This window comes from Nocardia sp. NPDC059195 (assembly GCF_042754695.1).
Taxonomy (GTDB): Bacteria; Actinomycetota; Actinomycetes; order Mycobacteriales; family Mycobacteriaceae; genus Nocardia.
The window spans coordinates 1-115,343 of record NZ_JBHZBG010000011.1 but is presented as its reverse complement, the minus strand read 5'-3'; the positions used below and the strand labels follow the sequence as shown (position 1 = coordinate 115,343).

Genomic DNA, 115,343 nt, shown 5'->3' with positions numbered 1-115,343 from the left:
CCCGCGGAAACCGCCGGGCTCCCAGCTCCGGCCGAATCTCGAGCGGGCCCTGCGAATCTCCGAAGAACATTCGAAGTCCGAGTTTGTGCAGGTGCCGTCGATTCAAGTACCCGGTAAGGCCGAGTTGTTCGCCGAAGTAGTGGGCACCTCCCTCGACCGTCGCCTCACCCACCTTGAACGCGCCGTCCGGGATCCCGTGCCCGCTGCGTTCCAAGACCAGCACCGAGAGGTCGGGCATGGTCCGCGCGAGCTGTCGTGACAGTGTCAGTCCCGCCAGACCGCCACCGCAGATCACGACGTCGTACCGTTTCGTCTGCTCCATCATTGTTCCCCGTTCGAGATGTTGGAAAGTGTTCGGCTCAGCGCCCGTACGCCAGGCTGGTGAAATTCGGGAAGGTGTCCTCGACGGACAGTTCCTCGGCGAGCGTGCGCAGCACACCCGGGTCCGCGTTCTGGATGAACAGGTGCCCGCCGGGCACGGTCGACAGCGAGAACCCGCCGCTGGTCAACTTGCCCCAGCCCTGCATCTGGTCGTCGTCGAACACCGGGTCGTCGGCGCCGCGCAGCACCGAGATCGGGGCACGCAGCGTATATCCGTTCTCGAATCGGTAGTCGCCGAGCATTGTCAGATCCGCCCGGATCGACGGCAGCCAATGCAGGATCGACGCTTCCTCGGCCACCGGAATGTCGAGCAGCTTGTTGTCGCGCAGGACCTCGAGTACCTGACTGTCGGAGGCCATGTCGAGATCGAAGCCGTCGCGGATGTGGGCCAGATTCCGCACGTACTTCTCGACCAGCGTCGGCGCCGGCCAGCCACCGATAACGAGCTTCATCGGCACCTCGTTGTAGTGCTGTTCGAGGTATTTGGCGAGCTCGTAGGCGAGCAGCCCGCCCATGCTGTGCCCGTAGATCACAAAGGTCCGGTCGAGGTGGGGCAGCATGGCCTCGGCCAGTTGCGCGACGAACTCCGGCATCGCATCGACCGCAACGTCGCCGAGTCGCTCCTCGCGGCCGGGGAACTGGATTCCCACCGTCTCGACGGAGTCGGGCAGGTAGCCGGGCCACGGCGTGAACACCGAGGCGCCACCACCGACGAAGGGCAGCGCGAACAGCCGTATCGAGGCGGTGTTGGACCGGCCGACCACGGTGCGGATCCAGCGTTCGGGGCCGGTGGCCGGTGCTGCCGACGGCGCGACACCGAGGGATTCGCCGTGGACCTGCGCGAGGACTTCCTCGGCCAGTTCGGTGATCGTCGGACCGCGCATCAGGCCCATGGTCGGGAAGTCGATCTCCAGGTGCTTGGCCAGCATATTGCGGATCTGGCCCGCCATCAGCGAGTCCATCCCGAGATCGGTCAGCCCGACATCGCGGGCCAAGCGCTCGACGGGCATGTCGAAGATCCGGGAGATCTGCTGTGCCAGAGCTGTTGTCAGTCGTGGCAGACGATCGTCGCCGGTGAGTTCGAACAGCTCCGCGCGCAGTCCCTCGGTGCCGAACGCGGCAGCCGAACCCGCGGTGTCCTGCGTCGCGAGATGCGCGAGCCGCGGTGAACTGCGCACGATCGGCATGACCTGGTTCATCTTTGCCCAGTTCACCCCGAAGACGCTGGCGCGTTCGACGCCCTGAACCAGGCAGCGGCCGATGAAATCGAGCGCGTGGTCCGGCGAGATCGGTGTCCATCCCAGCCAGGACAGGGTGTCGAGCTTGTTGCGCGCGACGAACCCGACTTCGGCGATCGCACCCCAGTTCACGGTCAGCGCGGGCAGTCCGAGTTGGTGGCGATGGACGGCCAGCGCGTCCAGGAACCCGTTGGCCGCAGCGTAATTGGCCTGTCCCGGCGTGCCGACATTCCAGCTCATCGACGAGAACATCACGAACGCGTCCAGGTCGAGCGCCCGGGTGTGGGTGTGCAGATGCCAGGCGCCGTCGACCTTCGGCCGCACCGCCCGCAGGAACTCCTCCTCGGTCATGGTCGCGAGCGGGCCGTCGGCGATGACCATGGCTGCGTGGTAAACACCGCGCAGCGGCGGGAGCGTCGATACCCGCTCGAGCAGGTTCACCACCTCGGCTTCGACCGAGACGTCGGCTCGTTCGAGCACCACGTCGACGCCCGCGGCGCGCAGGCCGGCGATCTGCTGCTCGTTCTCGGCGTCCACCTGCGCTCGGCGGCCGACCAGCACGATGGTGCGTGCGCCCTTGCCGGCGAGCCACTGCGCGGTGCGCAGACCGAAACCGGTGTAGCCACCGGTGATCAGGTAGGTGCCGTTGGCATCGAACGATTCCGCGCCGGTGGTGCCCGGATGGACCAGCACCTCGGTGTCGGCGCCGAATTCGACGACAACTTTGCCGATCTGGTTGGCTCCCGCCATGTACCGGAAGGCCGAAGTCACCTGCGCGGCAGCGAAATCGGTGTGCGGCAAGCGGGGCAGTGTGCCCGCGGCGACGTGCTCGAGGACCGCGGTCATCGCCTCGCGACACCGGGCGGGCGACTCGAGCAACATGCGGTCGATGTCGACCGCCGAGTAGCTCAGGTTGTTGCCGAACGGCTTCAACCCCAGCTTGTAGTCCTCGTAGATGTCCTTCTTGCCGATCTCGATGAACCGGCCGTGCGGGTGCAGCAGCTCCAGACTCTTCGGAATGGTCTCGCCCTGTAGCGAATTCAACACGATGTCGACACCGTCGAAGCGCGCGCGGATGTCGTCGGCGAAGGACAGCGAACGAGAATCGAAGACCCCCTCCACACCGAGCGAGCTCAGGTATTCCCGCTTCTCCGGGCTGCCCGCGGTCGCGAGAACCGTCGCGCCCAGCCGCTGCGCGATGTGGAGCGCGGCCAGGCCGACACCACCGGCGGCGGCGTGCACCAGCACTCGATCGCCCGCCCGCAAACGGCCCACCTCGACCAAGGCGTACCACGCGGTCAGATAGGCCATCGGCAGCGTCGCGGCGTCCGTGGCAGACAGGTTCGCCGGTGCCGGGTAGACATGCTGCGCGGGGGTGACCACCGCGGAACCGAAACAACCACGGGCGAAGGCGATCACCTCGTCACCGGGGGTGAAGTCGGTGACCTGCGAGCCGACCTGGATGACGCGGCCGGCGCATTCGACGCCGATGTTCCTGTCGTAGAAGCCACCGGAGACCGCGCCTTCGGACAGCATGCCGAGGGTCAGCATGATGTCGCGGAAATTCAGGCCGGTCGCCGCCGGGCGGATGGCGACATCGTGCGGGCCGAGGGCAGGCAGTGTCGAGCTCTCGTAGCGGAGTTCGTCGATTCCGGGTGTCGCGGGAACAGCCAGGACGAACGGACGCTCGTCGGATGCGGTGGTGGCAATCGCGGTCGAGGCCTCGAACTCGGCGAGGGACAGATGCTCGAAGCGGTCGATGAAGCGGGCCGCACCGCGGTAGGCGACCTCTTCCTCCCGCGTCCGCACGTGCAGCAGTTCGTCGAACAGTTGCGCCGAGCGAGCGTCGGCTCCCGCGGCCGGATCGAAGTCGATGATCTTGGCCCGGAGGGTGCTGTGCTCGCTGAGCAGGACCCGCAGGATGCCCCAGCTCGGCAGCTGGGACGGCGCGGTGCGATCGGTTGGCACGACGACCGGACCACCGGCCGTCGCCACCCAGAACCGCGGCGCGACTGCCCAATCCAGCTGATCGACCGCCTGCGCCGCCGCGATCACGCTGTACGCGCCGTGCCGCTCCACCTCGGCGAGCAGCTCGGCCGTGAGTTCGGTCCCGGCGAAGTCCAGGTTCCACAGGTGCAGGACACCGGCCACCGTGCCCGCCGCGTCCCGCACCTGCTCCAGCACGCGCCGGAGGTCTGTGGCGCTGGTCGGGTCGACCTGGAAGCTGTGGTCGTCGAGCTGTTCGTAGGACGCTGCGCGAGTGACCACCACACTGCCCGCCCCGGCCTCATCGAGCCGCGCGAGGAAGTCCTCGGCGACGCCATCGGCGTCGGCCAGCACCACCCACGGGCCCGGCTCGATGCGCGGCTGATGGGGTGCGAGGTCCCGGTGCGGTGCCCGCGCCGCGATCACCGAGCAGCCGGTCTGTTCGCTACCGGTCATATCGGAGAAGATCTGGACGTGTTCGAAGCCGGCGGTGGGCAGGAACTCCTGCCAGGTGGCCTCCGACAGCAACGGATAGTGGGGCCGCAGGTCGTGGTCGGTGAACCGCCACCACCCGTCGGTCATGCCGAAGGTCAGGTCGACCCAGTGCGGTGGGTTGGTCTCCTCGACGACGAGCATCAGTCCGCCGGAGGTGAGGAGCTGGTCGACATTGCCGAGCGTGACACGAAGATCCTCGGTGGCGTGCAGAACGTTCGCCGCGACGACGATGTCGAAATAGTGCTGGTCGAAGCCTTGCTCTGCGATGTCCTTCTCGATGTCGAGGATTCGGTAGTCCACGAAGTCGAACTCGGCGAAACGCTGTCGCGCCTTGTTCAGGAACAGCTGGCCGATATCGGTGAAGATGTATTCCGCGCGGTCGGCCGGGAGTTCGTTGAGGATCCAGCCTGTGGTGCCCGCCGTGCCCGCGCCGATCTCGAGCACCCGGAGGGGCCGGTCGGCAGGCAAGGCCCGCACTGCCTCGGCGATCAGCTTCGCGACCGTGCGATTGCACCGCTCGAACGAGAACGAGGTCTCGTAGAGATCGACCACTGATTGGTACTCGTGCTGCGGAAAGATCAGCTCGATCGGATTGACCTCGTCGCGAAGGACGGCGGCCTGCTCGGTGCCGCAGCGTTCCAGCACCGCGTACTCGGCCTCGCATTCGGGATGCTGCGCGCGCAATCTCGCGAGCACGGCCGCGGTGTCCACGCGCTGGGGGACCGTCCGCAGTTGCCAGTGGTCGCCGTCGCTGCCGGTGATCTCGTGCCGGGACAGCAGTTCCAGCAGGCGGGCGAGGTAGTCGCGGTGTTTGTCGTGCACGCCCAGCTCGTGCGCGATCTCATCGAGGGAGAATCGCCGGCCGAGGGCGAAGTCCATGCCGAGCTGATGGAATGCCTCGGTCACGTAGGCGACGCAGAGCTCGTTCATCGCCGCTTCGGTGGTCGCGTGATACTCACGGTTGAGCGACCACGCGCGGACCTCATCGAGAACCGGGTCGACCGCGGTTGCCAGCACCTCGGTGCTCGGCACGAAATCGGCGGGCAGCAGCGTCTTCACGCGCACCGGCGCCGCGTGCCACCGGTACTCGTAGAGCCATTGCAGGAGCGTGTCGCGATCCTCGGTCGGCTGAGTGATCGATTTGCCTTTGAATCCTTCGAAGTGGGCCACCAGCGTGCCGTCTTCGTTGAGCAGCCACAGATCGCCCTCGCAGTAGGCGGGGTCGTCGAGGATGTTGGCCTGCCCGTAGCAGTACACGCGCTTGCCCGCCGCGGCGTGGAAACTGAATCGCTTGATGTCGAACGGGATGTAGAGCGTCTTGTCATCGTTGTTCGGGTCGTTGCCCATCGCGATGGACAGCGACTGGAAGCAGGCATCGAGCAGCGCCGGATGGATCATGTGGCGCGACGCCTCGTCACGGATGGCGTCCGGGGTATCGATGCGCCCGAGCGAGCAGAGCTCGCCGTAGCGCAGCTGGGTGATAGCCCGGAAGGTCGGGCCGAGCATGAGGCCGTTGTTCCGGAATTTCGCGAAGACCTTGCCCGGGTCGAATTCGAGCGGGCATTGCGCATCGAGGTCGGCGAACGGCACGGGCAGTTCGGTGTCGGGGGCGCCGCGGCGCACGGTACCGGACGAGTGCAGGATCCAGTCCTTGTCACCGTCCTGCAGGCTGTACACCCCGAAGTGCATCGAGGCGGTCATCACCACCTGGACCCGGGGGGCGGGCCGGTCGTCGAAGATGAAGAGCGGACGGCGGAATTCGACATTCTCGATCGAGTACTTGTCCGGTCCGAACGCTTCCGTCAAGCAGCCGACGACGAGGTCGAGATGGCCCGCGCCGGGGAACACGATGGGTCCCTGGACCCGGTGGTCGTCGAGCCACGGGAACGTCGCGGTGTCCATCGTCAGTTCCCAGACGTGCTTGTCGGGTTCGTCGGCGACGGGTGTGCGGGTTCCGACGAGCGGATGCCCCAGCGAGGGAAAACGCGCGCCGCGCGAGACCGGGGTTTCCAGCCAATAGGTTTCGCGCTGCCAGGGATAGAACGGCACCGGCACGCGCCCGGCGTCATCGGCGAAAACGGTCGCCCAGGACGGGTCGTACCCGGCGGTGTACAGCGCGGCCAATGACGACAGCAGGGTGGCACGATCGCTCTGCTTCCGATGCAGCGACGGCACCGTGAGGCCGGACGCCTGCTGCTTGTCCAGCAGTTCGGCGATGGCGGTCGAGTGGATGGGATGCGGGCCCAGCTCGATGAAGGTCCGGTGCTGATCGCCGATGAGGCGGTCGAGGGTGGGGGCGAACCGGACGGGTTCGCGGATATTGCGCCACCAGTACTCGGCGTCGAGCGCGCCGGCCGCGACCACGTCGGCCGTCACCGTCGAATACATCGGCACCGTCGCCGGACCCGAGGTGATGCCCGCCAGCGAGGAGAGCAGTTCCTCGCGCAGGGGATCCATGTGGTGGCTGTGGAAGGCGACGCGCACCTGGAGCATGCGGCAGAAGATCCGATCCTGCTCCAGTGCGCCCTTGATCTCCTCGAGCGCATCGGGATCGCCTGCCAGCGCGGTCGATTCCAGACCGTTGAGCGCCGCGATCTCGACCCGCCCGCGATAGCCGGTGATGCGTTGCGCCGCCGCGTGATGCGGTAGGCCGACGGCCAGCATCGTGCCCTTGCCGGAGGCCCGCTGCTGGACCCGGCTGCGGTGGAAGATCACCCGCACCGCGTCCTCGAACGACAGCGCGCCCGAGACGGCGGCGGCCGCCACCTCACCGATACTGTGACCGACGACGGCGTCCGCGACGATGCCCCAGCTCTGCCAGAGCTCGGCCAGGCCGAGCTGGACCGCGAAGACCGCGGGTTGCGCGATGTATGTCTCACCGATTCGGCTGTCGGCTTCATCGCGGCCGAGTTCTTCGAGCACACTCCACGTGGCGTGCTTGCGCAGCTCGGTGTCCACGCGCTCGACGGTCCGGCGGAACACCGGATTCTGGGCGAGCAGTTCGCGCGCCATCGCCCACCACTGCGGGCCCTGCCCGGAGAACACGAAGACCGTCTTCGCGCCCGGTGTCTTCCCGCTACCGCGCAGTGCTGCGAACTCGGTGTCCTTCGCCGTGTCCCGCAGGGCATCTCGCAATTCCGCGACCGACGAGCACACCAGGGCCAGTCGCTGGTCGTAATGCGATCGGGTTCGTGCCTGCGCCGACGCGATCGCCGTCAGCCCGAGCGCGGCAGTGTCGGGTGCGGCCAGGAAATCGGCGTAGTTCTCGGCATAGGCGCGCAGCGCTTCCCCGGTCTTGGCGCTGAGGGCGAACACCACCGGCACCGCGTCGGCGGGTTCGGCCACCGGTGCGGTGGCCGGTGGGGACGCCAGGACCACGTGCGCGTTGGATCCGCCGAAGCCGAACGAGTTCACGCCCGCGACCCGGGGTCCGGTCGTTGGCCACGGCTGGCGGGTCTGCGCGAGCCGCAAGCCGAGTTCGTCGAAGGAAATTGCCGGATTCGGCTCTTCCGCATGCAGATTCGCGGGAATCTCGCCGCTGTCGACGATCAGGCACGCCTTGATGATGCCGACCATGCCCGCCGCCGACTCGAGGTGGCCGACGTTCGACTTCACCGCGCCGACGACGCAGGCGTTCGCGCCGCTGCGCCCGGCCCCGAGCGCCTTGCCCAGCGCGCGCGCCTCGATGGGATCACCGACGGGGGTACCGGTTCCATGGGCTTCGATGTAGCCGACCTCGGCGGGATCGACGCCCGCGTCACGGCACGCGTCCAGGATCATCTCCGCTTGCGCGTGCTCGCTGGGGACCGAAATGCCGGTGGTGCGACCATCCTGATTCGTCGCGCTACCGCGGAGTACCGCGTAGATGCGGTCGCCGTCGGCGACGGCCGCGGACACCGGCTTGAGCACGATCGTGCCCGAGCCCTCACTGCGGATGTAGCCGTCGCCGGATTTGCTGAACGACTGGCACCGGCCCTCGGGCGACAGGAAGGTGCCCTGGCTGAACCCGATCGAGGCCTCGGGCAGCAACAGGGTGCTGACGCCACCGACGATCGCCATCGTCGCCTCACCGGAGCGGATACTGCGGATCGCCAGATGAATCGCGACCAGCGACGACGAACAGGCCGTGTCCACGGTCATGCTCGGTCCTCGAAGATCGAGCAGATATGACACACGGTTGGCCACAATGCAATTCGTGACGCCGGTCATCGTGTGACCGCCGATCAGATTCCGGTTCTCCGGATTGAGCGCGATGATGCCGTAGTCGTGTCCGGAGACACCCGCGTAGACCGCCACCTTCTCGCCCGCGATGTCCTCGGGCACGATTCCCGCGTCCTGCAGGGCCTCCCAGGTGGTTTCCAGGAACAGTCGCTGTTGTGGGTCGATCCGGGCGGCCTCGGTCGGGGTGATGCCGAAGAAGTGCGCGTCGAACGACGAGACATCGTCGAGGTAGCCGCCCGTGCGGGTGCGCATGTGCCCCGGCCTGCCCGCATCGTGGTCGTAGAAGGCGGTGGCATTCCACCGGTCCGCCGGAACCTCGCGGACCGCGTCACGTTCATCGATCAACAGTTGCCAGAATTCGCGCACAGTGCGAACATTTCCGGGGAAACGGCAACCGATTCCCACGACGGCGATTCCCTCGTGCGTAGCCGCAACGGGATCGGTCGGGGCATTGTGGATGGAATTCATTTGCTGACCTCATTCGTGGCGAAATATCGATCGACGGCACACGCGTTGTTTTCACTGCAGCGGAGAAATCGACTGCTTCTGGTGGCGTGTTCGTCTTTGTGAGCGGAATCTAATTCTCGATCGATGCGGAAGGCGTCGCACCCACGCTGCGGCCCAGTTCGACCGGCACATGCTCGTAGCCACGGAAAGTCAGCTGCGAGCGGAGCCGGGGTGGGGCGGCCGAGCGCATATCGGGGAAGCGGGCGAACAGGGCGCGCAGTGCGTGACCGGCTTCCATCCGGGCCAGATTGGCGCCGAAACACGCGTGGACACCGCTGCTGAAGGCCAAGTGCTCGTTGGCATTCGGACGGGCGACATCGAACCGGTGCGGGTTGCTGAACACCGCCGGATCACGGTTCGCGCCGGCGAGCGACAGCATGACCATGGCGCCCTGGGGCAATGGGACGCCCGCCAGTTCGAGATCGGTCAGCGCGGAGCGGGCCGTGATGAACACCGGCGGCTCGTAGCGCAGTACTTCGTCGACGGCGTTGGGCCACAGTTCCGGCTCCGCGTTGAGCCGGTCGAGTTGTTCCCGGTGCGTCAGCAGGAGGGTCACGGCATGGCTGATCAAATTGGCGGTTGTCTCGAAGCCGGCGCCGATGATGATGCTGGTATTCGCCTTGAGCGCGTAATGGTCGAGGTCACCGCCCTTGATCATGTTGCTCAGGACATCGTCGCCCGGTTCTCGGCGCAGCCGCTCGATGTGCCGGTCGAGGTAGTCGTTGAGTTCTTGGGCGGCGCGCATGGCGCGGTCGTAGGTGCGCCAGGAGATGCCGACGTCGAGCATGGGTGTCATGGCCTCGCCCCAGTGCAGGAACTTCTCCTGGTCTTCGCGGGGCATGCCGAGCATTTCGAAGATGATGGCGATGGGCACCCGCGAGGCGAACGCCTCGACGAGATCGACCGACTCACCGGCGGGCAATGCGTCGAGGAGCTCCTCGGTGACGGTCTCGACTCGGTCGCGCAGCTTGTTGACCGCGCGCGGGGTGAACGCCGAGACGACCGGTCGGCGCATCGTGGTGTGTTCCGGCGGGTTCAGGCGCAGCATCGCGGGTGGATCGGCCGGATTCGCCGGCGGCGGCACCCGGCTCGCCAGCTTCTGCAACAGCTCGGGTATCTCGATCCTCGCAGAGCTGCGCACGCCGAACCTGTTGTCCCGCAGGATCGCCCGGGCCAGCGCGTGGTCGCAGGTCACCCAGGGCAGCGGTGTCTTCACCAGCGTGCCCTGCGCTCTGATCTGTTCGAGGTAGGGGTGAGGGTCGGCGATACCTTCCGGCCCCATCATCCGGGCGAAGATGTCGCCGCGCCGGGACTGAACGCGCAGTACTACCCGCGGTACGCCGTGTAGTGAAAGCCATCGAAGTCGATATTGCAGCGTCATGCTATCGGCAACCTGTCTCCGAAATGAAAATTCGCTGATACGGCACAGGATGGCCGGGATCCGGGAATTGTGAATTCATGGCGTATACCTCATTTGCCAATGCGGCCGACTATTCCACGCGAGCAATGACGATATCGCCAGCGTTCGGAATTTCTCCTGAGTCGAATTCTAAACGGGTCGAATTCAATGGACATCCCCCCGAATGGGTGGCGTCGGAACCGGTGAGAATTCGGCCTCATGGTAGGCGCCGTAGGCGGTGGTGAGTCGGGCCCTGATCACGGCACGGCACGGCCGATTTCGGGCGCGGGCCGGGCCAGTGCCTGGATCGTCAGCGCTGGCGCGGGTGCGGCGAACCTGCCGGCGTCGCGCGGGGTGAGATCTCTGTTAACGGACCGCATGGCGTGTCGCGAACAGGGTACGAGGATCCCGGGTTGCGGCCGCCTCAGCAGCTGCATGGGAAGGGTGCCGACACTGTCAAATATGCTGTGGCACACCATGTTTGGTTGCGAAATCGAGACCGTTATGGTGGCTAACGGGAGGCTGCTCCGGCCCGAAGTAGAGGGTATGACTCTCACGAACAGCACTTACCGAAAGTTCTCGGCCGTGGTTGTTGCCGCTGCCGCCACGCTGGTCGGATTCGCCGGTCCGGCAACCGCGCTCCCCTCGGATCCGGTGGTCCAGTTCACGCCAACGATCAGCCGGATCCCCGGCGCCAACTGTGCGGCCATCATCAACGCCAAGACTGTGCCGCAGGAGCGGTCCGGCTCGTTCGGGGTGCAGGTGAGCATCACCCAGACCGGCGACTTCTGCCAGCGATACCGGGTGGCCGTGCGCTTCCGCAATCTGGATTCGGGCTACAGCGACGGGCAGTCGCATGCCGTCGAGAACGGTCAGCTGGTGAATTTGCCGGACAGCATCATCGTCGGCATGGGAACCGGGCCGGGCAAGGGCCGGGTGGAAGCGTGGATCGTGACCACCGACGAGACCCTGCCGCAGCATCAGGAGCTCGAGCACATCTCCGGCCGCGCGAGCTTCACGCTCGGCTGAGCACGGCGGCGGGTCAGGCCTGGTCCTGGCCCGTCGCACGCTGTGCGGCGGAACCCTTCGGGCGGGCGCGGAAGTGGGCGCGTTCGCCCTGTTTGCCGAAGAGGCTGAGGAATTCGACCGATTGTTCGTCGGCGGCACCGAACCAGTGCGGGACATGGGTGTCGAATTCGGCGGCCTCGCCCGGGGCGAGGATGACTTCGTTGTCGCCGAGGATCAGGCGCAGGCGGCCGTTGAGCACGTAGAGCCATTCGTAGCCCTCGTGGACCTGCGGAGTGTCGGGGCGATTACGCGCGCCGGGGGCGATGATCATCTTGAAGGCCTGGATGCCGCCCGCGCGTTTGGTGAGCGGGAGCATGGTCATGCCGTGGCGGGTGATCGGGCGCAGGTGGATGCGCGGGTCGCCGGTGGGCGGGGCGTCGACGAGTTCGTCGAGGGTGACGCCGTGCGCTTTGGCCAGGGGGAGCAGTAGCTCCAGAGTTGGCTTGCGGGCGCCGGATTCGAGTCGGGACAGGGTGCTGACAGAGATGCCGGTTTCCTGGGAGAGGTCGGCGAGGGTGGTCTGGCGCTGTTTGCGCAGAGCGCGCAGCCGGGGGCCGACCGAGTCGAGGGTGTGATCGAGGTCGTCCATGCTGTCCAGTTTGCCATGTCGGCAAAGAAGGTTGCCAGTATTTGTCGATGGGATGCACTGTGGATTCTCGAAGGAGGTCGAGATGACACAGCTGAACGATTCGTACGACGTAGTGGTGCTCGGTGGCGGGGCCGCCGGGCTGAACGCGGCGCTGATGCTGGCGCGCTCACGGCGCTCGGTGGCCGTGATCGACGCGGGGGCGCCGCGCAACGCGCCTGCTCAGGGGGTGCACGGACTGCTGGGACGCGAGGGGATGTCGCCGTTGGAGCTGCTCGAGCTCGGGCGCGCCGAGGTGCGCGGATACGGCGGACATGTGGTGTCGGGTGCGGTTGTCGCGGTCGACCGCGCCGCGACTGCGACCGACCTCGGGGAATTCGTGGTGACCCTCGCCGACGGTCGCACCGCGCGGGCCCGGCGCGTTCTCGTCGCCACCGGACTCGCCGACGAGCTCCCCGACGTCCCCGGCCTGCGCGAACACTGGGGTCACGATGTACTGCACTGCCCGTACTGCCACGGCTGGGAAGTGCGCGACCAGCGCATCGCCGTGCTGGCGAGCGGACCGATGTCGGTGCACCAGGCGTTGCTGTTCAGTCAGCTCAGCGACGACATCGTCTTCCTGTCCCACACGGCGGATCCGGTGCGTGCCGAAGACGCGGAAAAGCTGGTGGCCCGCGGCATTCGGATCGTCGACGGCAAGGTCGTCGAGGTGCTCGGCACCGACCGCCTGACGGGCGTCCGGCTCGCCGACGGCACCGTCATCGAACGCGACGCCCTGGTTGTGGCACCCCGCATGAACACCCGCGCCACCTTCCTCACCGACCTCGGCCTGGTCCCCGAACCGCACCCCTCCGGCGCAGGCGACCACATCCCCGCCGACCCCGTAGGCCGCACCTCGGTCCCCGGCGTCTGGATCGCGGGCAACGCCACCGACCCATCCGCCCAAGTCGGCGCCGCCGCGGCGGCAGGCGCCATGGCCGGTGCGCAGATCAACGCGGAACTGGTGATGGCCGAAACCGCCGCCGCGGTAGCCGCATGCCGAGTCGACGCTGACCTGGGTGAACCGGCGTCCGCGTAAGCCGCTCGACAGCTGGCACGCAGGACCCCGCCGAACGTATCGGCGGGGTCCTGTGCAGCGGACTCAGTTGTCGGTGGTCGGGCACACCGTGCTGCTGAACGGGCACGGCTTGAAGAACTCCTCGATGAGCATCACCAACACGCCACTCCCACTGGTCGCATCGGCACTGCCGGTCTCGGCGACCGGCGCGGCTGCTGTCGGCGCGGCCATCGCGGTAGCAGGTGCCATGGCCCCCAACGCGGCAATCGCCATACCGGCCATGACAAATTTCCTGATCGACACGCTGTCTCCCATATTTCGAAAAGTGTTGCCGCAGAGTGGGCGACAAGAACGATTCCTTCGAAAACGACCGACCGGTAGCCCTGAAAATCGGGGCTGTCACGATCGGCGGGATTCGTCCTGACCGGCTGCCGCTTCATCGTCGGTGAGGAACGGGTTGCGATCGAGCTGCTTCAGCCGTCCGAGTGCTTCCCGTTGGCGATAGCCCTGCGTCTGATCGATTGCTGCGATGAGTAGCGCTCGAGCCTTCTCCGGGGAGAGCTGGCCGATGGTGACGTGCAGGGCGAGTCCGTCGAGAAGGGCGAGGAGGGATTCGGCGGCGGCGGTCGGGTCGGGGTGGTGGGTGATCATGCCGGCGACGTGGTCGCGGAAGCCGAGGCCGTTCGTTGTCAGCGTTTCGGCGATCTGGGGGCGGACCGTGGCGAAGGCCAGGTAACCGATCAGGATGCGGGCGTCGGCGGCCGATTCAGGGTCGGTGGGGAGCAGTGCGGTGAGGAGCTGGTGTAGATCGGGGTCGGGGCCCGCTGCGGAGATTCGAGTGGCGATCCGATCGGCGATGGTGGTGGTCGCGAACTCCATCATCGCCTCCTTGCTGGGGAAATAGTGCTGCACCTGGCCCGCGGAGACCCCTGCCTCGGTGGCGACATGGCGCAGGCTGATCGACTCCAGGCCGTCGCGGGCGAGCAGGCGCATCACCGCATCGCTGATCGTCGCGCGTCGAGAACTGTGATCCACCCGCTTCGGCATCCGCCCATCTTTTCACAATGCACTTGTATTGCTGTGGTTCACCTCTTTACAATGCAAGTGTATTGAAAAGGAGGGTTCCATGCGCCCGATCGCCCAGCTCGCACGGTCTTTCGTTCGTCTCGAAGTCGACATCTGGGTGAGCCTGGCGCGGGTAGTCGCCCGGCGTCCGGACACCGGCGGCGGCACACCGATTCGGTACGCGGGCGCGGTATCGGCGGTCATCTGGGCGTTCATCGTGGTCAGCGCCGTGGAGATCCCAGCGGTTCACCTGCTGATCCCGTGGCCCGCGGCGCGGATCGTCGCGCTGGCGCTCGGGGTCTGGGGATTGTTGTGGATGGCCGGAATGCTGGCCGCGCACCACATGTACCCCCACGTGCTCACCGCTGAACTGCTGCGCGTGCGCTACCTGCGCCGAGTCGGCCTCGACATCTCGCTGACCGACATCCGAGCGATCCGGCACGACCTGCGAGCCTACGACGGCGCGAAATCGTTGCAGCTCACCGGAACAGGCGACCAGACGCTCGCCGTGATCATCGGCAGCTCGACGAACATCCGCGCCATCCTGACCGAACCCCAGACCTTTCCCACTCCGCAGGGCGACTTCACGGTGAGCACCGTCGCCTTCTGGGCCGACGACCCGCAGGCCGCGGTCGCGAAAATCCGTGCGGCGGTGCTGGATCGAGCGGTCTGAAGGGGTTCAGTGGAAGGATTCGAGGCCGGTTACGCGGAGTAGGTCGAGGGCGGTGGCGGTGGGGGTGTGGGGTGTCGCGGAGTAGATGATGACGGTTTGGTCGGTGTCGGGGACGTGCATGGCGTCGCAGTCGAGGGTGAGGGCGCCGAGGTCGGGGTGGGCGATGGTTTTGGTGAGGCTGTGCATGACGCTGGAGCGGCCTGCCTGCCAGTGCGCCTCGAATTCGGTGCTGCCGGTGCGTAGTTCGGTGAGTAGGCGGGTCAGACCGGGGTCGTCGGGGTAGGTCGCGTTGACCGCGCGCAGGCAGCCGACGCAGGCGGCGGCATTGCTGTCGGCCTCCTCGGGAGTCAGGACGATGCGGCCCATGCCGGTGCCGAGAAAACGCTGCCACATGATGTTGCGCTGGGCCGGCGGGATCGCGGAGAAATCACCGAACAAGGCCGCCGCCAGGGGAGTCCAGGCGAGGACATCGGATTTGGCCGAGAGGACGAGCACGGGCAGATCGGCCAGGCGATCCAGCAGTCGCAGCACGCTGGGGCGGATCATCATCGGAATCCGTCCTGCCTGCGGCGGTTCGGACCCGGCGAGCCGATAGACGAGATCGCGGTCGACATCGGTGAGGCGCAGCGCCCTGGTCAACGCACCGAGTACCTGCTCGGACGGTTTGGGTCCGCGACCCTGTTCGAGTCGCACGATGTAATCGACGCTGACACCGGCCAGACTCGCCACCTCCTCGCGCCGCAATCCGGGCACCTGCCTGCGTGATCCGCTCGGCAGTCCCGCATCGGCGGGGGTCAGCCGAGAACGCGCGGTGCGCAGTACCGTCGCCAATTCCGCTCTGTCCACCTCTCCCATGGTGCCGCAGGACGGGAGTGCGGGGGTGGTACCGCCAGTCCTAGGCCGACCCAGCACTGGAGACCGTGCCGCGTCGGCGAGATTCTGGAGGCATGACGACAACGATTGCCCTGGTCACCGGGGCCAACAAGGGACTCGGCCGGGAAACAGTGCGCAGGCTGGCCGAAGCGGGCTGGCAGGTGTTCCTCGCTGCCCGCGACGCCGCGCTCGGCGAGGCGGCGGCCGCCGAGTTCACCGCGGCCGGTTTCGATGTTCGATTCATCCCGCTCGATGTGACCTCCGACGACTCCGTCGCCGCGGCCGTGGACATCGTGAAGGCCACGGCGGGTCGCCTCGACGTGCTCATCAACAACGCGGCCATCGGCGGTCCGCGCACCGCGCCGTCGGAGACCGGGCCCGACGACCTGCGAGAAGTGTTCGAGACCAACGTCTTCGGCCCGGTCCGGGTGACCAACGCGTTCGTGCCACTGCTGCGCCTGTCCGACCGTCCCCGCATCGTGATGGTCTCCAGCAGCGTCGGCACGATCGCCATGGTCACTGACCCGAAATGGAGCGGCGTGCTGCCACCGGCCCTCGGCTACCCGAGCACCAAGGCCGCGCTGAACATGCTCACCGTCATGTACGCGAGCGAACTCGGCGAGATGAAGGTCAACGCGATCGATCCCGGCTACACCGCCACCGACCTCAACGGGCACAGTGGTTTCCAGACCGTCACCGAGGGCACCGACGCCGTCGTGGCCGTGGCGACGGCCGACGGGGACGGCCCGACAGGCGGATTCTTCGACCGAACGGGCGCCGCACCGTGGTAAAAGCGGGCGCACTGCTCGTGGCGGTGCTCGCCGGCCTCGGTGTCACCGCCTACCTGATGAGAACGGAGAGCCCAGTGGCACAGCGGAATACGAACACCGTGCTGTCGATCGGCCTGCACCCCAGCGCCGTCGACTACTCGAACTACCCGCAGCTCGACGAAGCCACCCTGACCGCCCGCATCGCCGCAGGCGAATCCGCCTTGCGCGAAGCAGGTTTCGACATCGTCAGCTGTCAGCTCCCCGCCGACCCCGACGCGGCGGAAGCGGCACTGCGCGAGTGCGCGGCGGGTGGTGAGTTCCGGGTCGCGATGATCGGCGCCGGTGTGCGGATGGCACCCGAACACACCCTGCTGTTCGAGCGGCTGATCAATGTCGCGTCCGACCTCGCGCCCGGAATCCGGTTCTGTTTCAACACCTCTCCGGAAACCACCGTCGACGCCCTGCGTCGCTGGGTCCAGCCCGGCTGATCGCTACTCTTCACCGCCGCGGCGCTCGTGCACCGCCGCGACAACGGGTAGCGGCTCGGACAACCGGTGGGTTTCGCCGGCGACCGCCTACTTGTGGCCGCCGCCGTGGTCGTGGCTGCACATGTCGGTGCGGCGGCCGTCGGCGCTCGCCTGACCTGCGCCATGACCTTCGAGCGCCGCGAACGGACCGCGCTCATGCGGGGCGATCCATACATGCACCATCGGGTTGCCCGAGCCGGGGTTGATGGAGTTGGGCGGGCAGTTTCCCGCCGCGTCGAGGACACCGGCCACCACGGGACCGTTGTCGCCCGCCTTCCAGCAGAGGTTGTCGTGCACGTGCCACTGCATCAGGGACCCGCCGAAGTCCACCAGGGCAGGGTCGTCGATCTTCTTGCCGTTGGCGATGTACATCGCCGAGACGAGGGTGCGGTCGGGCCGTCGACCCGATAGACCAGCGACTCCGGGTGGGCGGGATCGAGGAAGTTGTTGTCGCGGATGTAGCTCATATTGATGTAGTGCTCGTAACCGGTCGGCGAGTCACCGATCGAGCGGAAGCCAAGGGCACCAACGGAATTCACGTCTGCGAAGGCGGGTAGGCCATCGAGGGTGCTGCGGATCAGGTTGGTCGCGCGCGCCTGCTGGTCGGCCTTCACGCCTGCCGCGTCGAACAGGTCGACGGGGTTGTGTCGGGCTGGACGGCACGCGGTCACTCAGGGTCACCGTGCTTTTCGCACTCGGGATGTGATGTCGCGACTACTCGTAGATGTCGCGACGATGTCCAGCCGTCACCACGAGAATGATCAATTTGCCGTCGTCGACCTCATAGACGAGTCGGTAGTTGCCGACACGCAACCGGAAGCCGTCGCGACCGGTCAATGCCTTGACGTCGACGCCGTCGCGCCGATAAGGATCATCGCCGAGGAGCGTGAGCGCCATGAGTAGGCGGAGCGCATCGTGCTGCGGGATCGATCTCAGTGCCCGGTGGGCGGCGGGCGTCCAACAGAACTCGTACTTCACGCGGCGCCTGCGTGGCCGCGGGCGAGAATGTCGTCGATCATCTGGCCGACAGTCGCGTTCGTGGGTTCCCCGCCCTCGGCGAGCGCCGCGTCTGCCATCCGGCCCAACTGTTCGTCTTCCCATTCCTCGAGCTTGGCCAGCATGAACAACGGGACCACGGCAGCGGCAGGTTCGCCCGCGCGGGTAATGACCGTGACTTGGCCGTCGTTCGCGGCGGCGCTGACGACGGCGGGAAGTTGGGCCCGAGCCTCGCGGATGCTGAGTTGATCGTCCATGTCGCCCAGTGTACACCTGGGGGTGTACACCTTCGCGGGTGTGAAACGGCCGACGCCGGGTGGATCGCGATGATCCACCCGGCGTCGGTCGTGCTGTGAAGAACTTACGTGGTCGGCTCGAAAGCCTCGCCGATGATCTCGGCCTGTTCCACGGCGTGCACCTTCGACGAACCCGAGGACGGGGCCGACATGGCGCGACGCGAGATGCGACGCAGCCGGCCCAGGCGCTCGGGCAGCACCTCGGGGAGGTTCAGACCGAAGAAGGGCCAGGCGCCCTGGTTGGCAGGTTCTTCCTGGACCCAGGCGATGTCGGTCGCGTTGGGGTACTTGGCCAGTGCCTCGTTGAGGCGGTACGTCGGGATCGGGTAGAGCTGTTCGACCCGGACGATGGCCACGTCTTCGCGCTTGTGCTTCGCCTTCTCCGCGGCCAGCTCGTAGTAGAGCTTGCCCGAGGTCAGCAGGATGCGCTTGACCTTGGTGGTGTCGCCGATGCCCTGTTCGTAGGTGGGCTCGTCGAACACCGAACGGAACTTCGACTCGGTGAAGTCCTTGACGTCGGACACCACAGCCTTGTTGCGCAGCATCGACTTCGGGGTGAAGACGATCAGCGGACGACGGATCCCGTCGAGCGCGTGGCGACGCAGCAGGTGGAAGTAGTTCGCCGGCGTGGACGGCACCGCCACGGTCATCGAGCCCTCGGCGCACAGCTGCAGGAACCGCTCGATGCGACCGGAAGTGTGGTCGGGACCCTGACCCTCGTGGCCGTGCGGCAGCAGCAGCACCACGTCGGAGAGCTGGCCCCACTTGGCCTCACCGGAGGAGATGAACTCGTCGATGATCGACTGCGCGCCGTTGACGAAGTCACCGAACTGCGCTTCCCAGAGCACGAGTGCGTTGGGATTACCCAGGGAGTAGCCGTATTCGAAACCGACGGCGGCGTACTCGCTCAGCGCCGAGTCGTGCACCGCGAACCAACCGGGCTTCTCCGAGCCGATGTTGTGCAGCGGGGTGTACTCGTTGGCGTTGATCCGGTCGATGATGACCGAGTGCCGCTGGGTGAACGTGCCGCGACGCGAGTCCTGACCAGTCAGGCGAACATCGTGGCCCTGGTCGATCAGCGAGCCGAAGGCGAGCAGCTCGGCGAAGGCCCAGTCGACCTTGCCCTCGTAGGCCATCTCACGACGCTTCTCCAGCACCGGCTTCACGCGCGGGTGCACGTTGAAACCGTCGGGAGTGTTCAGGAACGCGTCGCCGATACGTTGCAGCACCGACTTGTCGACCGCGGTGACCACGGTGGCGGGCACCTTCTGGTCGTCCTCGACCGACTCCGACGGCTCCGGAATGTACTTCTCCAGCTCGCGGACCTCGTTGAACACGCGCTCCAGCTGACCCTGGTAGTCGCGCAGCGCGTCCTCGGCCTCCTTCATGGAGATGTCACCACGGCCGATCAGCGATTCGGTGTAGGCCTTACGCACCGAACGCTTGGTGTCGATGATGTCGTACATCTCCGGCTGGGTCATCGAGGGATCGTCACCCTCGTTGTGCCCACGGCGGCGGTAGCAGACGAGGTCGATGACGACGTCCTTGCGGAACTTCTGGCGGAAGTCGACCGCGAGGCGAGCCACCCAGTCGCAGGCCTCCGGGTCGTCACCGTTGACGTGGAAGATCGGCGCGCCGATGAACTTCGCGATGTCGGTGGAGTATTCGGTGGAGCGGCTGTTCTCCGGCGCCGTGGTGAAGCCGATCTGGTTGTTCACCACGATGTGGATGGTGCCGCCGACGCGGTAACCACGCAGACCCGACAGGTTCAGCGTCTCGGCGACCACGCCCTGACCGGCGAACGCGGCGTCACCGTGCAGCATCAGCGGCATCACCGAGAAACCGTCGGGGCCGTCGCCCTTGTCGAGCAGGTCCTGCTTGGCGCGGACCAGACCCTCGAGCACCGGGTCGACCGCCTCGAGGTGCGAGGGGTTGGCGGTGAGCGAGACCGCGATCTCGTTGTCGCCGAACATCTGCAGGTACTGGCCGTGCGCACCGAGGTGGTACTTCACGTCGCCGGAGCCGTGGGTGGCCGCCGGGTTCATGTTGCCCTCGAACTCGGTGAAGATCTTCGAGTACGGCTTGCCGACGATGTTGGCGAGCACGTTGAGGCGACCGCGGTGCGGCATGCCGATGATGACCTCGTCCATCGCGTACTCGGCGCACTGGTCGATGGTGGCGTCCATCATCGGGATGACGGCTTCGGCGCCCTCGAGCGAGAAGCGCTTCTGGCCGACGTACTTGGTCTGCAGGAAGGTCTCGAACGCCTCGGCCGCGTTGAGCCGGTTCAGGATGTACTTCTGCTGCGCGACCGTCGGCTTGACGTGCTTCTGCTCGACCCGCTCCTGCATCCACTTGAGCTGATCGGTCTCGAGGATGTGGGTGTACTCCACACCGACGTGGCGGCAGTACGCGTCACGCAGGATCGAGAGCACATCGCGCAGCTTCATCCGCTCCTGGCCGTGGAAACCGCCCACGTCGAAGGTGCGGTCAAGGTCCCACAGGGTGAGGCCGTGCTCGGTGACATCGAGGTCGGGGTGGCTGCGGAACTTGTCCTTGACCAGGCGCAGCGGATCGGTGTCGGCCATCAGGTGGCCGCGGTTGCGGTAGGCCGCGATCATCTCGAGCACCCGGGCGCTCTTGTCGACACCGCGCGCGCTGATGTCCTTGCGCCAGCGGATCGGCTCGTACGGCACACCGAGGCCGTGGAAGATCTCGTCGTAGAACTCGTCGGAGATCAGCAGGTTGTGGATCGTGCGCAGGAAATCGCCCGACTCGGCGCCCTGGATGATGCGGTGATCGTAGGTCGAGGTCAGCGTCATCAGCTTGCCGACGCCGATATCGGCGATCCGCTCGTCGCTCATGCCCTGGAACTCGGCGGGGAACTCCATCGCACCGGCACCGATGATCGCGCCCTGGCCCGGCATGAGGCGCGGCACCGAGTGGACGGTGCCGATGGTGCCGGGGTTGGTCAGCGAGATGGTGACGCCGGCGAAGTCGTCGGCACCGAGCTTGCCCTCGCGTGCGCGGCGCACGATGTCCTCATAGGCCGCGTGGAACTGACCGAAGCTGAATTCCTCGGTTTCCTTGATGGCGGCGACGACCAGCGATCGGTTGCCGTCCTTGCCCGCGAGGTCGATCGCCAGGCCCAGGTTGGTGTGGGCCGGGGTGACCGAGTTCGGCTTGCCGTCGATCTCGGCGAAGTGGCGGTTCATGTTCGGGAACGCCTTGATCGCCTGCACGATCGCGTAACCCAGCAGGTGGGTGAACGAGATCTTGCCGCCGCGGGTGCGCGCGAGGTGGTTGTTGATCACCAGGCGGTTGTCGATCATCAGCTTGGCCGGGATGGCACGCACCGAGGTCGCGGTGGGGATCGTCAGCGAGGCCGACATGTTCTTGGCGATGGCGGCGGCGGGGCCGCGCAGCACCTTGTTCTCCGGGCCTGCGGCAGCAGCCTTCGGCGCGGCGGTAGCCGGTGCGTTGGACACCGGTGCAGGTGTGGTCTGCGGTGCGCGCACGGTCTTGGCGGCCGGAGCGGGGGCCGGAGCCGGAGCCACGGCGGGCTTCGGCGGTGCCGTCGCTACCACGGCTTTGGGGGCTGGGGCCTGAGCAGCTGCCGCCTTCGGTGCTGCGGCTGCTGACGGAGCGGAGGAGGCGACCGGTGCCTGACTGTTACCGGATTCCGTTGCTTCCGGCGTGTAATCCGCGAGGAACTCGTGCCAACTCGCGTCGACCGAGGATGGATCCTGTTTGAACTTCTGATACATCTCGTCGACTAGCCACTGGTTCTGTCCGAACTGGGAAGTTGAGCTGCTCACAGCTGGTGTTCGCCTCATTTCGTTCTTCGCGCTGCGACGTTTGTGACGTGCTTGGCAGGGATATCAGCGGATGGCTGCCGATGCGCCCTCACCGAGCATATGCCCAGCGGTTGACAGGCGTCGCTACCGGTCTTGGGTCGACACTATGCCCTCTGCCTCCAGCCCCGCCGCCCAGAGTCGGGAGTAGTTGCCGTTACTGGCGAGTAGGTCTGACGGTGCGCCGAATTCCACGATACGGCCGTGTTCGACCACAGCGACCAGATCGGCGCGCGCCGCTGTCGCGAGCCGATGCGCGACCACGACGGTGGTGCGGCCTCGCGCCAGCGATCGGCTCGCTACCAGCACCGATGCCTCGGTTTCCGGGTCGAGTGTCGAGGTGGCCTCGTCGAGCAGGAGCAGGTCGGGATCGACCAGTTCGGCCCTGGCCAGCGCGATCAACTGGCGTTGCCCGGCCGACAGCCCGCGTCCGCGTTCACCTACCGGATGGTGCATTTTTCTGGGTAAACCGTCGATCATTTCCGTTGCCCCGACATTGTCGGCCGCGATCGCGATGTCCACGGATGTGGCAAATGTTTGCCCGAATGCAATGTTGCTCGCCACGTCGCCGGTGAACAAGTGAACTTCTTGTGGCACGATTCCCAGCCGCTTCCGGTAGTCGGTGAGGACATATTGACGAAGATCGACACCGTCGACCCGGATCGCGCCCGCCGCCGGCTCGGGTGGGAGGTCGTAGAGGCGGGCCAGCAGCTTCACGATCGTCGATTTGCCCGCGCCGGTCGGGCCGACGAGTGCCAGGGTCGCGCCAGGGGGGACGGTGAAGCTCACGCCGTCGAGGGCGGGTGCGCTCGCGCCGGGGTAGCGAAATCCGACGTCGTCGAAGACGATCTCGCCGTGTAGCCGGTCGATGGGAATCGCGTCGGGCGGATCGGCGGCGATCGACGACGTGGTGCGCAGCAGTTCGCCGATGCGCCGCAGACCGACTCTGGCCTGTTGATAACCGTCGAAGACCTGGGACAGCTCCTGAATGGGACTGAACAACAGACCCAGGTAGAGCACGAAGGCGACGAGCGTTCCGGTGGTCGTGCGCCCGTCGGCGACGGCGTTGGCGCCGAGATAGACTACGACGGCCAGGGCCAGGTCGGCCCAGGCCAGGCCGAAAGAGAAGTAGGCCGCGATCGCGCGCTGGGCCCGGATCCTGGCATCACGGTAGCGGTGGGAGTATTCGGCGAAGCGGCGCGCGGCGGTCGGCTCGTTGCGGGCGGCCTGCACGGCGCGCAGGCCCGCGATGTTCTCCTGGAATCCGGCATTGACCGCCGAGACCCGTTCCCGCGAGACGGTGTAGGCCACCGAGGACACCCGCCGGAAGGCCAGGGTGGCCAGCAGCATCGGCGCCACGGCGACCAGCACCACCACGGCCAGCCCGGTATCGATGACGAACAGCCCGATGGCGACACCGGTCAGGGTGATCAACGCGACCAGCCCGGTGGCGACCCCGGTTTGCAGGAACGTCGACAGCGCGTCGACGTCGGTGGTCATCCTGGTCATGATGCGGCCGGACAGTTCGCGTTCGTAGAAGTCGAGGCCGAGCTGTTGCAACTGGGCGTAACTACGCACCCGCAGCCCGAACAGCACTCGCTCGCCCGTACGGGCGGTGAGCACGGTGACCGCGGCGCCGACCACCAGGGCGACCGCGACCAGCCCGATCCCGATCACCGCCGAGATGACGAGCGCGGTGTCGTCGCCCGCGGTGACACCGGTGTCGATGGCATAGCGGACCAGCGGCGGGAAGGCGATGCCGACCAGGGCCTCGACGATGAGCAGTCCCACGACCACGCACACCAGCGCGCGAACCGGGCGCAGCAGTGCGCGGAGCCCGAAGTCGGGTTGGGGTGCGCGCAGGTCGCCAGCCAGTGCGGGTTCTTCGGTGGCCGGTGGCAGGGCCTCGACCGCCGCGCGTAGTTCCGGTGTCGCGCTGAGGTCGTTCGACGCCGACGACATCGACCGCGGTTTCCCCGCGTCGATGCGGGGCTCGGTGATCGTGGCCGCCGTCGGCACCATCGATCCGGTGGGTGCGGGCAGCCGGATGACGCGGTCGGCCTGGGCCAGGGTCGATTCGCGGTGCGCCAGGATCAGCGTGGTCCGTCCGCCCGGATCGGGCAGCCTGCGGAAGATCTCGGCCTCGGTGACGGCGTCGACCGCGGAGGTGGCGTCGTCGAGCACCAGCACGCGGGGCCGGGTGAGCAGCACCCTGGCCAGGGCGATGCGCTGACGTTGGCCACCCGACAGCGTCAGCCCGCGTTCGCCGATGACGGTGTCGTAGCCCTCGGGCAGCGCGGCGATGAACTCGTCCGCGGCGGCGGCCGTCGCGGCGGCGGTGATCTCGGCATCGGTGGCGTCGGGCCTGCCGAGCGCGATATTGGCGGCGATGGTGTCGGAGAACAGGAACGGATCGTCGAAGACGACACCGACGGCGCCGCGCAGCTCATCGGCGCGCAGATCCGCCAGGTCGACCCGGGTGCCATCGGTGCCGACGAGATCGATCCGGCCCGCGTCGGGTGCGTAGAAACGTGGCAGCAGCAGCGAGAGCGTGGACTTGCCCGAGCCGGCCGGGCCGATCACCGCGACCGTCTCGCCGGGGCGCACGGTGAGATCGAGGTCCTGCAAGACCGGTTGATCGGCCTCGAAACCGAAACTGACAGCATCGAATTCGATCCCGAGTGGTCCCGGCGGTAGTTCGGTGGGGTCGTCGGGATCGACGAGGACCGGCGCCGCGTCGATCACCCCGAAGACGCGGTCGACGGCGGCTTTGGTGAGCTGAGCCATGATCAGCACCGAGGTGATCGTGCGGGCCGAGGACGTCATCGTGGCGAGATAGGCGGTGAACGCGAGGAAGGTGCCGATGCCGATCGCGCCGTGCGAGGCCAGCACCCCGCCGACGATGATCACCGCGACCAGCCCGGCCTGCGGCAGCGCCGACACCACGGGCGCGAACCTGGCATTGATCCGCGCGGCGCGCATCCGCTCCGCGAACAGCAGCCGGCCGTGATCTTCGAGGATGTCGACCATCCGGGACTCCTGCCCGAAGCCCTTCACCACCCGGACGCCGGTCACTGTCTGCTCGACATGTTCGGCCAGGTCGGCCGCGCGCTGCTGCGCCGACCAGGTCGCCGCGTAGAGCCGGGGCCGCATCCGCAACACGATCACCGCCATCGCGGGCGCGACCAGCAGGGCGGCCAGTGCTAGCGGTGGACTCAACCACACCATCACCACCGCCGACAGCACGAACTGCAAGACCGCCAGCCCCGACCACGGCACCATCGCCAGCAGCCCCTGCACGAGCTGGAGGTCGGTGATCGACCGCGACACCACCTGCCCGGTGCGAATCGCGTCCTGGCCGGCGCCGTCGAGGCGCTGCAGGGCGGCGAGCAGCGAAATCCGAAGGCTGTGCTGCACTTCCAGTGACAGCTTGCCCGCCCAGAGCCTGCGCGCGAAGGTGACGACGAACCTGGTCGCGGCCAGCACGGCGAGCAGGGCGGCGGCACTGCCGATCACCGAGGTGTCGCCCACCTGGGCGGCGTCGACCGCGCGTTTGGTGGCCAGCGGCGCGGCGATCGCGACGGCGGCACCGGCCAGCACCGAGACCGCGATGCCCGCCAGCAGCCGGGGATGTTCCAGGCACAGGCGCCACAGCCTGCGGACCCACCCGGACGAACCCGCGGTGGCAGGCACTACAGGTCTCGGTTGCGCAGGTCCCACCACCCCACGACGCCGACCGCTGCGGTCCACAGCACCAGCACCACCAGTGCCGCCGGTGTCGGCGCGAAGACCGCGGCCTCGTCGAACGAGCCCGCGCTCACCCCCGCCACCGTGGCCGAGACGGGCAGCAGCGCGGCGAATCCGCCCGCACCGAAACCCTTGGCCACCACCCAGATCAGTGGTTCGAGCGCGAAGGCCCAGCCGAGCACCAGCCACACGGCGCCGCTGAAGGTGCGCAGCAGCAGTCCGACACCCGCGCCGAGCACCGCCCAGCACATGGCCACGAGCAGCCCGGCGCCGAGCACCTCGATCAGCTGCCAGCCGAGTTCGAATTTTCCGCGCGCCGCGACCAGCAGCACCAGGAAGCTCACCAGTTCGGCGGCCAGCGCGAGCGCGAACGCGAAGGCGGCGACGGCGACGTATTTCGCGGTGACCAGCCGGTCGCGATCGGGCGCGAACAGCACGGTCAGCGCCATGGTCTTATGCCGGTACTCGCCGCCGGTCGAGGCGATGCCGAGCAGTGCGGCGACCACGAAGACCGCGATCATCCCGAGGTAGAGACCGATCGTGGCGGCACCGGTCGCTGGCTGACCCTTCGGATCGACCGGTCCCGACATGATCGCGGTGATCAGTGTTCCGACCAGCGCCAGCGCCACCGGCGCGGCCAGCAGCAGCCGGGTTTGCCGCAGCGCGACGACCTTGCGCGCCTCGGTGTCGATACCGGGAACGAGATCGGCGGGGATCACGGAGCTGGTCATCGGGGCATCCCATACGAGGTCGGCGCCGGGGCGTACGCGGCGGGATTCGGCGTGGGCACGGTGTGCCGGTGACGGCGCGGTTTGGTCAGCGAGGCGAGTACCCGATCGGGGTGGATGGGGTCGGCGACAATACTGCCGAGCCGTACCTGCGCGAGCTCGGCGATCGAGCGGATGGTCGCCTCGCTCGCCTCGGCGACGGCCAGGCGGCCGTCGGGTCGCATGACCGCGTCGGTGAATCCGTGGCTTGCCAGCGCGGTCGCCAGCGCGATGGACGGGGACGCGGCGACAACGAGCCGGTCGGGATGGCCGCGGCGGAGCTTGGCCGGTGTGCCCTGCCAGACGACAGTGCCCTCGCTGAGCACCACGAGTTGATCGGCGCTCGGCACCACATCGGCCAGCGCGTCCGAACTCACCAGCACGGTGCCACCGCGGGTCACATGACGGCGCAGCAGATCGTGCAGCCAGCCGCGTTCGATGCCGTTCGCACCCGAGAACAGATCGTCGAGCACGAGCAGCGGGGGATCGGCCAGTAACGCCATCGCCAGTGCCAAACGCGTCTGCTGACCTGGATGTAGCTGGGCCACAACAGTTTCGGCGATGGCGGTGAGGCCGGTCTCGTCGAGCACCGCGGCGACCCGGCGCCGGGACGCACCCGCGACCGGCGCGTAGCTCCACAGCTGATCGTGCACGGTGCGGGCCGGATGCAGTCCGCGCGGACTCAGCATCGCCCCGACCGCGGCCGGACCACGGTTGCCTGCCTCGACGCTGCCGGTGGTCGGCTGCTGTAGCCCCAGCACCATCCGCAGCACTGTCGACTTGCCCGCGCCCGCGGGTCCGACGAGCGCGGTCACCGAACCCGTCGGCACGGCGAAGTCGATCTCGTGGACCGCGCTCACCGGCCCGAACTGTTTGCCGACGCCACGCACCAGCACGGCGTCACCGCCGCGGGTCTTGCTCATTTCTTGTTCACCTTGCCGGTACCGATCGCGGGCAGCGGATCGGCATCGATCACATTGTGCAGCGGGGTGGGCCACAGCGCGGGTGCGGGCCCGAAAGCCTTGTGCGCGTTCTCGATGGTGACCTTGCCCAGCGCCCGGTTGCCCGCGCCACCGATAGCGGCGCCGATGCCGGCGGGCAGCACCTTGCCCGCCATCAGCGCGACCCGCTTGGTGATGAACCGCTTCATGAACTGCTGCAGCAGTTTGCTGTTGATCCCGCCGAGGCCGGGGACCTTGCCCGCCAGCGCACCCGCCCAATTCTTCGACTGAGTGCTCAGCCCCTTCTGCACGATCGCCATTCCGGCGTCGCCGAGCACGACGGCGAGCACCAGCGCGCGCCGGGCTTCCTTGTTCTCGGGCTCGATGCCGTGCACCGCCGCCTGGGCCAGGGTGAACAGCGCCGACGCCTCCATGAAGAACACGGTCTCCGCGCTGACGGCCCCGAGCGCGGCGATCGTGCCGACACCGGGCACCGCCGCGGTGGCGCCGACCGCGGCACCGCTGCCGGTGACGGCGAGCAGATACTGCTTCTCCAACCGTGTCACGATCTGAGCCGGACTCTCCCCGGGATGACGCTCACGCAGGAACTCGACATAGCGGCGTACGGCCGGCGCCTGCAGCTTGGACCCGGTGTCGAGCACATCGACCACGGCTTTTTCGATCGCGTTCTTGAACACGGCGTCGTCCTCCTCTTCGCCCCAACGAGTCGAACTGTAGGGCACTTCCGTACCCCAGAGCTCATCATGCCAACGACCACCGACAGCCCGCGGTTCCGTGACGTGCGTGAGGCGCTTCACGCCGGTCGGTCCCGTCTAGCTCTGTCGGCTTCGATGCCGGGTTCTACGCTGAACCGATGAGTGGAAACCAGCCAACCCGACTGTCGCGCGAGTTCACCGAAGCCGGTGCCGAGTTCGCGACGATCACCATCGACCACCCGCCGCTGAACCTGTTCGATCGCAAACTCATCGCCTCGCTGACCGCCGATATCGCCGCGGTGAGCGCTCTGCCGCCGCGTGCGTTGCTGATCAGGGCAGCAGGCAAGGTCGTCTCGGGCGGTGTCGACGTGAACATCTTCGACGGCCGCACGGTCGAGGAGGGCGCGCAGCTGTGGCGTGAGCTGTTCGCGCAGATCATCCACCCGCTCGAGGCGCTGCCGTGCCCGGTGGTGTTCGCCGCGCACGGACTCACGCTGACCGCGGCCTTCGAGATCTCCCTCGCGTGCGACTTCATCTTGGCCGCACCGAAGGCGAAGTTCGGTCTGGTGGAGACGGTCGTGGGGCTGACACCGTCGATGGGCGGACCGCAGCGGCTGGCCGAGCGGGCAGGTTCGGGCCGCGCCCGCGAATTCGTGATGACCGGCGACCTCTACGACGCGGCGACGATGGCCGAGTGGGGCGTGGTGAACGCGATCCACGAGGATCTGGAAACCGCGGCCGGTGCGCTGGTCACCCGCCTCGCCGAAGGACCGACCCGCGCGCATGCCGCGACCAAAAAGATCATCGAGGCGTGGCGCTCCGGCGGTGTGGCACACGCGGATTCGGTGACACCGGAGATCTCGGGCGAGCTGTTCGGCACCGCGGACCTGCGCGGCGCGGTCCGCAGCTTCCTCGAGGTCGGACCGGGCAAGGCGACCTATCGCGGCGAATGAGCACGCCGAGTGCCTGACAGTGGTGTGATCCACGTCATATAGTCACAGGTGCGGCTGTATCGACGTACGGAGGTCCGGATGGGTCATGGCGAGCACGAACCGGGCGCGGCCGTCTTCGAGTTCCCCGCCACCAGCGCGGCAACGCAGCTGCGGCGGGGCTCCGACGGCGTGCTGCGCTACGGCGACCTCAGCCCGGCCCTCACCGAGCTGCTCGACCTGCGGGTGCACTCGTTCACGAATCGGGAGGCAGTGGTCGAGGTCGGCGGCCCGCGTCTGACCTATCGCGAACTCTGGCACAGCGCCTCGCGGATCGCGGGCGGCCTGCAGGACCACGGCATCGGCTACGGCGATCGGGTCGCGGTGCACATGCCGACCAGTGCGCGCTGGGTACAGGCGTTCCTGGGCGCCCTGCTCTCGGGCGCGGTACCGGTCCTGGTGCCCGACGCCCTGCCCGCCGCGATCGCCGAGCGTGTGATCGCCGACAGCAGCGCCGATTTCGTGCTCGGTCCGGACGGACCGTTGCCCGACAGCACTGCCTACATCGATGACGGTGCGGCACTCGATGATCCGGCCCTGCTCTGTTACACCGGCGCCGCGGCTCGCCGGCCCGTGCCAACGGGTGTCGAGCTGACCAATGAGAATCTGCTCTCGGCGGTGTCGTCGGTGGTCGGGGCGCTCGGACTGCCTGCCGATGGGTTGCGCAATCTGGTGCTGTTGCCATTGGCTCATGCCAGTGGGTGCGTCGACCAACTGCTACCCACCTTCGCTGTCGGCGGCACGGTCGTGCTCGCGCCGGGTGCCCGCCGGCTTTCCGACGTGCTGGTGGCCGAGCGGATCGATACTGTCTCGGCCACGCCGCGGATCTTCGCGGGACTGGTGCCGGAACTCCTCGCCCGCCGTACCGGCGCCGGTGTGCGCCGGATCAGCAAGGCTTGTCACCGGTCCGAACGCGCTGCCGCGGCGGCTCCCGCCACTCTCGCCACTGCGTTGCGTGGGCTGTTTCCCGCTGCCAAACAGTGGTCGGTCTGGGGGGCCACCGAGACCAGTGGCATCGGGCTGATGGTCGATGACACCGAGCTCGCCGACTCCGAGGCGACGCTCGGGTTCGCCTTCGGCGGAACGGAATTGGCGCTGTTCGGGCCGCAGGCGAGTGCCGGTCGCGGCGAATTGCTGTGTCGTGGGCCGAATGTCAGCCGTCGCTACTGGAACAACCCCGATGCCTCGGCCGCTCGGTTCAGCGGGAGTTGGTTCCACACCGGCGATTTCGTCAGTATCGATGCCGATGGATTGGTTCGGGTGGACCCGGGCCGCCGGGTCAGTGGGCTGTGATCACACCAGGCGGGACCGCAATGCCTCGCGCAGGTTGCCGGTGAGGCCGACCGTCGCGAGGTAGGTCTCGATGTCGCCGTGGATCTCGCGGACCCCGGCGTCGGCGGTGCGTAGGTATTCCTCGCGCACGCCGAGCAGGTCCGCCGACAGCGCGTCGCCGTTGCCGATCTTCGGTTCCAGGAGTCTGCGCAGCGGCTCGACGGCCGCGTTGCTGGCCAGGAAGTCGGTGTACACGTCCTCTTCGGTGACGCCGACGGCGCGCAGCAAGGTGGCGACCGCCCAGCCGGTGCGGTCCTTGCCTGCCGCGCAGTGCACCAGGACCGCGCCGTCGCCGCGCACGATCGAGCCGGCCAGTTCGGCGATCGCGGTGTGTGCCTCGGGCAGGGCCGGGAAGGCTCGGTAGACCTCGATCATGTGCGCGAACGCCGAGGTGGTCTTCGCCTCGTGCGGCGGCGCCTCCTCCATGCGTGAATCGAACGGTGTCACGTGCAGGCGCACGTCATCGGGCAGGGTGTCGTGGCCGATGTGGTCGATCTCGACGATGCCGCGCAGATCGTGCACATCGGTGACGCCCCATTCGCGCAAGGTGTCGTGGCCCTTGTCGTCCAGACCGCTCAGTTGGGCCGATCGCAGCAGGACGCCGGGACGAACCGTGGTGCCGTCAGCGGTGCGAAGACCGCCCACATCGCGGAAATTGAAGGTGCCGCTGAGAGCGAACTGGTCGGCAGGAGGCGAGAGAGTCACCTGACCAGGTTATCGGCGACCCCGACGTCGCCGCGCCCGAGTTCGCGGATCGGACATCGGATGTGTTGTGTCCGTTCCGACGGTTGCCACTGTGCCGTCGCCCACACCTCGGGGCCTGACCAGGGCCTACTTGTACAATCGACCAGATGCGTGGATTCGGGCGCGGGGGTGCCGGATATCCAGGAATGCGACAAATTGAGGCCGTATGGTCGGTTTTTCAAAAGGTCGCATTCGGATAACAAAACAATCTTTCAGTCTGAAAAGGATGGCTGAACCAGTTCATGAATCCTGAAAATCTTCTAAGATCGAGCTCGGTGACCACCAAGCTCGCATCGCCGCGGGCAGCGATATTTGTTGCCGAGGAGTCGTCGTTGAGCGCCAGCCGTGAACTAACTGAAATTTCGCTACGGCCTGCCGTATGTGATGCCGTCGAACAAGCCGCCGCCAGTTCGGACGCTACCGGCGTTCGGGCACTGCGGGTGTTCTTGCATGCTGGGCTCAGCACCTACTGGCCGCTGGTGAAGGCCGCTCCCGCCCGGCGAATAGCCGCCTACGAAGCCGCGTTGCAGACCTTGCGCCTGCGGTGGGCGCCCCCGGGTGACCCCATCGGCGATCCGACCGCCGTCGCGATGTTCCGCGAGATGGACGACGAGGCCGCCGACTTCCTCGGGATGTGCGCGCGCCTGTCCGGCACGCAGTGGCTCGAGCCGGTCGATTCGGTGGCGAACTACCTCGTCTCGGTCTTCCACGGCGCGGTCCTGCGCTGGCTCGCCGACGGCAACGACGAGACCATCCTCGTGGTGATCGACGACCTGGTCGGCTGCCTGACTCTGAAGGCTGTCGAAAGCTGACCCGCAATGCTGGACGACTGACCAAATAGGTGGTTCAGTAGTCGGGTGACCCAGACGACATCGCTGCACCATCTGCACGCGGCGACCGCGGAGCTCGACCCGCCGCTGGCCGCCGTCGACCTGACCGCGCTCGACCGCAATGCCGCCGACCTCGTGCGGCGGGCGAACGGCATCGCGGTACGGGTGGCCAGCAAGTCGGTGCGCTGCCGGGCCGTGCTCGAGCGGGTGCTCGGCGACGGGCTCACCGCCCGCGACGGCTTCGCCGGGATCATGGCGTACTCGCTGCGCGAGGCTATCTGGCTGGCCCGCCTCGGCGCCCGCGACGTCCTGCTCGGGTACCCGGTTCTCGACCGGGCGGCCCTGGCCGAACTCGCCACCGCCCCGACCCTGCTCGCAGCGATCACGCTGATGATCGACGATGTCGCCCAGCTCGAACTCACCCGCGCCGCGATGGGCACCGACCTGGTCCACCCTCGCGTCTGCCTCGATGTCGACGCCGCCTTGCGCATCGGCCCGCTGCATCTGGGTGCCCGGCGCTCGCCGGTGCGCAGTCCCGAGCAAGCCGATGAGTTGGCCGCCGAAGCACGGCGGCGCGGGTTCGATGTGGTCGGCGTGATGACCTACGAGTCGCAGATCGCGGGTCTGCCCGACAGCAATCCGGCGGTGCGCGCGGTGAAACGCCTGTCCGCCATCGAAATCGGGCGCAGGCGCACCCGGGTGCTCGACGCGGTACGCGCGGTGACCGGCCCGCTGGAGATCGTCAACAGCGGCGGCACCGGTTCGATCGAAGTCTCGATCACCGATCCCGATGTCACCGAGGTGACCGCCGGTTCCGGCCTCTACGTGCCGACCCTGTTCGACCATTACCGCTCGTTCACCCCCCGCCCCGCCCTGTTCTTCGCCACTCCGGTCCTGCGTAAACCGGCCCCGACCATCGCCACAGTCTTCGCGGGTGGCTACATCGCCTCGGGTCCCGCCGGCCCGAGTCGCGTACCGGTTCCCGTGTGGCCCGCGGGTCTGAAACTGCTCGGCTCCGAAGGCGCGGGCGAGGTCCAGACACCCCTGGCCGGTGGCGCGGAACTCGAGATCGGCGACCGTGTGTGGTTCCGCCACGCCAAGGCCGGCGAGCTATGCGAACGCTTCGCCGAGATCCACCTCATCGATGAATCAGGAACGCGCACAACCGTTCCCACCTATCGAGGCGAAGGGCAGTGCTTCGGCTGAGATCGCCTCAACGCAGTAGCTCGATGACTTCGGAGTCCTCGAGCTGATGGAAATCCCGGTAGGCCATGCCGACTCCGCCCAGGTCGGCGGGCGTCCACAGGCAGACGAGTTCATCGCATTCGCGCTCGACCCGGCGCGCCGCCTCGGGTGAGGACACCGGCATGGCCACCACCAGCCGGTCGGGCCGCTGTGCCCGCGCCACCCGGCACGCGGCCACCACCGTCGCCCCGGTCGCCATCCCGTCGTCGACGATCACCACCGTGCGCCGCGCCAGGGGAATCGGCTCGCCGACCCGCAGCATCTCCTGCCGACGGCGTAGCTCGGCCCGCTCGGCCAGCTCCACCTCGTCGAAGGCCTCGGCGCTCACCCCGCTGCGATCGATGACGTCACGATTGAGTACCAGAAGTCCGCTCTCGCCGAGCGCGCCCATCGCCAACTCCGGCTGCCACGGCAGCCCCAGCTTGCGCACCAGCAGCACATCGAGTTCCCCGCCGATCGCCGCGCTCACCGCCGCCGCCACCGGCACACCCCCGCGTGGCAACCCGAGCACCAGCGGACGAGTGGCCCGCAGGTGCTCCAGGGCCGTGCCGAGGGCGCGGCCCGCCGCTGTGCGATCCGGGTACACCATCGCCTCGAACGCTACTCCGCTCCGGAAGCCTCGGAAATGGCGAAGCGTCGCAGCGACAGGCTGGGATTGGCGGTGCGCACCCTGGCCAGATGCGCTGGATCCACCGTCGCGGTGAGTACGCCGGGTTCGTCGCCGAGTTCGGCCAGCACCGTCCCCGCCGGATCCACGATCATCGACGCGCCCGCACCGCGCGGCGCGCACTGATCGGCCGCCGCCACGTACACCGTGTTCTCGATGGCGCGCGCCCGCAGCAGCGTCGTCCACTGGTCGACCTTGGCCGGTCCCGGAATCCACTGCGCGGGCAGCAGCAACACGTGCGCGCCCGCCGCCGCGACACGCCGACACCCCTCCGGAAATCGCAGATCGAAACAGGTCTGCATGCCGAACACCACGCCGTCGACAGCGAATGTCGCAGGCGCGACGAGCGGGCCCGCCGCCACCACATCCGATTCCAGATGTCCGAACGCGTCGTACAAATGCACCTTGCGATACACCGCCACGCGCGCGCCATCGGGCCCGTGCGCGACGAGCGTATTACTGATTCGTTGTGCCCCCGGTGATGGCAACTCCACCACCCCGGCCACGAGGAACACTCCGAATTCGGCTGCGAGGGCCGCGAGTCCACTGGTGAATGGACCGTCGAGTGGCTGGGCGATCGCCACCACCCGCTCATCGAGACGGGTCACAGCGAACATCGAGTATTCGGGCGCGAGCACCACGCGAGCACCCGCGGCGGCGGCCGTCCGCACGTGTTCGCGCAGGGTCGACAGATTGGTTTCGGGGTCGGTTTCGGGGGCGAACTGGACCGCCGCGATCCCCACTGTCACCGGCGTAAGTTCCTGATGTGCTGACCCGTCAGACAGTTGCATAGGTCTCACCGTATTCACCTGGTGGTTGGGACAGCTACCGCCAGGCAGTAAACTCGTGGTCAATGAGTACAAATGAGGTCGACAGCGTTCCTGCCGACAACGACAGGAACGACACCGGCCCGACTTTCGCCGATCTCGGGATCGATGACCGCGTCCTCGCGGCCATCGCCGATGTGGGCTACGAGTCGCCGTCCCCGATTCAAGCAGCGACGATCCCCCCGCTGCTCTCCGGGGCCGACGTGGTGGGCCTCGCCCAGACGGGCACCGGCAAAACCGCGGCATTCGCGATCCCGATCCTGATGAATCTGGACACCGCGCAGAAGAAGCCGAGCGCCCTGGTGCTCGCGCCGACTCGTGAGCTCGCGATCCAGGTCGCCGAGGCATTCGGCAAATACTCCTCGCACATCCCGGGTCTGCATGTGCTGCCGATCTACGGCGGGCAGAGCTACGGCGTGCAGCTGTCGGGTCTGCGTCGCGGCGCGCACGTTGTCGTCGGTACGCCCGGCCGTGTGATCGATCACCTGGAGAAGGGCACGCTCGACCTCTCGCAGCTGCGCTACCTGGTGCTCGACGAGGCCGACGAGATGCTCAAGATGGGCTTCCAGGAAGACGTCGAGCGCATCCTGCGTGACACCCCCAAGGACAAGCAGGTCGCGCTGTTCTCGGCCACCATGCCGGGCGTGATCCGCAAGATCTCCAAGCAGTACCTCAACGATCCGGTCGAGATCACGGTCAAGTCCACGACGCAGACCAGCTCCAACATCACCCAGCGCTATGTGCAGGTGTCGCATCAGCGCAAGCTCGATGCCCTCACGCGCGTGCTCGAGGTCGAAACCTTCGAGGCGATGATCATCTTCGTGCGCACCAAGCAGGCCACCGAAGAGCTGGCCGAGAAGCTGCGTTCGCGCGGTTTCTCCGCCGCCGCGATCAACGGTGACATCGCGCAGAACCAGCGTGAACGCACCATCGGGCAGCTGAAGTCGGGCGGCATCGATATCCTGGTCGCGACAGACGTCGCGGCTCGCGGCCTTGATGTCGACCGCATCTCCCACGTGGTCAACTACGACATCCCGCACGACACCGAGTCCTACGTGCACCGCATCGGCCGCACCGGCCGCGCGGGCCGTTCGGGCGAGGCGCTGCTGTTCGTGGCCCCGCGTGAGCGTCATCTGCTCAAGTCGATCGAGCGGGCAACCAAGAGCGCGCTCACCGAGATGCAGTTGCCGAGCGTCGACGACGTGAACGCCACGCGTGCCTCCAAGTTCGGCGACTCGATCACCGAGAACCTGTCCTCGGACAACATCGCGCTGTTCCGCAAGCTGATCGAGGACTACGAGGCCGAGCACAACACCCCGCTCGCCGATATCGCCGCGGCACTGGCCGTCGGTGGCTATGACGGCGACAACTTCTTCATGTCGCCCGAGCCGGAGCCCGCCCCGCGTCGTGAGCGTGACTACGATCGCGACCGTGAGCGCGCCCCGCGCCGCTACGACGACGAGGACCGCGCCCCGCGTCCGCCGTCGTTCAACCGGGAGAACGGCGAAGAACTCGCCACCTACCGGATCAGCGTCGGCAAGCGCCATCGTGTGGTCCCCGGCGCGATCGTGGGTGCCATCGCCAATGAGGGTGGCCTGCGTCGCAGCGACTTCGGCCACATCAGCATCCGGCCCGACTACAGCCTCGTCGAGCTGCCTGCCAACCTGCCCAACGAGACCCTGGAAGCCTTGCGGCGCACCAGGATCAGCGGCGTGCTGATCCAGCTGACGCCCGACCAGGGCGCACCGGCGCAGCGACTGAACGCTCGTGGCCCGCGCCGCGACCGCGAGGCGCGACCGCGTACCGAACGGCGCAAGCCGCGCACCTGAGTCCTGCTCGCGGGTACCGGGGCCGAGGTCAGGCGCGTTTCGCCCTGTCCGCGGGTAGTGCCCTGGTCTCTCGCAACGCTGGTTAAGGTGTTGGGCGTCGGGTGTGCGTGAACACAGGAGGGCCGCGCTTGTTCGTGTCCGGTGATCGGGTGGTCGGTGCCGTCGGCGATCTCGCGCGCGCGGCGAACTGTGAGTTCGCGGTGCTGCGCGGAATCGACGCCGCCCTCGGCAACCTGCCCGGGGTCCCCGACACGACCGCCCCGCTGGTGCGCACGGCCGAGCCGTCCGCCGAACTGGTCGCGCACTTCGGTGACAGGCTCGTCCGGATTCCGTCACCCGAGGCGGTCGGCGGGGACGCGGCTGCCCGGATCGCGGCGCTCACATCCGCTGCCGAGCACACCGCGCACGCGCTGAGTTCCGGCGCCGAGGCCATCTACGGCGCGGTGTTCTTCGACGGGCGATTCGCCTGCGGTGCAGATCTGGTGGTCCGCGCCGAGAACGAACCGCGATACACGCTGCACAGTGCCGTCGGACCGGCCGTAGTGGGTGTGCTCGGCGATTCTCGTGCTCGCAGCCGGGTGGAGTTCGATTCCGCGGCAACGGGTTTCCTGGGCGGGGCCCCGGTTTCGGTTGCCGCACCGACGAACTCCCCGCGTCGGGAGCTTTCGCAAGGCCAGGTCGGCTCGGCGTCCACAGATTCGGTGTCGTGGGCGGACGAGCAGACCGGCAGTCCCGTCGGGGCGATGGCCGTGCCACCCGCCGACATTCGTGTCCTGCGCCGCGAGTTGGCCGCCGGCCGGACGCCGTTCGAGCGGGTCGCGGCGTCGGTGCACGCGATCAAAGTCGATCCGGCGCGCGAATTGCTGTGCGCTCGTCTCGAATCGGCGGCCTGTGCGCAGGCCCTCGCCGAGCTGGGCAGGTCTGTCGATCCGTCGGCGTATCTGTGGACAGCCGATGGTGTGCGGCGTGACGTGACCGATGAACTGGCGCCGGTGTATTCGGCGCGGCGGGCTCGCGTGGAACTCATCATCGAGGACAAGCTGGCGGAACTGCTGCCCGTCCAGTGGGGCGACCCCCGCTACCTGGCGTGCGGGCACTGTCCGAGTTGCCGTGCGGCGGCGGCTACTGCGCGAGACCTGTTGTTGGTCGCGGGAATCCGCCCCACCCAGCGCGCCAGGCTGCGCGAGGCGGGCGTGCTCACGATCGACCGCCTCGCTACCGGTAACACCCCCGTCCCCGGCCTGGCTCCCCGCACGCTGACCGCGCTGCGCACACAAGCCGAGCTCCAACTCGTCCGCGAACGCACCGGTCGCCCCACCTTCACCCTCCGCGACGCGGCCGCCCTCGGCGCCCTGCCCGCCCCGTGCTCGGGCGACCTCGCGCTGGTCATCGACCTCGACCGGCACGGCACCATCACCGGCCTCGAGCTCGCCGATGCGAGTGGCATCGTCTTCCGGCCGGTAGTCGCCGGTGTCGACCAGCCGTACAGTGTGGGCTCCCGTGGTACCCCGGTTGATCCGATGGACACCAACGCGGTGGTCTTCGGGCCGAACGGCATCGAACCCGCGAATCCGGGCGGCTACCCCAGAGCCGAACCGACGCCCGCCGGCCACGGGCGCGCGGGCGGCGGTGGCGATCCGTCGGAGGCCGACACCATCGCCTTCGCACGCATCGTCATCAGCGACTCGGCCGATGTGACGGCGGCCGATTTACGTCCAGCCGGAACCCGCGGCCCCGCCGGCTTCGATCATGTGGTGGCCGGTGATCGGAGCGGTACCGGTGAATTCGGCTCGGCCGAAGCTGTCATGGAGCGCGCTCACGGTTTCGCGACCGCTTCGCCGTCGCAGGGCGGGGGCGTGTTCGAGGAGTTGCTGGAGATCATCGCCGAGCATCGGGCGGCGAATCCGAATGTGCGTGTGTACCACTACGGGTCGGATATCCGGACGGCGCTGCTCGATTGGGCAGGCCGGCTCGGAACCGGTGCCGATCTGCTGGATGAGCTGTTGGCCGATGGCGCGCTTGTCGACCTGGCACCGATCGTGCGCACCGCGCTGCTGATCGGTGAACAGTCCTATGACGCAGCGGGACTCGCCGCGTTGCTGCCGGATACGCCCGGTCGAGCGGCGACGGTTCTCGGTATCCGCGACTGGCTGCTCGACCGTGCGACCGACGCGGGAATCGCGGTGCCGGGCACTCGGTTCGCCGTCGCGGAATCGGATGTACCGCCCTCGCTGCACCCCGGCTCGCTGGAAGCGGCGCTCAGTGAGTTCGCCGCTGACGCGCAAGGAGATTCGGCGCGCGCCGCCGCCCTGACGGCCGCGGTCCTCGGCTACCACCGGCGGGAACGGCAGCCCCGCTGGTGGGCCCACATCGATCGGCTCGGCCATCCGGTCGGCGACTGGGCCGACGCGCCGGGCGTGCTCGTCGTCGAATGGGGCACCGTCGACACCAAATGGCATCGCACGCCGCAACTTCCGACGATGCGCCGCTACCTCACGCTCACCGGCAGGCTCGGCACGGGCGCCACGCTCACCCCCGGCACGCAGATGGTCACCATCTACGACGGTGCCGCCGCGGCGGGGATGACCCAGACGCTCGGCCGCCGTGCCACCGCTACCGCCACCGTGCTCGGGTGCGCCGTCGATCCGAACTTCGACGACACCGTCCGGCTGGAAGAACTGCTTCCGGCAGGCTGCCCGCCCTACGACGACCTCCCCGCCGCCATCGCTCCCGGCCCGCCCGATGGGGAGGCCGAGATCGAGGCCGCGCTGGAGTACACCGGCCAGAACCTGCTGATGAGCCTGCCGTGGGTACCGGAGAACGCGGTCTACGATTTGCTGCTGCGCCGCGCGCCACGGCTGCGCGACGGGATGGCGCTGCCGCAGCCCCGCGATGACCTCGGTGCCGTCCTCGCCCACGCGGTCGGCGCGCTGGACGCCTCGTACCTGGCCGTGCACGGCCCGCCCGGCACCGGCAAGACCGGGATCACCGGGCGTGCGCTCGAGCGGCTCGTCACCCGGCACAAGTGGCGGATCGGGGTGGTGGCGCAGTCGCACGCGGTGATCGAGCGGATCTTCGACGCGGTCGTCGAGGCGGGACTGCTGCCCGAGCTCGTGGCGAAGAAGGACGTTGCCTCGGTCGGCCTCGAATGGTCGGCGATCGACGCCGCGCGGTATCCGCGGTTCCTCGACAACGCGGTCAACGGTTGCGTGATCGGTGGTACCACAGCGGATTTCGTCGACGAGCGGCTGATCGCACCCGGCGCCCTCGACCTGCTGGTGATCGCCGACGCAGGCGAATGCTCGCTGGCCGACACCGTCGCGGTCGCGGTGAGCGCGCGCAATCTGCTGCTGATCGGCGACCCGGTACCGGCCAGGTCGCAGGCGAAACATCCACAGCCCGTGCAGGTCTCGGCCTTGGAGTGGCTCTGTGATGGGGCGGCGACCCTGCCCGTCGACCGCGGCTACTTCCTCGACCGCACCTGGCGCATGCACCCCGCGGTCTGCGAACCGGTGTCGGCGAGCTGCTACGACGGCCGACTACGCGCGGACGAGGCGATCACCCTGACCAGGGATCTGGCCGGGATCGCGCCCGGGGTGAGCACGGTGCTCGTCGAGCACCGTGGCAGCGCCACCGAATCCGACGCCGAGGCGCGCGAAGTGGTGCGCCGGGTTCGCGTCCTGCTCGGCGAAACCTGGACCTCTGACGGCGGCACGCGCAAGCTCCACCCGCATGACATATTCGTTGTGGCCCCGTATGCCGCCCAGGTGGCGCGTATTCGAACTCTGCTGGCCCGGGCCAAGATCGAAGACGTGCTCGTGGGCACGCCCGACCGGTTCCGGGGTCGGGAAGCCGCTGTGGTCCTGCTGTCGATGACCACATCGACCCCGGCCGACGCACCCTTCGGCATGCGACCCCTGTTGTCGCGCACCGTCATCCACGCGACCCTGTGCCGAGCCATGTGGAAAGCCATCGTTATCCGCTCGCCCTTGCTCACCGAGTACCTGCCGGATACTCCGGAAGAGCTGGCCGACCTGGCAGGGTTCCTCCATCTCGGTTAGCCGGGGGCAGTCATACGCTGCGGAGCAGGCGGCGCAGCCATTCGACGGCGGAATCGGGGGTGGCGGGGGTGATGTCGATATGTCGGCTGGCGTGGACGAGGTAGCGGCCGTCGCCGGTGAGGTCGATCCAGGACAGCACGCCCGTGGGTTTCGGGTCCGTGCCCGCCGCGACGAGGATCTGGCCGATGCCGCTGCGGGGGCGCTGTAGGAGGCGGCGGATGCGGGCGGCGTCGGACGGGCCGGCGACGGGGGCGGTCACCAGGTCGCGGCTGTCCTCGTCGACACGAGTCGCCGGCGCTGTGATGCGCGGTATGTGGCCGGGGGGCTGCGCCGGAAGCCGGGAGAACACCTGGGCCGCTAGACGTTTCGTGCTACCGACCTGAACATGGACCGAGCCGCCACGGTCGGGCGCGCTGCCGGGATCCTGGACCGCGAGGACCGCGACATCCGCGGTGACCGCGCCGAGCATCCGCACCGGTGCCGGCGCGTGGCCACACACCTCGACCCGGATCTCCGGTTTCGCCAGCACGCGCAGGGCGGCCGCCAGGTCGGCGTCGAGGGTGCGGGCGCACCAAGCGTCGAGCGCGGGTTGCTGGGCGGCGCGCTCGACGGTGTCGCGTGCCGACGCGCGGACGGCGAGCGGATAGGGGATCCGGTCGCCGTCCGTGCGTGCCCAGGTCAGCGCGAACTGGTCCGGGGTGAAGTGCCAGTTCACTCCCGTTCGGTCCACTCACCGAGCACGGCGGGACTGGTCGGATCCATCTTCCCGATCAGCGCGTTCACCTCATCGGCGGGCTCGAGATAGGTCGGCTCGTCCTCGAGGAACCGCAGGAACTCGTCGTCCTCGTCCTCGGGTTCGTCCACCGGCTGGGCAGGCCGCGGCCCACCGGACGCCCGTGCCTGATCCGCGGCGATCGCCCCACCCATCATGCCGCCGATAGCGCCCGCGCTCATCCCGGCCGCGGCCTCACCGCCGGCTACCGAGGGATCACGGTCCTGCCGCCCATCGCTCGCGGCCGAGGTCTCGGCCACCTGGCCGGCGGCCGAGGCCGTACTGGTGTCGGCCGGTGTGGGGCGGGGCCGGCTGCTTGCGGCCCTGCCGAGGGAACCTGGTGACGTGGCTGCCGGGGTGCTGCCCGCTGGTCCAGCCGTGGTGGTGCTCGCTGTCGCGGCGGGATTGGTCAGCGGCCTGCCCGGACCGGCGACCGCGGCCGGTGTCGTGGCGGCAGGGGCCGTCCCGCCTGTCGACAGCGCCGGGCCCGCGGCGTTGCCGTTGGCCGGGAGCGCGCCGTTGCTCGTCGATGCCGCGCCGGTGCTGCCGGCAACCGGCGGGGATCCGGCGGGCAGCGTGGCGGCGGTGACGGTTGCCGGTGTTGTCGTCGATGCGATGACCGCGGGCGTGGTCTGCGGAGTTGCGGCCACGGCACCCGACGGTGCGGCACCGGCAGCGACAGTTCCTGTCTCCGTGGTGATTCCGGTGAACGCGGGCACACCCGACCCGGTCGGCAGGAAGGCTCCGGCGTAGATCGTCTCCATCGCCCGCACCGCGTCGAGCCGAGCGTTCTCGGCCTCGCGGGTAATCGTGGCGTTGTTCGCCGCCTGCTCGGAGTCGAGGAGCGCGGCAGCCGGATCAGGCTCTGTCCCAGTGGGTTCCGCGACGGCGGTGCGAATGGACTCGGCGGCATCGCCTGCCTGGCTGAGCCGGACGCCGACCGCCGTCAAGACATCGGCGATGCGCCGACCCGCGTGCTCGAAGTCGCGCACGGCGTCGCAGGCCTGCTGGGCCGCGGCGCCGCGCCAGCCGTCGGCGATAGCGGCCCTGATCTCACCGTGTGCGATCTCGACCCCGTCACCGAGGCCGGTGGCGGTGGCGAGGAAGGTCTGCCCCGCGCCTGCCAGTGCCGCCGGGTCGAGTTGCCTTACCGCACTGTGGATATCGGCATGGGAGAGGTTGTCGAAGACCTCGACGACGGACACGTAGTCCGCGTCGATGCGGCCGGAAATGCTACGCATCGCCACCACCGGGAACCTCGATCGCGGCGACCGCGCCCGCCAGCGCCTGATCGGCGTCGCGGTAGCTCGCACCGGCGGCACGGAACACCGCGGCCAGCTCGCGCGCGCTGCTCGCGTAGGCACGCAGTTCGTCGAGTGCCTCGGTCGCCTTGGTCTCGAAGCCGGTACGCAGGGCACCGCCCGAGGCGAGTCCGCCGAAACCGGGGATCACCGCGGCCTGGCCGAGAACCCGCACCTGGGCGTCGACCTCATCGGCCAGTCGTTCGTAGCGCAGAGCGCACCGTTCTGGCGCGCCGTCGGCGACGAGCACTCCGTCGATCCACAGCCCACCCTCGTCGACGGCTTGGCCGAGAGCCGCCGTATTCGGCAGCCCCGTTCGGTTCGGTTGCACCGGTTCCCCCTTCGTCGTTCATCGCACCGCGGTGAGTACCCACTCCGCGATATCGGCCGCCACCCGGTGCTGCACCGGTTCGTGCAACAGGTCGTGTCCGGCGTCGGCGTACTCGCGCAAATCTACCGATCGGTGCCGTGCTGTCCATAGCCGGATTACATCGATGGGTGCCCGCCGGTCGTCCACGCCGTGCACCGCGAGCACCGGAAGGCGGGGATCGGGTGCGATGTCGGCGACACGACGCGGGGTGCCGCACACGACCAGTCCGGCCAGCTCAGGACGGTTTTCGCGCGCAAGGTTCACAGCGGTCACCGCGCCGAGGGAGTGGCCCATCAACACCGGTGCGTCCGGATGATCGGCGCGGACGAGCGCTAGAAATTCCCGTGCGTCGGCGGTCAGCTCGTCGATGGTGCCCGGCGCGTCGGGATCGCCCTCGCTCAGTCCCTGCCCCGAGGTGTCCAGGGTCCACAGCTCGATCCGGGCGGGACGCAACGCCGCGGCGAAGCGGTGGTAGTGCCCGCTGTGCTGACCGGTCCCGGGTAGCAGCGCCAGCCTCGCCGCGGGCTGGTCGATGGACCAACACCGGCAGTGGAGTCGTCCACGCGCGCTGTCGAAATAGGGCACGTGTCGATTATCGCCGCTGTACCGACTCAATTGTCATGGGGGACAGCGTCAGTACGTGTCGCTCCGTGACCGGAACCGCAGGTGACGTGGGCTGCACACGGTGGGCCCGCAGCCGTTAGACTTCGCGCGTCGAACTGGGTCAACAGAGTCGAGGGTGTCAGATGTTGTCGTTCCGCCGTTGCGTCGTCCGTGCTGTGGTCGGTGCGGCTGTCGTGAGCAGCGCCTCGCTCGGTACCGGTGCCATCGCGGGCGCCGCGCCGCAGTCGTCGTGCGGGCAGGCACGCCAAGACGTCGCGATCAGGTCGAGTGTGCCGCTGCTGGACTGGTCGGAGAACTTCGGCATCGACGCCCAGGGTGACCTGTGGGTTTCGCGGGTCATGCGCGGCGAGGTGCAGCGCTACGACCGCGACGGGCGACTCACCGCCACCGTCGCCGTGCCATCGCCCGGTGCGGTCCGGCTCGGTCCCGACGGACTGCTGTACGTGGTCACCGGCAACTCGCCGCTGGCCGGTTCGGGCGGCATCGTCCGCTTCGACCCGGCGGCAGCGCGGCCGAATCCCGTCGCGTTCGCGACCGGGTTCCCGCAGCCCAACGGTGCCGCGTTCGACGCCGACGGCAACTTGTATGTGACCACCGGCAACGGCCTGCACCGCTTGCGCCGCGACGGCAGCGAGGACATGGACTGGTGGTCGGCCGTCAGTGTCGACGGGCCCAATGGTGTTGTGGTGTCGGGTGATTCGGTCTACGTCACCGCGAACTTCGCCGGTAGCGGCGGCCCCGTCGGTCGCGTGCTGCGACTGTCACGCTCCAATCCGGGTGAGGCGAGCACCGTCGCCGACCTGACCTCGTTCGGCACGCTGCCCGATTTCGTCGACGACCTGGTCGTCCGCGACGGCGCCCTCTACGTCACGACGCTGGCCGGCCACCTCGTCCGGGTCGACCCGACCACCGGCACCGCCTGCACGGTTGTCGCCACCCAACCGCTGACCGCGGTTGTCGCCGACCCTGCCGATCCCTCCGCGTTGCTCGCCGGTTCCGAGGAAGGCACCGTTCTGCGAATCCGCCCGATCAGCTGATTCATCCGTCGACGCGGCTGTTCTGCCCGACCGGCTGACACAGCCGTCGGGGTGACCCGCCGATCTGGCGCACCGCTGTTCGATCGCTGAATTCGTCCGCGTCGACTGGGTGGATCGCCCGGTGAGTCGGCTCAGCCGCCGACGTTGGCCGCTGCCGGCGGGGCCGGGGGAGCGGGCTGGGTTGTTTCGGCCGGAGCGGGTGCCGGGGCGGCGGGAGCCTGCGAAGTCGGGGTGCCCGAGGAGGATTCGCCCGAGCCCGGGCTGACGGCCCGAGGTTCGGGAGCGGGCGGAGCCGCGGGGGCTTCGGGCAGCGCGACCGGCAGATCGGGCACGACGAACGTGCCGACGGTCGGGGTCATCACGCAGCGAGCGCCCGCGTAGTCGATGGTTCCCCACATCGAGGCGACCACCGTGCCCGCACCGCTGTGCACCGTCTTCGACAGTGACGGCAGGTTGAATTCGGTCTGGTCGTCGAGGCCGATGATGCCGCTCTGACCGTTGTTGACGTTGACCCAGGCGACACTGAGGCCCGATGCCAGCGGAACACCGGTGTGGCGCGGGCTCGCGCTGAAGCGGATGTCGCCCGGTGTCAGGCTCATCTCGGTGCGCGGGCCCGGTCCTTCGAACGTCGCCGCGGCGATGATCGTGGTGATCGGGCCGTTGCTGCCGCAGCCGAAGGTGGGGGCCGCGTAGGTGAAGGGGGTGAACTGCGTCGAGATGTCGCGCAGGGCATCGTCGCCGACGATGCTGGTGAAGCTCGCGATCGCACCGACACCGGCCTTCGTCGTGGCGTCGTCGCCCGCGAGGTGGGTGAGGTGGCTGATCGCGTCGTCGGTGGGCGTCGCGGCCGCGCTCGGGGCCAGCAGTGCCAGCGCGCTGATGCTCGCCGCGGTGACCGCCGCTGCTCTACCTGCGATGGATCTGCCGTTCACCCGTAACTCCTCGGTGGATGCTCGTACCCCGGATAGTCCGGTTCGTCTGGCAAGGTACCAGGTCGTCGCACGGGTCGCCGAGCCGCCGACCGCGTGGCGAGCGCCGCTGGGGCCGTCATCGGAGTGTGATGTAGTCGACACCGGGGATTACCGAAGGGTAAGTTTCTCTTCGACGGCTACGAGTGACTGGGAGACCCGTATGAAGTTAGCCCTGTCCCCTGAAGAGGTCGCTTTCCGCGACGAGCTCCGGCATTTCTACGCGACCGAGATCCCGGCCGCCATCCGTGACCGGGTGAAGCACGGCGAGGATCTGTCCCGCGAGGACATCGTCACCGCGAACAAGATCCTCAACGACAACGGCTTGTGCGTGCCGAACTGGCCGGTCGCCTGGGGCGGCAAGGACTGGACGCCGATGCAGCGCCACCTCTGGCTCGACGAGATGCAGCTGGCCTCGGTGCCGGAGCCACTCACGTTCAATGCCTCGATGGTCGGCCCGGTGATCGCGCAGTTCGGTTCCGAGGAACTCAAGCAGCGCTTCCTGCCGCCCACCGCCGCGCTCGACATCTGGTGGTGCCAAGGCTTTTCCGAGCCCGACGCGGGCTCCGACCTGGCTTCGCTGCGCACCACAGCGGTGCGCGACGGCGACTCCTACATCGTGAACGGCCAGAAGATCTGGACCACGCTCGGCCAGTACGCCGACTGGATCTTCTGCCTCGTGCGCACCGACCCGAACGCGCCGAAGAAGCAGGCGGGTATCTCCTTCCTGCTCTTCGATGTGAAATCGCCCGGTGTCACCATGCGGCCGATCAAACTGATCGACGGCAGCTATGAGGTCAACGAGGTGTTCTTCGAGAACGTCCGGGTGCCCGCCGATCAGCTCGTCGGCGAGGAGAACCAGGGCTGGACCTACGCCAAGTACCTGCTCGGCAACGAGCGCACCTCCATCACCGGCGTCGGCAAGACCAAGGTCAAGCTCGGCCTCGCGAAGGAATATGCCCGCGCGACCAGGACCGGGCGGGGCACGCTGCTCGACGACCCGGTGTTCGCGGCGCGGGTGGCCGAGCTGGAGAACGAGCTGCTCGCCCTGGAACTGACCCAGCTGCGGGTGGTGTCCAACTCGGTTGAGGGCAAGCCGAATCCGGCGTCCTCGGTGCTGAAGCTCAAAGGCACGGACTTGCAGCAGGCCGCCACCGAACTGCTGCTCGACATCGCGGGCGCCGACGCGTTGCCGGTGGGCGCCGACAGCATCGCCTCGCCCGCGTGGGCCCAGCACACCGGCCCCGGCTACCTGAACTACCGCAAGGTGACCATCTACGGAGGCTCGAGCGAGGTACAGCGCTCGATCATTTCCTCCACGATCCTCGGATTGTGAGGCACTGACATGGAACTCGCACTGACCGACGAACAGACGATGCTGCGTGACACCGTGCGCGAACTGCTGCACCGGTTCTACGACGGCGAGGCGCTGGCCAAGGTCGGCGACACCGACCCCGGCTGGAACCGCACGGTGTGGAAGCAGCTCGCCGACCTCGGCGTGCTCGGGCTGACCATCCCCGAGGAGGACGGTGGCGTCGGCGCGGGTCCGGTCGAGGCGATGCTGGTGCAGGAGGAGCTCGGTCGCGCGCTGGCCCCGGAGCCGGTGCTCGACTCGGTGGTGATCCCGGCCGAATTGCTGCGGCTGGCAGGCAGCGCCGAGCAGCGGCAACGGCTGTTGCCCGCGCTGGCCGAGGGCACCACCCTGCTCGCCTTCGCCCACACCGAGCCCGGCATTCGGTGGCCGTCGACCGAGCTCGCCACCGCCGCGGTGGCCACGGGCGACGGGTACGCGCTGACCGGGGTGAAGAATCCGGTGCTGCGCGGTGATGTCGCCGACGAATTGATCGTCAGTGCGCTACTGCCGGGCGGCGGGACCGGACTTTTCCTGGTCGACCCGAATCAGGATGGGGTGCAACGACGTTCGTACCGCACGTTCGACGGTCGCCGCGCCGCGCAGTTCGACTTCGACAACGCGACCGGCGAATTGCTCGGCGACAACGTCGACGCGGCCGAACAGATCGCGCTGACCCAGGGCTACGCGCAGGCGGCACTGTGCGCGGAGTCGGTCGGGGCGATGGAGGTCGCGCTCACGCTGACCACCGAATACCTCAAGACCCGCAAGCAGTTCGGGGTCACGCTGTCTAAGTTCCAGGTGCTCACCCAGCGGGCGGCGGACTGCTACGTCTCGCTGGAACTGGCCCGCAGCATGAGCCTGTACGCGACGGCGGCGCTGGCCGACGGCGGCAACGATCCGGTGGTCGCGTCACGGGCGCGGTTGCAGGTGGGCAAGTCCGCCGAGCACATCGGCCAGGAGGCGATCCAGATGCACGGTGGCATCGGCGTCACCGCGGAGTATCCGGTGAGCCACTACGTCGCCCGGTTGACCGCGATCGGGCAGACCCTCGGTGGGGCACTGGAACATCGGCGCGAGCTGGCCGATCGGATCGGCGAGTACGACCTGGTCGAGCTGTAGCTTGTCGATGGTGGTGCGCGCCCTGTTCGGGTGCGCACCATCGTTGTGTCAGCCCTCGGCGGTCGTGGGGGCCGGGGTTTCGGTGGTCGTCGCGGTCCCGGTGGTCGTCGCCGGGGTCGGAGTGGCGCCGGTGTCGGCCGGGACGACCGAGGTCGGGGTCGGGGTCGCGCGGTCGAAGGCGTGGGTGGGCGGATAGTCCTCGGCCGCTTCGTCGTCGCCGACGCTGGGCGGGGTGACGGTGCGGGTCGGGTTCGGCCGGGTGGGGAGCTGCGGCCGGGTGGTCGTCGTCGGCTCGTCTTCGGTGGTCTCCGGCGGACGCAGCGCGGCCTCGGGCGCCCGGAATTCCGTTGTCGCCTCGGCCGGGCTGGACTCGGGGGCGGGTTCGCCCTCGGGCGGCGGCTCCGACGGTGAGGTCTCGGTGGAGCTGAGGCTGAACGGTTTACGCGGCGACATGTACGGCGCGATCCGCCAAGTGGGCGAGGGCGGGATCGGGATGTGCACCGTCGTCGAGGTGGGCTCGTCGGCCACCCGCGCGGGTGCGGCTGCCAGGTCCGCGCTCAACGGCGGCGCGGGCACGTAGACATCCTGCTGTCCGACACCGCACGCACCGATAATGATCAGTCCGAGCGACACCGCGCCCACAGCGACTGCCGGACCTACCAACTTGGCCCTGCTGTTATCCATGCGCCTGCATACTCCTCGTCGGCTTCGAGATCGCCTCACAGTAGTTCAGGTCCGGTCAAAGAGCGCATTTTAAACGCTAGTGGTCCAGATATCGGATTGATCAATTCGGCGTGTCGTGGGGACGTGTCGCGCACGTTCGGCGTCACCGAGTCGTAGCGTGTGTGAGCAAAGTTACGCATGAGACGCCCGGACCGAAACCCCTGACGCGCGAGGTTTGCGCGATGCAAGTATCTGATCGGCGTCATCGAGGAGAATCTCATGGGAGCACTCTCGACACCCCGGCTGGAAACCGCGGCGGCGAACACTGATTCGGCCACCGTCGGGCACCTGTCGTCGACACCGCCCGGTAACCGCACCTTCGCGGTTGTCGCGCGGATCATGGGCTGGTTGTTCTTCGTCGGCGGACTCGTCGGCGCCGGCCTCGGTATCGCGGGCCTGCACGTGGAGATCGCCGTCGCCGGGCTGATCCTGGCCTGCACGGCTGGTCTCATCCTATTGAAGCTGCGCACCGATCGGGACGCGCGCGAAACAAGCTGAGACAGCTCATAATTGGAATGCGACCGCGGGTGTGACGGCTTACCGTCGATGCGGTGCGCATCGAAATCACTCCTGACGCCGCCCGGTTCCTGGCTGATGTGGAGCCCTTCCTTCGTCGTGAGCCGCTGCGCCACACAGTCATTGCGACTGCGCTGGTGAACCGGATCAACGGCAGGTCCGGCGGGATGGCGACCCAATTCCTGAGCGTCCGTGACAGCGCGGGTGAAGTCGTCGGTCTAGCACAATGCACGAACGGCGCCGCCTACCTCGGTGAGTTGCCCGCACACACCATTTCGGCCGTCGCCGATGCGTTCCCGGCGCATGACATCGCGCTGCGCAGCGTCGAGGGCGACGACGACGCCGCTGCCTTCGCGGCGCACTGGTCGAAGACCAACGGCGGTACCTACGGCGAGAAGTTCGCTGTCCGCCTGTTCCGCCTCGGCACCCTGGATGTGCCCGACGCCCCTGGCGCACCACGACAGGCCACCGTCGACGATATGGCCGTCTGCATCGCGATGACCGAGGAGTTCGGTGTGGAAGCCGATGTGCCGCATCGACTCGACGAGACGGCGGTGCGCAGGCGCATCGAGGCCGGGGCCTACTGGTTGTGGGAGCACCACGGTCAGCCCGTCACACTGGTCGCCCGGCAGGCGGCAGTCCTCGGCTGGGCCAGGACCGGCCCGGTCTACACCCCACCGCGGTTCCGGGGCAACGGGTTCGCGAGCGCGCTCACGGCCACGGTCGCCGGCCGGATTCGCGCGGAGGGTGCCGACGCCTGCCTGTTCACCGACCTGGCCAATCCGACCTCGAACAAGATCTACCAACGAATCGGCTTCGAGCCGGTGCGCGACTTCGTGCATTACGCACTGAATTCCTAGCAAGCACAGACGCGCAGCGGGCCGCAACCGCCCACGGCCGGAGCGAATGCGGAGCGCACGTCATTGGCGGGCAGGCCCGAGATCGCTTGGGCGGCCAGGCCCGCGGAGGGGTAGAGGAAGAACTCGTAGATGGCCTTGTTGCCGCCGCCGAAGCAATGCCACATGACCGACCAGTCGCCCATATCGGCATCGTCGGAATCGCGGCTGGCGGTCGCGCGGTCGTAGGCGAAGCAGCCCGCGTTGCCCAGACCTGAACCGGCATGGACGAGGTTGCTAGCCGAGGTGTGCGGCAGCATGCGGGGGAACTCGTCGCTGAGTTGTGCCGCGTTGGCGCCGACGATCTGCCGGTCGGTGGTCGGACGCGTCGTCGACGTCAGGCGCTGGGGTGCGGAGGTCGTCGCGTTCGCGGACGGCGGTGCGACCTCGGAGGTTTCGAGACCCGGCCGACCCGAGGCGCCTGCGTCGCCGTCATCGCCGAACGCCTTCACGAGAATCCAGCCGAGGAACACCACAGCGGCGATGATCGCCAGCCAGCTGATCGGCGACCCCTCCCAGCGTGAGTTCCGTTTCTTGCCGAGATACTCCTCGGCGACCGAGGGGCGCGCGCCCGTCTCCCTGGAACGCCCGGCGTCGCGGGGACGCTGTGCGAGGGCATTCGGCGCGCTCGCATGGTGCGGAGACGACCCGCCCGGCCATGAAGGACTCGGCTGTGCGGGCCACGATCGACCGCTCACTCCGGCAGGCCACTGCTGACCAGAGCTCGGCGCGCCGTTCGCGCCCCACTGCGGGCCGTACCCAGGTTGGCCGCCTGCCGCCCACGGCTGATCGGGACCGGTTGTGCCTGGCCATGGCGTCTGTCCGCCCGGTGTATTCGGGTCGGTGTGTCCGGCAACGGGGTAACCGGCGCCCGGGGTGAAGGGCGAGTTCGGCGGGTAGGTTCTGGTCGGCGCCGAGCCGTGAATCTGCTGCGGGACAGGGTGACCGGCCAATGCCCGCATGGCTGCGGCGGCGAATTCGGCGCAGGTGGCGAAGCGTTCTTCGGGGCGCTTGGCCATGGCACGGGCGAGGACCGCGTCCAGCGCGGGAGTGATGCCCGATTGCAGTGTGCTCGCTCGGGGCGGGGGTTGCTGGAGGTGGCCCTGGATCACCGCGACAGGGTTGGTGGCATCGAAGGGGGTGGTTCCGGTGAGGAGCCGGAAAAGCGTGCAGGCCAGGGAGTACTGGTCGGCGCGGCCGTCGAGGGTGATGCCGGAGAGCTGCTCGGGGGAGGCGAAAGCCAGTGTGGCCGTGAAGGTGCCGGTCTGGGTGAGCTTGGCCGCGCTGTCGTCGTGCAGGCGGGCGATGCCGAAATCGGTGAGATAGACGCGTTCGGTGCCGTCGACCGGTTCGATCAGGATGTTGGCGGGTTTCACGTCGCGGTGCAGTACCCCTCGGCTGTGCGCGAAGTCCAGTGCCGCCGCGGTTTCGGCGACGATGCGGACCGCGCGTGCCGGGTCAACGGGCGAAACCAGCGACGACGCGTCGGCACCGTCGATGTAGCGCATCGAGATCCACAGCTGATCGTTCTCGACACCCCGGTCGTACACGGTGACGATATTCGGGTGCTCGAGCTGCGCCACGAGATCGGCCTCGCGTTCGAACCTGGCCCTGATCTCGTTGTCGAAGAACAGCTCTCGATTCAGCAGCTTCATCGCGGTGCGTCGTGGCAGCCGCGGATGGCGCGCCAGGTACACCGACCCCATGCCACCACGACCGAGCAGCCGTTCGATCGTATATCCGGCGAAAACGCCGCCCTCGTCCTGCACCGACATCAGTTCAGCGGTGCCGAGCGCCACCAGCGCAGCACCTCGTCGGCCGTGCCGTAGCCGTCGGTGTACATCAGGAACTGGGCGCGGTCGGGGTCGCCGGTGAACTGCGTGATGATCTTGTTCCCGTTATCGGTGTACTTGTAGTTGGTGTACTGCTTGCCGCCGTTGCTGTCGGTGGACTTGGTGTTGGTCGGCAGGCCGTCGAGCACCGACTTGGCGTCGGCGGCCGAGTTGAAGGCGTAGATCCGGTAGAACGGGTCGTCGCTGTCGCCGCCGCCGAAGCAACTCCACAGATGCACCCAGGCACCGAAATCGGGTTCGCCTTCCGCGGGCGAGGGCGGATCGCTGCTGTCGGTCTCCCAGCAGGTGGCGCCGTTGTACCCGGTGGAATCGTCGACCGTGGCCGGCACGATCCGGCCGAATTCGGCGCTGATGGCCGCGGCGTTCGGGGTGATGCGTGGGCTCGCTGACGTTGTCGTGGTGCGGTCGCCGCCGCCCGTGTCGTCACCGCTGGCCGCGATGCCGATGCCGATCAGCAGCACGATCACCAGGACCACCGCGATGACGATGCCGATGATCAGCCCGGTGTTCGACTTCGACGGCGGTCGCTGTCCCGGCGGATACTGGGTGAACCCGCTGGCCGGTGGCCGCGGCGCGGACTGGTACTGCGGGGTGTAGGGATTCTGCGAAGCGCCGACCGGAGACTGGTTCATCGGCCGCTGCGTGCCCATCGGCCCGCCGGTCATGGGGCCATGGGCGGTGCCCATCTGGCCGCCGGTCGTCGGCCCGTGGGCGGTGCCCATCGGCCCGCCGGTCATGGGGCCCTGGGCGGTGCCCATCTGGCCGCCGGTCATCGGACCGTGCGCCATCGGCCCGCCGGTCATCGGACCCTGTGTGGCAACGGGATACGGCAGACCGGTCTGTGGAATCGCACCGCCGGTCGTGGGTCGCCCGGCGATCGGCAGCGCCCCACCGGTGCCCGGTCGCGAACCGACAATCGGCAGAGCGGGCGCGCTCGGACTGTTCAACGCCTCGATCGCGGCCTCGGCGAAGTCCGAACAGGAATCGAACCGGTCATCGGGCCGCTTGGCCATCGCCTTGGCGAGCGCGCCGTCCAGCGCATAGGAGAGTCCGGGCCGCACACTGCTCAACGACGGCGGCGGTTGCTGGAGATGACCCTGGATGACCGCGGCCGGATTGGTCGCCGCGAACGGTCCCGAACCGGTGAACAGCCAGAACAGTGTGCAGGCAAGGGAATACTGGTCGGAACGGTGGTCCAGTGCGGCGCCGGTGAGCTGTTCGGGCGAGGCGTAGGCGAGCGTCGCGGTGAAGGTGCCGGTCTGGGTGAGATGGCCGGTGTCATCGCGCAATCGGGCGATGCCGAAGTCGGTGAGGTAGACCCGCTCGCCACGGCCCGCGCCCGAGCGGGCGAGCAGGATATTGGCCGGTTTCACGTCGCGGTGCAGCACGCCCATGCCGTGCGCGTAGTCCAGCGCGTCGGCGGTTTCCTTCACGATCTGCAGCGCGCGGGCGGGTGGCAGCGTCTGCGGATCCACCGATGCCGCGTCGACGCCGTCGATGAACTGCATGGAGATCCACAGCTGTTCGTCGTCGTGGCCGCGGTCGTAGACGGTGACGATGTTCGGATGATCAAGGCGCGAAACAAGATCGGCCTCCCGCTCGAACCGCGCCCGCACCTCGGCATCGAAGAACATCTCGCGATTGAGCAACTTCAGCGCCGTCATCCGCGGTAGGCGAGGATGCTTGGCTAGATAGACCGAACCCATGCCACCACGACCGAGCTGCCGTTCGATGACGTAGCCGGCGAAGACATCTCCGTTGGCCAGCATGTCTGCTCCACTTCCCGCCGCGCGCCGGGACCCACCAGCGCACGCGCGTACAGCATAAAAGCCGCGGCCGAGGTTGCCCGCCGCGGGAAAATCAACGAAACCTTATCAGTCGGCGACGACGCCGAAGACTGCCACGATCACGGCGGACGCCGCTGCTGGGGCGGCACGATATAGCCGGGATGGTTACGGCCACCAGGCAAATCGATGGTGCCGGGGCGAGCGGTCCCGCGCCGCGGTGGCACCGCCGGACCGCCCGTCGACGGCCGCGGCGCATGCGGATGCGGCTGCGCGGGAGTAGTCGGCGGGGTGTGCGCGTGCGGGTGCGGCTGCGCGGGGGTGGTCGGCGGTGGTGCGTTGCGGTAAGGCTGCGCCGGGGTGTGCGGCCGGGGATATCCCGGTGCCTGCGGGTACGGGTCGCGAGCGCGCAGGACCACGCCCGCCGCGGTGTACTGCTGCTGGTGATGCCACGGCCCCGGCACCGCGAACAGCGCGGCTTTGGCCGCCTGGGCGAACTCGGCACAGCTGGCGAAACGCGACTCGACCCGCTTGGCGGTGGCTCTGGCCAGCACCGCGTCGAGAGTCGCTGGCAGGTCCGGGCGCAGGCTGCGCAGCGGGGGAATGGGCTTGCTCAGGTGCGCCTGGATCACCGCGCCCGGACTCGGTCCGGGGAACGGCACCGAGCCCGTCAGCATCCAGAACAGCGTGCAGGCCAGCGAATACTGATCGGCGCGATGATCCAGCGGTGCGCCTGCCAAGTGCTCGGGCGCGGCGTAGGCCAGGGTGGCGGTGATCGTGCCCGCCGAGGCCAGTGTGGTCTCGCTGTCGCGCACCGCCGCGATGCCGAAGTCGGTGAGCACCACGCGTTCCGGGCGCCCGATCGGTGGCTTGGCGAGCAGGATGTTCGCCGGTTTCACGTCGCGGTGCAGCACGCCGCTCGCGTGCGCGAAGTCCAGTGCGGTGGCGGTTTCGGCGACGATCTGCACCGCCCGGCCCGGCGTCAGCACGTTCACGTCGGCGGTCGCGACATCGGTGCCCGCCACGAACTGCATGGAGATCCACAGCTGATCGTCATCGGTGCCGCGGTCGTAGACATTGACGATATTGGGGTGCTCGAGCTGGGCGACCAGATCGGCTTCGCGTTCGAAGCGCAGGCGGATCTCCTCGTCGACGGACAGCTCGCGGCTGAGCAGTTTCAGCGCGGTCAGCCGGGGCAGACGCGGGTGCCGGGCCAGATAGACCACGCCCATGCCACCCTGGCCGAGCACGCGCCGGATCGTGTACCCGGCGAACACGTCGCCTTTGCGCAACACGCGAAGTCACCCCCTCCAGGGCAGAGCACCCGCCCGAAATTCTACCGATGTATCTCCCGAAGCCACCACGGTGCAACATCGGCCGAAGTTGTCGGTGCCAGATATTAGGGTGGGATCTATGCGCATTGGAGCACACGTTCGCGACGAGAGCGATCCGATCGGCTTCGGAGAGAAGCTCGGTGCCGAGGTTGTCCAGATGTTCGTGGTCGATCCGCAGAGCTGGGACAAACCCCAGCCGCATCCCAAGGCCGCCGAGATTGCGGCCAGTCCGATCGATGTTGTCGTGCACTCGTCCTATCAGATCAATGTGGCGAGCCTGAACAACCGGTTGCGGATGCCCTCGCGCAACGCGGTGGCGCAGCAGGCGAAGGCGGCGGCCGAGCTCGGTGCGTTCGGGCTGGTCGTGCACGGGGGACATGTGCGCTCCGATGCCGAGCTCGATACCGGAATCGACAACTGGCGCAAGCTGTTCGAACGTCAGCAGGACAAGGGCGGGTTCGCGGTGCCGATCCTGATCGAGAACACCGCGGGCGGCAACCACGCGATGGCGCGGCACTTCGATTCGATCGCGCGATTGTGGGACGCGGTCGGTGACTACGGTGCCGGATTCTGTCTCGACACTTGCCACGCGTGGGCGGGCGGTGAGGAATTGGTCGGGGTGGTCGAGCGGATCAAGGCCATCACCGGGCGGATCGACCTGGTGCACCTGAACTCCTCGCGCGACGAATTCGATTCCGGCGCCGACCGGCACGCCAATTTCGCCGACGGCACCATCGACCCGCAATTGCTCGCCGAGGTCTGCCGCACCGCGGGCGCACCGGTGATCCTGGAAACTCCGGTCGACGGTGTGGCCGACGACCTGGCCTATCTGCGGGAGAGCCTTGGCTGAGCGCCTTCCGATCATCCCGAGATAAAACCTGTCTGCGGGGGCGTTTTCGCGGTGTGCTTGATACCAGCAAACCGATCGAGAACGAATTGAAGGTGATCCCCATGACGGTCGACACTGCCACCAACACCACCCTGACGGTGACCAAGCTCGGCGCTCACATCGGCGCGCAGCTCGATGGTGTCCGTCTGGGTGGTGACCTGGACGCGGCGACCGTAGCGAGGATCCGTCGTGCGCTCAACGAGCACAAGGTGATCTTCTTCCGCGGCCAGAACCACCTCACCGAGGACGGCCAGTACGAGTTCGCGGAGCTGCTCGGCACACCGACCACCCCGCATCCGACGGTGAAGTCGGCCGGCGTGAAGAGCTTGGCCATCGATTCCGAGCGCAGCCGCGCCAACTCCTGGCACACCGATGTGACGTTCGTCGACCGGGTGCCGAAGGCATCGATCCTGCGGGCCGAGCACCTGCCCACCTACGGCGGCTCGACCACCTGGGCGTCGACGGTCGCGGCCTACAACTCGCTGCCCGCGCCGCTCAAGGTGCTGGCCGAGAACCTGCGCGCGGTGCACACCAACGTCTACGACTACGCGGCAGGCGGCGACAAGGTCCGTCCGAGCCAGGTCGAGTACTCGACGGAATTCCAGTCCGATGTGTACGAGACCGAACACCCTGTCGTGCGGGTGCACCCCGAGACCGGCGAGCGCTCGTTGCTGCTCGGCCACTTCGTGAAGCAGTTCGTCGGGATCCCGGCCCGGGAGTCGGAGCAGCTGTTCCGGTTGCTGCAGGATCGGGTCATCAAGCTGGAGAACACCACGCGCTGGAACTGGGTCGACGGCGATGTCGCGATCTGGGACAACCGTGCCACTCAGCACTACGCGATCGACGACTACAACGACCAGCCGCGTCGGCTTACCCGGATCACGCTTGCCGGTGATATCCCGGTAGGTGTCGACGGGCAGACCAGCACCGTCCTGAAGGGCAACGCCGAGGACTATTCGATCATCGAGGAAGTGGAACTCCTCGCCAGCTGAACTATCGGTTCGCCGCCGGGCCCGCATGTGCCCGGCGTCACCGGGGGTCGCACTGCGATACTGCAGCCATGAGTATTCGGCCGTTGGACGGTGTTCGCGTCCTGGAACTCGGTAACTATGTTGCCGCTCCTACTGCCGGACGTATTCTGGGCGATTTCGGTGCCGAGGTGATCAAGGTGGAGCGGCCCGGTACGGGCGACGAGTTGCGCAACTGGCGGTTGTACGGTGGCGATACCTCGATGCTGTATCGCACTGTCAATCGCAACAAGAAGTCGATCGTGCTGGATCTGCGGACCGAGGCGGGGCGCGCGATCGTGCTCGATCTGGTGAAGCAGTGCGATGTGCTGCTGGAGAACTTCCGGCCGGGGATGCTCGAGAAGTGGGGGCTCGGGCCCGAGGTGCTCGAAGAAGCGAACCCGAAGCTGGTGATCACGCGGATCTCGGCGTATGGGCAGACCGGGCCGATGGCCGCTCGGCCCGGATTCGCCGCGGTCGCGGAGGCGGTCGGTGGGCTGCGTGAGCTGGTGGGCGATCCGGATCGGCCGCCGGTGCGTACCGGGGTATCGATCGGTGATTCGATCGCGGGCATCTACGCGGCCTTCGGGACCGTGATGGCGTTGTTCCAGCGCGAACGGGTCGCGGGTCCGGTGCCGCAGGTGGAGCGGATCATCGATGTCGCGCTCAACGAGTCGATCCTGTCGGTGATGGAATCGCTGATCCCCGACCACCTCGCCTATGGCATCAACCGCGAGCGCGTCGGCGGCCGGATGGAGGGCATCGCGCCGTCGAACGCCTACCCGACCAGCGACGGTTTCTCCATCATCATCGGTGGCAACGGTGACGCCATCTTCCAGCGGTATATGCAGGTCATCGGCCGCCCCGACCTGGCCGTCGACCCGGAACTCGCCGACAACAACGGCCGCTGGCGCAACCGCGAACGCCTCGACGCCTCGATCGCGGAATGGACGATCGGGCGCACGCGCGCGGAAGCGCTGAAAGTGCTCGACGACGCCGCCATCCCGTGCGGGCCGATCTATACCGCCGCCGACATCGTGGCCGACGAGCAGTACCGCGCACGCAATATGATCCAGATGTTCCCCGTCGACGTGGGCGAGGCCGAACCCAAACAGGTGGGTTTCGGTGGCATCGTCCCGGTGATCGGGGGCGCATCGCTGCCGATTCGCAATGTCGGCCCCGATCTCGGCGAGCACACCAGGGAAGTGCTCGGCGGGTTGCTCGGGATGAGTGAAGATCAGATCGACGCGCTGGAGGCACTGTGACGAGGCGAGTACACGGCAGGCGCCGCCCGCCGGTGCGCAACAAGTGGGAGCCGCGCGGTCCGGGTCATGTGCGTCCGACGGTCCACCCCACCCCGGCCAGCGTGGGCGACAAACCGTGCGGTGGCGTGATGTGTGTGCCCGCGCAGGAAACCGAGCAGCGGCGATGACCGCACCGCTGTTGCGGGACGTGACGCTGCGCGACGGCCTGCAGCTCACCGGCAAGGTACTGCCCGTCGAGCGGAAGGTCGACGTGGTGCGCAGGCTGCTCGCCGCCGGTGTGCCCGCGCTCGAGATCGGTTCGATGGCGCGGCCCGACCTTGTTGCGCCGATGGCCAATTCGCTCGAGTTGATCGCGGCCCTCACCCCTGATGAGCTGGCGAAATGCTGGGTGTGGGTGGCCACGCCGCGCCACGTCGAGAAGGCCGCCGCGGCCGGTGCGCGCAATTTCCAGTACTGCTTCTCGGTGTCCGACGCGCACAACAAGGCCAATATCGGCCGCGACACCGAGACCTCGGTGGCCGCGATGCCCGACGCGATCCGCCTCGCCCATGCGGCGGGCGGCGAAATCCAGCTGTGCCTGGCCACCACCTTCACCTGCCCGTTCGACGGACCCGTCGATCCGGAGCGCGTCCTGGCCATCGCGAACGACCCGCGCACCGACGGCGCCGCCGACATCGTCCTCGCCGACACGCTCGGCCAAGCCCACCCGGGTCAGGTGAGCGCGCTGGTCTCCGCCGTCCGCGACACCACCCCGCCGCGCCGCATCGTCTTCCACGGTCATGACACCTGGGGCATGGGCGTGGCCAACACCCTCGCGGCCGTCGCCGCGGGCGCCACCATGGTCGACGGCGCGCTGGGCGGTCTCGGCGGCTGCCCGTTCGCCCCTGGTGCCAGCGGCAACACCGCCTCCGAGGACATCCTCTTCGCCACCCGACCCGATTGGTTCACCCCGGCCTCGCTGGCTGATCTGGTCGGGCTCACCGAAGGGCTCCTCGCTGATCTGGGCGAACCCAACCGCTCCCGAGCGCTGGAAGGCGCGCGCTCCGAGGCTGACGCGTTCGAGTGGGTCGTTCGCTAACTGAGAGGTCGGTAAGACCTGCGGTATCGGGGGGATCCCGGATGGCGCGGTTCACTCCTGCCAGCCAGACTGGACAGCATGACTTCGCACGCCATGGGGACCGAGGCCGTCGACGCGGCGGCCGCCGCCGATATCGCGGCCGCCGCGCTCGATCTGGTCAAGCTGTACGGATCGGGAGATACACAGGTCAAGGCCCTGGACGGAGTGTCGGCTGACTTCGCCAAAGGCGAGTTCACCGCGATCATGGGTCCATCCGGCTCGGGCAAGTCGACGTTGATGCACTGCCTGGCCGGGCTCGACAGCGCCAGCGCGGGCGAGGTGCGCATCGGCGACACCCCGCTCACCGGCCTGTCCGACAAGCAGATGACCGCACTGCGGCGCGACCGGATCGGGTTCGTCTTCCAGGCGTTCAACCTGGTCCCGACGCTCACCGCGCTGGAGAACATCACCCTCCCGCTCGATATCGCGGGCCGCAAGCCCGACCAGGAGTGGCTCGACACCGTGGTCAAGCGCCTCGGCCTCGGCGACCGCCTCGAGCACCGGCCGTCCGAACTGTCCGGTGGCCAGCAGCAGCGCGTGGCGTGTGCGCGTGCGCTGGTGGGCAAGCCGGAGATCATCTTCGGCGACGAACCGACCGGCAACCTGGACTCGCATTCCTCGGGCGAGGTGCTCTCGATCCTGCGGGCCTCGGTCGACGAGTTCCACCAGACCGTCGTGATCGTCACCCATGACCCGCGTGCGGCCGCTTACTCCGACCGCGTCGTGTTCCTTGCCGACGGTCGCATCGTCGATGAGCTGCGTGCCCCGACTCAGGATTCGATCCTCGACCGGATGAAGGCGCTGGAAACCCGATGAACACAGCATCGCGGAGCGATTCGATGAGGGGTGGTGGCCGGGTGACGGGCGGGCCGATGCGCAAGGTTGCCTTGCGTAACCTCGCCGCGCACAAGGTGCGGTTGGCACTGACCCTGCTGTCGGTGGTGCTCGGTACCGCCTTCATCGCCGGATCGTTCGTTTTCACCGACACGTTGCAGCGCACCTTCGACGGCATCTTCGAAGGCCAGGCCCAGGGTGTGGACGTGCGCGTCGGCCCCGCCGATCGCCAATCACTGGGGCTGCCGACGAATATCGTCGACGCGCTGGCCAAGCACGAGGGTGTCGCGCGGGTCGCTCCCGCCGTGAACGGACCGGTCGTGCTGCTCGAGCCCGACGGTAAGAAGGCCGTCCAGACCGGTGGCGCACCGAGTTTCGGTCTGTCCTACCTGCCGCCGGACAAGTCCGTCGAGGAGCCGAACAAGTTCGTGGCGGGTGTCGCGCCCACCCAGCCCAACGAGATCGCCCTCAATACCGGTGGCGCCGAGAAGGCCGGGCTGAAGGTCGGCGACAAGACGAAGGTGCTGATTCCCTCCAAGGGTGATCCCTTCGAGGTGACACTGTCTGGCATCTACGAGATGCCCGGTGCCGAGGGCGGCGGTGTGGTCGCGGTGATGTTCACCGAGCCACAGGGCCGCAAGCTGTTCACCGACGGCTCGCATGTGGCCTACGTCGATATCGCCGCGGCGCCCGGAGTCTCGGCCGATGACCTGCGCGACCAGCTCGCCGCCGGGCTGCCCAACTACAAGGTGCAGAACTCCGACCAGGTCCGCGAGGACATGAAGAAGGAGATCTCCGAGGCCCTCACCTTCATCAACTACTTCCTGCTCGCTTTCGGCGCGATCGCGCTGATCGTCGGCACGTTCATCATCTACAACACCTTCTCGATGATCGTGGCCCAGCGTCTGCGCGAACTCGCGTTGCTGCGCGCCATCGGGGCGAGCCGTCAGCAGGTCGGCCGGTCGGTGGTCGGTGAGGCCATCGTGATCGGGTTGATCGGTAGCGCGCTGGGGTTGGCCGCCGGTATCGGCCTGGCCTACGGGTTGTCGGTGCTGCTCAACGCTTTCGATCTCGGCCTGCCCACCGGTTCGCTGACGGTGCTGCCGCGGACCGCGATCGTCGCGCTGCTCGTCGGCCTGATCGTCACCGTTGCCAGTGCCTACGCCCCCGCTCGACGGGCCGCGAAGGTGCCGCCCGTGGAGGCGATGCGTTCCGAATTCGCCAGTGCCGGTGACTCTTTGCACGTACGCACGGCGATCGGCGCGGTCATGGCCGTTGCCGGTGGTGTGCTCGTCTACGTCGGTGCGCAGGGCACCGGTAAGGGCTCGGCGGTGACCGTCGGTGTCGGTGCGCTCGGATTGATTCTGGCGGTGCTGCTGGCGGCGCCCGCGCTGTCGCGGCCGATGGTGCTCGTGCTCGGGGTGCTCACCAGGCCGTTCGGCCCGATCGGGCAGATGGCGCGCAACAACGCCACGCGCAACCCACGTCGCACCGCGGCCACCGCGTTCGCGCTCACGCTCGGCCTGATGCTGGTCTCGGCGATCGGCATTCTCGGCGCTTCGGCGAAAACCAGCGTCGGTGTGCTGATCGACAAGGGTGTGAAGGCCGAATACGTGCTCGCCGGTCCGCAGATGATCGGCGCGCCGATCGGTGCGGTCGACGCCGTGCGCACCGAGGTACCCGAGGTCAGCGATGTCACCGGGATCCGGGTCGTCGCGTTCAAGGTCGGCGACGATCAGATCGGCGCCACCTCACCGGATGGTCCGATCGATCCGGTGATGGATGTCGACATGCTCAGCGGCACGAGCACGATCCCCGCCGGTGGCGCGCTCGTCGATGAGACCGAGGCGACCGCCCGTGGGTGGAAGCCCGGCGACAAGATCGCCATCACCAGCCTCGACAACAAGCAGTTCGAGCTCACCGTCGCCGGCATCTACGCCAACACACCGCTGCTCGGTCCCATGGTCGTCGATCCGGGCGTGTACGAGCAGTTGATGCCGCAGAGCCTGCGCACCAACATCTTCGTGCTGGTCAAGGCCGCGCCGGGCGCCGACCTGACCGCGATGCGGGCGAATCTGGAGAAGGCCACCGAACCGTTCGTGGTGGTGCAGGTGCAGGATCACGAACAGTTCAAGGGCGCCCAGGGCAAGCAGATCAACACCCTGCTCGCCATCCTCTACGGGCTGCTCGCCCTGGCCGTGGTGATCGCGGTGCTCGGCATCATCAACACCCTGGCGCTGTCGGTGGTGGAGCGCAGGCGCGAGATCGGCATGCTGCGCGCGGTCGGCACCCAGCGTGCGCAGGTGCGGCGCACGATCTATCTGGAGTCCATGCTGATCGCCATCTTCGGCGCGATCGTCGGGCTGGTGCTCGGCATCGCGCTCGGTGTCGGATTCCTGCGCACCCTGCGCGATATGGGCATCGACCAGATCACCATTCCGTGGTCGCAGTTGGTGATCGTGCTGGTCGCCTCGGGTGTGGTGGGTGTGCTGGCGGCGGTGTGGCCAGGTGTGCGGGCTGCCCGCACCCCACCGCTGGCTGCCATCGCCGATCTGTAGCAGTCAGGCGACAGGTTCCCGCTGAAGACGCGTTCGGCGGGAACCTGGTCACGGCCGCGTTGGCTCAGATGCGGTACGCGCGCAGGAACAACTCGACTGTTTCAGCGCAGAGACTGTCGATCCGTGCGTCGGTGAGCGCGATCGTGCCGTACATCGACTCGTGCAGACCCTGCTGGACGAGCAGAGCGACGAACTGGCGGGCGCCTGTTGCCGGATCAGGGACATCCAGTTCGCCACGATCGGTTCGCCGGCGCAGCTCATCGGCGATGAATCGCACCAGCTGCGCCGGTTCACCCGCCGAGCAGGCAGGCTGCAGTCCGGGGTACCGGGCGACCTCGCTGATCACCAGGCGGCGCAGGGCCGAGGCACGTTCATCGAGCAGTACCGCGAGTGCGCGTCGTCCGATGGCGAGTAGTGCCGAGCGGGTATCTGCTCCTGGGGCGACCGGCACCAAGGCGGCGGCGCTGTTCTCGAATTCGGTGGCGGTACGGCCGCGTTCGGCCTCTACCGCGGCCAGGAACAGCGACGTCTTGTCGCCGAAGTGGTTGTAGACGGTCTGTTTGGCGACGCCGGCTCGCTCCGCGATCAAATCGACGCTGGTTCGGTCATAGCCTTCGTTGAGGAATTCGGTCACCGCAGCGTCCAGGATCCGGCGGGACTTACCGGGGTCATTCCCCTTCGGCCGCCCGATGGCAGCGGAATATGCGGCGGCGGAGCACATTTCCCAGGCCCATCCTTCTTCCGTGTGAGACGCGTCACCGATGGTTCGAGTTGCGGGCCAGTTTAGCGGGTGGTTTTCTGGACTCTCAGTCCAAAAAACTATGAGAGGGCGTCATGGACGGCCGTACCTTGACATCGACCGAACCGCTGGCACTACATCCGGACGCGCAGGATCTGCTGTTCCGCACCGCCCGCACCGCCAACACTTTCCTGGACGAGCCGGTCTCCGAGGAGCAGGTGCGGGCGATCTACGACCTGGTGAAGTTCGGTCCCACATCAATGAACCAGCAGCCACTTCGGGTGGTGCTGGTCCGCTCGCAAGAGGCCCGAGGTCGCCTGATCGCCGCGATGACCGAGCGGAACCAGGAAAAGACCAACCGGGCGCCGCTGGTCGCGATTCTCGCCGCCGACCTGGACTTCCATGAAGAACTGCCGAGACTCGTGCCGTTCATGGAGAACCCGCAAGCGGTGTTCGCCGATCCCGCGATCCGCGCGCAGTCGGCGAAATTCAATGCCGCCCTGCAGGTGGCCTACTTCATCATCGGTGTCCGGGCAGCGGGCCTGGCGGCCGGTCCGATGGTCGGTTTCGACCACGAAGCGGTGGCTCGGGAATTCCTCCCCGACGGCCGCCACGCCCCGCTGTGCGTGGTCAATATCGGCAAACCCGGCCCGGATGCCTGGATGGGCCGCCTGCCCCGCCTCGAGTACGACGAAGTCATCACCGCCGTCTGATCCAGCCCTGCCGCAACCGGACATGGAGAACAGCATGCTCGCGAGTCGATTCGAAACGATCCCAGTTCCGCGTTCGGTGCAGGACGCGCAATCAGTAGCCCAGATCCTGCTGTCTGCCGTATTGCATCGCCCGTCATCTGGGATCATCTATTTGGACAACGCCGCCGACGGCACACCCGAAGTTCGCTCCCACCAGTCGAATCGCCAATTGCTCGACGAGGCAATGCTGTTGACGGGCGCACTGCACGCGCAGGGCCTGCGGCCGCAGTCGAAGGTGGCGCTGCTGCTCGATGATCATCGCGACTTCGTCACCACCCTGTGGGCCTGCTTCCTCGGCGGATTCGTACCGTGCACGCTGGTGGCGACCCCGGCCGACCCCGCACGCTGGGCCGCCACGCTGCGGCACGTCGACGAGCTGCTCGAGCACCCATTACTGATCACCTCGGCGGCTACCCGCCGAGCCTTGCCCGCGGTACCAGGCCTGTCCGTGGTGTCACTCGATGCCCTGCGCGCCGACGATTCCGCGCCCGCGCCCCATCTCGCGCAGCTCGACGATCTCGCACTGCTCGTGCTGACCTCCGGCTCGACCGGCAACGCCAAGGCGGTGACGCTCACGCACGGCAACCTGCTGGCGTCGATGGCGGGCAAGCAGCAGACGCAACAGCTCGGCGTCGGGGACACCACGTTCAACTGGATTTCCTTCGACCATGTGGCCGCGATGCTGGAAACACATCTGCTGCCCCTGTATGCCGGTGCGCAGCAGATCCACGCGCCATCGGAGCTGATCCTGCAGAACCCGCTGGAATTCCTCCGGATCATCTCGCGATACCGGGTCAGCATGACATTCACACCCAATTTCTTGCTCGGACAGATCAATTCGCTGGTCGACGCGCCGGTGGCGACCGCGGCAGAGCGTCTCGATCTGACCTGCCTGCGGCACATCGTCAGTGGTGGTGAGGCCAATGTGGTGGCGACTGGGCAACGGTTCCTCGACGCCTACGCCCAGCACGGGCTGAACTACGCCGCCCTGTGGCCTGCGTTCGGCATGACCGAGACCTGCGCGGGCAGCATCTACAACCGCGAATTCCCGGTCTGCGACGCCGGACAGGAATTCGCGAGCGTCGGCGGTCCGATCCCCGGTTTGTCGGTCCGCATCGCCGACGACGACGGAAATCCGTTGCCCGACGGGGAGATCGGCGAACTGCAGGTGCGCGGTGACATGATCACGCGCGGTTACTACCGAAACGACGCCGCGACGGCGGCTGCCTTCACCCCTGACCATTGGTTCCGGACCGGCGATCTCGGTAGCCTCGACGACGGCCGGGTGACCCTGGCCGGACGCAGCAAAGACAGCATTATCGTCAACGGGGTCAACTACTTCAGCCACGAGATCGAAACGGCGCTCGAGGAGCTCGACGGTGTCACCCGCGGCTACGTGGCAGCTTTCCCCACCCGCCGCCCGGACGCCGACACCGAACAGTTGGTGATCGCGGTCAACCTCGACAACGAGGGTGACGAAACCGAGTTGCATCGGGTGATGACCGCGGTGCGGTCGACCGTGGTGGTGTTGTGCGGGTTCCGCCCGGGAGTGATTGTGCCGCTGCCGAAGTCGGATTTTCCGAAGACCAGTCTCGGCAAGACCCTGCGTCCTCGGATGCGGCGGGCGCTCGAATCCGGCGAATACGGTGACATTCTCGCCGCCACCGCTGCCGCGACCACCCGCCAGCTCGGCGGGTTCGAGGCGCCGAACGGGCCGATCGAGACCGCACTCACCGAGATCTTCGCCGAACTCTTCGATCTTCCCGCCGCCGAGATCAGTGTCACCGCGAGCTTTTTCGAACTCGGCGGGACGTCGCTGGATATTCTGCGCCTGAGCAAGCTGGTGGCCAGGGACTTCGACGGCCGGGAACTGCCGGTGATCGAGATTCTCACCGGACCGACCGTTCGCGAACTCGCGGTCCACGTGGCGGGCGGCACCGGGCCGCGCGCCTACGATCCGATCGTGGCGCTGCAGCCGGTCGGCGACAAGACGCCGCTGTTCTGTGTGCATCCGGGTGTCGGTGAGGTCCTGGTCTTCGTGAACCTGGCGAAGTATTTCGTCGGTGATCGGCCGTTCTACGCTCTGCGCGCCCGCGGCTTCAACCCGGGTGAAGTGCCGTTCAGCACGTTCGACGAGATGGTCGACACGTATGTGGCGGCGATCCGGAAACGTCAACCGCACGGCCCGTACGCCCTCGCCGGCTACTCCTATGGTGGCGCGGTGGCCTTCGAGATCGCGAAGCGACTCGAATCCGCCGGTGAGCGAGTCGATTTCGTGGGCAGCTTCAATCTTCCGCCGCACATCAAATACCGCATGGACGAACTCGATTTCGTTGAGACCGCGACGAACCTGGCCATGTTCCTGGAACTGGTCACCACGGCGCAAGCGGCGCTGCTACCTGACCGGCTGCGGCCGCTGCCGAAGGAAGAACAACTGATCCGGCTGCTCGAACTCGCGCCCGCCGGGCGGGTCTCCGAACTGGACCTGGATCTCACGAAGTTCCGCGCGTGGGCCGAGCTCGCCGCCGGACTGACCGAACTCGGGGGCACGTACGCTCCGAGCGGGAACGTGCGGTCGATGGCCGTCTTCTACGCGATTCCGCTGCGCGGAACCAAGCAGGACTGGCTCGACAAGGAACTGCGCCGATGGGATGACTTCAGCCGGGAGACCAATAGTTACATCGACGTTCCCGGTGAGCACTACACCCTGATGGGTCCCCAGCACGTGGCATCCTTCCAAGCCACTCTCCGCAAGGAACTGGATCAGGCGCTCGCCGACGCCGACGCCAACCGCACCGATCGATAGGACGAGCATTGCAGGGCAAGAAGGTACTCATCACCGGCGCGACCGGGCTGGTGGCCGGTCCCGTCGCGAAGGCACTGGCCGAACACAACGAGGTGTGGTGCCTCGGCCGGTTCAGTGCACCCGGTTCGGAAGCGGCACTGCGGGACCACGGGATCACGACTTTTCAGTGGGATCTCGACAACCAGGGGCCCACCGCCTACGCCGGGCTGCCCGACGATTTCACCCATGTCTTCCACTCGGCGGTCCGCCGCGGCGATGGTACGGATTTCACTGAGAGCATCGCGGCGAATACCACCGCCACCGGCCGTTTGATGGCGCATTGCCGTACCGCCGAGGCGTTCCTGTTCGTCTCGACAGGCGCGCTGTACAAGCGCCAGACCCTCGACCACCGCTACCGGGAGACCGATCCGATCGACGGTGTCGCGGACTGGTTGCCGACCTATCCCGTCGGGAAGATAGCGGCCGAGGGCGCGGTCCGTGCGCTCGCGTCGGTGCTCGAGTTGCCGACCGTCATCGCGCGGCTCAATATCGCCTATGGCCCCAGCGGCTATGGCGGCGTGCCGATGCTGTACCTGAAGAGAATGCTGGCGGGCGAACCCATCCCCGTGCCGCTCGAAGGTCAGAACTGGTGTTCGCTGCTCTACATCGACGATCTCATCGCGCAGGTACCGAAGCTGTTCGCCGCAGCGTCCACGTCGGCGACGTTGGTGAACTGGGGCGGGGACGAATCGGTCGGCATCACCGACTGCGTCCGCTATTTGGAGGAACTGACCGGCGTGCAGGCCGACCTGGTGCCCAGCGAAATCACCAGGGAAACATACCAATTCGATCCGGCGCTGCGGCATTCCCTCACCGGCCCGTGCGCGGTGACCTGGCGCGAAGGCATTCGCCGGACCGTGGCCGAGCTGTTCCCCGAGCAGTTGCGCGAGTCGGTGTCATGAGCGAGACAACCAGGGGGTCGCAGACCCGGACGGACAATCTCGCCGTGATCCGCCGGTCATATGAAGGTTTCGCCAGCCGCGATGTCGACGCGATCCTGTCGGCGATGCACCCGGATATCGAATGGGTGCATCCGGAGGGGATGAACAAATACGGGCTCGGCGGAACGAAGTTGGGTCATGCGGGAATCAAGGCGTTCCTCGCGCACGTCCCGTCGGTGCTGGGCGGCATGAAGCTGCACCCACAGGAGTTCATCGAGCAAGGTGATCGGGTGGTGGTATTCGGAATCCGTGATGTGACCTCCCGAACCGGAACCACCGCCACTCTTTCCTTCTTGCACTCGTGGACGATGCGCGACGGGAAGGCGACCCGGATGGAGGACATCTTCGACACCGTCGAGTTCCACCGGCTGATCGAGAGTTGATCGCAAGCCGTTGGCAGGGCGCCCCGTGTCGTCCTGCCGACGGCTACGCCGTCGGGGTGCGCGGTCAGGCAGACGGCGGCCGGTCAGGGTGGTTGTTCCACCACTGGTCGGGTGGTTGGCCGCGGGAGTCGCGGGGTGGGGTGAGGCCGAATTCGGTGCAGTAGTCAGTGGCGAGGAACTCCAGGACCCGGCGGGCGTCGACAGCGTTTGCCCAACGTCGGGGCAGGGCGGAGTGGCCGTAGCGCCCGCCGAGGAGGCTGCCCGCGATCGAGCCGGTGGCGTCGCTGTCGCCGGAGTGATTGATCGACAGCAGGAGTCCGGTGCGGACGATGTCGTGGGGCGCGCCACCGAGACCTTCGGCGGCGAGGGTGGCGAAGACGGCGATCGAGAGGGCTTCGGGGCCGATCCAGCCCTGGCCGAGGGTCTCCACGTCTTCCGGTGTGGGATACCGCCGTTCGCGTTCGATTCGGGCGGCCAGCCGGTGTGCGGCATTGAGGGCGGCCGAGGTTTCCTCGTGCTCGGGGTACTTCGCGAGCTCGACGCGTGCGCGGGAGAGCGCGGTGGCGAGGTCGGCGCCGCGCGCGAGCTGATAGATCAGTGCGGACAGGGTGCCCGCGGGGAGCCAGCCGCTGGGGTGGCCGTGGGTGAGTGCGGCGGCGTCACAACCCAATTCGAAGACGGCGTCGGTAGCCGCACCGGAACGGTCCGCGGCGTAACCGAATCCGCACGGGGCGGCGCGCATCACGGCGCCACTGCCCTTGGAGTGGTTGATCGGCTGGGCGCGGGTGCCGAGCGGGTTGGTCGGCGCGCGCCGTTCCGCCGCGTGGCGCAGCGCGGTGTAGACCGAATTGGCCACGCCGCGTTGCTCGGTGAGTTCGGGGTAGTCGCTGAGCGAGCTGTACAGCGCGAACGGCTGGTCGGGCATTTCGGTGACCTGTCCGCGTAACCACACGAGCAGGCCCTGCTGGAGCAGACCCATCGTCGCGCCGCCGATGCCCTTCGCCCTGGCTCGCACCGAGCCGCGGATCAGCGCTTCGACGGTGAACGCGGTCAGCTGGGTCTCTTCGGAGATGCGCAGCGGGTCGATGTCGGTGACGCCGAGCGGGCCGAATTCGGCCCGTATCTGTGGCAGCGAGCGAGTTTCCACGGGAGCGCCGAGCGCATCGCCGATCCCGCCGCCGAGCAGGCAGCCGTGCACGGCGTTCAGCCACAGCGGGGCGGCGGTCGCTACGGCATCCCTGGTCCGTCGGGCGGGATCGGGGCTCGACGATCGCGTCCGTGACATGCCGTGTGCTGTCGGTTCCTGTGCGGGATGGACCTTCCGGGCCGCGTCGAGCCCACGACTGTTGAGTGAGACGAGACTTTCCGGCTCGATCGAGGTGTGGCGGACAGCAGTTGGGTCGTGGCGCCCGGCGGCATGCGGCTGACTCGGCGACCTGTGCGGCGCGGCACCGGTACCCGGCCGCAGCGCCGAGGTAGCCCCGGATGTCGGGCGACGGAGGGCTTCGGTGAGTGCGGTGGCGAAGGCGATGCAGGTGGGGAAGCGGTGGGCGGGGTCCTTGGCCATGGCCTTGGACAGGACCGCGTCCACCGCGGTGGGGAGGGTGGCGCGGCGGGTGCTGGCCGCGGGGGGTGGGGTGTTGAGGTGGCCGAGCATGACGGTGGCCGGGTTGGGTGCGTCGAAGGGGCCGGTGCCGGTGAGGAGGCGGAATACCGTGCAGGCCAGCGAGTATTGGTCGCCGCGGCCATCGAGGGGGGCGCTGCTGAGTTGTTCGGGGGAGGCGTAGGCGATGGTGGCGGTGAACTGGCCGGTGCGGGTGAGGCCGCCGGTGTCGTCGAGGAGTTTCGCGATGCCGAAGTCGGTCAATACGACTCGTTCGTCGAAGCCCGCGCCGACACCCGCGGTGCGCGACAACAGGATGTTGGCCGGTTTCACGTCTCGGTGCAGAACGCCCTGGCGGTGGGCGTAGTCGAGGGCGCTCGCGGTCTGGGTGGCGATCTGAGCGATCCGCTCGCTCCCGAACTGCTCTACCGGAACCGCCGACGCGTCGACACCGTCCACGAACTGCATCGCGATCCACAGTCGTTCCTCGTCGATGCCACGGTCGTAGACGGTGATGATGTTCGGGTGGTCGAGCTGGGCCACGAGGTCGGCTTCGCGTTCGAACCTGGCCCGGATCTCGAAGTCGGCGAACAGGTCACGGTGCATCAACTTCAACGCGGTCAGCCGTGGCAGCCTGCGGTCCCTGGCCGCGTACACCGCGCCCATCCCGCCCCGCCCCAGCTCACGCTCGATGACGAAACCGGCGAACACCGCCCCGCGCCGCAACATCGCCTCACTCCGTTCACCGAACCCGATCGTTGGCAGCCTAGTTGGCCCGGGCTCGGAACGCTCCCGAGTCTCGCCACCGGCCGCCGGCGAGATCTGTGGAAGACCACCCACGTTCCCGCCGGGGCGCGATTACACCGCCGGGGCGAAGGTGTCGGCCCAGCGCGTGATGTCGCCGCGGTCCAGCGCGGTGGCGAGTAGATCCGGGAACTTGTCGGGGGTGCAGGCGAAGGCGGGAATGCCGAGCGCCGCCAGGGCCGCGGCGTTGTCGTGGTCGTAGGCGGGTGCGCCCTCGTCGGAGAGGGCGAGCAGCACGACCACCTGGACGCCCGCTTCCTTCATCGCGTTGCAGCGGCGCAGCATCTCGTTGCGCACGCCGCCTTCGTAGAGGTCGGAGATGAGCACGAACAGGCTGTCGGTGGGGCGGGTGATCAGCGTTTGCGAGTAGGCGATGGCGCGATTGATGTCGGTGCCGCCGCCGAGCTGGGTGCCGAACAACACGTCGACCGGGTCGCTGAGCTGGTCGGTGAGGTCGACGATCTCGGTGTCGAACACGACCAGCGAGGTCTTCAGCGACCGCATGGAGGCGAGGACCGCGCCGAAAACCGAGGCGTAGACGACACTGGCCGCCATCGAACCGGATTGGTCGATGGCAAGGACCACATCGCGCTGGATCGACTGCGACTTGCGGCCGTAGCCGACGAGCCTTTCGGGCACGATGGTGCGGTGTTCGGGTAGGTAATTGGCGAGATTCTTGCGAATGGTCCGATTGAAATCGATGTCACGCAGTTTCGGGCGATGGGTGCGGGCGGCACGGTTGATGGCGCCCGACACCGCGGCCACGGTCTTGGCGGCGATGCGTTGCTCGATCTCGCGCACCACCTTCTCGACCACCATCCGCGCGGTGGCCTTGGTGGTTTCGGGCATCACCCGGTTGAGTCCGAGCAGGGTGCCGACCAGGTGCACATCGGGCTCCACCGATTCCAGCAGCTCTGGCTCCAACAGCAGCTGGGTGAGGTTCAGTCGCTCCACCGCGTCGCGCTGCATCACCTCGACCACCGTCGCGGGGAAGTAGGTGCGGATATCGCCGAGCCAGCGCGCTACCCGTGGAGCCGAACCACCCAGTCCGCCGGACCTTTTCGTCGAGCCGCCGGCCTCGCCGGTGTTGTAGAGGGCACCCAGTGCCTGGTCCATTGCCTGATCGGCGCCGGCGGACAGGCCGCCGAGCTGCTCGTCGGCGGCGGTGCCGAGCACCAGACGCCAACGGCGCGAGTGGGTTTCGTCGAGATCGGTCATCGGTGCTCCTGGTGATCGAGCGAGAGATCGGGTAGCGCGGGGGTGCGAGCCGCCGTGATGATCGCGCCGGATTCGATGCGCGGTGCGAAATCCTGTCGCGGCATTGCGGAGAACGGTTGTGACCTGCGGACCTGGCGCCGTGTGCGGTCCGGCGTTCGAGGTATGTGAAGGCGGGTCACCCTGCGGCTCCGAGGATCGCGGTCGCCGCGCGGAGTGCCAGTTCTCCGCGGATCGGATCGATGGCAGTGGGTCCTGCGGGGGTGGTCGGTGCTGAGCCGGTGTCGCGTAGGGCCTGGCTGATGGCTCGCCGTTCGCCGGATTCGAAGGACCCGAAGGTGCGGCGCAACAACGGGAGGGTGGCGACGAACTGGTCCTCGTTGAGGTCACGGAGCCATTCGTCGATGCGGCGCAACAACTCTCGGTCATGGACCAGGAGTAGGCCGCGGCCACCGAGGAAGCCGTCGATCCAGGCGGCTTTCGCGGCGGGGGTGTTGCCGATGGACAGCGCGGCGGCGAGGCGGCGGGCGGAGTCGGCGTCGTCGATGCGTTCGGCGTCGCAGAGCAGGCGCACCGCGCGCCCGCCGATCGCGCCGTGCACATCGTCGCGGTCGGCGATGCGCTGCAGGGTCGCCAGCCATTCGGTGGTGGTGTGCTCATCGTCGCGGGTGCTGATGGCGGTGTGCGCGGCGTCGATCTGGGTGCGCAGGGCCTGCGCGGCGTCGGTGTCGAGGCCGGTGACAGCGCCGGGCAGGCCCGCGCAGATCCGTACCAGCAGGCCGTCGGCGACGTGGGCCAGTGCCTTGGTGTCGGTGCCGCGGACATCGCCGTAGCGCAGCGTGCGGGTCAGGCCGGGTAGGGCGCCGAGCAGGTGGGTGACGTCGTGGTCGAGGGCGGCGGCGGCTTCGAGCCTGGTGATCAAACCTTCGGTGGCACCGCCCAAGTCGGCGAGCAGGGCCACTTCCAGTGCGTCGGCGAGTGCGGTGACGGTGACGTCGTCGCGGCTCGCGGTATCGAGGATCTTCGTCTCCGCGGCGGTGCGCAGGGTGGTGCCCCACACCGCGGCCTCGACGATGCGGACTTCGAATTCCGGTTCCCAGCGCAGGGTCCACGTCTCGCGGAAGGTGCCGGTGCTGCGGACCTCGCCGGTTGTCGGCGTGCCCCAGTCGATGCCGAGCAGGCGCAGCCGGTGCAGCAGATGCGAGCGTTCGACATCGCGTTCCTTGCGCAGGTCCAGGTCGACTGTGCGGGCAAGAGCCTCCGGCTTGAGCCGCAGGGTTTTGCTGCGCGCCCGCAGATCGGCCGCCAAGGGGACTGTCGGGGTGTCCTCGGGAACGCCGCCGAGCGTCTCGCCGACGACGAGTTCATCGATCACCAGCCGCAGCATGGTCTCGTCGCCACCGCACATCACCGACCGCACCGCCTCGGTGACCTCGGACAAGCCGGCCAGCGGCCTGCCGCGCAACGCCGCGAGCGTGTCGGCCAGCCGCACCGCCTCGATGATGTGCGCACTCGACACCGGCAGATCGTGCTCGCGCAGCACCCCCGCCACCTTGGTGAGCCAGCGCGCCACCGGCCGCTCGGTCTCGGTGAACAGATGGTGGTACCAGCCGGGCGAGGTGACGCCTGCCCCGTATCCCGATCCGGCCGCCAGCCGCGAATGTGTCCACGGCACCCACGTCAATGCCGCCTTCGTCTTCGGCAAGCCTGTGAGTAGCCGCTTGTCCGGCGCCGCAGGTCCCAGCGGGCCCGTCAGCGCGGGCGCATGCCAGGCGCCGCACACCACGGCCAGCCGCTTCGACCCATTCTTGAGAGCCTTCCGCATCACCTCCCGCATATGCGCCTCCCGCCGCAATGTGTGCTGATCGACAACCAGCGGTGCGAAGGCGCTGCGACTCTGATCCGGCGCAGCCGGAGACATGAATTCCGCTGCTGCTGACGTTGTTTCAGCGACATCGTCCGGTTCGGTGCCCGTCCGGGCCGCGCCGCTCGCTGGTGCAGACGGGTCGACGGGTGCCCGGTTGTTCGGTGGTGGCGCGTCCGCTGCGTGCGGTGTGGCGCCGGTCGCCGGGTGTGGGGCGTCCTCGCGTAGGGCGGTCATCGCTTCGGTGATCGCGTCGAAAGCCGCGCTGTCGGGGACGGATTCGACCACGGCGTCCCACCATCGTTCGGCGTCGTCGTAGCCGGCGGCCGAGGCGAGAGCTGCGAGTGGGTCGGAACCGCCACCGCGAGCATCGTCGTCGGCGGCGAGGACGTTCGCCGCTGGGAGGTCGCAGAAGCGGACGGGCACGGCGTGGTCGACGCCGTAGCGCATCGCCTGCCATTCCGGGGAGAACGCCGCGAAGGGCCAGAATGCCGCGCGGGCAGGCGAATCCGGGACGTAGGCGAGCAGCGCGACCGGTGGGATCATCGTGTCGGCGGCGACGAATCCGACGAGCGGGTCAGCGTCCGCGGGACCTTCGATGAGGATGGCGTCGGGCCGGAACTCCTCGAGTGCGTGGCGCAGCGAGCGCGCCGATCCCGGCCCGTGGTGACGGATGCCGAACACCCGCGTCACCACATCCACAGGCGGATCGCCCGCCGGATCGCCCGGTGTGGAATCACCGGTGGCAGAGTGGGCCGCCTTGTTGCTTTGACTCATCGAAAACCCCATGTGTGCTGTGTGTTCCGTCCTCCCATGCGGTGGTGTCAGCCGGCGATTTCGCGGCAGGCTCGGTAGAAGTCGGCCCAGTCGGGGCGCTCCCGGACGACGGCCTCGAGGTATTCGGTCCAGACCACGGTGTCGGCCACCGGGTCTTTGATCACCGAGCCGAGGACGGCGCCCGCGATGTCGGAGGCGCGCAGCACACCGTCGCCGAAGTGGGCGGAGAGGGCGAGGCCGTTGGTGATCACCGAGATCGCCTCCGCGGTGGACAGGGTGCCCGAGGGGGACTTGAGTTTGGTGCGGCCGTCGGCGGTGATGCCGGAGCGCAGTTCGCGGAAGACCCGCACCACCCGGCGGACTTCCTCGGCGGCGGCGGGAACCGTCGGCAATTCCAGTGCGGCGCCGAGCTGTTCGACGCGACGGCTGACGATGGCGACCTCGGAATCCTCGTCGGCGGGCAGCGGCAACACGACGGTGTTGAAACGCCGGCGCAGGGCCGAGGAAAGATCGTTCACGCCGCGGTCGCGATCGTTGGCGGTGGCGATGACGTTGAAGCCCTTGGCCGCCTGCACCTCGCCGCCGAGTTCGGGAACCGGCAGGGTCTTCTCGGACAGGATGGTGATCAGCGCGTCCTGCACATCAGAGGGGATGCGGGTGAGTTCTTCGATGCGGGCGATGGCGCCGGTTCGCATCGCGGTCATCACCGGCGACGCGACAAGCGCGGCGTCGCTCGGCCCCTCGGCGAGCAGGCGGGCGTAGTTCCAGCCGTAGCGGATCGCTTCTTCCGCGGTGCCGGAGGTGCCCTGCACGAGTAGCGTGGACTCGCCGCTGATAGCGGCCGAAAGATGTTCTGACACCCAGGTTTTCGCGGTACCCGGCACGCCGAGCAGCAGCAGCGCGCGGTCGGTGGCCAGCGTCGCGACCGCGACCTCCATCAGCCTGCGTGGGCCGACATATTTGGGTGTGATCACGGTCCCGTCGTCGAGGGTGCCACCGAGGACGTAGGTGACCACCGCCCACGGCGACAGCTGCCAGGACGGCGGACGCACGCGGTCGTCGACACGGGCCAGGGCGGCCAGCTCGTCGGCGAAGGCCTGTTCGGCGTGCGGGCGCAGCAGGGTGGTGGCGGGTTCGGTGGTGGTCATCGCAGCTCCTCGAGCATGGTGGCGCGGTCGGTGAGATCGTGGGCGAGTCGGTGGAAAGCCTGTTGCCAGGCGGGATCGTCGGTGGTGTCGGCGAGCTCGGTGATGCGTGTCGCGAGCTCGACAGGCAGGTGGACGCTCGCCGCGGTGAGCAGCGCCCGGTCGGTGTACACGCCGGCACTGGCATGGGGCTGACGCGCGGTGGTGCGGGCGCGCTCGCCGAGCAGACGCAGCACATGGGTGGCGACGGGTTCCGGCCACGGGTGATCGAGGCCGGGCAGGATCGCGTGGAGTTCGTTGAGTTGGTGTGCGTCGAGGTCGAGCACGTGCTCGATCCGGTCGGCGGCATCGAGCAGGGTGAACAGCTCGCGCCGCCGGAGCACGGCCTGCTCGGTCGGCGTCGCGTGGGCGAACAGCGCACGGGCCCACGTGGTGTCGCGCTGGGCGAGCGTGGCGTCGACCCAGCCGTCCACGATCGCCTTGGCATAGCGGGGTGGCAGCGACAAGGTCAGCGCGGTGGTCGCGGTGTTCTCCCGAGTGGAGTGCACGATCGGGGTCCACGCGGTGAGCGGCGTCGCGGCGATCGCCTGGTGCAGGGTCGTGATCGTCGAATCGGGGGTGTCCCAGCGCAATTTCGCTTGATCGGTCGCATCGGTGATGCCGTCACGCCGGGCCTGCGCGTCGAGCTCCGATGGCACCGTCACCTCGACGGTGCCGTCGTCGTCGACCCAAATCCACGACGCCACCAGAGTTGCCATCCGCCGCCCGAAAGCGGCGTCAGGGAGCTTGTTCAGCAGCGTGGTGGCGGTGCGCCGGACATCCCCTCGCCGATCATCGAGAGCCCGCTCGAGCAGGGCTTCGTCCGCCGAACTCAGCCCATCCTCCAGCAGTGCCAGCAGTTCCGCCTTGACCGGCCCGGACTCCTTCGGCCACGCCGATTTCAGCACGGCCAGGGCAGCGGCGGGATCGGCCCGGCGCGTACGCGCGAACCAGTCCTTTCGCTCGCCGGATGTGCCGAACAACCAGACATCATGGGCAGCGGCGGCTCCCGGCTCCGTGCCGGAGCCCGAGTCGGTACCGATATCCGCAGTCGTCGTCGGCTCGGAGTCCCTTTCGGTGGCTGCGCGCGCGCCTGTGTCAGCGCTGCGGGCAGTGCTCGCCTCAGTGTGGGTGTGGATGCCGGTGGTATCCACTGTTTGCTCCGGCCGGCTGTTCTCGGCTGCCCCGTCCGCGAGCGATATGGCCGCATCGGCGGGGAACTCGTCGACCAGTTTCGCCCAGGCGGGATTGCGGGCGGCGAGCCAGCGTCCGCGGCGGCCGGCAAGTCGCAGTAGTGGCGCTCGCAGCGCACTGTCGGAGGCAGCGGAGAGCGCCTGGACGCACAGCAGGTCAGGGAGCCGGAAATCGAAAGGTGTCGCCGCGGCGAACCACTCGGTAAGGAACGGGGATTTGTCCGCGAGCAGGCGGCTGAGGCGATCGGCGGCCGGACGGGGCAGCAGACGGCGCGGATCATCCACGGCGGGTTCGGGTTTCGACGCGGTTCGCGGGAGTTGCCCGCCGCGCAGGTACAGATCTTGCAGCGCGGCGGTGTGCAGCAGCCGGGTGGCCGGTTCGCCCGCGTGCTGCGGGACGGCGGTGGCGACCGCGGCGTCGAGGTGGATGCCATCGGCGCTGCGGCGGGCGGTGCCGAGCAGGGCTACCGAGACGAGTTCGGCCAGCGCGGGAGTCGGGGTTGTCTCGGTGGGGAACTCGGTTTCCAGGTCGCTCACCTCGCCCGCGCTGAAGACCGAGATCGGGTCGAAGCCGTCGGCCCGCCACTCGCCGCACACCGTCACCGGATGACCGCCCGCGACGGCGATCAGCCGCCACGGACGCGCGCCCGCGGGCAGCGGGAGCGCGGTGCCGTCGGACGCGACGAGCTGCCAGCCGTTCTCGTCGAGCACCGGTACGACATCGGTGAGCAGCGCGGGCCAGGCGCGCAGCCACGGATCGTCGCTCAACGCGCCTGCGTAGGCGTCCAGCGCGTCGTCGATCGTGGTGCCGCCGACAGCGGGGATGGACGTGAAGGGTTCGGGTACGTCGTGGCGGGTGCCCCATTGCGCGCGCAGGGCCGCCGCGCCGGGGTAGTAGTGCAGCTCGGCGTCCACCTCGCTGCCGGGCGCGGGCACCTCGCCGGTGAAATTCGGTGTGGCGAAGGAATGTTCGATGAGCAGGGCCCATCGTCCGCTGCCGCGACCACGCAGCCAGGTGCGACGGGTGTGCAGACGCTCCTCCTCGCTCACCCGCATGCCGAGCACCAGCCAGCGATCCCGCACGGCGGGCTCGGTCAGGACCGACTCGGCCGACGTCGGGTAGCCGACATGGGTGCGAATTCCCGCTTGCAGCGGCTCGGGCATGGCATCGAGCCTGCGATGGGCCAGCACCAGCAGGTGCAGGCGGGCGTACTCGCGCAACAGCAGTTCGGGCCAGTGCTCGGTGGTGACGACCGCGGTGGGCAACCTGCGCAGAGTCTCGGCGATGCGGGGCGCCTGGGCATCGACCATCCGTGCCGCGATCGCCTCGTAGGCGGCGAACGACCGGTCGGTCTGGGCCAGGCCGGTCCGGATCTGGTCGGTCAGCCAGACCTCCAGTTCGGTGAGCCCGGCGGCGACGCGGGTCCGCCGCTGCTCGACGGAGGCCTGCGACGGTGTGCTCGCGGCCTTGGCCTTCGGCGGTGCGGCGGCCTTCGCGGCCCGGCCCGCCAGCCACTCGGCCGCGAAATCGGCGGGGGCATCCCGGGTGGGTGCGTGGCCGCTCGACCATGCGAGCAACAGCGACAGCGTGTGCTTACAGGGGAACTTGCGGCTCGGGCACGAACACTTGTACGCGGGCCCATCCAGGTCGACGATCGCCTGGTACGGCTTGGCGCCACTGCCCTGACACAGCCCCCACACCGCGTTACCGGCGGTGCCGGTCTCGCGCCAGCGACCGGCCAGCTTGCGTGCGGCAGCCAGCGAGCTCGCGTCGGGTGCGAGCGCGCGGACCTGGTCCTCGGTCCACGGCGTGCGTTGCTCGGTCATCAACTTCCCCCGTTCTCTGTTCGCCGAATATCTACCGCAACCCACCGACAACTAGCGGTCCTGGCGGCGAGGCGCCTGGAAAATGCTGGAGCTGTGGAAGTTTCGTGCTCCAGCCCTTGCCGTGAGCCGCGATGTCTGGCATTCTGACCTGTTCGGCACCGCCCGGACCGCCCGCGCTGCTCGACGCAGCGTAACGCGGGTGTGAACACCTCATCGAGCTGCCCGCCGGGGTGGGCGAGGGGTGGACATCGAGGGCCGCCGAGGTACCGCGATGGCCATTCCACTCCCGCGGGCAGATTCGCTGGGGCCCTGCGCATCCCCTGGGCGAACATCCGGCGATCAGGTAGCGTTTCCACCAAAATCGCCGCGTTGCGCGCCGACGCGAAGGGGGATGTCGCAAGTGTGCTCGGATCGGATCGCCGAGGTGGTCGCACGCGAGCTCGCCGCCGACCCGGCAGTGGAGGAACGGGTCGCCGAATGCGTGCTCGCCGCGCTCACAGCTGTCGACGGTGACTCGGCCGCAACGGATTCCGGTGATTCCGGGGTTTTCCTGCGGTCGATCACCGTGCAGGGTTTTCGTGGGATCGGGCCCGCCGCGACGCTGCGGTTGAATCCGGGGCCCGGCCTGACGCTCGTGGTCGGTCGCAACGGCAGCGGAAAGTCGAGTTTCGCCGAGGCCGCGGAATTCGCGTTGACCGGTGGAAATCGGCGCTGGGACGGCCGCTCGACCGCATGGCGGGAGGGCTGGCGCAACCTGCACGAACCCGATACCGCCCGGATCGATGTCGAGCTGCTCACCGCAGGCGAGCAGCCGCAACTCTCGGTCGCCACCAGCTGGGACGCGAGTGCGGACCTGGCCGACGCGCAGTGGACCGAGCGGCGCGGATCCGAACCGGTGGCATCGGTCGACCCGCGTGGACGCAGGCAACGGCTCGATCTGTACCGCCCGTTCCTGTCCTACAGCGAACTCGGCGCGCTCGTCGACGGGAAGCCGAGCGACCTGTTCGACGCGCTGCATCGCCTGCTCGGCCTCGACGAGCTGGCCGCCGCGGCCGAACAGATCAGGCTGCGCAAACTCGAACTCGAACGCGCCGTGAAGGATTCGCGTCAGTCCCGCGCCGACCTGCTGGTCGAGCTCGCCGAGGCCGATGACGACCGTGCTCGCGGCGTGGCAGACCTGCTGCGGACGCCGGACCCCGATCTCGACGCGGTGGCAGGCGCGGTAGCGGGCTCGGTCCTCGGTATCGACGGGCCCGAGGGTTTGCGCACGATCTTGCGGCTGACGTTGCCCGATGCCAGGCAGGTCGCCGCCACGGCGGATCGGCTCGCCGAATCGGCCCGGAATGTGGCGCGCCACGCGACCGTCGATACCGACGCTGATCTGCGAGTTCTCGAATTGCTCACGCGGGCCCGCGAACACGTCACGGCGGCGGGTTCGTGTCCCTGCCCGGTCTGTGGACGCGACGAGCTCGGCGCCGACTGGCTCGCTGCCGCTGATTCCGAAATCGCGCACCGCACCACGGAACTCGCGGCGTTGCAGGCGGCCGCGGCGGAATTCGACACGGCTCTCGTGGCAGCCCGCAACCTCCCTGCGCAGCTGCCGATCGAGCTCGGCTCGGCGACCCACGGCGGAGCGGGCCGCTCCTACCCGGCAGACGTGCTGCCGAGCCTCGATCCGGAGCTCCGCGAGACGGATTCGCCTGCGGAGCAACGAGGTTCGTTTGGCGCCTCGGACTCGCTGCGTAAACAGCGCGAGATCGTAGGGCAGCTCTGGTCGGAGTGGGCCGAGCTCGCGGCAGCCGACTACGAAGATCAGCTCCCGGATCGACTGCGCGCGATACACACCGCCCTTGCTGTGGAACTCGGTGCACTACAAAGAGATACGCGCACCGAACTGGATCGACTCGATGCGGTGTGGTCGCCACTGGTCCCGCGCGTTCTCGCCTGGCTCGACCCCGCCCGCGCCGTCGCCGACCACGCGAGCGAGCTGCGGGTCGTAAAGAAGGCGGCCGACTGGCTCAAGGCGGCGACGGCGACGATCCGTGGGGAGCGGATGCGGCCGCTGGAGACCACCGCGCGCTGGGTGTGGAGCACCCTGCGCCAGCAGAGCAATGTGGAGCTCGGATCGATTCGGTTGCAGGGCAGTGCGGGGACCGCGCGACGGGTGTTGCTCGATGTCACCGTCGACGAAGTGGACGGCGCGGCGCTCGGAGTGATGAGTCAGGGGGAGCTGCACGCGCTCGGGCTGTCGCTGTTCCTGCCGCGAGCCACGGTGGCGCACAGCCCTTTCCGGTTCGTGATGATCGACGACCCGGTGCAGGCGATGGATCCCGCGAAGGTCGACGGGCTGGCCAGGGTCCTCGCCGAGGTGGCGGCGGGGCGACAGGTGGTGGTGTTCACCCACGACGAGCGCCTCGCCGAGGCGGTGCGTCGCATGCAGCTCGATGCGACGGTGCTCGAAGTCCAGCGTCGTGAGCGTTCGATCGTCGAGGTGCGGGTGACCGGCGACCCGGTTCGCCGCTATCTCGACGACGCCCGATCCCTGCTGCGCACACCGCAACTTCCCGCCGCCATCGCCGACGAACTCGTCGCGACCTGTTGCCGTTCGGCGATCGAGGCGGCCGGGCTGGCCAAGGCCCGCCAGGAACTGCTGGCGGGCGGTCTCGAGCACGGGGAAGTGGAACGGCGGGTGCGCAACGCGCACACCACCCGCGCCATGATCACCCTCGCCATCATGGGTGTCGGCGCCCGCGTGGACGACCTGAACAAGCACCTGAGCGCGGTCGGCGGACGCTGGCTCGTCGGCGTCCTTCGTGATGCCACCGCGGGCGCGCACGTGCCGATCGACCGTCCGATGCGTGAATTGATCAGTGACACCGAACGATTCATCACCTGGCTGCGAGCCCACGAGCCTGCCGCGGTGCGCAGGTGAGTGAGCTCACGGGGAAAGTCGGCAGGCAGCGTCGCGGTCGACGCGACCCGACGGCCGCGCGCCGCCGTCCCGGTACGGTGGGGTCGTGAATCGCCGCGGCAGGCCTGCTCGCGCGAAGTTCAGCCCGCGGCCCTCGGTGGCTCAGCGGCTGGAAGCGGCCGAGAATTTGCTGGACGGGTCGGTGTCGGACGCCGGTGGGGTGTGGTCGCGGGCGGTGGCGTGGATTCTGCGGTTGGCGCTCGAGCAGGCGGTGGATCAGCTGTGGGCGCAGGTCGCGCCGGAGCTGATGCGGTGCCCGATGCGTGCTCAACTACTCGCGTTGCGGGTGTATACGGGGCCGGAAACCGCCGGTCAGGTCGGTGCGCTGTGGGCGGCGCTGTCGCGCGCGGCGCATCACCTCGATTACGAGATGGCGCCGAGTGTCACCGATCTGCGGCGCTGGCGGGACCAGACGGCGGAGCTGGCGCGGGTGTTGGAACTCGCTCCGCTCGCGCAGCAGCCGTTCGGGTGATCGACGTCGGCGGACCTTGGGTGCCCGAGGTCGCAGGCCGGTCCGGCAGGATGGGCGGTATGGGTGAAGTGAGGCCGTGTCCGTGTCGTCGTGGTGAGCCGTTCGATGCCTGTTGTGGGCCGATTCTGGCGGGGGAGAAAGCCGCGCCGACCGCGGAAACGCTGATGCGGTCTCGGTACACCGCTTATGTCGTCGGCGATGTCGACTATCTGCTGCGCTCCTGGCATCCCAGCACCCGCCCGGCCGGCCTCGAGCTCGACGCGGACCAGCGATGGCTGTTCCTCGAGATCGTCGGCACCCAGCGTGGCGGCCCGTTCGACGACAACGGCACCGTCGAATTCATCGCCCATTACAAGCTCGACGGCACGCGCGACGCGATGCACGAGATGAGTACGTTCGTCCGGGTCGACGGGGCATGGGTCTACCTCGACGGGACGTTCCAGGCCTGAAACGGGGATACTGCTCACGTGCCCCGTATCGCGATCGAATACTGCACCCAATGCCGCTGGCTGCTCCGGGCGAGCTGGATGGCCCAGGAACTGCTGACCACGTTCGCCACCGAACTCGGCGAGGTGGCGCTGGTTCCCGGCCAGGGCGGCATCTTCCGCATCACCCTCGACGGTGAACAGCTCTGGGAACGCAAGGCGGACGGGGGTTTCCCCGATATCGCCATCCTCAAGCAACGGGTCCGCGACCGCATCGCACCCGACCGCGACCTCGGCCACCTCGACCGCCGCGACTGACGACCGGGCGGCGGCCGCGCACCTCCGATCGGCGGGTCAGCAGCAGCCGCCACCACCGCAGCAACCACCACCTGCCGGACGTGGCGCGGGCGCGGGGCTCGGAGCCGAGCCGCGCCCCACCGCCGCGAAGGTGGTGAGCAGTTTGACGGTGTCGTCGTGGCCGGCGGGGCACGTGGCAGGGTCCGAGGACTGCGCCATCGGCCGGTTGACGTCGAACGTGTCGCCGCAGGAACGACACCGGAAGCTGTAGTTCGGCATCGGCACAGTGTAAGCAGCAACGGCGCACGATGGATCGACCGTTCATCACGTCGCTTCCGTCTGTACCGCGGAGTAACTGTTACCTGCGGAAACGGCGCGTAGGGCGCGCGTTCAGGCGGCACGCACGTACTCTCGTAGGAAGTCACCAGGTGCTGCGACCCGCGGGAGCGAATACACAGGTACCCGTGCGGTCGTGCCGGCTAGGAGGTGTGCGATGAGCATTCAGCCCGATTTCGATCCGGACGCGCGGACCCACGATGCCGACCCGCTGGCAGAGACCGAATACGGACAGGTCGGTGGAACCTGGGACGGGCCGGTTGCGGTGTGGCGCAGCATTCCCTATGCCGCCGCACCCGCCGGACCTGCTCGATTCGCCGCCCCACAGCCGCCGAAGCCATGGGACGGTGTGCGCGACTGTGTGGTCTTCGGCGACATCGCACCGCAGGCCATGGGCGCGATGGTGCCGGTGGATTCCGACCTGCAGATGGGCGAGGACTGTCTGTGGGTCAATGTCTGGTCGCCACGGCCCGAGCCGAGCCAGGACGAACCGCGCCCGGTGATGGTCTGGGTGCACGGCGGCGCCTACTGCCTCGGCACTGCTGCCCAGTCCATCTACGACGGCCGCAAGCTGGCCGAGGCGGGCGACGTGGTGGTCGTCTCGGTGAACTATCGACTCGGGGTGCTCGGCTTTCTCGATCTGTCCTCGTTCGGCGAGCAGTTCACCGCCAACCTCGGCCTGCACGATCTGCTCGCCGCGCTCGCGTGGGTGCGCGAGAATATCGCCGCGTTCGGCGGCGACCCGGGCAATGTGACCCTCTTCGGCGAGTCCTCGGGCGCGGGATGCGTTACCGCACTACTCACCTCGCCTTCCGCTGCCGGACTGTTCCACCAGGCAATTGTCCAGAGTCCGCCCGCCACAACAGTTTTCGGACAGGATCGGGCCGCGGTCGTCGGGCAGCGCTATCTGGAGCTGCTCGAACTCGGGCCGGGCCAGGCGAATCGGTTGCTGGAGTTGCCGATCGAACAGCTCGTCGAGGTCGGTGCGGTGCTGCTGGACGAGGTGCCGATCAAGGAACCGGGCAGGCTCGCCGCGGCGCCGGTCGTCGACGGAAACCTGTTGCCGGGCTACCCGATCGACCGATTCCAGCAGGGGCTGTCGCATCGTGTGCCGTTGCTGATCGGCACCAATCGCGATGAGGCGTCGCTGTTTCGGGTGCTGCGCTCACCGATCATGCCGGTGACGCCCGACGCGGTGAACGCGATGCTGCGCGACGTCGCCGCGTCGCATCCCGAGATGTCGCCGGAGCGGATCGCCGAGATCACCTCGGCCTACCCTGATCTCACCAAAACCCGTGGGGCGCTGGCGATGTCGACCGACGCGGCCTTCCGGATGCCCGCGGCCTGGGTTGCCGAGGGGCATGCCCAGCATTCGCCGACCTGGATGTACCGCTTCGATTACGCCACCCCGATGTTGAAGGCGGCCAGGGTCGGAGCCGGTCATGCCACCGAATTGCCCTATGTCTTCGGCAATTTCGGCACCTTCAACCACGACCCCACCTTCTGGCTCGGCGGGCGCAAAGCGTCGGTCGCGGTCTCCGGCCGCATGCAGCGGCGCTGGCTGGCTTTCGCCGAACACAGCGTCCCCGCCGCCATCGACGGCTCCAAACACTGGCCCCACTACCGCCCCGCCGCCCGCACCACCCTGCTCATCGACACCATCGACCGCGTCGTGGACAACCCCGACGCCGACCTCCACACCGCCTGGGGTGACCAAGCCGTCGGCTTCAGCTGAACAGCACAACGCCGGGCCACCGACCGAGAACTCGGCGGTGACCCGGCGTGGTGTGGATCAGACGTCGGTGGAGAAGCGGATGCCGCCATCGGGGATGACCACGCCGGGCCACACGCGGGCGCCACGCAGGAGTTCGCAGCGGGCGCCGACGTTGGCGCCGTCACCGATCACACCGTCGCGAACCAGCGCGCGGGGGCCGATGCGGGCACCGAAGCCGATGATGGAGCGTTCGACGGTCGCGCCCGCCTCGACCACCGCGCCGTCGAAGATCACCGCGCCGTCCAGTCGCGCACCCGCGCCGATCTCGGCGCCGCGACCGACCACGGTCCCACCGATGAGCAGTGCGCCCGGTGCCACACCCGCGCCGGGATGGACGAGGGACTCGCCGCGCTGGCCGGGGAGTGCGGGGGAGGGCGCGATACCGCGGACCAGGTCCGCGGAGCCGCGCACGAAGTCCTCCGGGGTACCCATATCGCGCCAGTAGGAGGCGTCGACGTGACCCTGGACGCGGGCGCCCTCGGCCAGCAGCGCCGGGAAGACCTCGCGTTCCACCGAGACCGGACGACCGGTGGGGATCTTCTCGATGTACTCGCGGCGGAACACATAGCAACCCGCGTTGATCTGGTCGGTCGGCGGATCCTGGGTCTTCTCCAGGAACGCGGTGACGCGGCCGTTCTCGTCGGTCGGCACGCAGCCGAAGGCCCGCGGGTCGCTGACCCGGACCAGATGCAGGGTGACATCGGCGTTGGTCGACTCATGGGTGTCGAGGATCGCACCGAGGTCGGTGCCGCCGAGGACGTCGCCGTTGAACACCATCACGTTGTCCGCGCGCAGCTTGGGCAGCACATTGCGGATACCGCCACCGGTGCCGAGCGGTTCGGTCTCGGTCACGTACTCCAGGTCCAGGCCCAGTTCGGAGCCGTCACCGAAGTGCTCTTCGAAGACCTCGGCCTTGAAGGACGTGCCGAGCACCACATGGGTGATCCCGGCCTCGGCGATCCTGGCCAGCAGGTGGGTCAGGAACGGCAGCCCGGCCGTCGGCAGCATGGGCTTGGGCGCCGAGAGGGTGAGCGGACGCAGCCGCGTGCCCTGTCCGCCGACGAGGATGACCGCGTCGGTGCCTGCATTGCCTGCCATCGAGTTTCCCCTGTTCACAGTGGACCGGCGCCCACTCAGGCGCCGGTTCGCGCTTGCTCACGCAGCGCCGATCGAACCGCAATCCGGGAGCGAACCGCAAGTCCGACCCGCAGCGCGCCCCGCAACGGTGCCTGCCACCAGTGCGGATGCCGGTCCGCCTGGAAGCGGTAGGCGCTGGCATGGTGGGCGGGCAGCATCAATTCCGGATGCTTGCCCGCGGCGTGGCCCTTGGCGTGGGTCACCTCGGCGTCCGGGACGAATACATTGTGCCAGCCGGCCTTGCCCATGCGGTCACCGAAGTCCACGTCCTCCATGTACATGAAGTAGCGCGAGTCGAAACCGTCGATGGTGTCGAACGCGGCGCGGCGCACCAGCAGGCACGAGCCGGACAGCCAACCGACCACCCGTTCGGAGATCTCCTCGTTCTCCTGGCGGTAGCGCACCGACCAGGGGTTCTTCGGCCAAACCGAGCCCAGAACGGCGTGGCCCGCGCCGTCGGCGAGCCCGGGGACCCGACGTGCGGACGGGTAGATGCTGCCGTCGGGCTCACGGACCATCGGCCCGAAAGCGCCCGCGCGCGGCCAGCGCTTCGCCGCCTCGAGCATCTTGTCGATGGAATCGACGCCCCAGCGGATGTCCGGGTTGGCCAGGATGACGAACTCGATCGACGGATCGATCTCGGCGACGGCCCGGTTGATGGCACCGCCGTAGCCGATATTGCCGCCGGTGTGCAGCAGTGTCACGTGTGAGTTGGCCTCGGCGACGAGTTCGGGGACGCCGTCGGTCGAGCCGTTGTCGGCCAGGATCACCTGCGGCTTCTCGCTGGTCGCGTCGGCCAGGGTGGTGATGAAGTGCTCGAGGTGCTCACCCGGTGAATAGGTCACCGTGACCACGGCAAGGCCGGCGGGGGCTGGAGAATCGGCTGCGTCTGCTGCGTTCACGACTGCGGAGCCTAGTCGGACAACCGCCGCAGTGTGTCGGTGAGTGCGATACGCCAGGAGCGAAGCGGGGTGAGGCCTGCCGCGTTCCAGGCCGCGGGGGACAGCACCGAATACGCCGGGCGCGGTGCGGGTCTGGGGAATTCGCTGGACGCGCACGGCAGCACCCGGTTCGGGTCGGCGCCGAGGTCGGTGAACACCGCTGCGGCGAGGTCGAACCAGGTGGCGGTGCCGGAATTGGTGGCGTGCAGCACACGGGGAGCGTCGGGGCGGGTGCGCAATTCCAGGAGGGCGGCGGCGAGGTCGGCGGCGCTGGTCGGGGAACCGAGCTGGTCGTTCACCACGGTGACGGTGTCGCGTTCGGCTTCCAGCCTGCGCATCGTCGCGACGAAATCCCCCTCGACACCGGCGTACACCCACGCGGTGCGCACAACGTGTGCGCCCAGTTCGAGTACGGTCCGCTCACCGGCGAGCTTGGACTGTCCGTAGACCGTGGCCGGTCCGGTCGGATCGCCGGGCTCGTACGGTGTCCGCGCGGTCCCGGGGAAGACATAGTCGGTGGACACGTGGATCAGCCGCGCACCCGCCGCGGCGCAGGCGGCAGCGAGGACGGCCGGTCCGGTCGCATTGGCGGCGAAGGCCGCCTCGACATCGGTTTCGGCGGCATCCACCGCGGTGTAGGCCGCGCAGTTGATCACCACGGCGCCCGGCGTGAGGACCGCGTCGACGGCGGCGCGGTCGGTGATGTCGAGGTCGGCCCGCCCGAAGCCACGCGCATCGGGTGCCAGGCGCAGCAGCTGTCGCCCCAGCAGACCTCGTGCGCCGGTTACGATCAGCTGAGCGGGGGCGGGGAAATCGGCGTTCACGCGGCCAGTCTGGCACGCCGGAGCACCTGCGGTTGGGCCCGAGTGTGGTAACTGTTCGTTAGCCTGTGATGGCCGGTGTCCGCGGACGAGCCCGGGCTGACGACAAGGTGGTGTTTGCCGGGGGGAAGAGCTGACCGGGCGCGGAGTTCGTCGAGAGGATGCACGAGTGCGAGAGTCGACAAGACCGATCAGCGCGCCTGCGGGCACCTTCGGTCCGGCCAAATTGATGGTGGCGATCTCGGCGGTGCTGGTGCTGGCACTCACCGGATTCGCCTGGCGCAGTGTCGACAACCTGATCGCCAATATCGACCGGATCGGTGGCCTCGGCCTCGGCGGTGGACGCGACGGTGCCGTCGACATTCTGCTCGTCGGTGTCGACAGCCGCACCGACGCGCATGGCAACCCGCTCACCAAAGCCGAACGCGCCATGCTGCACGCCGGCGACGAGGTGGGCACCAATACCGACACCATCGTGCTGATCCGTGTCCCCAACGACGGCCGCTCGGCCACCGCGATCTCCATCCCGCGCGATTCCTACGTCGATGTCGGCGGCGGCCAGGGCAAGGCCAAGATCAACTCCGCCTACGGCTCGACCAAGGAGACCGAACGCGCGAAGCTGCTCGCCGCGGGTAAATCCGAATCCGACGCCGAGAAGGAGTCGACCAAGGCGGGCAGGCAGGCCCTCATCAAATCGGTGGCCAACCTGACCGGCATCACCGTCGACCACTACGCCGAGGTGAGCCTGCTCGGCTTCGTGCTGCTCACCGACTCGGTCGGCGGGGTCGAGGTATGCCTGAATCAGGCGGTGGACGAACCGATGTCGGGCGCGGACTTCCCGGCAGGCCGCCAGCGTCTCGACGGTCAGGAGGCGTTGAGCTTCGTGCGTCAGCGCCATGATCTCGAACGCGGTGACATCGACCGGATCGTGCGTCAGCAGGTGTTCATGGCGCAGCTGGTCGGCCAGCTGCTCAATGCCAAGACCCTCGCCAATCCGGGCAAGCTCAGCGAGATCAGCGAGGCGGTCGGGCGCACCGTCGTGCTCGACGAGGACTGGGACGTGCTGGCCTTTCTGCAGCAGCTCAAGGACCTGTCCGGCGGCAAGGTGGAATTCGACACCATTCCCGTCTCCGATCTCAACAGCATGACCTCGGCGGGGGAGTCGGTGGTGAAGGTCGACCCGAAGACGGTGCAGAGTTTCGTCGCCGCCCTGGTGGGGGAGGAGAAGGCCGAAGAAGAGGCCGCGCCGAAGATCGACACCTCCACGGTGACGGTGAGCGTGCTCAACGCGGGTGGCGCCACCGGGCTCGCGGGCAAGGTGTCGGCGGCCCTGACGAGCAAGGGATTCCGGGAAGGCACGATCAGCAACTACACCGGCGGCAGCGTCAGCTCGAGTCGGGTGCTGGCCGCCGATGCCGACGACCCGAAGGCGGTGGCGGTCGCCGAGGCGCTCGGTGGCCTGACGGTGGTCGCCGATGCGACAGTGTCGGCGGATACGGTGAGCGTGGTCCTGGCGAGCGACTATTCTGGTCCGGGCTCGGCCGCGGCAGGCATGTTCGATCTCGACGCGACATCCTCCGCGACCGCGACACCGATACCGCCCGCCCCGCCGATCGACGCAGGCCAGAACGGACCGAAATGTGTGAATTGACCCATGCGTGAGCCGAACTCGACCCTGACCGACGCCCTCCTCGACCCGATTCTCGAACGCGATCCCGCCGGACCGCGCGTCACCTGGTACGACGACGCCACCGGCGCGCGGATCGAACTGTCGGGGCTGACGTTGGCCAACTGGGCCGCCAAGACCGCGAACCTGATCCGCGACGAATTCGCGCTCACCCCCGGCGCCAGGGTCGCGGTGCTGTTGCCCGCGCACTGGCAGACCGCCGCGGTGCTGCTCGGATGCTGGTGGGCGGGAACCGAAGTGGTGCTCACGCCCGATCCTGATGCCGACCTCGCGCTGGTGACACCCGACCGGCTCGACGACGCCGACGGTGTCGGCGAGGTGGCGGTGCTGTCGCTGGACGCGATGGGGACGCCGGTGCGTGATCTGCCGGTCGGGGTCACCGATTTCGCGACCGCGGTGCGGGTGCACGGTGATCAGTTCCTGCCCGGTGGATTCCGGGCCGCGCTCGACGGCCTCTCGGTGAACGAAGTGCTGACCATGTCTCGGAAATCCGCCGCACTGCAAGGTTTTTCCGCTGGCGACCGGGTGCTGTCGAGCACACCGTGGGACACGGTGGAGGAAGTGATCGACGGGTTCGTCGCGGTGTTGTTCGCCGGGGCTTCACTGGTGCAGGTCGTCAATCCCGATCCGGGTGCGATCGACCATCGGGTCGTCACCGAAAAGGTGACCGTCCGGCGCTAGCTCCTACCCAGGTATAGGTTCGGGTCCACCTCGGGGACGTGTCGCATGTCACACACCGTCCGTACTGTGGAAGCAAGACTTCGGCAGAGCAGGGGTGGCGATGATTGCGCAGTACTGGGTTCGATGGTCGGCAGAACACGGAGCGCCGCGGGCGATCCTGCGGTGGCAGGTGCGTCGCGGCGATCCGTTCGCGACGTTGCTCAGCGGTCAGCGGGGCTTGCACAACCCCTATCCGCTGATCGATGAACTGCGCGGTCGCGGCGGATTGATCAAGACGGCGGTGTCCTTCGCCACGTTCGATCACGCGCAGGTCCGAGCGATCCTGCGCGACCCCCGATTCGGCGTGCGACCGCCCCTCAACGCTGAGCTACCTGCACCGTGGCACAAGCTCGCCGAGCGGGTCACGGTGCCACCCAACCCGGTCGAGCCGCCGTCGATGCTGGTCCTCGACCCGCCCGAGCACACCCGGATGCGCAAGCCGGTGGCCTCGGCATTCACCCCGCGCGCCATCGCCCGGCTGCGCGAGCGCGTGGAGGTGGTCACCGCCGAACTGCTCGAGGCGATGCCGGCGGACGGATCGGTCGATCTGATCACCGATTTCGCGGCCAGGGTGCCGATCGCGATCATCGCCGACATGCTCGGCTTCCCGCCCTCGGACCACGAGATGTTCCTGCGGTGGGGCGACAAGATGACGCCGTTGCTCGATCTGGGCACCTCGTGGCGGTCGTATCGGGCGGCGATGGCCGCGACCGAGACCATGGACGAGTACCTGGCCGACCACATCGCCACGTTGCGCCGCGCACCGGGCGAGGACATCCTGTCCACACTGGTCAGCTCGGGCGATCTGAGTCTGCGGGAACTGCAGGCCGGCGCGAGTCTGCTGATGGGCGCCGGATTCGAGACGACGGTCAATCTGATCGGCAATGCGGTCGCCGCGCTGTCGGCCAATCCCGACCAGCTCGCCCTCGCCCAGGACGACCCCGACCGCTGGCCCGACGTGGTCGAGGAGACGCTGCGGTTCGATCCACCCGTCCAGACCACCGCACGCCAGACGCTCGAGGATGTCGACATCGATGGCGTGCGGTTGCGGGCGAACAGCACGGTCATCCTGTCGCTGGCCGGAGCCAACCGCGACCCGGCGGTCTTCCCCGACCCGCACCGCTTCGATATCGACCGCCCGAATGTCAAGGAGCACGTGGCGTTCAGCAGCGGCATCCACGCGTGCCTCGGCGCGAGCCTGGCCAGGATGGAAGCGGAGCGCGCGTTGCGCGCGCTCTACACCCGCTACCCGAACCTGCGCTTACGCGGCGAGCCGACCCGCCGAAACCTGTTCACGCTGCACGGTTTCGAGCACATGCCGGTCGATCTCGGGCCGGTCGCGCGCACGTCGGCGCCCGACGATCTGGCAGGCGCCGCGCATCCGGCCTAGTCAGGTGGTCGAGCGCCAGCGGTAGCGGGTCTTCGGGCGACCGGCCCGGCCGTAATCGGCACGGCGCTCGGCCAATCCGTCGTCGGCGAGCTTCTCCAGGTATCGCCACGCCGTGATCCGCGAAACACCGACGGCCGCGGCGGCATCGGTGGCCGTGATGCCGGATTCGGCCGAGCGCACCGCTCGCGAGACTTCTTCCAGGGTGTGCTGCACAACGCCTTTCGGCGCGCCGGCCTTCTGGTCGGCGGTGCGCAGTGCGCCGAGCGCGCGGTCGATGTCGTACTGCGACAGGGCCGCCTCGCCCGCGGGCAGCGCGGTGTCGAAACCGCGGTAGCGTTCGAGCTTTTCGCGGAACGCGGCGAAGGTGAACGGCTTGAGCAGATACAGCACCACACCGTGCGCTACCGCACTGCGCACCATGTTCAGCTCGCGCGCCGAGGTGATCGCGATGACATCGGGTCGCGGCTGCAGTCCGTTGAGTGCGGCGGCCACATCGAGCCCGCTGATATCGGGCAGCCCGATATCCATCAGTACCAGATGGAACGGATTGCCCGCGGCGATCGCCTCGGCCGCCACTCGCAGCGCGTCGCGTCCGGTGTGCACGACGCCACCGGTGACGAAACCGTCGAGCCGTTCGAGATAGGCCCGGTGTGCCTGGGCGATCAACGGCTCGTCCTCGACGATCAGAACGCGGATCAAGGTGTCTCCCTCAGCGGAATGCGAACGATGACCGCGCTGTGTGGTGCGGCCGTGGTGGTGATGGTGCCGCGATGTCGGTCGACGAGGCGGTGCACCAGCGCGAGGCCGAGGCCCGCGTGGTCGGATTTCGTGGTGTAGCCGCGTTCGGCGGCACGCGAGAACATCTGGGCCGACATGCCGGGTCCGCTGTCGGATACCTGGACCCACAGCGCGCCGTCACGATGACACACCGACACCTCGACGCGCTTGGCGACGGTGCCCGCCGCCGCGTCGATCGCGTTGTCGATCAGGTTGCCGACCAGGGTCACGGTCTCGTGCGCGGACAGCGGGTCGGTGGAGTCCAGCGCGGTGTCCTCGCTGATGGCCAGGCTCACCCCGCGCTCGGCGGCCTGGTCGACCTTGCCGAGCAGCAGCGCGGCCAGCGCCGCGTCGCCGACGGCGGCCAGCAAACGGTCGATCAGCACCTGTGAGAGCTGTAGCTCCGCGGTCGCGAAGGCCACCGCTTCGTCGGGGCGGCCCAGCTCGACCATGGTGACCACGGTGTGCAGCCGGTTGGCGGCCTCGTGCGCCTGGGCGCGCAGCGATTCGGCGAAGCCGCGCACCGAGTCGAGTTCACCGAGCACCGCGCGCAGTTCGGTCTGATCGCGGATGGTGAGCACGGTGCCGATCTCGCGGCCCTCCCAGCTGACCAGGTCCTGGTTGACCAGCAGAATGCGGTCGGTGGTCACGTGTGTCTCATCGCGCACCACGCCCCCGCTCATCTGCTGCAGCGAGATGGGCAGGTCACCGCGGTGCACCGGACCATCGGGCAAGTCGAGCAGGGTGCGTGCCTGATCGTTGACCACCTCCGCGGCCTCGGCCTGGGCGCCGAATACCACCAGCCCCTCGTGGACGGAGTGCAGGACGGCGTCGTGGTGTTCATAGAGCGCGCGCAGCTCGTCGGGGGCGAGACCGTGGGTCTGGCGGCGCAGCCTACGGCTGATCAGGAACGACGACAGCGCGGCCAGCGCGAGCCCCACCGCGGCCAACCCGAGGATCAGGGGCAGCTGAGTGGCGACCTGGGTGCCGATCTTGGCTCGGGTGACCCCGGCCGAGACCAGGGCAACCACCCGGCCGTTGTCGTAGACCGGGGTGACCGCGCGGATCGAGGGGCCGAGGGTTCCGGTGAAGGTCTCGGTGAGGGTCTGGCCTGCCAGCGCACCGTCGATGCTGCCGATGAACGGCTTGCCGATCAGGTCGGGGTTGGTGTGGGTGTAGCGCGTGCGGTCCGGTGCCATCACGACGATGAAGTCCATGCCGGTGGCCGCTCTGATCCGCTCGGTGGTCGGCTGCAGCAGCCCGCTCGGGTAGGGCGAGTTCACCGCGGCCAGGGTCGACGGTGACCGCGACACCGTCACCGCGACGTCTCTGACCTGCATTTCCGCGGCCACGTCGTGGTCGCGCCTGGCATCGAACACGGCCAGGATGGTGCCGACGGCGATCAGCAGCCCCAGCACCACCAGCTGCCATACGAAGGCCTGCCCTGCGAGCGACAGTCGTACTCGTCGCACCTCTTGCCTCCGACCTGGATTTCTCGAACGTTATGCGCCTATATGAAACTTATGGAACAAAGTGACGGCCGTCACAATAGTTCCTCATGCTCGTCGGCATGAGTGATACCACCGCAGCGCGGAAACGCGACCATACCCACTGGCTGTACATCGCGGTGATCATCGCGGTCGTGGCCGGCGTCATTGTCGGCCGGGTGGCCCCGGAATTCGGTCAGTCACTGGCGCCGCTCGGCACCGTGTTCGTGAACCTGATCAAGATGATGATCGCACCCGTCATCTTCTGCACAATCGTCCTCGGCATCGGTTCGGTGCGCGCGGCCGCCACCGTCGGCAAGGTCGGTGGCCTGGCCATCGGCTATTTCCTGGTGATGTCGACGGTCGCGCTAGGCATCGGGCTCGTCGTCGGCAACCTCATCGATCCGGGTGACGGACTCGATGTCGGCACCGCGGGAGCGGGTGCGAAATACGCCGATCAGGCACACAGTGCGGGCGGCACGTGGGACTTCATCGAGAACATCGTGCCGACCACGCTCGTGTCATCGCTGACCGCGGGCAGCGTGCTGCAGGCATTGTTCGTCGCGCTGCTGGTCGGGTTCGCCGTACAGGCGATGGGCGATGCCGGCGCGCCGATCCTGCGCGCGGTCGCGCTGGGCCAGAAGCTGGTATTCCGGATCCTGTCGATGATCCTGTGGCTGGCTCCGATCGGCGCGTTCGGCGCGATCGCGAATGTGGTCGGGCGCACCGGCTGGTCGGCGGTGGTGCAGTTGGCGACGTTGATGATCGCGTTCTATCTGACGTGTCTGGTGTTCGTGTTCGGTGTGCTCGGCGTGATCCTGCGGGTGGTCTCGGGCGTCTCGATCCTGAAGCTGTGCCGGTATCTGTCGCGTGAGTACCTGCTGATCGTGGCGACCTCGTCGTCGGAGTCGGCGCTGCCGCGACTGATCGCGAAGATGGAACACGCGGGGGTGGAGCGCACCACGGTGGGTGTTGTTGTGCCGACCGGGTATTCGTTCAACCTCGACGGCACCGCCATCTACCTGACGATGGCCTCGATCTTCATCGCCGACGCCATGGGCAAGCCGCTCGCGCTCGGCGAGCAGATCGGCCTGCTGCTGTTCATGATCATCGCGTCCAAGGGTGCCGCCGGTGTCACCGGTGCCGGTCTGGCCACCCTCGCGGGCGGTCTGCAGAGCCATCGCCCCGACCTGCTCGACGGTGTCGGCCTGATCGTCGGTATCGACCGCTTCATGTCGGAAGCCCGTGCGCTGACCAACTTCTCGGGCAACGCGGTCGCCACGCTGCTCATCGGCACCTGGACCGCGACGGTCGACGCCGACCGGACCCGCCGCGTGCTCGACCGTGAATTGCCGTTCGACGAGGAGACGATGGTCGACGATCACGAGGTGGATCAGCCCGTCGAACTCACCAAACCTGCGCCAGCGCAGTCGGTCGAAGTGCGGTGAGAAAGCCGATAGGCCCCGCGATGAGAAATCGCGGGGCCTATCGGTGGTGTCGGATGCGGGACCGGCTGCGCCGTTGTGGGGGGTTAGATTCTGGACCACTTGCCGGGGTTGAGGTGGAACTGCACCAAGGCGCTGGCGTGACCGTGGCCGAGGCTGTGCTCGGACTTCAGCCAGCTGACCAATGCGGTGTGGCCGCTCGGCTCGGCCGCGGCGAGCAGCGCGAACCACTCGTCGACGGTGCGCCCGTACTTGGCCTCGATGGTGGGGAAGTAGGACGCGGGGCCGTGCGGTGCGTTCGCCATGGTGGTTCCTCCTCGATGGGTGTTCGTTATCGGTACAGACGGCGTGGCGGTAGGGAATTCATCGGCGGCGACTCATGCCGCGACGAGTGGGCGTTCGGTCGAGCTCACGCGGCGCTCGCGGATCAGCAGCACGCCGGCGAGCGCCACCAGGACCGCGGTGAAGCCGTGCACACCGAACGCGGTGGCGGTGGAGCCCTGCCAGCTCAGGACGGTGGTCATGTCGCCGAATGGGGTGAGTGAGGTGGCCAGCATGACGACGCCGAGCGCGAAGCGCTGCTTGGTGGCGAGCAGGGAGAGGATCACCACGCCGCTGACGATGTCACGGACGCCCTTGAGGTTCAGGAACGCCACCGCGTCGCCCGCGGGCACCGCGGGAAGGCCGAAGCCCGCGGCAGTCGCCTCCGGGGCGATCAGGTAGTTGATGCCGACGTAGATGATGAAGAGCCCGCCGAGCAGGGAGAGGGCGGTGGCGATGCGCGAGGTGGTCATGATGTGCTCCTGAATCTGTGCTGTGCTCTGAAATCTAGCGGCGCTAGGTGTTGAGAGAACCATAACCCAGCCTCGCTATCTTGTCTAGCACTGCTAGAATTTCAAGCATGAGCACGCAACAGCGCAAAGAACGCGACCGCGCCGAACGGCATCAGCGGATCATCGACGCCGCACGTGAGATGGCCGAAGCGGACGGCTGGGACGCGGTCACCATCCGAAAACTGGCCGACCGCATCGAATACAGCCAGCCCGTGCTCTACAGCCATTTCGCGAACAAGGCGGCGATCGTCGGCGCTGTTGCCCTGCAGGGCTGCGTCGAGTTCGCCGAGAAACTGAAGGTGGCCAGGGAGGCGGCGACCACCCATTCCGAAGTGGTCGCCAATGTCGCCCGCGCCTACCTCGACTTCGCCACCGACAACCCCGCCCGCTACGACGCCATCTTCGAGCAGAAGACCGACCTCGAGTTCGGCCTCAACGCTCCGCAGCCCCTGCGCGACGCCTTCGCCGGTCTGAAAGCGATGTTCACCCCGTACGCCGAAGGTGACGACCTCGGCGCCCGCACCGAAGTCGCCTGGGCCTCCCTGCACGGCCTCGCGACCCTCGAGCGCAGCAGCCGGCTGCGCCCCGAACTCCGCGAACGCCGCATCGCCTTGCTGGTAGACGGGGCCAGCGAAGCGGCGGATTGAGCGCTCATCGGCGCGCGGACCGGGTCCGCGTAGGTTGGAGCAGGTAGGCATGCGTGCGAAGGGACGGCAATGGCGGAAGTAATTGTGGTCGGCTCGGGGCCGAACGGTCTCGCCGCGGCGGTGATCGCCGCTCGCGCCGGGTTGTCGGTGCGGGTTCTCGAAGCGCAGGAGCAGGCGGGCGGCGGTTCGCGCACGGCCGAGCTGACCTTGCCCGGCTTCCATCACGATATCTGTGCCGGTGCGCATCCGATGGCATTGGCATCACCCTTCTTTCGCGCCTTCGATCTCGAGGCGCACGGCGTCGAACTGCTCGCCCCGACCGTTTCCTACGCACACCCCCTCGACGGTGGGATCGCCGGATTGGCTTGGCGCAACCTCGAATCCACTGTCGCCGACCTCGGGCGCGACGGCGGGGCCTGGCGCGACCTGTTCGCGCCGCTGGTCGAGCACTGGCCCGAGGTGGTCGAGTTGGCCATGTCGGATCTGCGGCATCCACCGCTGCGGGTCGGCACGGGTATCAAGTTCGCTACCCGCCTGCTCGAACAGGCATCCCCGTTGTCCGACAACCGTTTCAGCGGTGAGGTCGCGCCCGCGATGTTCAGCGGTGTGGCCGCCCACGCCATCACCTCACCGCGCGCCTTCCCCGCGGTCGGCGCCTCCCTGCTGCTCGGCACCCTCGCGCACGCGGGCGGCTGGGTGATCCCGCGCGGTGGCAGCCAGGCGATCCCGAACGCGATGATCGCCGAGATCGAAAGCCTCGGTGGCGAGGTGCGCACCGGGCACCGGGTCGACGATTTCGCCGAACTCGCCACCGCGCGCGCGGTGCTGTTCGACACCTCGCCCGCCGAACTCCTTCGCATCGCCGGTGACCGGCTGCCGTCGCGATACCGCAACGGCCTCGGGCGTTTTCAGTACGGAAACGCCGCCTGCAAGGTCGATTTCGCCCTGTCGGGGCCGGTGCCGTGGGCCGCACCGGGCGCCGACCTGGCGGGCACCCTGCACCTGGTCGGTACCAGGGCGCAAGCCATGCGCGCCGAACATCAGGTCGCCACCGGCAGATTCGCCGATCGGCCGTTCGTCCTGGCCATTCAGCCCGGCGTCGTCGACCCCACCAGGGCGCCCGAGGGCCAGCACACCTTCTACACCTATGCCCACGTTCCCAACGGAACCGATCGCGATATCAGCGACCAGGTGATCGACCAGGTTGAACGCTTCGCGCCCGGTTTCCGCGACCTGATCCTCGCGAAACACGTGCGCCCGGCGGCCTTCATGCCCGCGCACAATGCCAACTACGTCGGCGGCGATATCTCGGCGGGCGCGATGACCACGCGCCAGACCCTGTTCCGGCCGCTCGCTCGCTGGAACCCCTACTCCACCCCGATTCCGGGCACCTACCTGTGCTCGTCATCGACCCCGCCCGGGCCCGGCGTCCACGGGATGCCGGGGCTGCACGCGGCACAACACCTGCTGCGCAACCGTTTCGGCATCGTCACCGACCCACTCGACCTGTTGCGCGGCGAGGCACCCGCCTACCGGTAGCCGCTCAGCTCGGCTTCATCGGTATGTCGTGGACCTTGTCGGGCTCGAACAGATCGGGCTCGAGATAGATCGTGCACGCGTTCGGCACAGCGGCGTGAATGCGGCCGTCCGCGGCCGCGATCACCTCGGACACCTGCGTGATATCCAGGCCGGCGTGCAGCGCGATCTTGGCGTTGATCAGCAGGTCCTGCGGCCCGAGGTACTGGGTCTGCATCCGGATGACCCGCTCGATCCGCGGATCGGTGAGCAGCGCCGACCGAATCGCGGTGTCGTCCTTGGCCGTCGCGCCCTCACCGATCAGCAGACTCTTGGTCTCCACGATCAGGATCACGGCGTTCACACCGAGCAGAATGCCGATGAGGAGTGTGCCGATGCCGTCCCACACCGCGTTGCCGGTGAGCACCGTCAGACACACGCCCATGAGAGCGAACAGCAGGCCGATGATCGCGCCCGCGTCCTCCAGCAGCACCACGGGCAGTTCAGGATTGCGGGTGTGGCGGATGAAATGCCACCACGATTGCTGACCCTTCAGCGGCGCCGACTGTTTGCGCGCCGTGCGGAAGCTGCCGCTCTCCAACACCAACGACACACCGAGGATCCCGATCGCGACCCAGTGCGATTCGATCTCCGCCGGGAACCGGATCTTGTGGATCGCCTCGTTGATCGCGAACAGCGAGCCCATCACGAACAGCACGAGCGCGACAACGAACGAATAGAAGTACCGGTTGCGTGAGTACCCGAACGGGTGCAGCGTGTCCGGCGCCTGCTCGGCTCGGTGACGTCCGACCAGCAGCAGCGCCTCATTGCCGGTGTCGGCCACCGAGTGCACCGCCTCGGCCAGCATCGACGACGAGCCGGTGATGAAAGCGCCGATGAACTTGGCGACCATGATGCCCGCGTTCGCCCCGAGCGCGGCGATGATCGCGACCTTGCTGTCTCCACCTTGCTCGGCCATAAGCGAACGCTACCGCCAACGTAGAGCCACACTCCCGACCCCAGCACCGTGTCCCCGGGCCGCCGTGTTCTCGGCGCGCCTCCGCCGATGGACTGACCGAAGGGTGCGACGAAGGAGTGCCCGTAGGGAGGGAAGAGGTGGAGTTAAGCGCCGAGAACCGCGGCACCAGCCGCAAATAGATACAGCCAGCCGCTATTTGACTCTGTAGAGGTCTGGCTCGAGGTAGATCAGGCGGGCTGTCGGTACCGCGGCGCGGATACGCGTTTCGGCCGCGTCGATGGCCTCGGCGATTCCGGCGATGTCGAGGTTCGGTGCGATGGCCACCTTGGCGGCGACCAGCATTTCCTCGGGGCCGATGTACTGGGTCTTGAGGTGGATCACCGAGGTGATCTTGGTGCCGTCGACCAAGTTCTCGTGGATGGCCTGACCCTGTTCGGGGGTGGCGCCTTCACCGATGAGCAGGCTCTTCATCTCCACGATCAGCACGATCGCGATGATGCCGAGCAGGACACCGATGGAGAGGGTGCCGATGGCGTCGTAGATCGGGTCGTCGGTGACCATGGTCATCCCCACCGCGCCGAGGGCGAGAATCAGACCGATCAGTGCGCCGGTGTCCTCGAGCAGCACTACCGGCAGCTCGGGGCTGCGCGAGTTGCGGATGAACCGCCACCAGCTCGCATTGCCCTTGAGTGGCCGGGATTCGCGCACGGCGGTGAGAAAGCTGAAGGTCTCCAGGCCGATCGCGATCACGAGGATGACGACCGCGACGATCGGCTGACTCAGCTCCTCGGGGTGCTGGACCTTGTGGATGCCTTCGTAGATCGCGTACACCGAGCCGAGGGTGAACAGCACCAGCGCCACGACGAACGAGTAGAAGTAGCGGTTACGGCCGTACCCGAACTGGTGCAGGTCGTCGGCGTCCTTGGCGGCGGCGCGTTGCCCGAACAGCAGCAGACCCTGGTTCGAGGTGTCGGCGACCGAGTGCACACCTTCGGCCATCATCGATGCCGACCCCGTGATGAACGCGCCGACGAACTTCGCCACCGCGATCCCCGCGTTGGCCACCAACGCCGCGACGATCGCCTTCTTGCCACCACCAGCCGACATGCCGGCCCGCCCTTCTGCTCACTGAACACGACTCGCCACAGCCTAATAGGACACAGCCGCGAAGCGGTCATTTGTCTCTCGCGCATTGCCGCAGCGATGGGGGAGGTTTCGCCTCGGGCGCAGATCAGTTGCCGTCGCCGACGCAGGCGCTGAACAGCTGGGCGGGGCCGCGCAGCGCGCGCGCTTTGATGTCGGTGTCGGTGGCGGAGATCCAGGCCGCGCTGCCACGTTCGACGATGAGAGTGCGTCCGTTCTCGGAGAGCTCGACCGTGCCCGCGGTGCACAGCACGATGCCGGGTCCGGCATCGGCGAGTACGACCGGCTCGGCCTCGGCGCCGAGGTCGAAGCGGCACAGGGCGAATTCCGGTGCGGGCGTGCGGTATCGGATGCCGCCGTCGCCGCCGGGTTCGGGTTCGATCACCGGTAGGTCGATCGGTTCGAAGTCGAGTACCCGCAGGAGTTCGGGCACGTCGACGTGCTTGGGCGTGAGCCCGCCCCGCAACACGTTGTCGGAGTTGGCCATGATCTCCACCCCGACCCCACGCAGGTAGGCGTGCAGATTGCCGGCCGAGAGGAACAGCGCCTGGCCCGGTTCGAGGGTCAGCCGGTTGAGCAGCAGCGCGGCAAGGACACCCGCGTCGCCGGGGTAGACCTCGGCCAGTTCGAGCGCGGTGCGCACCTCGGCGGTGAACGCCCGCGCGCCCTTGCCGGACAGGTAGTGCACGCAGCCCTCTAGCACCGTGGGAAGCAGCTTCGACAGCGCGGCGGGCGGCAGGGTGATCCAGGTGGTGAACAGGGTTCGCAGGCCGGCCGAATCAGGCTGGGCGGCAAGCAGTTCGGCGTAGACATTGAGGCCGGGCACGTCGAGCGCGCGCAACAACTCGACGGTGCGATGCGGGTCGCGGAACCCCGCCAGTGCCTCGAAACGCTCCAGTGCGACAACGAGTTCGGGCTTGTGGCTGTCGTCGCGGTAGTTGCGCAGCGGCGAGTCCAGCGCGACGCCGGTGCGGTTCTCCCGTTCGAATCCGGCGCGCGCCTGCGCCGAACTCGGGTGGGCTTGCAGCGACAGCGGTTCCTCGGCGGCGAGGATTTTCAGCAGGAACGGCAGCCGGGTGCCGAAAGTGTCGGCCACCGCGCCCAATTCGCCCGCCGGGTCGGCGGTGAGTACCTCGAGCAGTGAGCGCTCGCCCGAGTCGGTCTGCACGTGCGCGGGATCGGCCGGGTGCGCGCCGAACCAGAGTTCGGCTTCGGGATGGGCCGAGGGTACCGGCCTTCCGCACAGCTGAGCGAGCGCGGTGCGCGACCCCCATGCGTAGGAACGCAGCGCACCAACGAGTTCCTGCACTAGTAGCGTCCCCCGTCGTATCGATCCGGTTCGGGCGCGGTGACACCGCGCGCACCGGTCAGTCGAAGATAAGCCGCGGCCATGTCCAGCCGCAGCGCGAGCACGGCCAGCTGCTCGAGTTCACTGCCGTGACCGCCCCCTGCGGCGGACTCGGCAGCGGTTCGTTCGATCGCGGCACCCGGGTCGGCGAGCTGAGATTGCAGCACATCGACATCGGCATGGACCAGATCGGCGTCGACCAGTCCCGCGCCGGCGCCTTCGAAGACCGCGAGCTTGCGCCGGGCGGCGGCCTGATCGGGGTGCACGCTCAAGGCCAGCACCCGCACCCGGTCGACCGGGGCCGGTCCGTCGAGCTCCTCGTCGTGGAACAGCGGATCGAAGCCGGGCGCGGTGCCGCCGGTGGTCGCGGCCAGGCGGCCGACCGCGGCGACAGCATCGGCGAGATCGGCGGCCGAAACCAGCTTGCCCGCGGATTGCAGCAGCACCTCGGCACCGTGACCGGCCAGTTCGACAGCGGCTGGCGAGTCGCCCGCGAGGACGACACCGACACCGTGCATGCGCGCGGCGAGCGTCTTGGCCGGGTTGTGGAAGACCTCGTTGGTCGGGCCGTCGCGCAGTGCTTCGGCATCGAGCATGTCGGCCAGCGCGGTGAGGTCCGGCGTGGCCGGGCCGCTGCGCTGGGCGTCGACACCGCGTAACACCGCGATCCCGACGGCGAGGAAACGTAGCAGCCGGTTGTGGTCGAGCACGGGCACCCGCGGTTCGAGCACGATCGCGCGACCGGCGGCGACCGCACGCAATGGACCCTCGTTGGGCGCGGCGATCACCACTTCGGCGCTGCGGCGCAGGGCACGGTCGACGGCGTCGATGAGCCGCGGATCGCCCGCGTCGTCGCCGGCGACCAGGACCACGTCCAGCGGGCCGACCCACGGCGGCAGCGAGGTGACGGGCACGATCGGCAGCCCGGCCCGGTCGCCGAGCGTGGCGACCAGCAGCCCGGCCGCGCGCGCGGCCCGACCCGAGCCCGCGACCAGTACGAGGCTGCGCGGGCGCAGGTCGGAGAGCCGTTCGATGAGCGAGGTTTCAGCGACCGCGGCGGCCGTGGCACGCACCTGGGCGCCGCCCGAAGCCGCCGAGCGCAGGGCGCCGCCGGTGTCGGCGGCCGCCAGCGACTCGGCATCGTCGAGGTCGAATACCGGTGTTCCAGCGATCATCGCCGAATCCACCTCCCCTCATCGCGCTGTGTCGTCCGTGACTCCACTATTCCAGCCGGGCACCGGCAATGCTCGTAATCTGCCGTCGCCGAATACCGGGCATGTGATTCCACTGGTACTGGTTTCATCTTCCCAGTCAGGCGCGGACGATGCTCAGGATCTCGGTCACGAGTGCGTTTACTTCGTCCTGCGATCCGGCCTCGACATTGAGTCGAAGTAGCGGTTCGGTATTCGAGGCACGCAGGTTGAACCAGGCGTGGTTCCCCAGGTCGACTGTGACGCCGTCCATCCGGTCCACCGACTCGGTGCGGTCGGCGAACGCGGCGAGCACCGCGGCGGTGCGGTCGGCGGCGTCGGCGACGGTGGAGTTGATCTCCCCCGAGGCGGCGTACACGTCGTAGGCGGCCATCAGGTCCGAGACCGGACGTTCACCCTCACCGAGCGCGGCCAGCACGTGCAGCGCGGCCAGCATGCCCGAGTCGGCACCCCAGAAATCGCGGAAGTAGTAGTGCGCCGAGTGCTCGCCGCCGAACACCGCGCCGGTCGAAGCCATCTCCTGCTTGATGAACGAGTGCCCGACCCTGGTGCGCACCGGCTTGCCGCCGAGCTCCTCGACGAGCTCGGGCACCGCGCGCGAGGTGATCAGGTTGTGGATCACGGTGGCACCCGGCTCCTTGGCCAGCTCACGCTGCGCCACGATGGCCGTGATCGCCGAGGGCGAGACCGGCTCGCCGCGCTCGTCGACGACGAAGCAGCGGTCGGCGTCGCCGTCGAAGGCCAGGCCGATGTCGGCGCCGCTGGAACGGACGAGCGCCTGCAGGTCGACGAGGTTCTTCGGATCCAGCGGGTTGGCCTCGTGATTGGGGAACGAGCCGTCGAGTTCGAAGTACAGCGGCACGATCGTGATGGGACCGAGCGTGCCGAGGACGGCGGGCACGGTGTGGCCGCCCATGCCGTTGCCCGCGTCGACCGCGATGGTGAGCGGGCGGATCTCGTCGAGGTTCACCAGCTCGCGCAGGTAGGTCGCGTAGTCGGCGAGCAGATCGGTAGTGGTCGCGGTGCCCGGCGTGCCCTCATAGGCGGGCACACCCGCGATGACCTCGGCGGCGATGGTGGCCAGCCCGGTGTCCTGGCCGACGGGCAGCGCGTTCGCCCGGCACAGCTTGATGCCGTTGTACTTGGCCGGATTGTGGCTGGCGGTGAACATGGCGCCGGGGCAGCCGAGCTTGCCGGAGGCGAAGTAGAGCTGGTCGGTGGAGGCGAGGCCGATGTGCACCACATCGAGGCCGTTGGCCTGCACGCCCGCGGCGAAAGCCTGGGACAGCGCGGGGGAGGAGTCGCGCATGTCGTGGCCGATCACGACGCGGGTGGCGCCTTCATCGCGCATGAGGCGGGCGAAGGATGCGCCCACATCGCCGACGAACGCCTCGTCGATCTGCTCGCCCACCACCCCGCGGACGTCATAAGCCTTGATCACGGCATTCACGAGTTCGCCAGAGCGCGCGAGGGTCGTCATATGGCTAAGCGTATCCGCCACTCCGCGACTTCGGCCGTACAGGTCCGCCTAGCGCGACAGTTTCGGCGGCCCCTGTGTGGGGAGGCAGGCTGGGAGGTGGTCCATGTACTCGCGAGACCAGTTACGGATCTGGCAGAACCCGTAGGTGGCCGCGTCGGCCCGTGCGTGCGGTGCGGGGGGCCGCGGGGGCGTTGTCGCGGTAGCCCGGCTGGTCGGCTTCGGCGGGGCGGCGGCGCAGGCCCGCTTCGCGGACAGCTTCGGCGAGGGCGGTGAGGTCGTCGTCGTCCGGGGTGCTCGAGGAGAAGCCGCCTTCGTGGCGGACCAGTTCCCAGCCCTTGGGCGCGGTGATGCGGCAGGCGTGCGTTTCGCAGAGATCCCAGGAGTGTGGTTCGGCGACGGTGGCCAAGGGTCCGACGACGGCGGTCGAGTCGGAGTACACATAAGTCAGCGTCGCTACAGCCGGGTTCTTGCAGCCGGGTCGGCAGCAACGACGCATAGGGATCACGACGTCGAGATTAACCCTCCGCGCGCCGAAAGTGGATACGGACACGCCTTTATTCGGGCTCCGGATCGATAAGATCGGGGTCTACGCCGAGGTAAGTTGCGATCTGCTGGACGAGTACCTCGCGGAGCAACTCGACCAGATCGTCGGGATCGGCGGCGCGCAATTCCAGCGGCTTGCGGAACAACACCACCCTGGCGCGGGTGGCCGCACCGTGGCGGTCGACGCCCGCGGGGATGAGCCGCGACAGTGGCACCGGTCCGTCGGCGACGACCTCGTCCGGCCAGGTGACCGAATCAGGATGCAGCGGACGGATTTTCGGGACATCGTCGACGGCGATATCGAGCTTGGTGAGTCGATCGTGCCAGCGGGTGTCGAGCGGAGCGAAGGCCTCGAGCACGAGCCGATCGAATTTCTGGCCCCTGGTGCGCCACGCGGGCACCGTCGGCGGGAGCATGGGGCCACGGACACCGCGGCCGCGGCGGGTCACCGAACGAGCGGTGGGTGCCGGGGAATGACGCCGGGAACGTGCCATGGGTCTTTCACCTCTCTCGCCTGCACCGTGAAGATCAACAAGGGCGTTCGCCCGGAGACACCGACGTACTGCGCCTGCGTGGCTCCGGGCCAGGCCTGGAGAGAGTCTACTTTCGAACAGTCACTTAACCGATTCCGCGCTTCAGCCTGCGACGCTCTCGTTCCGAGAGACCGCCCCAGATTCCGAAGCGTTCATCATGTGCCAGTGCGTATTCCAGGCACTGGTCACGTACTTCACAGCCCAAGCAGATTCGCTTGGCCTCACGCGTCGAGCCGCCCTTCTCGGGGAAGAACGCCTCGGGGTCGGTCTGAGCGCAGAGGGCACGTTCCTGCCACTGCTCCTCGATCGACTCGAACATCTCGTCGAAGCCCGTGACGACCAGACTCAGCCGGGGAGCCGCGACTTCGCTTACCACGTCCGGTTCCTGCCAGCTCATGTCAGCGCAGACAGCGTGAGCTGCGCCTGCTGTGGAATCGGTCGGCGAGACCAGATCTTCGGTCATCGTTCCGCCTCCTCACTATGTGTTAGCGCAGAATGATTCTTTCCGTCGGTCCGATGAGAACTCCGACGGCCCAACACCGCGACGTAGTCTCGCGGGCTTCCCCAAGCCTGCCTTCCGGCGAGATCGAAACTCTCGTGAACGTCCACCGCGCTACGACCTCGCGCTGTGTCCGTTTCGGCGAGCTGGAACCTTCTCGCAAACGCCCCCGCGCTATGCCCTCTCGCGGTGACCGGAATGACATGTCTGTGATTAGACACGCCGCACTTGCCGGTGGTCAACCCGCCGTCACCCTTCCGTTACACTCCGCACCCGCCTTTCGTGTTGATCTTGTTATGTGCTGTGGCTAACGATCAGCAAATTCACTGGACTTCGGCGCGGAACCAACCGGCAACCGCCACTCACTAGGCTGTGACCCTGTGACTGCACAACACGCGGTGCGCGAGCCCAAGATCGCCGTTCTCGTCGGCGGCGTCGGCGGTGCCCGGTTCCTCCAAGGCGTCCGGCAGCTGCTGCCCGAAGCCGACATCTCCGCCATCGTCAACGTCGGCGACGACGTCTGGATGCATGGCCTTCGCATCTGTCCCGACCTCGACACCTGCATGTACACCCTCGGTGGTGGCATCGATACCGAGCGTGGCTGGGGCCACGCCGACGAAACCTGGCACGCGAAAGAGGAGCTGGCGAAATACAACGCCCAGCCCGATTGGTTCGGCCTCGGCGATCGCGATATCGCCACCCATCTCATTCGCACCGAAATGCTGCGCGCCGGATATCCGCTGTCCGCGGTCACCGAGGCACTGTGCAATCGGTGGCAACCGGGCGTGCAGCTGATTCCGGCTACCGACGATCGCTGCGAAACCCACGTGGTGGTCAGCGATCCCGACAATGCTGGCGAACGTCGCGCGATCCACTTTCAGGAATGGTGGGTGCGGTATCGCGCGGCCCTCCCGACCCACGGATTTGCCTCGATCGGCGCCGAGCAAGCCGCTCCGGCGCCGAATGTGACCGAAATCATAGGCACTGCTGACGCCGTGTTGCTGGCCCCGTCGAACCCCGTGGTGAGCATCGGCGCGATCCTCGCCGTGCCCGGGATCCGGGGTGCGCTGCGCACCAGCGAAGCCAAGGTGATCGGGCTCTCGCCGGTGATCGATGGAAAGCCGTTGCGCGGCATGGCCGATGAGTGCCTCGCGGCGATCGGCGTCGAGTCCACCGCGGAGGCGATCGGTCGCCACTACGGCGCCCGCTCGGCCACCGGCATTCTCGACGGGTGGCTGGTGCACTCCACCGACTCCGCGGATGTCCCCGGCGTCGAGGTGCGCAGCGTACCGCTGTTGATGAGCGACCCCGAGGCAACCGCTGAAATGGCGCGCGCCGCACTGGAATTGGCGGGAGTGAAGGCATGAGCGCACACGAGGCGGCCCCCTCGATCCGGCCGGCGAACGGCGGCGGTGCGTTGCCCGACCATGCCGCCGACGAGCTGCGGATCCTTCCGGTGACCGGCCTGCCGGAGTTCCGGCCGGGTGACGACATCGCCGAACATCTTGCGGCACAAGCGCCCTGGCTCGCCGACGGCGACATCCTCGTGGTCACCAGCAAGATCGTGTCGAAGGCCGAGGGGCGCATCGTCGTCGCGCCGATCGACCCCGAGGAGCGCGACACCGCTCGGCGCAAGCTCGTCGAGGACGAGGCCGTCCGGGTGCTCGCGCGCAAGGGCCGCACCCTCATCACCGAGAACCGGCTCGGCATCGTGCAGGCGGCCTCCGGGGTCGACGGCTCCAATGTGGCCGAGGGTGAATTGGTGCTGCTGCCTATCGATCCCGATGGCAGCGCGAAAGCCCTGCGCACCGCGCTCGCTGCGCGGCTCGGCGTCGACGTGGCCGTTGTCATCACCGACACCATGGGTCGCGCCTGGCGCAACGGGCAGATCGACGCGGCCATCGGGTCGGCCGGATTGCGGGTGCTCCATGATTACGCCGGCTCTGTTGATGGGCAGGGCAACGAACTGCACGTCACGCTGGTGGCCATCGCCGATGAACTCGCCGCGGCCGCCGATCTGGTCAAGGGCAAGCTCGGCGGAGTCCCGGTGGCGGTGGTGCGCGGGCTCGACACCGACGACGACGGATCGACCGCGGCGGCGCTGCTGCGCGGCGGCGTCGACGACCTGTTCTGGCTCGGCACCGCCGAGGCGCTCGAGCAGGGTCGCAAAGAGGCTGTGCCGCTGCGTCGTTCGGTGCGCGCGTTCGCCGACGAAGCCGTCGACCCGGAGCGGATCCGCGCCGCCGTCGCGGTCGGCCTCACCGCCCCCGCGCCGCACCACACCCGCCCGGTGCGCTTCGTCTGGCTGCGCGAGGCGACCCTGCGGGCGCGGTTGCTCGAGGCCATGGCCGAGAAGTGGAGCGCCGACCTCACCGCCGACGGGCTCGCCCCCGAACGCGTGCAGCGTCGAATCGCGCGCGGTCGCATCCTTTTCGACGCACCGGAGGTGATCATCCCGTTCTGCGTGCCCGACGGCGCACATGACTACCCCGACGCTCGTCGCCAGGCCGCTGAGCAGACGATGTTCACCGTGGCAGTCGGCGCGGCGGTGCAGGGCCTGCTGGTCGCGCTGGCCGCCGATGGCCTCGGCAGCTGCTGGATCGGCTCGACCATCTTCGCGCCCGAGATCGTCCGCGAGGTCCTCGGCCTCGGCGAGGATTGGATGCCGTTGGGCGCCATCGCAATCGGTCATCCACTGGAAGAGCCTGTCCCGCGCACCGTCAGCTCGCCCGGCGCTGGGCTGGTGGAGCTGTGACCGCGCAGTCGCGCGCCGCCGCGTCGGAGCTGCGTGCCGCGACCACAGAGCCGGCACCTGCCGCACAGCCGGAGCCCGGCGCGGTGCCGCACGCCGCGATGACGGAGCTGCTCCGATGAGCGCGGAATCGCTGCACGCCTCGGCAACCGGATTGCTCACCGAGTGGGAGCCGGACACGAACGCGGATCGCTCACTGCGCGAAGCGATTCTGGCCTTCCTCGGCTCGGCGCCGCGTGGCTGCCTGCGCGAACACGCCCCCGGCCACATCACCGCATCGGCCATCGTGTTGTCCCATGACCGGCGCGACATCCTGCTCACCCTGCATCCGCGCGTCGGTCGCTGGATCCAGCTGGGTGGTCACTGCGAACCCGACGACAAGACCGTGCCGGACGCGGCGCTGCGGGAGGCGGTGGAGGAATCCGGCATTCCCGACCTGACCCTCACGTCGGGTCTCTACGGCGTGCAGGCGCACCCGATCACCTGCTCGCTCGGTGTGCCGACGCGGCACCTCGACCTGCTCTTCGAGCTCGTGGCACCCCCGGGCGCGGTGCCGGTCCGCAGCTCAGAATCGACCGATCTGCGGTGGTGGCCGGTCGACGGGCTACCGGCGGGCGCCGACGTTCTGCTTCGGTCAGAAGGGTGATGTAAAGGCCCCTGAAAAGGTCTCTGACCTGTAACGACGACGACCGTGTCCCGATGGGCACGGTCGTCGCTTTCGTTATTCGATCATGTCGACTTTACAAATTGCGAAATTTGTCTAGACATCGAACATCTGCGCACCTATCGTCTGTGACAGAGAGTTACGCACATCACAGGTGTGAGATGTGCCTCGGGATGGAGACGATGATGTCGACCGATGCAGGAGCGTCCGAGCAGCGGGTCGCGCCGCCGCAGTGGCGAGATTCCAAGCGATATCTGTGGCTGTGGGGGTTGTTCGCCCCGACCGGCCTGTTCACGATCGCGATCCCCCTGATCTGGGGCCTCAATCAGCTCGGCTGGCATCGCCTCGCCGAAGTGCCGTTCTGGCTCGGTCCGGTGCTGGTGTACATCGTGATCCCGCTGGCGGACCTGTTCTTCGGGCCCGACGGCGACAACCCGCCCGACGAGGTGATGGAGTACCTGGAGAACGACAAGTACTACCGCTACCTCACCTACCTGTACCTGCCGTTCCAGTACGCCTCGCTGATCTTCGCCTGCTACATCATCACCGCGCCGAACCTGCACTGGCTCGGCTTCTCCGGCGGCGCCAACGTGGTCGACAAGATCGGCATCGCGATCAGCGTCGGCATGATCGGCGGCATCGGCATCAACACCGCCCACGAACTCGGCCACAAGAAGGTCGAACTGGAACGCTGGCTCGCGCGCATCGCGCTGGCCCAATCGTTCTACGGGCACTTCTACATCGAGCACAACCGTGGTCACCACGTGCGGGTCGCCACCCCGGAGGACCCGGCGAGTTCGCGCATCGGCGAGTCCTTCTGGGCCTTCTGGCCGCGCACGGTCCTGGGCAGCCTGCGCTCGGCCTGGCACCTCGAGAAGCAACGTCTGGGTCGGCTCGACAAGGGTCCGTGGACGCTGCGCAACGATGTCCTCAATGCCTGGGCGATGTCGGTGGTGTTGTGGCTCGGATTGATCGCGGTGTTCGGCATCGAGGTGCTGCCGTACCTGATCCTGCAGGCCGTGATCGGTTTCAGCCTGCTCGAGTCGGTGAACTATCTCGAGCACTACGGCCTGGTCCGGCAGAAGACCGCGAGCGGACGCTACGAACGACCGGCGCCCGCGCACAGCTGGAACAGCGACCACATCGTCACCAACATCTTCCTCTACCACCTGCAGCGGCACAGCGACCATCACGCGTATCCGACCCGGCGCTACCAGACACTGCGCAGCTGGGACGGTGCGCCGAACCTGCCGAGCGGCTACGCCAGCATGATCCTGCTCGGCTACTTCCCGCCGATCTGGCGCAAGGTGATGGACAAGCGCGTGCTCGCGCACTACGGCGGGGACGTCACCCGCGCCAATATCGAACCCAAGCGCCGCGCGCAGGTGCTGGAAAAGTACGGAACCGAGGTCGGGTCATGAGTGCCTACAAATGTCCGGTGTGTGATTTTGTCTTCGATGAAGCCAAAGGCGCGCCACGCGAAGGATTTCCGCCTGGCACACTGTGGACTGCCGTTCCTGACGACTGGTGCTGTCCGGACTGTGGGGTGCGGGAAAAGATCGACTTCGAGGCGGTAGGAGAATCGCTGTGACCGACTACAAGCTGTACCAGTGCGCACAGTGCGGTTTCGAGTACGACGAGGCCCAGGGCTGGCCTGACGACGGCATCGCGCCCGGCACTCGCTGGGACGACATCGCCGACGACTGGACCTGTCCGGACTGCGGTGCCCGCAAGTCCGACTTCTTCATGGTCGAGATCGAACGTTCGTGAGCGTCGCGGGCACTCCGCGCACAGGTTCGCGCATCCCGTACCAGGAGGCCGCGCGCGAACTGCTGCGCAATTCGGTCCTGGACGGGATGCGCGAACTGCTCACCGAGCGTGACTGGTCCAAGGTCACGCTCGGTGACGTCGCGGCAAGGGCCGGGGTGAGCAGGCAGACGCTCTACAACGAGTTCGGTTCGCGCTCAGGGCTCTCGCAGGCCTACGCGCTGCGCCTGGCCGACGACCTCGTCGACCATGTGCGTGAGGCGCTCGACGCCAACATCGGTGACGCGCGCGCGGCGATCCGGGTCGGGATGACCGGGTTCTTTCTCTCCGCCGCGGGCGACCCGCTGGTCCGTTCGCTGCTGAGCGGGGAGATGAAGCCGGACCTGCTGCGGTTGATCACCCTCGACGCGGCCCCGCTGCTCGAGCACGCTACCGCACGCCTGACCGAGGTTTTCATGCACAGCTGGGTGGACGCGACGCACGCCGAGGCCGATGTGATCGCGCACGCGCTGGTCCGCATCGCGCTGAGCTACATCCCGAATCCGCCCGTGCCGGAACGCGACGCCCCGGCCGAGATGAGCGCCCTGCTCAGCCCGTATGTCGAGGCAATTGTGCAGGTACGAGGCATGTGCGTCCCCTCGGGTGAAGTGGATCACTGAGAGAAGTCACTAGCCTGAATTCGCTCCGGTGTAACCATCACCACGTTTGATGATCTGCCGGTGTGTAACGCGTCTACGGTCTGTCAGTATTCACATCGGTCGACGATTAGTCTTTTTACAGCGGAGCGGGTGTGCAAACGGTTGGCAAACCGGGGGGTTTTCGTGATCCCAAACGGTATCTCTGGGCATTAGGGCTGATCGCCCCGGCGTGCGCGCTGTTGCCCTCCCAGCTGGTGTTCCATACCAAGGCTGAAGTGTTCTGGTGGATCGGACCTGTCATCGTCCTGATCGCCATTCCCGTGCTGGACTGGATCGTCGGTGAAGACGGCAACAATCCCCGCGACGAGGACTACGCGGCGCTGTCGGCCGACCGGTACTACCGGTGGTGCACCTACCTGTTCCTGCCGATCCAGCTGATCAGCCTCGCCGTGGCCTGCTTCATGTGGACAAGCCCCGAGCTAGCCCTCGTCGACAAGCTCGGATTGGCCGCCACGGTCGGCTTCGTCAGCGGCATCGGCATCAACGCCGCCCACGAATTGGGTCACCGGGTGGAGAGTGCTGAAAAATTGCTGTCGAAGATCGCGCTGGCCCAATCGGGGTACGGCCACTTCTTCGTCGAGCACAATCGCGGACACCACGCACGCGTGGCCACCCCCGAGGATCCGGCCAGCGCCCGGATGGGTGAATCGCTGTGGGAGTTCTTGCCGCGCAGCGTGATCGGCGGGTTCGCCTCGGCCGTGCAACTCGAGCGCGCGCGCCTGTACCGGCAGGGTCGCAGCTGGTGGAGTATCGAGAACAACATCCTGCAGGCCTGGGCGATGACGGCGGTGCTGTTCGGTTCGCTGACGCTGGTCTTCGGCCCGGCTATCCTGCCGTGGCTGGTCATCCAGGCCGTGATCGGCTTCGCGCTGCTCGAGACCGTCAACTACGTCGAGCACTACGGGCTGTTGCGCGCGCGCAAGCCCAACGGCCGCTACGAACGGTGCTCCCCGCGCGACAGCTGGAACTCCGATCGCCTGGTCACCAACATCTTCCTGTTCCATCTGCAGCGCCACAGCGACCACCACGCCAACCCCGGTCGGCGCTATCAGACCTTGCGCAGCACCGAAGATGCGCCGCAGCTGCCCGCCGGGTACGCCACCATGATCCTGCTGGCCGCCGTCCCGCCGCTGTGGCGTGCGGTGATGGACCCCAAGGTCGCGGCCCATTACGGCGGTGACCTGAGCCTGGCCAACGTCGCGCCCGAGAAGCCGCGACGGTTGCTGGCCCGATACCGCGCGGCGGCCTGAGACTCCACCTCGACGGAGCCGGGAACTCGCGCGGCCCCAGACGGTAACCTAGCCAACGTGACGACCTCAGAACTTCCCGCGCGCACCGAGCTCACCCCTGACGTCCGTAACGGCATCGACTACAAGGTGGCAGACCTCTCGCTGGCCGAATTCGGCCGCAAGGAGATCCGCCTCGCCGAGCACGAGATGCCGGGCCTGATGGCGCTGCGTCGTGAATACCACGACGTCGCCCCGCTCAAGGGTGCGCGAATCTCCGGATCGCTGCACATGACGGTGCAGACCGCCGTCCTGATCGAAACCCTCGTTGCCCTCGGCGCCGAGGTGCGCTGGGCCTCCTGCAACATCTTCTCCACCCAGGATCACGCCGCCGCCGCGATCGTGGTCGGCCCGAACGGCACCGAAGACGAGCCCGCCGGCATCCCCGTCTTCGCCTGGAAGGGCGAGACACTGGAGGAGTACTGGTGGGCCGCCGAGCAGATGCTCACCTGGCCCGGCGAGCCGGCCAACATGATCCTCGACGACGGTGGCGACGCGACCATGCTCGTGCTGCGCGGTGCGCAGTTCGAGAAGGCCGGTGTGGTCCCGCCCGCCGACGCCGATCACTCCGCCGAGTACACGGTGTTCCTCGACCTGCTGCGTGAGAGCCTCGAGGCCGACAAGACCAAGTGGAGCGTCATCGCCGAGTCGGTCAAGGGTGTCACCGAGGAGACCACCACCGGCGTGCTGCGGCTGTACCAGTTCGCCGCCGCGGGTGAGCTGGTGTTCCCGGCGATCAATGTCAACGACTCGGTCACCAAGTCCAAGTTCGACAACAAGTACGGCACTCGCCACTCACTGATCGACGGCATCAACCGCGGCACCGACGTGCTCATCGGCGGCAAGAAGGTGCTGATCTGCGGTTACGGCGATGTCGGCAAGGGCTGCGCGGAGTCGCTCGCGGGCCAGGGCGCGCGCGTGCAGGTCACCGAGATCGACCCGATCAACGCGCTGCAGGCGCTGATGGACGGCTACGACGTGGTCACCGTCGAGCAGGCGATCGGCGATGCCGACATCGTCATCACCTCGACCGGTAACAAGGACATCATCACCCTCGAGCACATGAAGGCGATGAAGGATCACTCGATCCTGGGCAATATCGGCCACTTCGACAACGAGATCGATATCGCGGCGCTCGAGCGTTCGGGTGCGTCCCGGATCAACATCAAGCCGCAGGTCGACGAGTGGACCTTCGATTCGGGCAAGGCGATCATCCTGCTGTCGGAGGGTCGACTGCTGAACCTGGGCAACGCGACCGGCCACCCGTCGTTCGTGATGTCGAACAGCTTCTCCAACCAGGTGATCGCGCAGATCGAACTGTGGACCAAGCCGCAGGAATACGACAACGAGGTCTACCGCCTGCCCAAGCACCTCGACGAGAAGGTCGCCAAGATCCACGTCGAAGCCCTCGGTGGCACCCTGACCAAGCTCACCAAGGATCAGGCCGAGTACATCAACGTAGACGTGGAAGGCCCGTACAAGCCGGACCACTACCGCTACTGATCCCCGCATGACTGCCGGCCCGTCGACCATCCGGTCGGCGGGCCGGTGTCGTTGTGACGGTGCGAAGCGGTGTGCTACCGGCAGGCGGGAGCCCCGCAGCGGTGATGCGGGGGGGGGGGGGTGGTTG

At 68.0% G+C, this 115,343-nt stretch carries 98 protein-coding genes (1 of these 98 running past the window's edge); 48 read left to right on the top strand and 50 right to left on the bottom strand.

The window, feature by feature from the left end; translation table 11 throughout:
- From ACFXKN_RS16535 to ACFXKN_RS16525, 3 genes are all read right to left on the bottom strand, one after another.
- A protein-coding gene (locus ACFXKN_RS16535; RefSeq protein ID WP_379433313.1) for an NAD(P)/FAD-dependent oxidoreductase crosses the window boundary here: on the bottom strand, positions 1 to 322 show its beginning. It extends 1,247 nt beyond the left edge of the window; 322 of the gene's 1,569 nt are visible here — the first part of the coding sequence; its start codon is at positions 320 to 322; the stop codon falls past the left edge of the window.
- Positions 323 to 359: 37 nt separating this feature from the next.
- Entirely contained in the window at positions 360 to 8,789 is an 8,430-nt protein-coding gene (locus ACFXKN_RS16530; RefSeq protein ID WP_379433312.1) for an SDR family NAD(P)-dependent oxidoreductase, read from the bottom strand.
- Between the two features lie 109 nt (positions 8,790 to 8,898).
- Positions 8,899 to 10,209 carry a cytochrome P450 gene (locus tag ACFXKN_RS16525; RefSeq protein ID WP_378940479.1) on the bottom strand — a complete coding sequence of 437 codons (1,311 nt, stop codon included), beginning with the start codon at positions 10,207 to 10,209 and terminating at the stop codon, positions 8,899 to 8,901.
- A 564-nt stretch (positions 10,210 to 10,773) separates the two neighbouring features.
- Between ACFXKN_RS16525 and ACFXKN_RS16520 the strand changes: the two genes are divergently transcribed.
- Positions 10,774 to 11,256 carry a hypothetical protein gene (locus tag ACFXKN_RS16520; RefSeq protein ID WP_378940478.1) on the top strand — a complete coding sequence of 161 codons (483 nt, stop codon included), beginning with the start codon at positions 10,774 to 10,776 and terminating at the stop codon, positions 11,254 to 11,256.
- A gap of 13 nt (positions 11,257 to 11,269) precedes the next feature.
- Here ACFXKN_RS16520 and ACFXKN_RS16515 read toward each other — a convergent pair whose 3' ends face one another.
- Positions 11,270 to 11,884: a helix-turn-helix domain-containing protein gene (locus tag ACFXKN_RS16515; protein ID WP_378940477.1), complete on the bottom strand. Its 615-nt coding sequence runs from the start codon at positions 11,882 to 11,884 to the stop codon at positions 11,270 to 11,272.
- 82 nt (positions 11,885 to 11,966) lie between these two features.
- Between ACFXKN_RS16515 and ACFXKN_RS16510 the strand changes: the two genes are divergently transcribed.
- Entirely contained in the window at positions 11,967 to 12,959 is a 993-nt protein-coding gene (locus tag ACFXKN_RS16510) for an NAD(P)/FAD-dependent oxidoreductase (protein WP_379433311.1), read from the top strand.
- 63 nt (positions 12,960 to 13,022) lie between these two features.
- Here the strand turns inward: ACFXKN_RS16510 and ACFXKN_RS16505 are convergent, their stop codons facing one another.
- Together ACFXKN_RS16505 and ACFXKN_RS16500 are read right to left on the bottom strand one after the other, a co-directional pair.
- Positions 13,023 to 13,220 carry a hypothetical protein gene (locus ACFXKN_RS16505; protein ID WP_379433310.1) on the bottom strand — a complete coding sequence of 66 codons (198 nt, stop codon included), beginning with the start codon at positions 13,218 to 13,220 and terminating at the stop codon, positions 13,023 to 13,025.
- A gap of 117 nt (positions 13,221 to 13,337) precedes the next feature.
- Complete coding sequence (locus ACFXKN_RS16500; protein WP_378940474.1) at positions 13,338 to 13,985, bottom strand: TetR/AcrR family transcriptional regulator; 648 nt, start codon at positions 13,983 to 13,985, stop codon at positions 13,338 to 13,340.
- Between the two features lie 79 nt (positions 13,986 to 14,064).
- Between ACFXKN_RS16500 and ACFXKN_RS16495 the strand changes: the two genes are divergently transcribed.
- The gene (locus ACFXKN_RS16495; RefSeq protein WP_379433309.1) at positions 14,065 to 14,676 is read left to right on the top strand and encodes a hypothetical protein; all 612 of its coding nucleotides are present in this window, start codon (positions 14,065 to 14,067) and stop codon (positions 14,674 to 14,676) included.
- 6 nt (positions 14,677 to 14,682) lie between these two features.
- On the opposite strand, the gene ACFXKN_RS16490 is transcribed toward ACFXKN_RS16495, so the two are convergent.
- Complete coding sequence (locus ACFXKN_RS16490; RefSeq protein WP_379433308.1) at positions 14,683 to 15,522, bottom strand: helix-turn-helix transcriptional regulator; 840 nt, start codon at positions 15,520 to 15,522, stop codon at positions 14,683 to 14,685.
- A gap of 101 nt (positions 15,523 to 15,623) precedes the next feature.
- Here ACFXKN_RS16490 and ACFXKN_RS16485 point away from each other — a divergent pair, with 101 nt between their 5' ends.
- Both ACFXKN_RS16485 and ACFXKN_RS16480 read left to right on the top strand, forming a co-directional pair.
- Complete coding sequence (locus tag ACFXKN_RS16485) at positions 15,624 to 16,340, top strand: SDR family NAD(P)-dependent oxidoreductase (RefSeq protein WP_378940471.1); 717 nt, start codon at positions 15,624 to 15,626, stop codon at positions 16,338 to 16,340.
- 74 nt (positions 16,341 to 16,414) lie between these two features.
- Positions 16,415 to 16,807: a hypothetical protein gene (locus ACFXKN_RS16480; protein WP_379433307.1), complete on the top strand. Its 393-nt coding sequence runs from the start codon at positions 16,415 to 16,417 to the stop codon at positions 16,805 to 16,807.
- Positions 16,808 to 16,894: 87 nt separating this feature from the next.
- On the opposite strand, the gene ACFXKN_RS16475 is transcribed toward ACFXKN_RS16480, so the two are convergent.
- The 9 genes from ACFXKN_RS16475 to ACFXKN_RS16435 form a co-directional block, all read right to left on the bottom strand.
- Positions 16,895 to 17,176 carry a hypothetical protein gene (locus ACFXKN_RS16475; protein ID WP_379433306.1) on the bottom strand — a complete coding sequence of 94 codons (282 nt, stop codon included), beginning with the start codon at positions 17,174 to 17,176 and terminating at the stop codon, positions 16,895 to 16,897.
- The gene (locus ACFXKN_RS16470) at positions 17,155 to 17,517 is read right to left on the bottom strand and encodes a hypothetical protein (protein ID WP_379433305.1); all 363 of its coding nucleotides are present in this window, start codon (positions 17,515 to 17,517) and stop codon (positions 17,155 to 17,157) included. Before ACFXKN_RS16470 ends, ACFXKN_RS16475 begins: the two co-directional genes overlap by 22 nt.
- Positions 17,518 to 17,560: 43 nt before the next feature.
- Complete coding sequence (locus ACFXKN_RS16465; RefSeq protein WP_379433304.1) at positions 17,561 to 17,824, bottom strand: type II toxin-antitoxin system RelE/ParE family toxin; 264 nt, start codon at positions 17,822 to 17,824, stop codon at positions 17,561 to 17,563.
- The gene (locus tag ACFXKN_RS16460) at positions 17,821 to 18,099 is read right to left on the bottom strand and encodes a type II toxin-antitoxin system prevent-host-death family antitoxin (RefSeq protein ID WP_378940467.1); all 279 of its coding nucleotides are present in this window, start codon (positions 18,097 to 18,099) and stop codon (positions 17,821 to 17,823) included. The genes ACFXKN_RS16465 and ACFXKN_RS16460 overlap by 4 nt, the downstream gene beginning before the upstream one ends.
- A gap of 104 nt (positions 18,100 to 18,203) precedes the next feature.
- Positions 18,204 to 21,974 (bottom strand): multifunctional oxoglutarate decarboxylase/oxoglutarate dehydrogenase thiamine pyrophosphate-binding subunit/dihydrolipoyllysine-residue succinyltransferase subunit, encoded by a 3,771-nt coding sequence (locus ACFXKN_RS16455; RefSeq protein ID WP_378940466.1) that lies wholly within the window; start codon positions 21,972 to 21,974, stop codon positions 18,204 to 18,206.
- Between the two features lie 105 nt (positions 21,975 to 22,079).
- Positions 22,080 to 25,685, bottom strand: coding sequence for an ABC transporter ATP-binding protein (locus tag ACFXKN_RS16450; RefSeq protein WP_379433303.1), 3,606 nt, complete (start codon positions 25,683 to 25,685; stop codon positions 22,080 to 22,082).
- A complete protein-coding gene (locus ACFXKN_RS16445; RefSeq protein WP_378940464.1) occupies positions 25,685 to 26,470 on the bottom strand; it encodes an ABC transporter permease in 786 nt (261 codons plus the stop codon). The genes ACFXKN_RS16450 and ACFXKN_RS16445 overlap by 1 nt, the downstream gene beginning before the upstream one ends.
- Positions 26,467 to 27,429: an ATP-binding cassette domain-containing protein gene (locus ACFXKN_RS16440; RefSeq protein ID WP_379433302.1), complete on the bottom strand. Its 963-nt coding sequence runs from the start codon at positions 27,427 to 27,429 to the stop codon at positions 26,467 to 26,469. Before ACFXKN_RS16440 ends, ACFXKN_RS16445 begins: the two co-directional genes overlap by 4 nt.
- Positions 27,426 to 28,145 carry a hypothetical protein gene (locus ACFXKN_RS16435; protein WP_378943012.1) on the bottom strand — a complete coding sequence of 240 codons (720 nt, stop codon included), beginning with the start codon at positions 28,143 to 28,145 and terminating at the stop codon, positions 27,426 to 27,428. The genes ACFXKN_RS16440 and ACFXKN_RS16435 overlap by 4 nt, the downstream gene beginning before the upstream one ends.
- 176 nt (positions 28,146 to 28,321) lie before the next feature.
- Here ACFXKN_RS16435 and ACFXKN_RS16430 point away from each other — a divergent pair, with 176 nt between their 5' ends.
- Together ACFXKN_RS16430 and ACFXKN_RS16425 are read left to right on the top strand one after the other, a co-directional pair.
- A complete protein-coding gene (locus ACFXKN_RS16430; protein ID WP_379433301.1) occupies positions 28,322 to 29,116 on the top strand; it encodes an enoyl-CoA hydratase/isomerase family protein in 795 nt (264 codons plus the stop codon).
- A 78-nt stretch (positions 29,117 to 29,194) separates the two neighbouring features.
- Positions 29,195 to 30,445, top strand: coding sequence for a class I adenylate-forming enzyme family protein (locus ACFXKN_RS16425; RefSeq protein ID WP_379433300.1), 1,251 nt, complete (start codon positions 29,195 to 29,197; stop codon positions 30,443 to 30,445).
- On the opposite strand, the gene ACFXKN_RS16420 is transcribed toward ACFXKN_RS16425, so the two are convergent.
- Positions 30,446 to 31,189 carry a tyrosine-protein phosphatase gene (locus ACFXKN_RS16420; RefSeq protein ID WP_378940460.1) on the bottom strand — a complete coding sequence of 248 codons (744 nt, stop codon included), beginning with the start codon at positions 31,187 to 31,189 and terminating at the stop codon, positions 30,446 to 30,448.
- A gap of 314 nt (positions 31,190 to 31,503) precedes the next feature.
- Here ACFXKN_RS16420 and ACFXKN_RS16415 point away from each other — a divergent pair, with 314 nt between their 5' ends.
- Both ACFXKN_RS16415 and ACFXKN_RS16410 read left to right on the top strand, forming a co-directional pair.
- A complete protein-coding gene (locus ACFXKN_RS16415) occupies positions 31,504 to 32,040 on the top strand; it encodes a TetR family transcriptional regulator (protein ID WP_378940459.1) in 537 nt (178 codons plus the stop codon).
- Between the two features lie 45 nt (positions 32,041 to 32,085).
- Positions 32,086 to 33,264, top strand: coding sequence for an amino acid deaminase/aldolase (locus ACFXKN_RS16410; protein WP_378940458.1), 1,179 nt, complete (start codon positions 32,086 to 32,088; stop codon positions 33,262 to 33,264).
- Positions 33,265 to 33,271: 7 nt separating this feature from the next.
- On the opposite strand, the gene ACFXKN_RS16405 is transcribed toward ACFXKN_RS16410, so the two are convergent.
- Positions 33,272 to 33,892 (bottom strand): phosphoribosyltransferase, encoded by a 621-nt coding sequence (locus tag ACFXKN_RS16405; RefSeq protein WP_378940457.1) that lies wholly within the window; start codon positions 33,890 to 33,892, stop codon positions 33,272 to 33,274.
- Positions 33,893 to 33,903: 11 nt separating this feature from the next.
- Entirely contained in the window at positions 33,904 to 34,761 is an 858-nt protein-coding gene (locus ACFXKN_RS16400) for a carbon-nitrogen hydrolase family protein (protein ID WP_378940456.1), read from the bottom strand.
- Between the two features lie 62 nt (positions 34,762 to 34,823).
- Between ACFXKN_RS16400 and ACFXKN_RS16395 the strand changes: the two genes are divergently transcribed.
- Both ACFXKN_RS16395 and ACFXKN_RS16390 read left to right on the top strand, forming a co-directional pair.
- Positions 34,824 to 36,626 carry a DEAD/DEAH box helicase gene (locus ACFXKN_RS16395; RefSeq protein WP_378940455.1) on the top strand — a complete coding sequence of 601 codons (1,803 nt, stop codon included), beginning with the start codon at positions 34,824 to 34,826 and terminating at the stop codon, positions 36,624 to 36,626.
- A gap of 134 nt (positions 36,627 to 36,760) precedes the next feature.
- Positions 36,761 to 40,687, top strand: coding sequence for an AAA domain-containing protein (locus ACFXKN_RS16390; protein ID WP_379433299.1), 3,927 nt, complete (start codon positions 36,761 to 36,763; stop codon positions 40,685 to 40,687).
- Between the two features lie 10 nt (positions 40,688 to 40,697).
- Here ACFXKN_RS16390 and ACFXKN_RS16385 read toward each other — a convergent pair whose 3' ends face one another.
- The 4 genes from ACFXKN_RS16385 to ACFXKN_RS16370 are packed head-to-tail and all read right to left on the bottom strand — an operon-like array spanning position 40,698 to position 43,715.
- Entirely contained in the window at positions 40,698 to 41,402 is a 705-nt protein-coding gene (locus ACFXKN_RS16385) for an ESX secretion-associated protein EspG (protein WP_378940453.1), read from the bottom strand.
- Positions 41,399 to 42,700, bottom strand: a complete 1,302-nt coding sequence (locus ACFXKN_RS16380; protein WP_378940452.1) for a hypothetical protein — start codon at positions 42,698 to 42,700, stop codon at positions 41,399 to 41,401. Before ACFXKN_RS16380 ends, ACFXKN_RS16385 begins: the two co-directional genes overlap by 4 nt.
- Positions 42,693 to 43,091: a hypothetical protein gene (locus tag ACFXKN_RS16375; protein ID WP_379433298.1), complete on the bottom strand. Its 399-nt coding sequence runs from the start codon at positions 43,089 to 43,091 to the stop codon at positions 42,693 to 42,695. Before ACFXKN_RS16375 ends, ACFXKN_RS16380 begins: the two co-directional genes overlap by 8 nt.
- An 18-nt stretch (positions 43,092 to 43,109) precedes the next feature.
- Complete coding sequence (locus ACFXKN_RS16370; RefSeq protein WP_379433297.1) at positions 43,110 to 43,715, bottom strand: alpha/beta hydrolase; 606 nt, start codon at positions 43,713 to 43,715, stop codon at positions 43,110 to 43,112.
- 161 nt (positions 43,716 to 43,876) lie between these two features.
- On the opposite strand from ACFXKN_RS16370, the gene ACFXKN_RS16365 reads away from it, so the two are divergent.
- Entirely contained in the window at positions 43,877 to 44,791 is a 915-nt protein-coding gene (locus tag ACFXKN_RS16365) for an SMP-30/gluconolactonase/LRE family protein (RefSeq protein WP_379433296.1), read from the top strand.
- A gap of 131 nt (positions 44,792 to 44,922) precedes the next feature.
- On the opposite strand, the gene ACFXKN_RS16360 is transcribed toward ACFXKN_RS16365, so the two are convergent.
- Positions 44,923 to 45,723, bottom strand: a complete 801-nt coding sequence (locus tag ACFXKN_RS16360) for a hypothetical protein (RefSeq protein ID WP_378940448.1) — start codon at positions 45,721 to 45,723, stop codon at positions 44,923 to 44,925.
- 199 nt (positions 45,724 to 45,922) lie between these two features.
- Between ACFXKN_RS16360 and ACFXKN_RS16355 the strand changes: the two genes are divergently transcribed.
- Together ACFXKN_RS16355 and ACFXKN_RS16350 are read left to right on the top strand one after the other, a co-directional pair.
- Entirely contained in the window at positions 45,923 to 47,095 is a 1,173-nt protein-coding gene (locus ACFXKN_RS16355; RefSeq protein ID WP_378940447.1) for an acyl-CoA dehydrogenase family protein, read from the top strand.
- Between the two features lie 9 nt (positions 47,096 to 47,104).
- Positions 47,105 to 48,232 carry an acyl-CoA dehydrogenase family protein gene (locus ACFXKN_RS16350; RefSeq protein ID WP_378940446.1) on the top strand — a complete coding sequence of 376 codons (1,128 nt, stop codon included), beginning with the start codon at positions 47,105 to 47,107 and terminating at the stop codon, positions 48,230 to 48,232.
- A 48-nt stretch (positions 48,233 to 48,280) separates the two neighbouring features.
- Here the strand turns inward: ACFXKN_RS16350 and ACFXKN_RS16345 are convergent, their stop codons facing one another.
- Entirely contained in the window at positions 48,281 to 48,916 is a 636-nt protein-coding gene (locus ACFXKN_RS16345) for a hypothetical protein (RefSeq protein WP_378940445.1), read from the bottom strand.
- A gap of 258 nt (positions 48,917 to 49,174) precedes the next feature.
- On the opposite strand from ACFXKN_RS16345, the gene ACFXKN_RS16340 reads away from it, so the two are divergent.
- Both ACFXKN_RS16340 and ACFXKN_RS16335 read left to right on the top strand, forming a co-directional pair.
- Complete coding sequence (locus ACFXKN_RS16340; protein WP_378940444.1) at positions 49,175 to 49,453, top strand: hypothetical protein; 279 nt, start codon at positions 49,175 to 49,177, stop codon at positions 49,451 to 49,453.
- A gap of 53 nt (positions 49,454 to 49,506) precedes the next feature.
- Positions 49,507 to 50,331 carry a GNAT family N-acetyltransferase gene (locus tag ACFXKN_RS16335; RefSeq protein ID WP_378940443.1) on the top strand — a complete coding sequence of 275 codons (825 nt, stop codon included), beginning with the start codon at positions 49,507 to 49,509 and terminating at the stop codon, positions 50,329 to 50,331.
- Here ACFXKN_RS16335 and ACFXKN_RS16330 read toward each other — a convergent pair.
- The 3 genes from ACFXKN_RS16330 to ACFXKN_RS16320 form a co-directional block, all read right to left on the bottom strand.
- On the bottom strand, positions 50,328 to 52,166 hold the full coding sequence (locus ACFXKN_RS16330) for a protein kinase (protein WP_378940442.1): 1,839 nt from the start codon (positions 52,164 to 52,166) through the stop codon (positions 50,328 to 50,330). The genes ACFXKN_RS16335 and ACFXKN_RS16330 overlap by 4 nt on opposite strands.
- Complete coding sequence (locus ACFXKN_RS16325; RefSeq protein ID WP_379433295.1) at positions 52,142 to 53,989, bottom strand: protein kinase; 1,848 nt, start codon at positions 53,987 to 53,989, stop codon at positions 52,142 to 52,144. Before ACFXKN_RS16325 ends, ACFXKN_RS16330 begins: the two co-directional genes overlap by 25 nt.
- A gap of 137 nt (positions 53,990 to 54,126) precedes the next feature.
- Entirely contained in the window at positions 54,127 to 55,299 is a 1,173-nt protein-coding gene (locus tag ACFXKN_RS16320) for a serine/threonine-protein kinase (RefSeq protein WP_379433294.1), read from the bottom strand.
- Positions 55,300 to 55,417: 118 nt separating this feature from the next.
- On the opposite strand from ACFXKN_RS16320, the gene ACFXKN_RS16315 reads away from it, so the two are divergent.
- The 7 genes from ACFXKN_RS16315 (at position 55,418) to ACFXKN_RS16285 (ending at position 63,008) form a co-directional block, all read left to right on the top strand.
- Positions 55,418 to 56,188: a deoxyribonuclease IV gene (locus tag ACFXKN_RS16315; protein ID WP_379433293.1), complete on the top strand. Its 771-nt coding sequence runs from the start codon at positions 55,418 to 55,420 to the stop codon at positions 56,186 to 56,188.
- A 101-nt stretch (positions 56,189 to 56,289) separates the two neighbouring features.
- Positions 56,290 to 57,219, top strand: a complete 930-nt coding sequence (locus ACFXKN_RS16310) for a TauD/TfdA dioxygenase family protein (RefSeq protein WP_378940438.1) — start codon at positions 56,290 to 56,292, stop codon at positions 57,217 to 57,219.
- Positions 57,220 to 57,287: 68 nt separating this feature from the next.
- Positions 57,288 to 58,499, top strand: coding sequence for a CaiB/BaiF CoA transferase family protein (locus ACFXKN_RS16305; protein ID WP_378940437.1), 1,212 nt, complete (start codon positions 57,288 to 57,290; stop codon positions 58,497 to 58,499).
- Positions 58,496 to 58,666 carry a hypothetical protein gene (locus ACFXKN_RS16300; protein WP_378940436.1) on the top strand — a complete coding sequence of 57 codons (171 nt, stop codon included), beginning with the start codon at positions 58,496 to 58,498 and terminating at the stop codon, positions 58,664 to 58,666. Before ACFXKN_RS16305 ends, ACFXKN_RS16300 begins: the two co-directional genes overlap by 4 nt.
- Positions 58,663 to 59,577 (top strand): hydroxymethylglutaryl-CoA lyase, encoded by a 915-nt coding sequence (locus ACFXKN_RS16295; RefSeq protein ID WP_378940435.1) that lies wholly within the window; start codon positions 58,663 to 58,665, stop codon positions 59,575 to 59,577. Before ACFXKN_RS16300 ends, ACFXKN_RS16295 begins: the two co-directional genes overlap by 4 nt.
- A 78-nt stretch (positions 59,578 to 59,655) precedes the next feature.
- Positions 59,656 to 60,432: an ABC transporter ATP-binding protein gene (locus ACFXKN_RS16290; protein WP_378940434.1), complete on the top strand. Its 777-nt coding sequence runs from the start codon at positions 59,656 to 59,658 to the stop codon at positions 60,430 to 60,432.
- A gap of 23 nt (positions 60,433 to 60,455) precedes the next feature.
- On the top strand, positions 60,456 to 63,008 hold the full coding sequence (locus ACFXKN_RS16285; protein ID WP_378940433.1) for an ABC transporter permease: 2,553 nt from the start codon (positions 60,456 to 60,458) through the stop codon (positions 63,006 to 63,008).
- A 64-nt stretch (positions 63,009 to 63,072) separates the two neighbouring features.
- On the opposite strand, the gene ACFXKN_RS16280 is transcribed toward ACFXKN_RS16285, so the two are convergent.
- On the bottom strand, positions 63,073 to 63,729 hold the full coding sequence (locus tag ACFXKN_RS16280) for a TetR/AcrR family transcriptional regulator (protein WP_378940432.1): 657 nt from the start codon (positions 63,727 to 63,729) through the stop codon (positions 63,073 to 63,075).
- Positions 63,730 to 63,842: 113 nt separating this feature from the next.
- Here ACFXKN_RS16280 and ACFXKN_RS16275 point away from each other — a divergent pair, with 113 nt between their 5' ends.
- The 4 genes from ACFXKN_RS16275 to ACFXKN_RS16260 are packed head-to-tail and all read left to right on the top strand — an operon-like array spanning position 63,843 to position 68,668.
- On the top strand, positions 63,843 to 64,460 hold the full coding sequence (locus ACFXKN_RS16275) for a malonic semialdehyde reductase (RefSeq protein WP_378940431.1): 618 nt from the start codon (positions 63,843 to 63,845) through the stop codon (positions 64,458 to 64,460).
- Positions 64,461 to 64,494: 34 nt separating this feature from the next.
- Positions 64,495 to 67,305, top strand: a complete 2,811-nt coding sequence (locus tag ACFXKN_RS16270; protein WP_379433292.1) for an alpha/beta fold hydrolase — start codon at positions 64,495 to 64,497, stop codon at positions 67,303 to 67,305.
- 8 nt (positions 67,306 to 67,313) lie between these two features.
- Positions 67,314 to 68,246, top strand: a complete 933-nt coding sequence (locus tag ACFXKN_RS16265) for an NAD-dependent epimerase/dehydratase family protein (protein ID WP_379433291.1) — start codon at positions 67,314 to 67,316, stop codon at positions 68,244 to 68,246.
- On the top strand, positions 68,243 to 68,668 hold the full coding sequence (locus ACFXKN_RS16260; protein WP_378940429.1) for a nuclear transport factor 2 family protein: 426 nt from the start codon (positions 68,243 to 68,245) through the stop codon (positions 68,666 to 68,668). The genes ACFXKN_RS16265 and ACFXKN_RS16260 overlap by 4 nt, the downstream gene beginning before the upstream one ends.
- 64 nt (positions 68,669 to 68,732) lie before the next feature.
- Here ACFXKN_RS16260 and ACFXKN_RS16255 read toward each other — a convergent pair whose 3' ends face one another.
- The 5 genes from ACFXKN_RS16255 to ACFXKN_RS16235 form a co-directional block, all read right to left on the bottom strand.
- Positions 68,733 to 71,000, bottom strand: a complete 2,268-nt coding sequence (locus ACFXKN_RS16255; protein WP_379433290.1) for an ADP-ribosylglycohydrolase family protein — start codon at positions 70,998 to 71,000, stop codon at positions 68,733 to 68,735.
- Between the two features lie 129 nt (positions 71,001 to 71,129).
- Positions 71,130 to 72,293: a VWA domain-containing protein gene (locus ACFXKN_RS16250; RefSeq protein WP_379433289.1), complete on the bottom strand. Its 1,164-nt coding sequence runs from the start codon at positions 72,291 to 72,293 to the stop codon at positions 71,130 to 71,132.
- Between the two features lie 175 nt (positions 72,294 to 72,468).
- The gene (locus ACFXKN_RS16245) at positions 72,469 to 74,856 is read right to left on the bottom strand and encodes a DUF5682 family protein (protein ID WP_379433350.1); all 2,388 of its coding nucleotides are present in this window, start codon (positions 74,854 to 74,856) and stop codon (positions 72,469 to 72,471) included.
- Positions 74,857 to 74,978: 122 nt separating this feature from the next.
- Entirely contained in the window at positions 74,979 to 76,079 is a 1,101-nt protein-coding gene (locus tag ACFXKN_RS16240) for an AAA family ATPase (protein WP_379433288.1), read from the bottom strand.
- On the bottom strand, positions 76,076 to 79,135 hold the full coding sequence (locus tag ACFXKN_RS16235) for a DUF5691 domain-containing protein (protein ID WP_379433287.1): 3,060 nt from the start codon (positions 79,133 to 79,135) through the stop codon (positions 76,076 to 76,078). Before ACFXKN_RS16235 ends, ACFXKN_RS16240 begins: the two co-directional genes overlap by 4 nt.
- 391 nt (positions 79,136 to 79,526) lie before the next feature.
- Here ACFXKN_RS16235 and ACFXKN_RS16230 point away from each other — a divergent pair, with 391 nt between their 5' ends.
- The 4 genes from ACFXKN_RS16230 (at position 79,527) to ACFXKN_RS16215 (ending at position 83,321) form a co-directional block, all read left to right on the top strand.
- Entirely contained in the window at positions 79,527 to 82,067 is a 2,541-nt protein-coding gene (locus ACFXKN_RS16230; RefSeq protein WP_379433286.1) for an AAA family ATPase, read from the top strand.
- 85 nt (positions 82,068 to 82,152) lie between these two features.
- Positions 82,153 to 82,578: a hypothetical protein gene (locus tag ACFXKN_RS16225; protein ID WP_378940423.1), complete on the top strand. Its 426-nt coding sequence runs from the start codon at positions 82,153 to 82,155 to the stop codon at positions 82,576 to 82,578.
- A 50-nt stretch (positions 82,579 to 82,628) separates the two neighbouring features.
- Positions 82,629 to 83,027, top strand: coding sequence for a YchJ family protein (locus ACFXKN_RS16220; protein WP_379433349.1), 399 nt, complete (start codon positions 82,629 to 82,631; stop codon positions 83,025 to 83,027).
- Positions 83,028 to 83,045: 18 nt separating this feature from the next.
- The gene (locus tag ACFXKN_RS16215) at positions 83,046 to 83,321 is read left to right on the top strand and encodes a SelT/SelW/SelH family protein (protein WP_379433285.1); all 276 of its coding nucleotides are present in this window, start codon (positions 83,046 to 83,048) and stop codon (positions 83,319 to 83,321) included.
- Positions 83,322 to 83,357: 36 nt separating this feature from the next.
- On the opposite strand, the gene ACFXKN_RS16210 is transcribed toward ACFXKN_RS16215, so the two are convergent.
- Positions 83,358 to 83,579, bottom strand: coding sequence for a zinc ribbon domain-containing protein (locus ACFXKN_RS16210; RefSeq protein WP_301902976.1), 222 nt, complete (start codon positions 83,577 to 83,579; stop codon positions 83,358 to 83,360).
- A gap of 214 nt (positions 83,580 to 83,793) precedes the next feature.
- Between ACFXKN_RS16210 and ACFXKN_RS16205 the strand changes: the two genes are divergently transcribed.
- The gene (locus ACFXKN_RS16205) at positions 83,794 to 85,371 is read left to right on the top strand and encodes a carboxylesterase/lipase family protein (RefSeq protein ID WP_379433284.1); all 1,578 of its coding nucleotides are present in this window, start codon (positions 83,794 to 83,796) and stop codon (positions 85,369 to 85,371) included.
- 57 nt (positions 85,372 to 85,428) lie between these two features.
- Here the strand turns inward: ACFXKN_RS16205 and ACFXKN_RS16200 are convergent, their stop codons facing one another.
- From ACFXKN_RS16200 to rfbD, 3 genes are read right to left on the bottom strand one after another with little or no spacing between them, the layout of a single operon-like run.
- Entirely contained in the window at positions 85,429 to 86,508 is a 1,080-nt protein-coding gene (locus tag ACFXKN_RS16200) for a sugar phosphate nucleotidyltransferase (protein WP_378940420.1), read from the bottom strand.
- Between the two features lie 35 nt (positions 86,509 to 86,543).
- Positions 86,544 to 87,449, bottom strand: coding sequence for a glycosyltransferase family 2 protein (locus tag ACFXKN_RS16195; RefSeq protein WP_378940419.1), 906 nt, complete (start codon positions 87,447 to 87,449; stop codon positions 86,544 to 86,546).
- 11 nt (positions 87,450 to 87,460) lie between these two features.
- Complete coding sequence (rfbD, locus tag ACFXKN_RS16190) at positions 87,461 to 88,312, bottom strand: dTDP-4-dehydrorhamnose reductase (RefSeq protein WP_379433283.1); 852 nt, start codon at positions 88,310 to 88,312, stop codon at positions 87,461 to 87,463.
- A 229-nt stretch (positions 88,313 to 88,541) separates the two neighbouring features.
- Between rfbD and ACFXKN_RS16185 the strand changes: the two genes are divergently transcribed.
- The 3 genes from ACFXKN_RS16185 to ACFXKN_RS16175 all read left to right on the top strand — a co-directional run bounded on the left by ACFXKN_RS16185 (position 88,542) and on the right by ACFXKN_RS16175 (position 92,106).
- The gene (locus ACFXKN_RS16185) at positions 88,542 to 89,960 is read left to right on the top strand and encodes an LCP family protein (protein ID WP_379433348.1); all 1,419 of its coding nucleotides are present in this window, start codon (positions 88,542 to 88,544) and stop codon (positions 89,958 to 89,960) included.
- A gap of 3 nt (positions 89,961 to 89,963) precedes the next feature.
- Positions 89,964 to 90,677 carry a TIGR03089 family protein gene (locus tag ACFXKN_RS16180; protein ID WP_378940417.1) on the top strand — a complete coding sequence of 238 codons (714 nt, stop codon included), beginning with the start codon at positions 89,964 to 89,966 and terminating at the stop codon, positions 90,675 to 90,677.
- Between the two features lie 100 nt (positions 90,678 to 90,777).
- On the top strand, positions 90,778 to 92,106 hold the full coding sequence (locus ACFXKN_RS16175; RefSeq protein WP_378940416.1) for a cytochrome P450: 1,329 nt from the start codon (positions 90,778 to 90,780) through the stop codon (positions 92,104 to 92,106).
- On the opposite strand, the gene ACFXKN_RS16170 is transcribed toward ACFXKN_RS16175, so the two are convergent.
- On the bottom strand, positions 92,107 to 92,805 hold the full coding sequence (locus tag ACFXKN_RS16170) for a response regulator (RefSeq protein ID WP_378940415.1): 699 nt from the start codon (positions 92,803 to 92,805) through the stop codon (positions 92,107 to 92,109).
- Positions 92,802 to 94,355 carry an ATP-binding protein gene (locus ACFXKN_RS16165; RefSeq protein ID WP_378940414.1) on the bottom strand — a complete coding sequence of 518 codons (1,554 nt, stop codon included), beginning with the start codon at positions 94,353 to 94,355 and terminating at the stop codon, positions 92,802 to 92,804. Before ACFXKN_RS16165 ends, ACFXKN_RS16170 begins: the two co-directional genes overlap by 4 nt.
- A 98-nt stretch (positions 94,356 to 94,453) precedes the next feature.
- Between ACFXKN_RS16165 and ACFXKN_RS16160 the strand changes: the two genes are divergently transcribed.
- Entirely contained in the window at positions 94,454 to 95,818 is a 1,365-nt protein-coding gene (locus ACFXKN_RS16160; protein WP_379433282.1) for a cation:dicarboxylate symporter family transporter, read from the top strand.
- Between the two features lie 83 nt (positions 95,819 to 95,901).
- Here the strand turns inward: ACFXKN_RS16160 and ACFXKN_RS16155 are convergent, their stop codons facing one another.
- Together ACFXKN_RS16155 and ACFXKN_RS16150 are read right to left on the bottom strand one after the other, a co-directional pair.
- Positions 95,902 to 96,120, bottom strand: coding sequence for a DUF4287 domain-containing protein (locus ACFXKN_RS16155; RefSeq protein ID WP_379433281.1), 219 nt, complete (start codon positions 96,118 to 96,120; stop codon positions 95,902 to 95,904).
- Positions 96,121 to 96,192: 72 nt separating this feature from the next.
- Positions 96,193 to 96,609 (bottom strand): DUF4267 domain-containing protein, encoded by a 417-nt coding sequence (locus tag ACFXKN_RS16150; protein WP_379433280.1) that lies wholly within the window; start codon positions 96,607 to 96,609, stop codon positions 96,193 to 96,195.
- A gap of 107 nt (positions 96,610 to 96,716) precedes the next feature.
- Between ACFXKN_RS16150 and ACFXKN_RS16145 the strand changes: the two genes are divergently transcribed.
- Positions 96,717 to 97,295 (top strand): TetR/AcrR family transcriptional regulator, encoded by a 579-nt coding sequence (locus tag ACFXKN_RS16145; protein ID WP_379433279.1) that lies wholly within the window; start codon positions 96,717 to 96,719, stop codon positions 97,293 to 97,295.
- Positions 97,296 to 97,364: 69 nt separating this feature from the next.
- Entirely contained in the window at positions 97,365 to 98,834 is a 1,470-nt protein-coding gene (locus ACFXKN_RS16140) for a phytoene desaturase family protein (RefSeq protein WP_379433278.1), read from the top strand.
- A 4-nt stretch (positions 98,835 to 98,838) separates the two neighbouring features.
- Here ACFXKN_RS16140 and ACFXKN_RS16135 read toward each other — a convergent pair whose 3' ends face one another.
- From ACFXKN_RS16135 to ACFXKN_RS16100, 8 genes are all read right to left on the bottom strand, one after another.
- Positions 98,839 to 99,789: a cation diffusion facilitator family transporter gene (locus ACFXKN_RS16135; protein WP_378940408.1), complete on the bottom strand. Its 951-nt coding sequence runs from the start codon at positions 99,787 to 99,789 to the stop codon at positions 98,839 to 98,841.
- Between the two features lie 192 nt (positions 99,790 to 99,981).
- Complete coding sequence (locus ACFXKN_RS16130) at positions 99,982 to 100,896, bottom strand: cation diffusion facilitator family transporter (protein WP_379433277.1); 915 nt, start codon at positions 100,894 to 100,896, stop codon at positions 99,982 to 99,984.
- Positions 100,897 to 101,020: 124 nt separating this feature from the next.
- Positions 101,021 to 102,241 (bottom strand): mannose-6-phosphate isomerase, class I, encoded by a 1,221-nt coding sequence (gene manA, locus ACFXKN_RS16125; protein ID WP_379433276.1) that lies wholly within the window; start codon positions 102,239 to 102,241, stop codon positions 101,021 to 101,023.
- Positions 102,241 to 103,455 carry a tobH protein gene (locus ACFXKN_RS16120; RefSeq protein WP_379433275.1) on the bottom strand — a complete coding sequence of 405 codons (1,215 nt, stop codon included), beginning with the start codon at positions 103,453 to 103,455 and terminating at the stop codon, positions 102,241 to 102,243. The genes manA and ACFXKN_RS16120 overlap by 1 nt, the downstream gene beginning before the upstream one ends.
- Positions 103,456 to 103,591: 136 nt before the next feature.
- Entirely contained in the window at positions 103,592 to 104,971 is a 1,380-nt protein-coding gene (locus ACFXKN_RS16115) for a phosphomannomutase/phosphoglucomutase (RefSeq protein WP_379433274.1), read from the bottom strand.
- Between the two features lie 121 nt (positions 104,972 to 105,092).
- Positions 105,093 to 105,467: a DUF3499 domain-containing protein gene (locus tag ACFXKN_RS16110; RefSeq protein WP_101466035.1), complete on the bottom strand. Its 375-nt coding sequence runs from the start codon at positions 105,465 to 105,467 to the stop codon at positions 105,093 to 105,095.
- 58 nt (positions 105,468 to 105,525) lie between these two features.
- A complete protein-coding gene (locus ACFXKN_RS16105; protein ID WP_194826429.1) occupies positions 105,526 to 106,008 on the bottom strand; it encodes a metallopeptidase family protein in 483 nt (160 codons plus the stop codon).
- A 124-nt stretch (positions 106,009 to 106,132) separates the two neighbouring features.
- Entirely contained in the window at positions 106,133 to 106,366 is a 234-nt protein-coding gene (locus ACFXKN_RS16100; RefSeq protein WP_133733920.1) for a WhiB family transcriptional regulator, read from the bottom strand.
- 560 nt (positions 106,367 to 106,926) lie between these two features.
- Here ACFXKN_RS16100 and cofD point away from each other — a divergent pair.
- From cofD to ahcY, 10 genes are all read left to right on the top strand, one after another.
- Entirely contained in the window at positions 106,927 to 107,913 is a 987-nt protein-coding gene (gene cofD / locus ACFXKN_RS16095; protein WP_378940403.1) for a 2-phospho-L-lactate transferase, read from the top strand.
- Positions 107,910 to 109,301 (top strand): coenzyme F420-0:L-glutamate ligase, encoded by a 1,392-nt coding sequence (locus ACFXKN_RS16090; protein ID WP_379433273.1) that lies wholly within the window; start codon positions 107,910 to 107,912, stop codon positions 109,299 to 109,301. Before cofD ends, ACFXKN_RS16090 begins: the two co-directional genes overlap by 4 nt.
- Positions 109,298 to 109,420 carry a hypothetical protein gene (locus ACFXKN_RS16085; RefSeq protein ID WP_378940401.1) on the top strand — a complete coding sequence of 41 codons (123 nt, stop codon included), beginning with the start codon at positions 109,298 to 109,300 and terminating at the stop codon, positions 109,418 to 109,420. The genes ACFXKN_RS16090 and ACFXKN_RS16085 overlap by 4 nt, the downstream gene beginning before the upstream one ends.
- Positions 109,417 to 109,944, top strand: a complete 528-nt coding sequence (locus tag ACFXKN_RS16080; RefSeq protein WP_379433272.1) for an NUDIX hydrolase — start codon at positions 109,417 to 109,419, stop codon at positions 109,942 to 109,944. The genes ACFXKN_RS16085 and ACFXKN_RS16080 overlap by 4 nt, the downstream gene beginning before the upstream one ends.
- 200 nt (positions 109,945 to 110,144) lie before the next feature.
- Positions 110,145 to 111,383 (top strand): alkane 1-monooxygenase, encoded by a 1,239-nt coding sequence (locus ACFXKN_RS16075; protein WP_379433271.1) that lies wholly within the window; start codon positions 110,145 to 110,147, stop codon positions 111,381 to 111,383.
- Positions 111,380 to 111,553, top strand: a complete 174-nt coding sequence (locus tag ACFXKN_RS16070; RefSeq protein ID WP_358183913.1) for a rubredoxin — start codon at positions 111,380 to 111,382, stop codon at positions 111,551 to 111,553. Before ACFXKN_RS16075 ends, ACFXKN_RS16070 begins: the two co-directional genes overlap by 4 nt.
- Positions 111,550 to 111,732: a rubredoxin gene (locus ACFXKN_RS16065; RefSeq protein WP_266292625.1), complete on the top strand. Its 183-nt coding sequence runs from the start codon at positions 111,550 to 111,552 to the stop codon at positions 111,730 to 111,732. Before ACFXKN_RS16070 ends, ACFXKN_RS16065 begins: the two co-directional genes overlap by 4 nt.
- Positions 111,729 to 112,388 carry a TetR family transcriptional regulator gene (locus ACFXKN_RS16060; protein WP_379433270.1) on the top strand — a complete coding sequence of 220 codons (660 nt, stop codon included), beginning with the start codon at positions 111,729 to 111,731 and terminating at the stop codon, positions 112,386 to 112,388. Before ACFXKN_RS16065 ends, ACFXKN_RS16060 begins: the two co-directional genes overlap by 4 nt.
- A gap of 131 nt (positions 112,389 to 112,519) precedes the next feature.
- Complete coding sequence (locus ACFXKN_RS16055; RefSeq protein ID WP_379433269.1) at positions 112,520 to 113,677, top strand: alkane 1-monooxygenase; 1,158 nt, start codon at positions 112,520 to 112,522, stop codon at positions 113,675 to 113,677.
- A gap of 57 nt (positions 113,678 to 113,734) precedes the next feature.
- Positions 113,735 to 115,216 carry an adenosylhomocysteinase gene (gene ahcY, locus ACFXKN_RS16050; RefSeq protein ID WP_378940396.1) on the top strand — a complete coding sequence of 494 codons (1,482 nt, stop codon included), beginning with the start codon at positions 113,735 to 113,737 and terminating at the stop codon, positions 115,214 to 115,216.
- Positions 115,217 to 115,343: the final 127 nt, after the last annotated feature.

Bases quoted from the DNA above. Each gene is read 5' to 3' on its own strand.
- ACFXKN_RS16430 (WP_379433301.1), top strand. From the start codon at position 28,322: ATGAGTGGAAACCAGCCAACCCGACTGTCGCGCGAGTTCACCGAAGCC.
- ACFXKN_RS16520 (WP_378940478.1), top strand. From the start codon at position 10,774: ATGACTCTCACGAACAGCACTTACCGAAAGTTCTCGGCCGTGGTTGTT.
- ACFXKN_RS16500 (WP_378940474.1), bottom strand. From the start codon at position 13,985: ATGCCGAAGCGGGTGGATCACAGTTCTCGACGCGCGACGATCAGCGAT.
- ACFXKN_RS16175 (WP_378940416.1), top strand. From the start codon at position 90,778: ATGATTGCGCAGTACTGGGTTCGATGGTCGGCAGAACACGGAGCGCCG.
- ACFXKN_RS16150 (WP_379433280.1), bottom strand. From the start codon at position 96,609: ATGACCACCTCGCGCATCGCCACCGCCCTCTCCCTGCTCGGCGGGCTC.
- ACFXKN_RS16400 (WP_378940456.1), bottom strand. From the start codon at position 34,761: ATGCAACTGTCTGACGGGTCAGCACATCAGGAACTTACGCCGGTGACA.
- ACFXKN_RS16220 (WP_379433349.1), top strand. From the start codon at position 82,629: ATGGGCGGTATGGGTGAAGTGAGGCCGTGTCCGTGTCGTCGTGGTGAG.
- ACFXKN_RS16240 (WP_379433288.1), bottom strand. From the start codon at position 76,079: ATGACCACCACCGAACCCGCCACCACCCTGCTGCGCCCGCACGCCGAA.
- ACFXKN_RS16515 (WP_378940477.1), bottom strand. From the start codon at position 11,884: ATGGACGACCTCGATCACACCCTCGACTCGGTCGGCCCCCGGCTGCGC.
- ACFXKN_RS16145 (WP_379433279.1), top strand. From the start codon at position 96,717: ATGAGCACGCAACAGCGCAAAGAACGCGACCGCGCCGAACGGCATCAG.
- ACFXKN_RS16425 (WP_379433300.1), top strand. From the start codon at position 29,195: ATGGGTCATGGCGAGCACGAACCGGGCGCGGCCGTCTTCGAGTTCCCC.
- ACFXKN_RS16230 (WP_379433286.1), top strand. From the start codon at position 79,527: ATGTCGCAAGTGTGCTCGGATCGGATCGCCGAGGTGGTCGCACGCGAG.
- ACFXKN_RS16105 (WP_194826429.1), bottom strand. From the start codon at position 106,008: ATGGCACGTTCCCGGCGTCATTCCCCGGCACCCACCGCTCGTTCGGTG.
- ACFXKN_RS16365 (WP_379433296.1), top strand. From the start codon at position 43,877: ATGTTGTCGTTCCGCCGTTGCGTCGTCCGTGCTGTGGTCGGTGCGGCT.
- ACFXKN_RS16070 (WP_358183913.1), top strand. From the start codon at position 111,380: ATGAGTGCCTACAAATGTCCGGTGTGTGATTTTGTCTTCGATGAAGCC.
- ACFXKN_RS16255 (WP_379433290.1), bottom strand. From the start codon at position 71,000: ATGTTGCGGCGCGGGGCGGTGTTCGCCGGTTTCGTCATCGAGCGTGAG.
- ACFXKN_RS16090 (WP_379433273.1), top strand. From the start codon at position 107,910: ATGAGCGCACACGAGGCGGCCCCCTCGATCCGGCCGGCGAACGGCGGC.
- ACFXKN_RS16530 (WP_379433312.1), bottom strand. From the start codon at position 8,789: ATGAATTCCATCCACAATGCCCCGACCGATCCCGTTGCGGCTACGCAC.
- ACFXKN_RS16140 (WP_379433278.1), top strand. From the start codon at position 97,365: ATGGCGGAAGTAATTGTGGTCGGCTCGGGGCCGAACGGTCTCGCCGCG.
- ACFXKN_RS16495 (WP_379433309.1), top strand. From the start codon at position 14,065: ATGCGCCCGATCGCCCAGCTCGCACGGTCTTTCGTTCGTCTCGAAGTC.
- ACFXKN_RS16120 (WP_379433275.1), bottom strand. From the start codon at position 103,455: ATGATCGCTGGAACACCGGTATTCGACCTCGACGATGCCGAGTCGCTG.
- ACFXKN_RS16270 (WP_379433292.1), top strand. From the start codon at position 64,495: ATGCTCGCGAGTCGATTCGAAACGATCCCAGTTCCGCGTTCGGTGCAG.
- ACFXKN_RS16115 (WP_379433274.1), bottom strand. From the start codon at position 104,971: ATGACGACCCTCGCGCGCTCTGGCGAACTCGTGAATGCCGTGATCAAG.
- ACFXKN_RS16460 (WP_378940467.1), bottom strand. From the start codon at position 18,099: ATGGACGATCAACTCAGCATCCGCGAGGCTCGGGCCCAACTTCCCGCC.
- ACFXKN_RS16080 (WP_379433272.1), top strand. From the start codon at position 109,417: ATGAGCGCGGAATCGCTGCACGCCTCGGCAACCGGATTGCTCACCGAG.
- ACFXKN_RS16325 (WP_379433295.1), bottom strand. From the start codon at position 53,989: ATGCTGGCCAACGGAGATGTCTTCGCCGGCTACGTCATCGAACGGCAG.
- ACFXKN_RS16405 (WP_378940457.1), bottom strand. From the start codon at position 33,892: ATGGTGTACCCGGATCGCACAGCGGCGGGCCGCGCCCTCGGCACGGCC.
- ACFXKN_RS16295 (WP_378940435.1), top strand. From the start codon at position 58,663: ATGACCGCACCGCTGTTGCGGGACGTGACGCTGCGCGACGGCCTGCAG.
- ACFXKN_RS16395 (WP_378940455.1), top strand. From the start codon at position 34,824: ATGAGTACAAATGAGGTCGACAGCGTTCCTGCCGACAACGACAGGAAC.
- ACFXKN_RS16180 (WP_378940417.1), top strand. From the start codon at position 89,964: ATGCGTGAGCCGAACTCGACCCTGACCGACGCCCTCCTCGACCCGATT.
- ACFXKN_RS16355 (WP_378940447.1), top strand. From the start codon at position 45,923: ATGAAGTTAGCCCTGTCCCCTGAAGAGGTCGCTTTCCGCGACGAGCTC.
- ACFXKN_RS16340 (WP_378940444.1), top strand. From the start codon at position 49,175: ATGGGAGCACTCTCGACACCCCGGCTGGAAACCGCGGCGGCGAACACT.
- ACFXKN_RS16130 (WP_379433277.1), bottom strand. From the start codon at position 100,896: ATGTCGGCTGGTGGTGGCAAGAAGGCGATCGTCGCGGCGTTGGTGGCC.
- ACFXKN_RS16205 (WP_379433284.1), top strand. From the start codon at position 83,794: ATGAGCATTCAGCCCGATTTCGATCCGGACGCGCGGACCCACGATGCC.
- ACFXKN_RS16210 (WP_301902976.1), bottom strand. From the start codon at position 83,579: ATGCCGAACTACAGCTTCCGGTGTCGTTCCTGCGGCGACACGTTCGAC.
- ACFXKN_RS16525 (WP_378940479.1), bottom strand. From the start codon at position 10,209: ATGACGCTGCAATATCGACTTCGATGGCTTTCACTACACGGCGTACCG.
- ACFXKN_RS16075 (WP_379433271.1), top strand. From the start codon at position 110,145: ATGATGTCGACCGATGCAGGAGCGTCCGAGCAGCGGGTCGCGCCGCCG.
- ACFXKN_RS16275 (WP_378940431.1), top strand. From the start codon at position 63,843: ATGGACGGCCGTACCTTGACATCGACCGAACCGCTGGCACTACATCCG.
- ACFXKN_RS16235 (WP_379433287.1), bottom strand. From the start codon at position 79,135: ATGACCGAGCAACGCACGCCGTGGACCGAGGACCAGGTCCGCGCGCTC.
- ACFXKN_RS16260 (WP_378940429.1), top strand. From the start codon at position 68,243: ATGAGCGAGACAACCAGGGGGTCGCAGACCCGGACGGACAATCTCGCC.
- ACFXKN_RS16160 (WP_379433282.1), top strand. From the start codon at position 94,454: ATGAGTGATACCACCGCAGCGCGGAAACGCGACCATACCCACTGGCTG.
- ACFXKN_RS16100 (WP_133733920.1), bottom strand. From the start codon at position 106,366: ATGTTCGAGTCGATCGAGGAGCAGTGGCAGGAACGTGCCCTCTGCGCT.
- ACFXKN_RS16505 (WP_379433310.1), bottom strand. From the start codon at position 13,220: ATGGCCGGTATGGCGATTGCCGCGTTGGGGGCCATGGCACCTGCTACC.
- ACFXKN_RS16380 (WP_378940452.1), bottom strand. From the start codon at position 42,700: ATGCGTAGCATTTCCGGCCGCATCGACGCGGACTACGTGTCCGTCGTC.
- ACFXKN_RS16285 (WP_378940433.1), top strand. From the start codon at position 60,456: ATGAGGGGTGGTGGCCGGGTGACGGGCGGGCCGATGCGCAAGGTTGCC.
- ACFXKN_RS16280 (WP_378940432.1), bottom strand. From the start codon at position 63,729: ATGTGCTCCGCCGCCGCATATTCCGCTGCCATCGGGCGGCCGAAGGGG.
- ACFXKN_RS16250 (WP_379433289.1), bottom strand. From the start codon at position 72,293: ATGACCGATCTCGACGAAACCCACTCGCGCCGTTGGCGTCTGGTGCTC.
- ACFXKN_RS16455 (WP_378940466.1), bottom strand. From the start codon at position 21,974: ATGAGGCGAACACCAGCTGTGAGCAGCTCAACTTCCCAGTTCGGACAG.
- ACFXKN_RS16135 (WP_378940408.1), bottom strand. From the start codon at position 99,789: ATGGCCGAGCAAGGTGGAGACAGCAAGGTCGCGATCATCGCCGCGCTC.
- ACFXKN_RS16345 (WP_378940445.1), bottom strand. From the start codon at position 48,916: ATGGATAACAGCAGGGCCAAGTTGGTAGGTCCGGCAGTCGCTGTGGGC.
- ACFXKN_RS16200 (WP_378940420.1), bottom strand. From the start codon at position 86,508: ATGGCAGGCAATGCAGGCACCGACGCGGTCATCCTCGTCGGCGGACAG.
- ACFXKN_RS16305 (WP_378940437.1), top strand. From the start codon at position 57,288: ATGAGTATTCGGCCGTTGGACGGTGTTCGCGTCCTGGAACTCGGTAAC.
- ACFXKN_RS16485 (WP_378940471.1), top strand. From the start codon at position 15,624: ATGACGACAACGATTGCCCTGGTCACCGGGGCCAACAAGGGACTCGGC.
- ACFXKN_RS16445 (WP_378940464.1), bottom strand. From the start codon at position 26,470: ATGACCAGCTCCGTGATCCCCGCCGATCTCGTTCCCGGTATCGACACC.
- ACFXKN_RS16290 (WP_378940434.1), top strand. From the start codon at position 59,656: ATGACTTCGCACGCCATGGGGACCGAGGCCGTCGACGCGGCGGCCGCC.
- ACFXKN_RS16440 (WP_379433302.1), bottom strand. From the start codon at position 27,429: ATGAGCAAGACCCGCGGCGGTGACGCCGTGCTGGTGCGTGGCGTCGGC.
- ACFXKN_RS16155 (WP_379433281.1), bottom strand. From the start codon at position 96,120: ATGGCGAACGCACCGCACGGCCCCGCGTCCTACTTCCCCACCATCGAG.
- ACFXKN_RS16310 (WP_378940438.1), top strand. From the start codon at position 56,290: ATGACGGTCGACACTGCCACCAACACCACCCTGACGGTGACCAAGCTC.
- ACFXKN_RS16510 (WP_379433311.1), top strand. From the start codon at position 11,967: ATGACACAGCTGAACGATTCGTACGACGTAGTGGTGCTCGGTGGCGGG.
- ACFXKN_RS16350 (WP_378940446.1), top strand. From the start codon at position 47,105: ATGGAACTCGCACTGACCGACGAACAGACGATGCTGCGTGACACCGTG.
- ACFXKN_RS16315 (WP_379433293.1), top strand. From the start codon at position 55,418: ATGCGCATTGGAGCACACGTTCGCGACGAGAGCGATCCGATCGGCTTC.
- ACFXKN_RS16110 (WP_101466035.1), bottom strand. From the start codon at position 105,467: ATGCGTCGTTGCTGCCGACCCGGCTGCAAGAACCCGGCTGTAGCGACG.